This window comes from Azonexus fungiphilus (assembly GCF_003634965.1).
Classification (GTDB): Bacteria; Pseudomonadota; Gammaproteobacteria; order Burkholderiales; family Rhodocyclaceae; genus Azonexus; species Azonexus fungiphilus.
The window spans coordinates 1-91,331 of the sequence record NZ_RBXP01000003.1 but is presented as its reverse complement, the minus strand read 5'-3'; the positions used below and the strand labels follow the sequence as shown (position 1 = coordinate 91,331).

General features: G+C 65.5%; 90 protein-coding genes and 1 pseudogene. 44 read left to right on the top strand and 47 right to left on the bottom strand.

Annotated elements, in window-relative coordinates; all coding sequences use genetic code 11:
• The 3 genes and pseudogenes from DFR40_RS17305 to DFR40_RS01870 form a co-directional block, all read left to right on the top strand.
• Positions 1–171 (top strand): annotated as a pseudogene (locus tag DFR40_RS17305) (OmpA family protein); the annotation flags it as partial.
• 67 nt (positions 172–238) lie between these two features.
• Entirely contained in the window at positions 239–2,404 is a 2,166-nt protein-coding gene (locus DFR40_RS01875; protein ID WP_121456792.1) for a patatin-like phospholipase family protein, read from the top strand.
• Positions 2,401–5,049 (top strand): PD-(D/E)XK nuclease family protein, encoded by a 2,649-nt coding sequence (locus DFR40_RS01870; protein ID WP_121456791.1) that lies wholly within the window; start codon positions 2,401–2,403, stop codon positions 5,047–5,049. The genes DFR40_RS01875 and DFR40_RS01870 overlap by 4 nt, the downstream gene beginning before the upstream one ends.
• On the opposite strand, the gene DFR40_RS01865 is transcribed toward DFR40_RS01870, so the two are convergent.
• Positions 5,046–5,972: a LysR family transcriptional regulator gene (locus tag DFR40_RS01865; RefSeq protein ID WP_121456790.1), complete on the bottom strand. Its 927-nt coding sequence runs from the start codon at positions 5,970–5,972 to the stop codon at positions 5,046–5,048. The genes DFR40_RS01870 and DFR40_RS01865 overlap by 4 nt on opposite strands.
• A 123-nt stretch (positions 5,973–6,095) precedes the next feature.
• Here DFR40_RS01865 and DFR40_RS01860 point away from each other — a divergent pair, with 123 nt between their 5' ends.
• The gene (locus DFR40_RS01860; protein WP_121456789.1) at positions 6,096–6,653 is read left to right on the top strand and encodes a flavodoxin family protein; all 558 of its coding nucleotides are present in this window, start codon (positions 6,096–6,098) and stop codon (positions 6,651–6,653) included.
• 37 nt (positions 6,654–6,690) lie between these two features.
• Positions 6,691–7,491, top strand: a complete 801-nt coding sequence (locus DFR40_RS01855; protein ID WP_173580984.1) for a response regulator — start codon at positions 6,691–6,693, stop codon at positions 7,489–7,491.
• Here DFR40_RS01855 and DFR40_RS01850 read toward each other — a convergent pair.
• Complete coding sequence (locus DFR40_RS01850; protein ID WP_121456788.1) at positions 7,469–8,017, bottom strand: hypothetical protein; 549 nt, start codon at positions 8,015–8,017, stop codon at positions 7,469–7,471. The genes DFR40_RS01855 and DFR40_RS01850 overlap by 23 nt on opposite strands.
• The gene (locus DFR40_RS01845; RefSeq protein WP_170160133.1) at positions 8,014–9,135 is read right to left on the bottom strand and encodes an exo-alpha-sialidase; all 1,122 of its coding nucleotides are present in this window, start codon (positions 9,133–9,135) and stop codon (positions 8,014–8,016) included. Before DFR40_RS01845 ends, DFR40_RS01850 begins: the two co-directional genes overlap by 4 nt.
• A gap of 116 nt (positions 9,136–9,251) precedes the next feature.
• On the opposite strand from DFR40_RS01845, the gene DFR40_RS01840 reads away from it, so the two are divergent.
• Complete coding sequence (locus tag DFR40_RS01840) at positions 9,252–11,813, top strand: putative bifunctional diguanylate cyclase/phosphodiesterase (RefSeq protein WP_121456786.1); 2,562 nt, start codon at positions 9,252–9,254, stop codon at positions 11,811–11,813.
• Here the strand turns inward: DFR40_RS01840 and DFR40_RS01835 are convergent, their stop codons facing one another.
• A complete protein-coding gene (locus tag DFR40_RS01835) occupies positions 11,814–12,605 on the bottom strand; it encodes an enoyl-CoA hydratase (protein WP_121456785.1) in 792 nt (263 codons plus the stop codon). It abuts the gene before it with no gap.
• A gap of 108 nt (positions 12,606–12,713) precedes the next feature.
• Between DFR40_RS01835 and DFR40_RS01830 the strand changes: the two genes are divergently transcribed.
• Together DFR40_RS01830 and dnaE are read left to right on the top strand one after the other, a co-directional pair.
• On the top strand, positions 12,714–13,868 hold the full coding sequence (locus tag DFR40_RS01830; RefSeq protein WP_121456784.1) for a benzoate/H(+) symporter BenE family transporter: 1,155 nt from the start codon (positions 12,714–12,716) through the stop codon (positions 13,866–13,868).
• A gap of 25 nt (positions 13,869–13,893) precedes the next feature.
• Positions 13,894–17,337 (top strand): DNA polymerase III subunit alpha, encoded by a 3,444-nt coding sequence (dnaE, locus tag DFR40_RS01825; RefSeq protein ID WP_173580990.1) that lies wholly within the window; start codon positions 13,894–13,896, stop codon positions 17,335–17,337.
• A gap of 1 nt (position 17,338) precedes the next feature.
• Here the strand turns inward: dnaE and DFR40_RS01820 are convergent, their stop codons facing one another.
• Together DFR40_RS01820 and DFR40_RS01815 are read right to left on the bottom strand one after the other, a co-directional pair.
• Positions 17,339–18,856 (bottom strand): methyl-accepting chemotaxis protein, encoded by a 1,518-nt coding sequence (locus DFR40_RS01820; protein WP_121456782.1) that lies wholly within the window; start codon positions 18,854–18,856, stop codon positions 17,339–17,341.
• A 95-nt stretch (positions 18,857–18,951) separates the two neighbouring features.
• Positions 18,952–19,536, bottom strand: coding sequence for a response regulator (locus DFR40_RS01815; RefSeq protein WP_121456781.1), 585 nt, complete (start codon positions 19,534–19,536; stop codon positions 18,952–18,954).
• A gap of 163 nt (positions 19,537–19,699) precedes the next feature.
• Here DFR40_RS01815 and DFR40_RS01810 point away from each other — a divergent pair, with 163 nt between their 5' ends.
• From DFR40_RS01810 to DFR40_RS01785, 6 genes are read left to right on the top strand one after another with little or no spacing between them, the layout of a single operon-like run.
• Positions 19,700–21,148 (top strand): complex I subunit 4 family protein, encoded by a 1,449-nt coding sequence (locus DFR40_RS01810; protein WP_121456780.1) that lies wholly within the window; start codon positions 19,700–19,702, stop codon positions 21,146–21,148.
• Between the two features lies 1 nt (position 21,149).
• The gene (locus DFR40_RS01805) at positions 21,150–24,104 is read left to right on the top strand and encodes a DUF2309 domain-containing protein (protein WP_121456779.1); all 2,955 of its coding nucleotides are present in this window, start codon (positions 21,150–21,152) and stop codon (positions 24,102–24,104) included.
• Positions 24,101–25,624, top strand: coding sequence for a proton-conducting transporter transmembrane domain-containing protein (locus tag DFR40_RS01800; RefSeq protein ID WP_121456778.1), 1,524 nt, complete (start codon positions 24,101–24,103; stop codon positions 25,622–25,624). The genes DFR40_RS01805 and DFR40_RS01800 overlap by 4 nt, the downstream gene beginning before the upstream one ends.
• Positions 25,624–27,117, top strand: a complete 1,494-nt coding sequence (locus DFR40_RS01795) for a complex I subunit 4 family protein (protein WP_121456777.1) — start codon at positions 25,624–25,626, stop codon at positions 27,115–27,117. The genes DFR40_RS01800 and DFR40_RS01795 overlap by 1 nt, the downstream gene beginning before the upstream one ends.
• The gene (locus DFR40_RS01790; protein WP_121456776.1) at positions 27,114–28,556 is read left to right on the top strand and encodes a complex I subunit 4 family protein; all 1,443 of its coding nucleotides are present in this window, start codon (positions 27,114–27,116) and stop codon (positions 28,554–28,556) included. Before DFR40_RS01795 ends, DFR40_RS01790 begins: the two co-directional genes overlap by 4 nt.
• A gap of 8 nt (positions 28,557–28,564) precedes the next feature.
• Positions 28,565–28,753 carry a hypothetical protein gene (locus tag DFR40_RS01785; protein WP_121456775.1) on the top strand — a complete coding sequence of 63 codons (189 nt, stop codon included), beginning with the start codon at positions 28,565–28,567 and terminating at the stop codon, positions 28,751–28,753.
• On the opposite strand, the gene DFR40_RS01780 is transcribed toward DFR40_RS01785, so the two are convergent.
• On the bottom strand, positions 28,754–29,095 hold the full coding sequence (locus DFR40_RS01780; RefSeq protein ID WP_121456774.1) for a zinc ribbon domain-containing protein YjdM: 342 nt from the start codon (positions 29,093–29,095) through the stop codon (positions 28,754–28,756).
• 3 nt (positions 29,096–29,098) lie between these two features.
• Entirely contained in the window at positions 29,099–30,790 is a 1,692-nt protein-coding gene (locus DFR40_RS01775) for a SulP family inorganic anion transporter (protein WP_121456773.1), read from the bottom strand.
• A 107-nt stretch (positions 30,791–30,897) separates the two neighbouring features.
• Here DFR40_RS01775 and DFR40_RS01770 point away from each other — a divergent pair, with 107 nt between their 5' ends.
• Positions 30,898–31,089: a CopG family transcriptional regulator gene (locus DFR40_RS01770; RefSeq protein ID WP_121456772.1), complete on the top strand. Its 192-nt coding sequence runs from the start codon at positions 30,898–30,900 to the stop codon at positions 31,087–31,089.
• Here the strand turns inward: DFR40_RS01770 and DFR40_RS01765 are convergent.
• The gene (locus DFR40_RS01765) at positions 31,086–31,340 is read right to left on the bottom strand and encodes a hypothetical protein (protein ID WP_121456771.1); all 255 of its coding nucleotides are present in this window, start codon (positions 31,338–31,340) and stop codon (positions 31,086–31,088) included. The two genes, DFR40_RS01770 and DFR40_RS01765, sit on opposite strands and share 4 nt — an antisense overlap.
• 413 nt (positions 31,341–31,753) lie before the next feature.
• Positions 31,754–33,835: a methionine--tRNA ligase gene (gene metG / locus DFR40_RS01760; protein WP_121456770.1), complete on the bottom strand. Its 2,082-nt coding sequence runs from the start codon at positions 33,833–33,835 to the stop codon at positions 31,754–31,756.
• Between the two features lie 169 nt (positions 33,836–34,004).
• On the opposite strand from metG, the gene DFR40_RS01755 reads away from it, so the two are divergent.
• The 4 genes from DFR40_RS01755 (at position 34,005) to DFR40_RS01740 (ending at position 38,795) form a co-directional block, all read left to right on the top strand.
• On the top strand, positions 34,005–34,688 hold the full coding sequence (locus DFR40_RS01755; RefSeq protein WP_121456769.1) for a response regulator transcription factor: 684 nt from the start codon (positions 34,005–34,007) through the stop codon (positions 34,686–34,688).
• Positions 34,689–34,766: 78 nt separating this feature from the next.
• Positions 34,767–35,858 carry an iron-sulfur cluster carrier protein ApbC gene (gene apbC / locus DFR40_RS01750; protein ID WP_121456768.1) on the top strand — a complete coding sequence of 364 codons (1,092 nt, stop codon included), beginning with the start codon at positions 34,767–34,769 and terminating at the stop codon, positions 35,856–35,858.
• 74 nt (positions 35,859–35,932) lie between these two features.
• Positions 35,933–36,499 (top strand): dCTP deaminase, encoded by a 567-nt coding sequence (gene dcd, locus DFR40_RS01745; RefSeq protein ID WP_121456767.1) that lies wholly within the window; start codon positions 35,933–35,935, stop codon positions 36,497–36,499.
• Between the two features lie 70 nt (positions 36,500–36,569).
• Positions 36,570–38,795, top strand: coding sequence for an arginine/lysine/ornithine decarboxylase (locus tag DFR40_RS01740; RefSeq protein WP_121456766.1), 2,226 nt, complete (start codon positions 36,570–36,572; stop codon positions 38,793–38,795).
• A 96-nt stretch (positions 38,796–38,891) separates the two neighbouring features.
• On the opposite strand, the gene DFR40_RS01735 is transcribed toward DFR40_RS01740, so the two are convergent.
• From DFR40_RS01735 to DFR40_RS01720, 4 genes are read right to left on the bottom strand one after another with little or no spacing between them, the layout of a single operon-like run.
• A complete protein-coding gene (locus tag DFR40_RS01735) occupies positions 38,892–40,073 on the bottom strand; it encodes a branched-chain amino acid ABC transporter substrate-binding protein (protein ID WP_245985574.1) in 1,182 nt (393 codons plus the stop codon).
• Between the two features lie 31 nt (positions 40,074–40,104).
• The gene (locus tag DFR40_RS01730) at positions 40,105–40,644 is read right to left on the bottom strand and encodes a dihydrofolate reductase (RefSeq protein WP_121456765.1); all 540 of its coding nucleotides are present in this window, start codon (positions 40,642–40,644) and stop codon (positions 40,105–40,107) included.
• 13 nt (positions 40,645–40,657) lie between these two features.
• The gene (gene pgi, locus DFR40_RS01725; protein WP_121456764.1) at positions 40,658–42,250 is read right to left on the bottom strand and encodes a glucose-6-phosphate isomerase; all 1,593 of its coding nucleotides are present in this window, start codon (positions 42,248–42,250) and stop codon (positions 40,658–40,660) included.
• Between the two features lie 11 nt (positions 42,251–42,261).
• Complete coding sequence (locus DFR40_RS01720) at positions 42,262–43,056, bottom strand: thymidylate synthase (protein ID WP_121456763.1); 795 nt, start codon at positions 43,054–43,056, stop codon at positions 42,262–42,264.
• Between the two features lie 144 nt (positions 43,057–43,200).
• On the opposite strand from DFR40_RS01720, the gene DFR40_RS01715 reads away from it, so the two are divergent.
• Positions 43,201–44,742, top strand: coding sequence for a hypothetical protein (locus DFR40_RS01715; protein WP_121456762.1), 1,542 nt, complete (start codon positions 43,201–43,203; stop codon positions 44,740–44,742).
• A gap of 3 nt (positions 44,743–44,745) precedes the next feature.
• Here DFR40_RS01715 and mog read toward each other — a convergent pair whose 3' ends face one another.
• Together mog and yjgA are read right to left on the bottom strand one after the other, a co-directional pair.
• Positions 44,746–45,336: a molybdopterin adenylyltransferase gene (gene mog, locus DFR40_RS01710; RefSeq protein ID WP_121456761.1), complete on the bottom strand. Its 591-nt coding sequence runs from the start codon at positions 45,334–45,336 to the stop codon at positions 44,746–44,748.
• Entirely contained in the window at positions 45,323–45,859 is a 537-nt protein-coding gene (yjgA, locus tag DFR40_RS01705; protein ID WP_121456802.1) for a ribosome biogenesis factor YjgA, read from the bottom strand. Before yjgA ends, mog begins: the two co-directional genes overlap by 14 nt.
• A gap of 69 nt (positions 45,860–45,928) precedes the next feature.
• On the opposite strand from yjgA, the gene pmbA reads away from it, so the two are divergent.
• Together pmbA and DFR40_RS01695 are read left to right on the top strand one after the other, a co-directional pair.
• Positions 45,929–47,272: a metalloprotease PmbA gene (gene pmbA / locus DFR40_RS01700; protein WP_121456760.1), complete on the top strand. Its 1,344-nt coding sequence runs from the start codon at positions 45,929–45,931 to the stop codon at positions 47,270–47,272.
• A 97-nt stretch (positions 47,273–47,369) separates the two neighbouring features.
• Complete coding sequence (locus tag DFR40_RS01695) at positions 47,370–48,458, top strand: TRAP transporter substrate-binding protein (RefSeq protein WP_121456759.1); 1,089 nt, start codon at positions 47,370–47,372, stop codon at positions 48,456–48,458.
• A 273-nt stretch (positions 48,459–48,731) separates the two neighbouring features.
• Here DFR40_RS01695 and DFR40_RS01690 read toward each other — a convergent pair whose 3' ends face one another.
• Complete coding sequence (locus tag DFR40_RS01690) at positions 48,732–50,207, bottom strand: TRAP transporter large permease (protein WP_121456758.1); 1,476 nt, start codon at positions 50,205–50,207, stop codon at positions 48,732–48,734.
• Positions 50,204–50,797: a TRAP transporter small permease subunit gene (locus DFR40_RS01685; protein WP_121456757.1), complete on the bottom strand. Its 594-nt coding sequence runs from the start codon at positions 50,795–50,797 to the stop codon at positions 50,204–50,206. The genes DFR40_RS01690 and DFR40_RS01685 overlap by 4 nt, the downstream gene beginning before the upstream one ends.
• A 90-nt stretch (positions 50,798–50,887) precedes the next feature.
• Between DFR40_RS01685 and DFR40_RS01680 the strand changes: the two genes are divergently transcribed.
• From DFR40_RS01680 to ribD, 4 genes are read left to right on the top strand one after another with little or no spacing between them, the layout of a single operon-like run.
• On the top strand, positions 50,888–51,532 hold the full coding sequence (locus DFR40_RS01680) for a histidine phosphatase family protein (RefSeq protein ID WP_121456756.1): 645 nt from the start codon (positions 50,888–50,890) through the stop codon (positions 51,530–51,532).
• A gap of 39 nt (positions 51,533–51,571) precedes the next feature.
• A complete protein-coding gene (glyA, locus tag DFR40_RS01675) occupies positions 51,572–52,822 on the top strand; it encodes a serine hydroxymethyltransferase (RefSeq protein WP_121456755.1) in 1,251 nt (416 codons plus the stop codon).
• A gap of 6 nt (positions 52,823–52,828) precedes the next feature.
• Positions 52,829–53,293, top strand: coding sequence for a transcriptional regulator NrdR (nrdR, locus tag DFR40_RS01670; RefSeq protein ID WP_121456754.1), 465 nt, complete (start codon positions 52,829–52,831; stop codon positions 53,291–53,293).
• Complete coding sequence (gene ribD, locus DFR40_RS01665) at positions 53,290–54,378, top strand: bifunctional diaminohydroxyphosphoribosylaminopyrimidine deaminase/5-amino-6-(5-phosphoribosylamino)uracil reductase RibD (RefSeq protein WP_121456753.1); 1,089 nt, start codon at positions 53,290–53,292, stop codon at positions 54,376–54,378. The genes nrdR and ribD overlap by 4 nt, the downstream gene beginning before the upstream one ends.
• Here the strand turns inward: ribD and DFR40_RS01660 are convergent.
• Genes DFR40_RS01660 through DFR40_RS01645 form a run of 4 tightly spaced genes read right to left on the bottom strand, consistent with a single transcriptional unit; the run spans position 54,275 to position 58,254 of the window.
• Entirely contained in the window at positions 54,275–55,120 is an 846-nt protein-coding gene (locus DFR40_RS01660; RefSeq protein ID WP_121456752.1) for a HesA/MoeB/ThiF family protein, read from the bottom strand. The two genes, ribD and DFR40_RS01660, sit on opposite strands and share 104 nt — an antisense overlap.
• Positions 55,117–55,518 carry a hypothetical protein gene (locus DFR40_RS01655; RefSeq protein WP_121456801.1) on the bottom strand — a complete coding sequence of 134 codons (402 nt, stop codon included), beginning with the start codon at positions 55,516–55,518 and terminating at the stop codon, positions 55,117–55,119. Before DFR40_RS01655 ends, DFR40_RS01660 begins: the two co-directional genes overlap by 4 nt.
• 28 nt (positions 55,519–55,546) lie before the next feature.
• A complete protein-coding gene (locus tag DFR40_RS01650; protein ID WP_121456751.1) occupies positions 55,547–56,938 on the bottom strand; it encodes a S41 family peptidase in 1,392 nt (463 codons plus the stop codon).
• On the bottom strand, positions 56,935–58,254 hold the full coding sequence (locus DFR40_RS01645) for a murein hydrolase activator EnvC family protein (protein WP_121456750.1): 1,320 nt from the start codon (positions 58,252–58,254) through the stop codon (positions 56,935–56,937). Before DFR40_RS01645 ends, DFR40_RS01650 begins: the two co-directional genes overlap by 4 nt.
• Before the next feature lie 127 nt (positions 58,255–58,381).
• On the opposite strand from DFR40_RS01645, the gene DFR40_RS01640 reads away from it, so the two are divergent.
• Genes DFR40_RS01640 through DFR40_RS01615 form a run of 6 tightly spaced genes read left to right on the top strand, consistent with a single transcriptional unit; the run spans position 58,382 to position 61,256 of the window.
• Positions 58,382–58,651, top strand: coding sequence for an ArsR/SmtB family transcription factor (locus DFR40_RS01640; protein ID WP_121456800.1), 270 nt, complete (start codon positions 58,382–58,384; stop codon positions 58,649–58,651).
• Positions 58,652–58,654: 3 nt separating this feature from the next.
• The gene (locus DFR40_RS01635) at positions 58,655–59,080 is read left to right on the top strand and encodes a rhodanese-like domain-containing protein (RefSeq protein WP_342767594.1); all 426 of its coding nucleotides are present in this window, start codon (positions 58,655–58,657) and stop codon (positions 59,078–59,080) included.
• Positions 59,077–59,343 (top strand): glutaredoxin 3, encoded by a 267-nt coding sequence (gene grxC, locus DFR40_RS01630; protein ID WP_121456749.1) that lies wholly within the window; start codon positions 59,077–59,079, stop codon positions 59,341–59,343. The genes DFR40_RS01635 and grxC overlap by 4 nt, the downstream gene beginning before the upstream one ends.
• 26 nt (positions 59,344–59,369) lie before the next feature.
• The gene (gene secB, locus DFR40_RS01625) at positions 59,370–59,825 is read left to right on the top strand and encodes a protein-export chaperone SecB (protein ID WP_121456748.1); all 456 of its coding nucleotides are present in this window, start codon (positions 59,370–59,372) and stop codon (positions 59,823–59,825) included.
• Positions 59,826–59,832: 7 nt separating this feature from the next.
• Positions 59,833–60,270, top strand: coding sequence for an SH3 domain-containing protein (locus tag DFR40_RS01620; protein WP_121456798.1), 438 nt, complete (start codon positions 59,833–59,835; stop codon positions 60,268–60,270).
• The gene (locus tag DFR40_RS01615) at positions 60,267–61,256 is read left to right on the top strand and encodes an NAD(P)H-dependent glycerol-3-phosphate dehydrogenase (protein ID WP_121456747.1); all 990 of its coding nucleotides are present in this window, start codon (positions 60,267–60,269) and stop codon (positions 61,254–61,256) included. Before DFR40_RS01620 ends, DFR40_RS01615 begins: the two co-directional genes overlap by 4 nt.
• A 13-nt stretch (positions 61,257–61,269) precedes the next feature.
• Here DFR40_RS01615 and trmL read toward each other — a convergent pair whose 3' ends face one another.
• Together trmL and DFR40_RS01605 are read right to left on the bottom strand one after the other, a co-directional pair.
• Entirely contained in the window at positions 61,270–61,734 is a 465-nt protein-coding gene (gene trmL / locus DFR40_RS01610; protein WP_121456746.1) for a tRNA (uridine(34)/cytosine(34)/5-carboxymethylaminomethyluridine(34)-2'-O)-methyltransferase TrmL, read from the bottom strand.
• A 43-nt stretch (positions 61,735–61,777) separates the two neighbouring features.
• Entirely contained in the window at positions 61,778–62,569 is a 792-nt protein-coding gene (locus tag DFR40_RS01605; RefSeq protein ID WP_121456745.1) for a ComF family protein, read from the bottom strand.
• Here DFR40_RS01605 and bioB point away from each other — a divergent pair.
• A complete protein-coding gene (gene bioB, locus DFR40_RS01600) occupies positions 62,568–63,551 on the top strand; it encodes a biotin synthase BioB (RefSeq protein WP_121456744.1) in 984 nt (327 codons plus the stop codon). The two genes, DFR40_RS01605 and bioB, sit on opposite strands and share 2 nt — an antisense overlap.
• The gene (locus DFR40_RS01595) at positions 63,548–64,438 is read left to right on the top strand and encodes a methyltransferase domain-containing protein (protein WP_245985573.1); all 891 of its coding nucleotides are present in this window, start codon (positions 63,548–63,550) and stop codon (positions 64,436–64,438) included. The genes bioB and DFR40_RS01595 overlap by 4 nt, the downstream gene beginning before the upstream one ends.
• Positions 64,439–64,442: 4 nt before the next feature.
• On the opposite strand, the gene DFR40_RS01590 is transcribed toward DFR40_RS01595, so the two are convergent.
• The 4 genes from DFR40_RS01590 to DFR40_RS01575 all read right to left on the bottom strand — a co-directional run bounded on the left by DFR40_RS01590 (position 64,443) and on the right by DFR40_RS01575 (position 67,156).
• Positions 64,443–65,102 (bottom strand): protein-methionine-sulfoxide reductase heme-binding subunit MsrQ, encoded by a 660-nt coding sequence (locus DFR40_RS01590; RefSeq protein ID WP_121456743.1) that lies wholly within the window; start codon positions 65,100–65,102, stop codon positions 64,443–64,445.
• A complete protein-coding gene (locus DFR40_RS01585) occupies positions 65,099–65,950 on the bottom strand; it encodes an HDOD domain-containing protein (protein WP_121456742.1) in 852 nt (283 codons plus the stop codon). The genes DFR40_RS01590 and DFR40_RS01585 overlap by 4 nt, the downstream gene beginning before the upstream one ends.
• A gap of 3 nt (positions 65,951–65,953) precedes the next feature.
• Positions 65,954–66,385 (bottom strand): CBS domain-containing protein, encoded by a 432-nt coding sequence (locus DFR40_RS01580; protein WP_121456741.1) that lies wholly within the window; start codon positions 66,383–66,385, stop codon positions 65,954–65,956.
• Between the two features lie 135 nt (positions 66,386–66,520).
• Positions 66,521–67,156, bottom strand: a complete 636-nt coding sequence (locus tag DFR40_RS01575; protein ID WP_121456740.1) for a c-type cytochrome — start codon at positions 67,154–67,156, stop codon at positions 66,521–66,523.
• A gap of 109 nt (positions 67,157–67,265) precedes the next feature.
• Between DFR40_RS01575 and yihA the strand changes: the two genes are divergently transcribed.
• Both yihA and hemB read left to right on the top strand, forming a co-directional pair.
• Positions 67,266–67,964 carry a ribosome biogenesis GTP-binding protein YihA/YsxC gene (yihA, locus tag DFR40_RS01570; RefSeq protein WP_121456739.1) on the top strand — a complete coding sequence of 233 codons (699 nt, stop codon included), beginning with the start codon at positions 67,266–67,268 and terminating at the stop codon, positions 67,962–67,964.
• 98 nt (positions 67,965–68,062) lie between these two features.
• Positions 68,063–69,064, top strand: coding sequence for a porphobilinogen synthase (gene hemB / locus DFR40_RS01565; RefSeq protein WP_211329707.1), 1,002 nt, complete (start codon positions 68,063–68,065; stop codon positions 69,062–69,064).
• A 51-nt stretch (positions 69,065–69,115) separates the two neighbouring features.
• On the opposite strand, the gene slmA is transcribed toward hemB, so the two are convergent.
• From slmA to DFR40_RS01495, 14 genes are all read right to left on the bottom strand, one after another.
• Positions 69,116–69,718 carry a nucleoid occlusion factor SlmA gene (gene slmA, locus DFR40_RS01560; protein WP_121456738.1) on the bottom strand — a complete coding sequence of 201 codons (603 nt, stop codon included), beginning with the start codon at positions 69,716–69,718 and terminating at the stop codon, positions 69,116–69,118.
• A gap of 34 nt (positions 69,719–69,752) precedes the next feature.
• Positions 69,753–70,394, bottom strand: a complete 642-nt coding sequence (locus tag DFR40_RS01555) for a pyrimidine 5'-nucleotidase (protein ID WP_121456737.1) — start codon at positions 70,392–70,394, stop codon at positions 69,753–69,755.
• Between the two features lie 3 nt (positions 70,395–70,397).
• Entirely contained in the window at positions 70,398–71,285 is an 888-nt protein-coding gene (gene argB / locus DFR40_RS01550) for an acetylglutamate kinase (protein WP_121456736.1), read from the bottom strand.
• A gap of 48 nt (positions 71,286–71,333) precedes the next feature.
• The gene (nudB, locus tag DFR40_RS01545) at positions 71,334–71,771 is read right to left on the bottom strand and encodes a dihydroneopterin triphosphate diphosphatase (RefSeq protein WP_121456735.1); all 438 of its coding nucleotides are present in this window, start codon (positions 71,769–71,771) and stop codon (positions 71,334–71,336) included.
• The gene (locus tag DFR40_RS01540) at positions 71,771–72,136 is read right to left on the bottom strand and encodes a barstar family protein (protein ID WP_121456734.1); all 366 of its coding nucleotides are present in this window, start codon (positions 72,134–72,136) and stop codon (positions 71,771–71,773) included. Before DFR40_RS01540 ends, nudB begins: the two co-directional genes overlap by 1 nt.
• Positions 72,133–72,495 (bottom strand): guanyl-specific ribonuclease, encoded by a 363-nt coding sequence (locus tag DFR40_RS01535; RefSeq protein WP_028994938.1) that lies wholly within the window; start codon positions 72,493–72,495, stop codon positions 72,133–72,135. Before DFR40_RS01535 ends, DFR40_RS01540 begins: the two co-directional genes overlap by 4 nt.
• 3 nt (positions 72,496–72,498) lie before the next feature.
• Positions 72,499–74,298 (bottom strand): aspartate--tRNA ligase, encoded by a 1,800-nt coding sequence (gene aspS / locus DFR40_RS01530; RefSeq protein WP_121456733.1) that lies wholly within the window; start codon positions 74,296–74,298, stop codon positions 72,499–72,501.
• Positions 74,299–74,317: 19 nt separating this feature from the next.
• A complete protein-coding gene (locus DFR40_RS01525) occupies positions 74,318–74,932 on the bottom strand; it encodes a DUF502 domain-containing protein (RefSeq protein ID WP_121456795.1) in 615 nt (204 codons plus the stop codon).
• On the bottom strand, positions 74,932–75,183 hold the full coding sequence (locus tag DFR40_RS01520; RefSeq protein ID WP_121456732.1) for an FmdB family zinc ribbon protein: 252 nt from the start codon (positions 75,181–75,183) through the stop codon (positions 74,932–74,934). The genes DFR40_RS01525 and DFR40_RS01520 overlap by 1 nt, the downstream gene beginning before the upstream one ends.
• A 70-nt stretch (positions 75,184–75,253) precedes the next feature.
• Complete coding sequence (locus tag DFR40_RS01515) at positions 75,254–76,105, bottom strand: prepilin peptidase (protein WP_121456731.1); 852 nt, start codon at positions 76,103–76,105, stop codon at positions 75,254–75,256.
• Positions 76,105–77,328 (bottom strand): type II secretion system F family protein, encoded by a 1,224-nt coding sequence (locus tag DFR40_RS01510; RefSeq protein ID WP_121456730.1) that lies wholly within the window; start codon positions 77,326–77,328, stop codon positions 76,105–76,107. The genes DFR40_RS01515 and DFR40_RS01510 overlap by 1 nt, the downstream gene beginning before the upstream one ends.
• Positions 77,329–77,345: 17 nt before the next feature.
• The gene (gene pilB / locus DFR40_RS01505) at positions 77,346–79,061 is read right to left on the bottom strand and encodes a type IV-A pilus assembly ATPase PilB (RefSeq protein ID WP_121456729.1); all 1,716 of its coding nucleotides are present in this window, start codon (positions 79,059–79,061) and stop codon (positions 77,346–77,348) included.
• A gap of 44 nt (positions 79,062–79,105) precedes the next feature.
• Positions 79,106–80,413: an HlyC/CorC family transporter gene (locus DFR40_RS01500; protein WP_121456728.1), complete on the bottom strand. Its 1,308-nt coding sequence runs from the start codon at positions 80,411–80,413 to the stop codon at positions 79,106–79,108.
• A complete protein-coding gene (locus tag DFR40_RS01495; protein WP_121456727.1) occupies positions 80,414–81,253 on the bottom strand; it encodes a cytochrome C assembly family protein in 840 nt (279 codons plus the stop codon). It abuts the gene before it with no gap.
• Between the two features lie 29 nt (positions 81,254–81,282).
• Between DFR40_RS01495 and ffh the strand changes: the two genes are divergently transcribed.
• Positions 81,283–82,653, top strand: coding sequence for a signal recognition particle protein (ffh, locus tag DFR40_RS01490; protein ID WP_121456726.1), 1,371 nt, complete (start codon positions 81,283–81,285; stop codon positions 82,651–82,653).
• On the opposite strand, the gene DFR40_RS01485 is transcribed toward ffh, so the two are convergent.
• Both DFR40_RS01485 and DFR40_RS01480 read right to left on the bottom strand, forming a co-directional pair.
• Entirely contained in the window at positions 82,654–83,268 is a 615-nt protein-coding gene (locus DFR40_RS01485) for a lytic transglycosylase domain-containing protein (RefSeq protein WP_121456725.1), read from the bottom strand. It lies immediately after the preceding gene.
• Positions 83,256–84,986 carry a proline--tRNA ligase gene (locus DFR40_RS01480; protein WP_121456724.1) on the bottom strand — a complete coding sequence of 577 codons (1,731 nt, stop codon included), beginning with the start codon at positions 84,984–84,986 and terminating at the stop codon, positions 83,256–83,258. Before DFR40_RS01480 ends, DFR40_RS01485 begins: the two co-directional genes overlap by 13 nt.
• 124 nt (positions 84,987–85,110) lie before the next feature.
• On the opposite strand from DFR40_RS01480, the gene DFR40_RS01475 reads away from it, so the two are divergent.
• Both DFR40_RS01475 and DFR40_RS01470 read left to right on the top strand, forming a co-directional pair.
• Positions 85,111–85,638 (top strand): RNA pyrophosphohydrolase, encoded by a 528-nt coding sequence (locus DFR40_RS01475; protein ID WP_121456723.1) that lies wholly within the window; start codon positions 85,111–85,113, stop codon positions 85,636–85,638.
• Entirely contained in the window at positions 85,635–86,165 is a 531-nt protein-coding gene (locus DFR40_RS01470) for a CNP1-like family protein (RefSeq protein ID WP_245985571.1), read from the top strand. The genes DFR40_RS01475 and DFR40_RS01470 overlap by 4 nt, the downstream gene beginning before the upstream one ends.
• 50 nt (positions 86,166–86,215) lie before the next feature.
• Here the strand turns inward: DFR40_RS01470 and DFR40_RS01465 are convergent, their stop codons facing one another.
• Complete coding sequence (locus DFR40_RS01465) at positions 86,216–86,644, bottom strand: OsmC family protein (RefSeq protein ID WP_121456793.1); 429 nt, start codon at positions 86,642–86,644, stop codon at positions 86,216–86,218.
• A gap of 495 nt (positions 86,645–87,139) precedes the next feature.
• Here DFR40_RS01465 and rplM point away from each other — a divergent pair, with 495 nt between their 5' ends.
• The 5 genes from rplM (at position 87,140) to erpA (ending at position 89,682) form a co-directional block, all read left to right on the top strand.
• Positions 87,140–87,568 carry a 50S ribosomal protein L13 gene (gene rplM / locus DFR40_RS01460; protein WP_028994952.1) on the top strand — a complete coding sequence of 143 codons (429 nt, stop codon included), beginning with the start codon at positions 87,140–87,142 and terminating at the stop codon, positions 87,566–87,568.
• Positions 87,569–87,577: 9 nt separating this feature from the next.
• Entirely contained in the window at positions 87,578–87,970 is a 393-nt protein-coding gene (gene rpsI / locus DFR40_RS01455) for a 30S ribosomal protein S9 (RefSeq protein WP_121456722.1), read from the top strand.
• Positions 87,971–88,196: 226 nt separating this feature from the next.
• Positions 88,197–88,823 carry a DUF6776 family protein gene (locus DFR40_RS01450; protein WP_121456721.1) on the top strand — a complete coding sequence of 209 codons (627 nt, stop codon included), beginning with the start codon at positions 88,197–88,199 and terminating at the stop codon, positions 88,821–88,823.
• Between the two features lie 44 nt (positions 88,824–88,867).
• Positions 88,868–89,269 carry a bactofilin family protein gene (locus DFR40_RS01445; RefSeq protein ID WP_121456720.1) on the top strand — a complete coding sequence of 134 codons (402 nt, stop codon included), beginning with the start codon at positions 88,868–88,870 and terminating at the stop codon, positions 89,267–89,269.
• A gap of 62 nt (positions 89,270–89,331) precedes the next feature.
• Positions 89,332–89,682, top strand: a complete 351-nt coding sequence (gene erpA / locus DFR40_RS01440) for an iron-sulfur cluster insertion protein ErpA (protein WP_121456719.1) — start codon at positions 89,332–89,334, stop codon at positions 89,680–89,682.
• 84 nt (positions 89,683–89,766) lie between these two features.
• Here the strand turns inward: erpA and DFR40_RS01435 are convergent, their stop codons facing one another.
• Both DFR40_RS01435 and DFR40_RS17210 read right to left on the bottom strand, forming a co-directional pair.
• Positions 89,767–90,933 carry a M23 family metallopeptidase gene (locus tag DFR40_RS01435; protein WP_170160132.1) on the bottom strand — a complete coding sequence of 389 codons (1,167 nt, stop codon included), beginning with the start codon at positions 90,931–90,933 and terminating at the stop codon, positions 89,767–89,769.
• 199 nt (positions 90,934–91,132) lie between these two features.
• Positions 91,133–91,331: hypothetical protein (locus DFR40_RS17210; protein WP_211329706.1), on the bottom strand; the 199-nt coding region annotated here is incomplete at its 5' end.

Sequence of the window (91,331 nt, the reverse complement as noted above, 5' to 3'; positions counted from 1 at the left end):
GAATACCTGGTCGCCAAGGGCATCGAAGCCAACCGCGTCTACACCGAAGGCAAGGGCAAGACCCAGCCGGTCACCGGCGACACCTGCAAGGGCAATGCCAAGACCAAGGCCCTGATCGACTGCCTGCAGCCGGATCGCCGCGTCGACATCGAAGTCATCGGCACCAAGTAAGCGGTCCCGTCGCTTCGGCCACGAAGAGCCCTGCCTCGGCAGGGCTTTTTTGCATCCGGAATCACCAATGAAGAACCGTCTCCTCATTCTTGCCGCTGCCTGCTTTCTGGCCCTGCCGGCGGCGGCCGCCCCGCGTGTCGGCCTGGTCCTCGGCGGCGGCGGTGCGCGCGGTGCCGCCCACATCGGCGTGCTCGAGGTGCTGCAGGCGCAGCGCGTGCCGATCGCCTGCGTCGCCGGCACCAGCATGGGGGCGCTGGTCGCCGGCGCTTGGGCGGCCGGCGTCTCGCCGGCGGAGATGCGGCGCAACCTGGGCGAAGTCGATTGGGGCGACCTGTTCATCGACAACCCGGAATACGCCGAGATGAGCTACCGCAGCCGGCAGATCGCGCAGCGCTACCTGCCCGGCTCGGAGAGCGGCGTCGTTGCCGACGGAGTGCGCTACCAGGGCGGTGTCGTCGCCGGCCAGAAGATCAAGCTGTTCCTCAACCGCCTGGTCGGCGGCAGCGAGTTCGAGCGGCGCATCGAGCGCCTGCCGCTGCCGCTGTCGATCATCGCCACCGACATCGGCAACGGCGAGCGCGTGGTTTTTCGCGACGGCCCGCTGAGCGCGGCGATGCGCGCCAGCATGTCGGTGCCCGGGCTGCTTGCCCCGGTCGAGATGGGCGGCCGCAAGCTGGTCGACGGCGGCCTGGTCGACAACCTGCCGGTGGCCGAGATCCGCGAGCGCTGCCAGGCCGACGTGATCATCGCCGTCGATGTCGGTTCGCCGCTGCTGGCGCCGGAGGAGGTCGGTTCGCTGATCACCGTCTCGGCGCAAATGATCGGCATCCTGACCCAGCAGAACGTCGCCCGCTCACTGACCCTGCTCGGCGAGCGCGACATCTTCCTGCAGCCGGCGCTCGGCGACATCGGTGCGACCGATTTCCAGCGCCACGACGAGGCTGCCGATGCCGGCCGGCGTGCCGCCGAGGCGGTGCTTGCCCGGCTGGCGGCGCTCGGCGTCGGTGCCGAGGCCTATGCCGCCTGGCGCGACGATCTCGAACGGGCGGCGCCGGCGTCGATCCGCATCGACGAGGTCCAGGTGGCCGGTTTGCGCCGGGTCAATCCGCAGGCCCTGGCGCGCCTGATGGAGGTCGAACCCGGCGACGTGGTCAGTGCGCGAAAGATCGACCGCGACCTGCTGCGCATCTACGGCGACGGCCATTATCAGAGCGTCGACTACACGCTGCTCGGCGACAAGGGGCGCAACATCCTGCGCGTGATGCCGGTCGAGAAACCCTGGGGGCCCGACTACCTGCGCTTCGGCATCAGCCTGCAGGCCGATGACAGCGAAGGTTCGTCGTTCGGCCTGCGTGCCGCCTACCACCGGACCTGGCTCAACGCGCTCGGCGGCGAACTGCTCTATCACGGCGAACTGGGCAGCCACAACCGCCTCGGCGTCAATTACTACCAGCCGCTCGATGCCCGCCAGCGCTTCTTCTTCGAGGCCACTGCCGGGGTCGACCAGGAACGCATCAACATCTACGAGAACGACCGCCGGATCGCCCAGTACAAAGCCTCGGAAGGCCGTGCCGGCGTCTGGCTGGGGCACAACGCCCACGTTTTCGGCGTCGTCCGCCTCGGCTGGTTGCAGCGCAAGCAACGCTACCAGCGCGACATCGGCGATCCCTTGCTGCCCGAAGTCGATGCGGCTTTCGGCGGCTGGCAGGCCAGCCTCGATTTCGACCGCTTCGACCGGATGTACTTCCCGACCCGTGGCTGGTCGGCGAAAATTGCCTACTTCAATTCGCCCAAGCTCGACTATGCCCGCCTCGACGTCGATCTGCGCGGCGCCTTCGCGGTCGCCGACACCGTCTTCAACGCCCGCGTCGGCTATACCGGTTCGCCGCGCGGCGAACTGCCGGTGTTCGACGCCGGCCGCCTCGGCGGTTTCCTGAACATGACCGCCTTCGCCCCGAACCAGTTGCTCGGCGACCAGCTGCGCTACGTCGGGCTGCGGACCGAGCAGATCGTCGGTCGCCTGCCGCTCGGCCTGCGCGGCGACCTGCGCATCGGCCTGGCGCTCGAGGCGGCGCGCGTGCAGGGGCGTTACAGCGAATCCGGGCGCGACCGCTGGCTCGACTCGACCGCCATCTATGTCGGCGGCGAGACCCCGCTCGGCCCGGCCTACCTCGGCGTCGGCCGTTCCAGTTCCGGCGTCGGCAACATCTTCCTCTTCATCGGCACGCCATGAGCGAAGACTCACTCCTGCTCTGTGCCACCAGCCGCCTGGCCCAGACGCTGCGCGGCGAGGTGCCGGCCGGGGCGGGGCGCTGGCCGACGCGGCGGGCGCTGACGATTGGCCAGTGGCTGGCGACGCTGGCCGACGAGGCCCTGCTCTGCGGCATCGAGGCGCTGCCGACGGCGCTCGACAGCGACGCCGAGCGCCTGCTCTGGGAGCAGGTGATCGCCGAGCACCTGGCCAGCGGCGCCGGCGATGCCGCTGCCCTGTTCGACCTGCCCGGGCTGGCCGCCTCGGCGATGGATGCTCACGCGCTGTGCCGGCAATGGCCGCTCAGCGCCGGCGGCGGCGCCGACGAGACGCGCCTGTTCGCCGCCTGGCAGGAGCGCTTCCTGCAACGCTGCCGCGGGCTCGGGCGGATCGACGCCGGCGGCCTGCAGCGGCGCCTGATCGAGCTGATCGAGGCCGGCCATTTCGTGCTTCCGGGCCTGGTCCGGGTCGCCGGCTTCGACCGGCCGACGCCGCTCGAACGGCGCCTGCTGGCGGCCCTCGAAGGCCGCGGCACGGTGGTTGAAAAATGGAGGAATTCGACGGTCGACCGTCAAATTCCTGCCATTTTCGCCTGCCCCGATGCCACCGCCGAATGCCGTGCCGCCGTTGCCTGGGCGCAGCGCCGGCTGGCCGCCGATCCCGGCCTGCGTCTGGCGATCGTCGCGCCCGATCTGGCCGGTGTCCGCGACCGGCTGGCGGCGCTGCTCGACGACGTCCTGCTGCCGCCGGCCATCCGCCCGGATGCGGCGGAGCTGCCGCGGCCGTTCAACATCTCGCTCGGCCGGCCGCTCGCCGAGCAGCCGCTGGTTCGCCGCGCCCTCGACCTGCTGGCGCTGGCCGGCAGTCGCGGCCGGATCGAACAGGGGCGCTTGTCGGCACTGCTGCTCGCCGGCTTCTGGGGTGCCGATACCGACGAGGCCGATGGCCGCGCGCTGCTCGACGCAGCGATGCGCCGCGAACTGCCCTACCTGACGACGCCGGCGGCGCTACCGCGGCTGGCGGCACGTCTCGGCGATCCCTGCCCGGCGACGCTGGCGGCGCTGGCGGCCGGCAGCGAGCGCCTGGCCAGCGCGCCGCGCAGCCAGACGCCGGGCGACTGGGGGCGGCACTTGCGGGCGGCGCTGACGGCCTTCGGCTGGCCCGGCCAGCGACCGCTGTCGAGCGACGAATTCCAGGCGCACCGGGCCTTCGGCGAAGTCCTCGACGGCTTCGGCCGGCTCGACGAGCTGCTCGGCAAGATCGGCCAGGGCGCCGCCCTCGCTCGTTTGCGCGAGCTCTGCCGGAATCGCGTGTTCCAGCCGGAAACCCGCGGCCAGCCGGCGATCCAGGTCCTCGGCGTGCTCGAGAGCGCGGGCCTGGCCTTCGACGGCCTCTGGGTGATGGGCCTCAACGACGACCGCTGGCCGCCGCCGCCGCGGCCGAATCCGCTGCTCGCTGCCGAGGCCCAGCGCGCTGCCGACAGTGCCCATGCCAGCGCCGAGGTCGAACTCGACTTCGCCCGCCGCGTGCATGCCCGCCTGCTTGCTTCGGCGCCCGAGGTGGTGCTCTCGTGGGCGCGCGCCGACGGCAACCGGGTGTTGCGGCCGAGCCCCCTGCTGGCCGGCGATGCGCCGCCGGCTGATTGCGACGTCCGCTTGGCAACGCTGGCCGGCCGGCTGGCCGCCACTGCCGGCCTGGTCGCCGTCGTCGACGCACAGGCGCCGCCGGTGGCGGCCGGCGAAGCGGTCGCCGGCGGCAGCTGGCTGCTGCGCGCGCAGGCGATCTGCCCGGCCTGGGCCTTCTACCAGTTCCGGCTGGGGGCGGTGGCGCTCGAGTCGCCGGTCGAAGGGCTCGACCCGGCGGCGCGTGGCACGCTGGTGCACGCGGCGCTCGAGCATTTCTGGCGGCGTACCGGCGACAGCGACGGCCTGGCCGCCTTGCTCGGCGGCGGCCTGACGGCGGCGGTGGCCGAGGCGGTGGCGGCGGCGCTGGCCGGTTTCGAGCAGCGCATGGCCTTGCCGCCGCGTTTCCGCGAACTCGAGGGCGCTCGCCTGCAGCGCCTGCTCGAGCGCTGGCTGCGCCACGAGGGCGAGCGGCGCCAGCCGTTCACGGTGGCCGCCTGCGAGCAGCAGGCGAGCGTCGAGGTCGAGGGCATCCGGGTGAACATGGTCGTCGATCGCATCGACCGGCTGGCCGACGGCCGGCTCGTCGTCATCGACTACAAGACCGGCGCCGCGATCGACATCCGCAACTGGGCCGGCGAGCGGATCACCGAGCCGCAGTTGCCGATCTACGCGGCACTGGTCGCCGGCGAGGTGGCGGCGGTGAGCTTCGCCAAGGTGCTGATCGACAAGCCGGCGTTCACCGGCGTCGCCGACAGCGGCGATCTGCTGCCCGGCGTCCAGGGCTTGGGTGACGAGCGGCAGAAGCTGTTCCCGGCCGAGCGCTTCGCCGACTGGCCGGCGGTCGTCGGTCACTGGCGAGATCGCCTGCAGGCGGTGGCCCGCGAGGTCGGTGCCGGGGTCGCCGGCGTCAGTTTCGCCAGCGAATCCGACCTGCGCTACTGCGAGGTGCTGCCGCTGCTGCGCCTGCCCGAGCGGCGCCGGCTGCAACAGGCGGCGGGCTAACCGGCGGCCGGGTCGCGCAAGCCGACGGTCAACGCCTCGACGACGTGCTTTTTGGCCAGTTCGTCGAGGAACCACTGCAGCGCCTTGCCGATCTGCCGGTTGCGCCAGGCGATGTGGCTGCGCACCGTCGGCTCCGGTTCCAGCGTCTGCAGTTCGACCAGACGGCCGGCGGCAATCTCGGCATCGGCCAGCCAGCCGGGCAGGCGGCCGATGCCGAGGCCGGCCAGCTGCGCGGCTGCCTTGCTGCGCATGTCGGGCACACGCAAGGCGTCCTGGCCGTCGATCAGGCCGATCGTCCGGGCGCTCAGTTCCTGCGAGGTGTCGGCGATGACGATGGCGCGGTGGCGCACCAGTTCGCCAGCCGGCACCGGGCCCGGCCAGGTGGCCAGCGGATGGCCGGCGGCGGCGACCAGGCGCATGCGGATCGGGCAGAGCAGGCGGCTGCTGATGCCGCCGCGCGCCGGCGGATCGCCGGGGGCGCCGATGACCAGATCGGCGCGGTCGGCGGCGAGCGCGTCCCAGGTGCCGCCGAGGACTTCGTTGCTGAGCCGGATCTGCGTCTGGTGCCCGGCTTCGTAGAAACTGCGGATCAGCGGCAGCAGCCGTTCGGCCGGAATGATCGCGTCGAGGCCGATGCGCAGCTCGGCTTCCCAGCCGGTGGCGATGCGCTGGATCCGCCGTTCGAGCTCGCGGGCGGCGCGCAGCAGGTGGCGGCCGTCCTCGAGCAGGGTGCGTCCGGCCTCGTTGAGCAGCGCCCGGCGGCCTTCGCGGGTGAACAGCGGCGTCCCGAGATCGGCCTCGAGCTTGGCCACCGCGTGCGACAGGGCCGACGGCACCCGGTGCAGCGCGGCGGCGGCGGCGGTGAAGCTGCCGTGGCGTTCGATGGCGTCGAGAACCTGCAGTTGTTCGAGCGAGATCTTCATGTGAACGATTTTGAATGAAAAGAGCGAAATTGTTCGCTATCCAGCGCCGGACTCTAGGCCTAACATGATGATCAATCAAGATTCCCGTTCAAAACGATTCATCTACATTGCGAAAGGAAAGACATGAGCAAGATCGTCGTTGTTTACCATTCCGGCTATGGCCATACCCGCCGGGTCGCCGAAACCGTCGCTGCCGCTGCCGGCGCCGAACTGCTCGCCATCGACGCCGACGGCAACCTGTCGGAAGCCGGCTGGGAACTGCTGGCCGCCGCGCCGGCGATCGTTTTCGGCACGCCGACCTACATGGGCGGCCCGAGCTGGCAGTTCAAGAAGTTCGCCGACGCCTCGTCCAAGGCCTGGTTCGGCCGCCTCTGGCAGGACAAGCTGTTCGCCGCCTTCACCTGCAGCGCCAGCCCGATCGGCGACAAGGGCGCGACGATCGGCTACCTGCAGACGCTGGCTTCGCAGCACGGCGGCCTGTGGGTCAGCCTCGGCCTGCTGCCGAGCAACACCAAGGCGGCGACCCGGCTCGACGTCAACAGCCTTGGCGGTTCCGTCGGCCTGATGGTGCAGTGCCCGTCCGATGCATCCGCCGACGAAATCCCGCAGGGTGACCTCGATACCGCCCGCCGCTTCGGCGAGCGCGTTGCCGCGGTCGCAGCCCGTTTCCGCCAGGGCTGATATAGTGAGGTCATTCCCGCTACCGGAGTGACCTCGCATGGCCCTGACCTCCTCGCTGGCCGATCTCGCCGTTCTGCTGGTCGAACCCTCGCAGATGCAGGCCAACCTTGTCGCCCGCATGCTTGCCAATCAGGGCGTGCGCCGCAGCACCGTCGTGCACACTGCGGCGGAAGCCCTGGCGGCGCTGCAGGGCGGCGCCGACGGCATGGTCGTGATCAGCAGTCTGTACCTGCCCGACATGGCCGGCACCGACCTGGTCGCGGCAATGCGCGCCCAGCCCGAGCTGGAGAGCGTGCCCTTCATCCTGGTTTCGAGCGAGACGCGGCCGCAGGTGCTTGAGCCGGTGCGCCAGTCGGGGGCCTGCTCGATCGTCGCCAAGCCGTTCAGCGAACAGCAACTGGCGCGCGCCCTCTATGCTGCCGTCGATTACCTGAATCCGCCGAACGATCTCGATCTGGCCGAGATCGAGGGGCTGCGCGTGCTGGTCGTCGACGACAGCCTGGCTTCGCGGCGCCACCTGCGCCGCTTGCTCGAGGAGCTCGGCATCGAACGCATCGTCGAGTGCGCGGACGGCCAGGCGGCGGTCGCGGTGCTGCAGGAAAGCATGTTCGACCTCGTCATCACCGACTACAACATGCCCGAAATGGATGGCCGCGAGTTGACCGAGTACATCCGTACGCAAAGCTGGCAGGCCGAGGTGCCGGTACTGATGGTGACCAGCGAGCAGAACATGGGGCGCCTGGCGGCGGTCGAAAGGGCCGGCGTTTCGGCGATCTGCGACAAGCCCTTCGAGGCTTCGAGCATCCGCCGCCTGATCAGCGACGCCTTGCGGCGATGAAGCGTACCGCGTGCTGCTGGGCCACCACGCAGGCCGCGACGAAAACCAGCAGCGGGTCGAACAACGCATCCCAGAGATTGGCGAAGAGCCCGCTGGCGTAGGCCGCCAGGTCTACGGCCAGGATCGCCAGCCACAGCGTCGCGCCGCGCAGCCAGAGGGCGACCGCGACCGGCAGCAATGCCGCCAGCAGCGCCCACGGCTGGTAGCCGAGCGCGTAGGGGTCGAAGCTGCCCCAGCCGAGCGCCGCGGGATAGAAGAGGCTGGCGAAGGCGAGCAGGCCGAGCGCCGCCGGATAATTCAGCGGCGTTTGCGGCCTCGCCGGCAGGTGCAGCAGGGCGAGCAGCAGCAGCGTCGCCGAGGGTGTCCCGAAGATTGCGTGCATGACCGGCGCGATGCCGGCCAGCAGTGCCACCGTCGTGGCCGCCAGGGCGGCGTGCGGGCGCAGGATGCCGAGCGGCAGCAGGCTGGCGAGGGCACCGAAAATCAGCCCGTGGGCGAGTAGACCGTAAGCGGCGACGGCGTTCATGGCTGGCTGGCCTCCAGCCAGGCGGCGTTGAAGCGGAGATGGCGGATGCCCTGGCGACGCCACGCGTAGGCGAGATGGATGCCGCCGTCGGCAGCGAGCAGCAGTGCCGGTTCCGAGAAATCGGCAGCGGCGTCGGCGGCCTGGTCGACGATACGGACCAGCCGCCAGTCGCGGCCTTCACGGTCGGCCAGCCACAGGGCCAGCGAGCCGCGTCCGCTGCCGGCGTTGCCGGCCAGCAGCAGCCGGCCGTCAGGCAGGCGCAGCACGGCCCGCGGCGTTTCCGGGTTGGCCGGCGACGACTGCATCAGTGTTTGCCAGTTTTCGCCGCCGTTGTCGGTACCGGCGGTGCTGTCGCCGAGCCAGGCCAATGCCCGGCCGGCGTCGATGGCGACGGCAGCCGGTGCCGTTGCCGCGCCCGCGTGCGGAATGCGCGCCTTGGCCAGGATGCGGCCGTCGGCGTCGAGGTGCAGCCATTCGCCGTGCTGCGAGAAGAGGTCGCGGCCGATCGCCAGGCCGATGCCGCCGTCGGCCAGCGCCACCGGCGGGCCGCCGAGCAGCATCCCGGCATTGCCGAACGGCGCGGCGGCGACGCGGGCCGGCCGCGTCCAGCTGGCGCCGTCGTCGGCCGAGCGGGTGTGCAGGATGGTCTGGCCGGCATGGCCGCCAATCGCCGTGGCGGTGTACCAGAGGTGCAGCCATTCGCCGTTGCGCCACAGCAGCGGCGCGCCGATCTGGCGGATGTGGGCGAACACGCTGCCGGCGGTTTCGTCGCGGGTGGTCAGCGTGTAGGGGGGCTGCCAGCTGCCGGCTTCGAGCGTCGAGAACCAGATTGCTTCCTGCGCCAGCGAACCCTCGGTCGCCGACAGCCAGCTGGCCGCGACCCGGCCATCGGCGAGCAGGGTCAGGCTGGGGCTGGCCGCGAACTTGCCGACGCCGGGCAGCATGTCAACCTGCATCCAGGCCGCGCCAGCGGGGGTGGGGGCGTTCGTCGCCGGCGCAAAGCGCACCTCCGGTACCTGCGGCAGGCGCCAGACGGCGGCGCCGAATGCTGCCAGGAAGGCAAGGGCGGCCAGGTGGCGGGCAAGTTTCGGCGGGCAGGACAAGGACAAGGTCGACATGTCCCGGATTGTACCCGGCGGCATCGCCCGGATGACGCTCCCGGCGCAGCTGGCTTGCCTTTCCGGGCGTCCGGCGGGGGCGTTTGGTGATAATCTTGCGCCCCAGGGAGAACGTTATGCGCATTAACCGATTCATTCTGGCGACATCGGCGGTTGTTGCCGCCCTGTTTTTCGGCGGTGCCTACTGGTCGCTCGACCGGGTTTTCGACAACATCGTGCGGACCAATGCCGCACGCGCCTCGGATGCGGCGACCCGGATCACCTTTGCCGCGATGTACCAGCTGATGAGCCAGGGCTGGAGCCGCAGTCAGGCCGACGACTTCCTGCGTGGCATGGCCAGTTCCGGCGATGGCAGCAGCATGCAGGTGCAGGTCTATCGCGGTCCGCTGGTGGTCGATGTCTACGGCGTGATCGCCCAGCCCGATCTCGACGATGCGCTGCGCGAGGCGATGGCCAGCGGCCGCTCGCTGCGCATCGACAGCAGCGAGGAAGCCCGCCACATCTACCCGCTGATCGCCGACGAGCGCTGCCTGAAGTGCCACGCCAACGCCACGCCCGGTGTTGCCCTTGGCGCCATCGAGGTGCGTCAGCAATACGCCGGCCTGCTCGCCGATGCGCGCCGCGAACTGCTCCTCGCCTTCGCCGCGATGCTGCCGCTGGCTGGCCTGTTTGCCGGCGCAGCCGTCTGGTGGGTGGGACGCCGCATCGAAGGCGCAGTCGAGAGTCTCCAGGAAGAGTTTGAAAAGGTTGGCGCGGTCGCCGACCTGAAGGCACTGGCCGTCGCCGAGCGCGATTTCGGTTTCGTCGAGCTGAACCGCATCGACGCTGCCCTGCGTGCCCTGCTCGGCAAGTTGCGCGGGATCGCCGTGGACAAGGAAATCCTGACCTTCGAGATCGGCCTGCTCGAGAAATTCGTGATCACCGCCGACGTCGTCCGCGACTGGCGCGAGTACGTCTGCCGACTGCTCATCGACATCAACGGCATCCTGCCGGCGCATACGCTGTTCTCGATCTTCAAGATCGACGACGAGATGTTCGACCTCGAGGTCTTCTGGTTCGGTCCGGTCACCGCCGAGACCAAGCGGCGGATGGAGCACTACATCCGCGAGGAATTGCTGCGTACCTCGAGTTTCGCCGACAGCGGCGCCTTTGCCATCCATCATCACATCGCCAACAGCGACGGGCCGCTGGTCGAGTTGAGCGAGGACGAGGTCGCCGTTCGGGTCAAGTCCTTCTTCGTCGACAAGCCGAAGATCGGCGGTATCGTCGGCATCGGCGTCCATGCCGGCGTGCTCGACGACGAGACCCGCTACCTGGTGGTCGAAAGCGTGCTGTCGACGCTGCTCAACGTCGTCGGTTCGGTCAAGGCGATCTACAAGTACACCCGCGACCTCGAGTACTACGCCACCCGCGACCCGCTGACCGACCTGTTCAACCAGCGTGTCTTCTGGGAGCTGTCGTCCTACGAGGTCGGCCGCGCCCAGCGCCACGGGTACAGCTTCGGCCTGCTGCTGATCGACCTCGATAACTTCAAGCTGGTCAACGACAACCATGGCCACGCGGTCGGCGATACCTACCTGCAGCGCTTCGCACGCCAGGTCCAGGGCGCCCTGCGTGACGGCGACATCCTTGCCCGTTACGGTGGCGACGAGTTCGTCGCGCTGTTGCCGGAGGCGACCCAGGAAACCGTCGTCGTCGTCGCCCAGCGCATCCGCAATGCCGTCGAGCAACTCGAGATCGTCACCCCGGAAGGCGTGCGCCTGCACGGGACGGTATCGATCGGCCTGGCCGTCTATCCGGACCACGCCGACAGCACCAAGGACCTGCTGATGTTCGCCGACAACATGATGTATCGCGCCAAGGCGGCCGGCAAGGACCAGGTCGCGGTGCCGTCGCAGGACGACGTCGTCGAGATTTTCCGCGACATCTCGCAGAAGAGCCTGATGGTCATCGAGGCGATCGAGAACCAGCGCGTCGTGCCCTGGTTCCAGCCGATCCTCGACGTCGGCACGCGCCAGGTCGTCGCTTACGAGGTGTTGTCGCGGATCAGCCTCGAGGGGCAGATGATCCGTGCCGACGAGTTCGTCGAGATCGCCGAGAAGATCGGCGTCATCCATCGCCTCGACATGCTCGTCCTCGAGCGGGCGCTGGCCTCGCTGTCGAAGCAAGGGCATGACGGCGAGATCTTCGTCAACCTGTCGCCGCGCGCCCTGGTGTTCAGCGAGTTCGCCCGCGACCTGCGCCGCATCATCGCGGCCAGCGACGTGGCGCCCGAGCGCATCGTGTTCGAGATCACCGAGCGCGACACGGTCAAGAACCTGGCACTGCTCGAGCGTTTCCTGCTCGACCTGAAGGCCGACGGTTTCAAGCTGGCGATCGACGACTTCGGCTCCGGGTTCTCGTCCTTCCACTACCTGCGGCGTTTCCCGATCGACTACCTGAAGATCGAGGGCGATTTCATCGCCAACATGCTCAACAGCGACAAGGACCGTACCTTCGTCACCAGCATCCGCTCGCTGGCGCGCGAGATGGGCATCGCCGTCGTCGCCGAGTACGTCGAGTCGCCGGAAGTGCTGCACGAACTCGAGCGGATGGAAATCCATCGCGCCCAGGGTTACTACATCGGTCGCCCGGCCCCGGACGTGATCGCCCGGGACTGGTTGCCGCCGGCGGCCTGATCAGCAGCCGCGGTAGTTCGGCGGACGCTTCTCCATGAAAGCGTCGATGCCTTCGCCGGCATCTTCGCTCATCATGTTGCAGGCCATCACTTCGGCAGCGTAGTCGTAGGCCTCGCCCAGCCCCATCTCCAGCTGCCGGTAGAACATGCCCTTGCCCATGCGCACGGCGACCGCGCTCTTGGCGAGGATCGCCTGGGCCAGGCGCTCGACTTCCGCGTCGAGCGCGTCGGCCGGGACGACCCGGTTGACCAGGCCCTTGGCGCGGGCTTCCATGGCGTCGATGAATTCACCGGTCAACAGCATTTCCAGGGCATTTTTGCGGCCCAGGTTGCGCGCCAGCCCGACTGCCGGCGTCGAGCAGAAGAGGCCGACGTTGATGCCGGAGACGGCGAACTTGGCCACATCGGCGGCGACCGCCAGGTCGCACATCGAGACCAGCTGGCAGCCGGCGGCGGTGGCGATGCCGTGCACGCGGGCGATCACCGGCTGCGGCATGCGGGTGATCGTGAGCATCAGGTCGCCGCACTGGCGGAACAGCGCCTGCATGAACTCCTTGCGGTGGTTGGCACGCATCTCCTTGAGGTCGTGGCCGGCGCAGAAAGCCTTGCCGGCGCCACCGATGACGACGACGCGGACGGCCGGGTCGGCGGCAATGGCGTCGAGTTCCTGCTGCAGCGCGCTCAGCATCTCGCGCGACAGCGAGTTGAACTGACCGGGGCGGTTCAGCGTCAGCTGGCAGAGTCCGTCGGCGCGGTCGCTGCGCAGCAGGCAGGGTTCGTTCGGGCTGTTCATGAGGTCTCCTCGTTGTTGGTGTGCGGTCAATGTAGCCGATTCGGGCTGGCTGCTCCAGCCGGCGCCGGGCTGCTATGATGCCGGGCTGTTTTCAGGGAGCTTTTCTCGATGCGCCGCCTGTTTTCGCCCTCGCACCTGAGCGCCGGCTTCATCGCCGTCCTCGTCGGCTACACCAGTTCCGCCGCGATCGTCTTTCAGGCGGCCAGCGCCGCCGGCGGTTCGGCTGCCGATATCGGCTCCTGGCTGTGGGCCCTAGGTATCGGCATGTTCGCCACCTCGGTCGGCCTGTCGCTGCGTTTTCGCGCTCCGGTCCTCACCGCCTGGTCGACGCCGGGCGCCGCGTTGCTTGCCAGCGGCCTGGTCGGTGTGCCGATGGCCGAAGCGATCGGCGCATTCCTGTTTGCCTCGGCGCTGATCGTTGCCTGCGGCGTTTTCGGGCTGTTCGACGCGATCATGCGCCATGTCCCGAAGACGCTGGCGGCGGCACTGCTTGCCGGTGTCCTGACGCGTTTCGGGCTGGCCCTGTTCACTTCGCTGGCCGGGCAGTTGCTGCTGGTCGGCCTGATGTTCGTCGTTTACCTCGGCGGCAAGCGCTGGCTGCCGCGCTATGCGGTGCCGCTGGCCTTTCTCGCCGGCCTGCTCTGCGCTGCCGGCAGTGGCATGATCGAGACGGGTGGTCTGGCCCTGACGCTGGCCATGCCGGTGTGGACGACGCCGACGTTTTCCCTGACCACGCTGATCGGCGTCGGCCTGCCGCTGTTCGTCGTCACCATGGCCAGCCAGAACCTGCCCGGCTTGGCCGTGCTCCGTGCCAACGGTTATGCGACACCGGCCTCGCCGCTGATCACCTGGACCGGCCTCGCTGGCCTGGTGCTGGCTCCGTTCGGCGGCTTTGCCTTCAACCTGGCGGCGATCACCGCCGCCATCTGCATGAGTCCGGCCGCCGATCCCGATCCGGCGCAACGCTACCGTGCCGCCATCTGGGCTGGCCTGTTCTACCTGCTGACCGGCCTCTTCGGGGCGACCGTGGCCGGCCTGTTCACCGCCTTGCCGGCAGCGCTGGTTGCGGCGATCGCCGGCCTGGCCCTGCTCGGCACGATCGGCAACAGCCTCGGCGCGGCGCTGGCCGAAGAGCGCGAACGCGAGGCGGCGCTGGTGACCTTCCTGTGTACGGCATCAGGCATTTCGCTGTTCGGCATCGGCAGCGCCTTCTGGGGGCTGGTGCTCGGGATGCTGGTGCTGAAGGCCTGGCCGCCGCGATGAGCCCGCCCGGGTTAAAATCCCAGAGATGAACTCGCCGCGCTACGTCCATCTTCGTCTTCACTCGGAATATTCGGTCACCGACGGCATCGTCCGCATCGGCGATGCCGTCAAGCGGGCGGCCGCCGACGGCATGCCGGCCCTGGCGCTGACCGACCTCGGCAACCTGTTCGGCCTGGTCAAGTTCTATACCGGCGCCCGCGGCAAGGGCGTCAAGCCGGTTGCCGGCGCCGACGTCTGGATCACCAACCCGGAATCGCCCGAGGACCCCTATCGCCTGCTGCTGCTGGTGCGCGATCGCAAGGGTTACCAGCAGTTGTGCGAGTTGCTGACCCGCGCCTACACCGTCGACGGTCGCCGCGACCGTGCCGAGATCCGCCGCGAATGGTTGTCCGAGATCGGCTGCGACGGCCTGATCGCGCTCTCCGGCGCGCACCTCGGCGATGTCGGCGAGGCCCTGCTGAACGGCAATTTCGAACTGGCCGGCGAGCGTGCGCAGGCCTGGGAGCGGATCTTCCCCGGCGCTTTCTACCTCGAGGTGCAACGCTACGGCCAGGCACAGCAGGAAGCGATCGTCCAGCAGACCGCCGATCTGGCCGGCGAAACCGGCCTGCCGCTGGTCGCCACGCATCCGATCCAGTTCATGGGCCGCGACGATTTCCGTGCCCACGAGGCGCGGGTCTGCATCGCCGAGGGCTACGTGCTCGGCGACCACCGGCGGCCGAAGATCTATACCGAGGAACAGTATTTCAAGAGCCAGGCGGAGATGGTCGAGCTTTTCGCCGACCTGCCGGAAGCCCTCGAAAATACGCTGGAAATCGCCCGCCGCTGCAATATCGAGATGACGCTGGGCAAGAACTTCCTGCCCAATTTCCCGATCCCGGAGGGGATGACCATCGACCAGTTCCTGGTGCACGAAGCCGAGCAGGGACTGGAAAAGCGGCTGGTCGAACTCTATCCCGATCCCGAGGTCAGGGCGCAGCGGCGGCCGGAGTACGACGAGCGCCTGAAGTTCGAGTGCAACACCATCATCCAGATGGGCTTCCCGGGCTACTTCCTGATCGTTGCCGACTTCATCAACTGGGCCAAGCACAACGGGGTCCCGGTTGGCCCCGGCCGGGGTTCGGGCGCCGGTTCGCTGGTCGCCTACTCGCTGCGCATCACCGACCTCGATCCGCTCGCCTACGCGCTGCTGTTCGAGCGCTTCCTGAATCCGGAACGGGTCTCGATGCCCGACTTCGACGTCGACTTCTGCCAGGACAACCGCTGGCGCGTCATCGAATACGTGCGCGAGCACTACGGCGCCGAGGCGGTCAGCCAGATCGCCACCTTCGGTACGATGTCGTCGAAGGCGGTGATCCGCGACGTCGGCCGCGTGTTCGGTCTGCCTTATTCGATGTGCGACCGCATCTCGAAGCTGATTCCGATCGTCCAGAACAAGCCGGTGTCGCTGGCCGAGGCGCTCGAGCAGGAACCGCAGCTGCGCGAGATGATGGAAGGCGACGGCGACGGCGAAACCATCCGCGAGCTGTTCGACCTGGCCAGCCGCCTCGAGGATCTCACCCGCAACGTCGGCATGCACGCCGGCGGCGTGCTCATCGCGCCGGGCAAGATCACCGACTTCTGCCCGATCTACCAGGCCACCGGCGCCGACGCCTCGCCCGTCTCGCAGTTCGACAAGGACGACGTCGAGAAGGCCGGTCTGGTGAAGTTCGACTTCCTCGGCCTGCGCAACCTGACGATTATCGAACTGGCGCTCAAGTACATCGAGCGCATGACCGGCGAGAAGCTCGACCTGATGTCGCTCGGCTTCGAGGACCCCGGGGCCTACCAGATCCTCAAGGACGCCAACACCACGGCGATCTTCCAGGTCGAATCCGAGGGCATGAAGAAGCTCCTGAAGAAGCTCGCCCCCGACCGTTTCGAAGACATCATCGCCGTGCTCGCGCTCTATCGTCCCGGCCCGCTCGGCTCCGGGATGGTGGACGACTTCATCCTGCGGAAAAAGGGCCAGCAGGCCATCGATTATTTCCACCCCGACCTGACCGCCTGCCTGGCGCCGACCTACGGCGTCATCGTGTATCAGGAACAGGTCATGCAGATCTCGCAGATCATCGGCGGCTACACCCTCGGTGGTGCCGACATGCTGCGCCGGGCGATGGGCAAGAAGAAGCCCGAGGAAATGGCCAAGCACCGCGAGACGATCGCCGCCGGGGCCAGGGAAAAGGGCTACGATCCGGCGCTGGCCGAGCAGCTGTTCGACCTGATGACCAAGTTCGCGGAGTACGGCTTCAACAAGTCGCACACCGCCGCCTACGCCGTCGTCACCTATCACACCGCCTGGCTGAAGAAATACCACTGCGCGGCCTTCATGGCGGCGACCATGTCCTCCGACATGGACAACACCGACACGGTCAAGATTTTCTACGAGGACACCGTCGCCAACAAGGTCAAGGTCCTCGGTCCAGACGTCAATGCCTCGGCCTATCGCTTCGAACCGGTCGACCGCGAAACCATCCGCTACGGACTGGGGGCGGTCAAGGGGACCGGCGAGCAGGCGGTCAACGACATCCTGCGCGCGCGCGAGGCCGGTGGCCCGTTCAAGGACCTGTTCGATTTCTGCCAGCGCTGCGACAAGCGCATGGTCAACCGTCGCACCATCGAGGCGCTGATCAAGGCCGGTGCCTTCGACAGCATCGATGCCGACCGCCACAAGCTGATCGCCTCGGTCGGCATCGCCATGGAGTACGCCGAGCAGGTCGAACGCAACGCGATGCAGACCAGCCTGTTCGACATCGGCGATGTCGCCGAGGCGCATGCGCCGCAGTACCTGACGGTCAAACCCTGGGACGAGAAGACGCAACTGATGGAGGAAAAGACCGCGCTCGGTTTCTTCTTCTCCGGCCACCCCTACAACACCTGCAAGCGGGAATTGGCCCGTTTTGTCCGTCGACCGTTGAATCGCCTCGAGCCGGCCAAGGAAATGACCGTGCTCGCCGGTATCGTCGTCGGCGTGCGCACGCAGATGACCCGGCGCGGCAAGATGCTTTTCGTCCAGGTCGATGACGGCACGGCGATGGTCGAGGTCTCGGTGTTCAACGAATTGTTCGAGGCCGAGCGGGCCAAGATCGTCACCGACGAGGTTCTGGTCATCGAGGGCAAGGTCAGCTACGACGATTTTTCCGGCGGCAACCGTGTCGTGGCCGACAAGCTGCTGACCATCGGCGAGGCGCGGGCGCGCTTTGCCAAGCACCTGATGCTGAAGATGAACGGCAGTTCAGATGCGCATCGTCTGCGCGCCCTGCTGCAGCCGTTTGCCCCGGGGCCGGCGGCGGTGCGCATCCGCTACCGCAACGCCAGCGCCGAGTGCGAACTGCAGCTTGGCCAGGCCTTGCGGGTGCGTCTCGACGATGCCCTGATCGACGCGCTTTCCGGCTGGCTGCAGCCGGAAAACGTCGAGATCGTCTACTGACTCAGGCGACCAGCTCGCTCTTGAAGCCGATGCGTACGGCGCCCCAGTGGCGGCCGTTGATGACGATCGGCATCGACAGGTCGTTGAGGATTTCGCCGGTATCGCGGACGTAGGTCTGGAACAGCGACGACTTCTGGTTCTTGGCCAGCTTGAGACCGACCGGATCGCTGAAGATGCGCTTGTGCCGGCACTTGGTCAGATCGGCCGCGGGGTCCCCGCTGGGCGGGTTGGAGAAAATGCCGTTGTGCGCCGGCGCGTAGCCGTTGCTGTCCACCGCCAGTGAATAGACCAGGCCGGGTACGTCTACCAGCAGGCGGTCGTAGAGCGCGGTCAGCTCGCTGTCGCACTGGCCGTCGTAGGTGGTGGTGAAACGTTTCGGGTTGGAGCCGGGGATGTCCTTGTAGGCCTGGTCAAAGACATTGACGCCACGTTCGGCGAGACGCTGCAGGATGCCGGCGACCTGGTCGCGGAAGTCGGCGCAGCGGTCATGCAGGGTGTCGAACATGCTGTTGCCGGTGCGGAAATCGGCCAGCGTGCATTGCAGGTCCTCGGTCGATTCGCGCAGCGTCCTGGCCGACTCCTGGCACTGTTTCATCCGTCCCGAGATATCCACCGAGTGATTGCGGATTTCCTCGACCTCGTGGTGAATCGCCTCGTTGCTCTCGCGCAGGTTGTAGATCGCGCTGGCGATGGTCGCCAGCTGTTCGGTCGTGCGCTTGAAATCGCCGACCATCGTGCCGAGGTCGCTGGCCGAGGTTTCGACGTATTCGTTGGCGCGGGTAACCTCGCTGACGATGGTCTGGGTCTTTTCCGAGGTGTCGGCGACCAGGTTGATCATCGACTGGGTGTTCTGGCCGATCACCTGGGTCGCCGTCTTGACCTTTTCGGCCAGCTTGCGGACTTCGTCGGCAACCACCGCGAACCCGCGCCCGGCTTCGCCGGCGCGGGCGGCTTCGATCGCCGCGTTGAGGGCGAGCAGGTTGGTCTGGTCGGAAATGTCGTTGATCAGCGAGACGATCTCGTTGATCTTCATCGAGCTGGTGTGCAGTTCGCCGACCGTCGTCGAGAAATGCTCGATGTGCTGGTTGGTCGAGCGCATCGTGCTCGCCACCGTTTCCATCTGCGACAGCGAGCGCTGCGCCAGGTCGAGGTTGTTCTGCGTCGAGGCCTGGATCGCGTCGGCGTTCATCGCCACCTCGCCGACGGCGATGGTGACCCGGTTGCTCGATTCGAAGATGTCGGCGGCCAGTGCTTCCTGGCGGCGGACGGCATCGCCGGTCAGCTGCACCAGGTGGTTCATCCGCGCGGCGTCGGAGGCGATGCTGACGCTGCTTGCGCGGGCGTGGGTGATCAGGCCGCGGATGCGCGCGAAGAAGCGGTTGAGGTTGCCCGCGATCCGACCCGTGGCGTCATTGCCCGTGCTGGCCACGGGCTGGGCGAGATCCGCACGACCGTCGGCGATCGCCGCGATGTCGCGGTCGATCCGGTCGAGCGAGGCGTTGTTTCCGAACCATCCCATCTTTTGTCTCCTGTCTGGTTGTTGTCGTCGGAAAGGGATTCGTGCGTAGCCTGGCCGGTCTTCGTTAACTCCTCAAGCGGGTCGTTCGCTGTCGTTCAGCTGCGCTGGCGCGCCGCCAGGCGGCCGAGAACGAAGCCCTTGAGCTCGTGGAAGGGGATCGGCTTGGCGAATACGGTGACGTCGGCCGGCATGCCGCGCTCGCGGATCTCGTCGGCGTCGATGGCACTGACGACGATGATGTCCATGCTGCTCAGGTCGGGCATCGTGCGCAGCCGGCGGATCATCTCGAAACCGTCCATGCCGGGCATCATCAGGTCGGCGATCAGGATGTCGGGCATCTGCTGACCGACCTGAAGCAGGCCTTCGAAACCGTCGCCGACGATGCGCAGCGTGATCGGCAGCTTCCAGCTGTCGAACGTCATCTGGTAGAGCTTCTGCAAGGTCGGATCATCCTCGGCGACGAGGATGTCGAGCTGGCCCGAGGCTTCGCCGGGGCGGGCGATCTGCTTGCGGCGCTTGGCCAGCAGGGCTTCGACCGAGCTGGCGGGAATGCGCCGGTGGCCGCCGGCCGTCTTCCAGGCATCGAGAACACCACTCTCGACCATGTTCTGCACGGTGCCCAGGGAAACGCCAAGGCGCTGGGCGGCTTGCCGGGTGCTGAGGAATTCGTTGTCTGCCATAGTCGTCTTCAAATTGCAAAATCTGCCAAATTGTAACTGAATGATTGTTCATTTGGGCAAGGAATCACCCCTTACCTTTGTCAATTTGATGGTTTTGCCATTCCGTGCCCGCGGGCTGGCATAATCCGTCCATCAAAATGACAACGATAAGGGCGGAGGAAGGGTGCTGAAGCTGCTGGTGTTCCTGCCGGTGTTCGGCGCCGCGTTGCTGGCCGTGATTCCGGGCCAGCACCGGCAATTGCTGTGGCGCCTGGCATTGGCCTGGGCGCTCGCGGCGCTGCTCGTCACCGGCGCCTTGCTCGTTGTCTTCGATCCGGCCGGCGCGCCGGTGCAACTGTTCGAAAGCCGCGCCTGGAACGCCCGCCTCGGCTCCTACTTCGCGCTCGGTATCGACGGCATTTCCCTGTCCATGGTCGGGTTGACCGCGCTATTGACGCTGGTCGCGGTGCTCGTCTCGCGCCACATCGACAGTCCGCGTCTCTACTACGTGCTGCTGCTGCTCCTGCAGTCGGCGATGTTCGGCGTGTTTACCGCACGCGACTGGTCGCTCTTCTACGTCTTCTGGGAAGCGACGCTGATCCCGCTGTTTTTCATGATCGACCGGCTCGGCGGCGAGAATCGCCAGCGTGCGGCGCTGAACTTCTTCCTGTACACGCTGGGCGGTTCGGTGTTCATGCTGGTCGCGCTGCTCTTCCTTTATGACGCGGCGCCCGGCCACAGCTTCGCCATGCACGACATGGCCGAGGGGGGGCGCGGCCTGCCGCCGGCCATGCAGTTGCTGATCTTCGCCGGCCTGTTCATCGGCTTCGCCGTCAAGATGCCGGTGGTGCCGCTGCACGGCTGGTTGCCGCTGGCCCATGTCGAGGCGCCCAGCCCGGTGTCCATCCTGCTTTCCGGCGTCTTGCTGAAGATGGGTGCCTACGGGCTGATCCGGGCGGCCGAGACCTTGCCGGCGGCCTTCGTTGCGGTCCAGGACGGGCTGGCGGCCCTGGCCCTGGCCAGCCTGCTCTACGGCGCGCTGCTCGCCTGGCGGCAGCAGGACCTGAAGGCGATGGTCGCGTATTCGTCGATCTCGCACATGGGCATCGTCCTGCTCGGGATCGCCGCGCTCGATCCCGCCGGCTTCAACGGCGCCGTGCTGCAGATGGTCGCGCACGGCCTGTCGGCGGCGCTGCTTTTCCTCGTCGTCGGGCTGCTCTACCGGCGCACGCACAGTCGTGACCTGGCCGACTACGACGGCCTGCGTGGCCGCGCGCCGCGCTTCGCCTTCTTCGTCGCCTTCGGACTGTTCGCCGCGATCGGCCTGCCCGGCAGCGCCGGTTTCGTTGCCGAGCTGCACGTGCTGGTCGGCGCCTTCCGTCATTGGGGGCTGTGGGTGATCGGGCTCGGCCTGGCGATGCTGGTCGGCGCCGCCTACGGCCTGCGCGTCGTCGGTCACCTGCTGCGCCCGGCCGTCCGCAGCACCGGTCCGGACGACATGAGCGGCAGCGAGACCGTCGCCGCCGGGCTGCTTGCCGCCGGCATCGTCGTCGTCGGCATCTGGCCGGCGCCGTTGCTGACGCTGGTCGGCGGCAGCACCGCGCGCATCGCCGCGCTGTTTGCCGGGAGCTGAGATGCGCGAACGCCTGCAGCAGTGGATCGATGAGCTCGAGCACCGCCTGCCGGCGCAGGCGCCGATCCGCGATTTCGTTCATCACAACACGCTGCACGGCTTTCAGCATCTGCCCTTCGCCGAGGCCCTGGCGGTCGCCCAGGCGCTAACCGGGGCGCGCGCCTGGTGGCCGCGGGCGCAGTTCCTCGCCGCCTTCGCCGCCGGTCGCATCAGTCGCGACGACCTGCTGGCGGCGCTCGCCGATGCCGGCGTCGACGCCCTCGCGGCCGAGGTGCTGCCCGGGCTGACGCGGGCCGAGGTGCTGCTCGCCGCGCTGCTCGCCGAACCTGCGCCGGCGGCCGCGGCAACGCGTACCTGGCGGGCCGGCGAGTACGGAGCCGACGCGGTTTTTGCCGATTGTCGGGCGTTGACCGTGACCGCGTCGCCGCCGGTCGACTGGCGCCAGCTTGCCGCCTCGCGCTGGCAGGCGCGGTGCGCCGGCGTCGGCCGCCAGCACAGCCTGCGCGAGCTGCTCGAAGCGCTTGCCGGCGAGGACCTTTTTGCGCGCGTGCGCAGCGCCCTGCAGCGCCATCTCGCCGCCCACCTCGACCTTGGCCTGGCGGCCTGGCGCAACCCCGAGTGCGGCAGCGGCTTCTTCGCCGCCTGGAAAAGCAGTGCCGCCCTCGACCTGGCCTGGGAGCTCGACGAGCTGCCCGGCATCCGCGACGAGATCCGCCAGTTGCCCGAGGATCCGCTGGCGGTCATCGAAACGGCGCTGGGCGCGCTGCTGCCCGACGCCGCACGCTGGCCCGGCTACCTCGAGCGGCTGGCGCTCGAGCTGCCCGGCTGGTCGGGAATGTTCCTCTGGCGCGACCGGCATCCGGCAGTCGGCGACGGGGTGCCGGTGGCGATGGTCGACTACCTGGCGGTGCGCGTCTTCCTCGAGCAGCAGTTGTGCGCAGAGTTGTGCCGGCGACTGACCGGAGCGCCGCTTGCCTTCGACGAGCTGGTCGCCTACTACCAGGCCAGCCCGGGCGAGTTCCTGGTGCGCGATGCGCTGGCTGCCGGCGCCGTCCCCGAGGACCTGCTCGCCGCCGCCGCCGGGCTGTGCGCGGCCAGTCGCGACGGCCGCCCGGGGCATGGCTGGGACGAACTGGCGGCGAGCCTGGCGCCGGTGCTGGCTGACGATGCGGCGACGCAGCGCGCCTGCCGCCTGCGCCGCCTGGTCGATGGTCTCGGCCTGGCTGCCGGGGCACTGGATGGCGAGGCGGCGGCACGCCTGCTGGCGGTCGATGCGGCGCTGCCGGACGAACTGGTCAGCCAGGTCTGGCTGCTGGCCTATGAAGGCCACTACCGCGAACAGCTGTTCGCCGCACTGGCGGCGAATGCCCGCCGGCGGCGGCCGCTGCCGGCCGTGTCGGCGCAGGTGGTGATGTGCATGGACGATCGCGAGGAAGGCACCCGCCGCCACCTCGAGGAAGTCGCGCCGGACATCGAGACCTTCGGCGCCGCGGGTTTCTTCGGCGTGCCGATGTTCTGGCAGGGGATCGACGATCCGGCGCCGGTGGCGCTCTGCCCGGTCGTCGTGACCCCGGAAAACCACGTCCGCGAACAGCCGCAGCCGGGCCAGGAAGCGGTCCTGGCCCGCCACGCCCGGCGCCGCGAGACGCGCCTGCGCTGGCGCGAGCGGCTCTACCAGGGAAGCCGTCGCGCGCCCCTGGCCGGGCCGCTGCTCACCGCTGTCGCCGGCCTGCCGGCGCTGGCCGCGCTCACTGCCAGTTCGCTGGCGCCGGCCTGGCTGGCGCGCGCCGGCGAGCGCTGGCGCCAGCAGTTCGAGGGCACCGTCGCGACGGTCGCCGAGGTTGGCAGCGCGGGCGCCTTCAGTACTGCCGAGCAGGTCGAGCGGGTCGCCGCCTTCCTCGCCACGATCGGCCTGAGCACGGGGTTCGCGCCACTGGTGCTGATCCTCGGCCACGGTTCGGGCAGCCGCAACAATCCGCATCTCTCGGCCTACGATTGCGGCGCCTGCTCCGGTCGTCACGGCGGGCCGAACGCGCGCGTCCTGGCGACCATGGCCAATCGCCCGGAGGTCCGTGCCGGGCTGGCCGGACGCGGCATCGTCATCGGCGACGATTGCTGGTTCGTCGCCGCCGAACACCACACCGGCGACGACGGCGTCGCCTGGTACGACCTCGAGCAGGTGCCGGCGGCCTGGCAGCCGGCCCTCGACCGCTTGCTGGCGGCGCTCGCCGAGGCCTGTCGCCGGCACGCCGCCGAACGTTGCCGCCGGCTCGCCTCGGCGCCGCCGCAGGCGAGTCCCTGGCAGGCCCGGCGTCACGTCGCCGGGCGTGTCGCCGACCTCGCCCAGGTCCGGCCGGAACTCGGCCACGCCACCAACGCCGCGGCCTTCATCGGTCGCCGCGCGGCCACCCGCGGCCTCTTCCTCGACCGCCGCGTCTTCCTGGTGTCCTACGATCCGTCGGCCGACGACGACGGCGCCATCGTCGAGCGCATCCTCCTCGCCGCCGGCCCGGTCGGCGCCGGCATCGCCCTCGAATACTATTTCTCGACCGTGGACAATGAGCGCTTCGGCTGCGGCTCCAAGGTCACCCACAACCTGACCGGGCTGTTCGGGGTGATGGCCGGTGCCGATTCCGACCTGCGCACCGGGCTGCCCTGGCAGATGGTCGAAATCCACGAGCCGATGCGCCTGCTGGTCGTCGTCGAGCAGGCACCGGCGGTGCTTTCGGCGATCCTCGAACGCCAGCCGGCGCTGCAGGAACTGATCGGCAACGGCTGGATCAATTTTGCCGCCCAGCACCCGTCGACCGCCGAACTCTCGCGCTATTGCCCGCGGCGCGGCTGGCTGGCCTGGTCCGGCGCGGCCGTGCTGCCGCAGGTCGGGCGTTCGGCCGACTGGTTCGCCGGCGAGCGCGGGCCGTTGCCGCCGGCGCTGCTGCTCGGGAGTGGCCGATGATCGCCGGCTTGCGCGCAGTTGCCGACTGGGTCTGGCTGGTGCCCTTGCTGCCGCTGCTGGCGGCGGCGCTGACCGGTATCCGCGTGCTGCTCGGGCGTACCGCCGGCGATGCCGGCGAGCCGCCGACCGCACGCCTGGCCGAAGCCGCGGCGCTGGGCGCACTGCTGCTGTTGCTGGCGATCGACCTGTCGGTGATCTGGCACGGCTGGCCGGGCAGCCGTGTCGTCGCCACGTGGTTCGCTGCGGCTCACTGGCAGGGCCGGGTTTCCTTCCTGCTCGACGCGCTGTCGCTGCCGGTGGCGACGCTGGCGGCGCTCACCGGCTGGCTGGTGGTCCGCTTCTCGGCGCCCTACCTGCATCGCGAGCCGGGCTTCCACCGCTATTTCATCGTCCTCGGCCTGTTCCTGGCCGGCATCCAGGCGCTGTTGCTCGCCGGCAACGGGCTGCTGCTCTTCCTCGGCTGGGAAATGTGCGGCGTCGCCTCCTTCCTGCTCATCGGCTACGCCTGGCAGCGCCCGCAGGCGACCGGCAACGCGCTGTTCGCCTTCGTCACCAACCGCGCCGGTGACGCCGGCCTGCTCTTTGCGCTCGGGCTGGCCGCTTTCTGGGTCGGCAGCTTCGAGTGGCAGGACCTGTTCGCCGCCCGTCTGCCGCTGGTCGATCTGCGCGTGCTGGCGCTCGGTTTCGTCGTCGCGGCGCTGGTCAAGTCGGCGCAGTTGCCGTTCACGCCGTGGATCGCGCGGGCGCTCGAGGGGCCGACGCCGTCGTCGGCGATTTTCTACGGCGCGCTGCTGGTGCACGCCGGGGTCTTCCTGGTGCTGCGCCTCGATCCCTGGCTGCAGCAACTGCCCGACGTGCGTGGCGGGCTGCTCCTGATCGGTGCGCTGAGTGCGCTCTACGCCTGGCTGTGCGGGCTGGTCCAGAGCGACGTCAAGTCGGCGCTGATCTATGCGACGGTGTTCCAGGTCGGGCTGATGTTCGTCGCCATCGGCCTCGGCTGGACGACCCTGGCTACCGCGCACCTCTGCCTGCATGCCGCCTGGCGGACCTGGCAATTCCTGCTGGCGCCGTCGTGGCTGACGCTGACGCGCGAGCGGCCGCCGGCGCCGCCGCGCTGGCTGGCCGCCAACCGCTGGCTCTACGGCGCGGCGCTGCAGCGTTTCTGGTTCGACCAGCTGGGCCTGGCACTGCTCGCCGAGCCGACCAGGGCGATCGCCCGCGACGTGCGCGCGCTCGAAGCCAACTTCATCGACCGGGCGATCGGCGAGCCGGGGCGCGGCCGGCCGGTCGATCCGGGGCGTTCGCTGGTCTGCGCCGACGGCCTGCCCGGGCGCCTGCTGGCGGCGGCGGCCGGCCTCCTGCAGCGCTTCGAGAACCGGCTGCTGCTGCGCGGCCGCGGCGGCATCGGCGAGCGCCTGCTGCGCGAGGCCGGGCACTGGCTGCGGGTGCTCGAGGAACTGCTCGAACAGCCGCGTTACCTGATGATGGCCGTGATGGTCACGTTCGTGGTGATCCTGTGATGGCCGGCGAGATCTTCTGGCACCAGCAGGCGGCGCTGCCGCTGCTGTTCCTGCTGCAGTTGCTGCCGCTGTGCGGCGCGGCGCTGGTCTTCGCGCTCGGCGAACGGCCGGCGGCGGTCCTCGCCGGCAAGCTGGCGGCGCTTGCCGAACTCCTGCTGGCCGGTTTCGCGGCCAGCCGGATCGATTCCCTGCAGGCCGCCTTCCAGCTCGCCGAGCGGATCGACGCGCTCGGCTACCATGTCGCGGTCGACGGCATTTCGGTGGTGTTTTTGCTGCTGGCGACCTTGCTCACGCTGCTGATGACGCTGTACGGGATGAGCCGCGGCATGATCTCGCCGGGGCGGTTGTTTGCCGTGCTGCTGCTGGCCGAGGCCGGCCTGGTCGGGATGCTGTTGACGGTCAACATCGCCTGGTTCGCCTTTTTCTCGGCGCTGGAGCTGTGGGCGGTGGTCTACCTGCTCCGGCGCTGGGCCTCGTCGCGGGCCGAGACGCAGGCGCTGGCGCGCTTCGTCCAGTACCAGGGCTTCGGCCTGGCGCTTTTCGTCGCCGGCTGCTTTGTGCTCGGCTGGGGGCATGCCGAGGCCAGCGGCGGGCGCTGGAGCTTCGACCTGTTCGAGCTGACCGGGACACTGCCGCCGGGCAAGTTCCAGACCGCCGCCTTCTACCTGCTGTTCTACGGCCTGGCCGTGCGCACGCCCTTGTTCCCGCTGCACGGCTGGCTGCCGAACATGGCCCAGCACGGGCTGATCGCGGTGGCGCCGGCGCTGATGGTCGGGGTCAAGGTCGGCATCTACGGCATGGCCCGCTTCGTCCTGCCGCTGACGCCCGACGCCGTGCTCGCCTGGCAGCCCTACGTGGTCGGCTTCGCCATGACCGGGGTCTTCTTCACTGCCGCGCTCGCCTTCCTGCAGACCAACCTGCGCCGGCTGCTCGCCTTTGCCGTGGTCAGCCATACCAGCCTGCTGGTGATCGGCCTGTTCAGCCTGCACGCCGCCGGCATCCAGGGGGCGATGCTGCTGGCCGCCAACTTCGGGCTGGCGGTGACCGGGATGTGGTTCATCGTCGGCTTCGTCTTCCGCCGCACCGGCACCACCGAACTCGGCGAACTGTCCGGATTGTTCGAGCGTATTCCCTTCCTCGCCATCGCCTTCCTGACCTTCGGCCTGGCCATCGTCGGCATGCCGGGCACGCCCGGCTTCGATGCCGCCCACCTGGTGCTCGAGGCGGCGATCGACGGCTTCGGCGCCTTGTCCACGGTGGCCACCGCGCTCGGCAACGTCGCCGCTGCCGGCTTTCTCCTCTGGGGTTTCCAGAAAGCCTTCCTGTCGCAGGAAAAATCGGGCGTGCACGACGTCGACCGTACGCTGCCGATGGAATATCTGGTCTGCGGCATCGCGCTCGGCGCGCTGCTGGCGATCGGTTTTTTCACCGAACCCTGGCTGCAGCTGACCGATGCCGCCAGCCAGGCACTGGCCGCGAGGTTCGCGCGATGAACCTGCTCTCTGCCCTGGTCCTCCTGCCGCTGGCCGGCGCCCTGGCGCTGCGCCTGGTGCCGGCTGCGGCGGCACGCCGGGTGAGTGCGGCGACGATGCTGGCGGTGCTGCTGCTGGCGACGCTGGCGCTGCTGCTCTACGACCCGGCCGGGCCGCGGTTCCAGCTGGCCGAGCGCCAGCCCTGGCTGCCTGGGCTGGGCGTGCACTGGTCGCTGGCGGTCGACGGGCTGTCGGTGCTGTTTTTGCCGGCCAGCGCGCTGCTCTTCCTCGGCGCGCTGGTTGCCGGCTGGCAGCAGGGCGGCGACGCCCCGCGCCTCTACCACGGCCTGCTGCTGGCGTTGCAGTCGGCGACGCTGGGCATCTTCTGCGCCGTCGACCTGATCGTCTTCTTCGTCTTCTGGGAAGCCAGCCTGATCCCGGTCTACTTCCTGCTCGCCCGCTGGGGCGTCGTCGCCGACGCCGGCCGGGCGGCTGCCCGCTACGTGCTGATCATGCTCGCCGGCGGCCTGCCCTTGCTGCTCGCCTTCGTCGTCCTTGGCGCCGATGCCGGCTTCGAGCTGACGACGCTGCTCGCCCAGCCGGCCGCGCGGGAGACCCAGCGGCTGATCTGGCTGTTGATGCTGCTCGGTTTCGGCCTCAAGGTGCCGCTGGTCCCGCTGCACACCTGGTTGCCGCAGTTCGCGCTGGCGGCGCCGGGCGCGCTGACGGCGGTGCTGCTCGGGCTGAAGGTCGGCGTATACGGGCTGGTCCGCTTCGCTGTGCCGCTGGCGCCGGCGGCGGCGCAGGAATGGCACTGGCTGCTCGCCGGTCTGGGCACGCTGACGCTGGTCTATGGCGCGGTCGGCGTGCTCGCGCACAGCAACCTGCGCGTCGGCCTGGCCTACGCCAGCATCTGCCACGTCGGGCTGGCCGTGCTCGGGCTGGCGACGCTGTCGGCGCAGGGAGTCCAGGGGGCGGTGTCGCTGCTGCTCAGCTTCACCGTGGCCAGCGGCGGAGCCATGCTGCTGCTCGAGTTCCTCCGCCAGCGCACCGGCAGTACCGACATCCATGCCCTCGGCGGCGCTGCCGGCAGCATGCCGCTGCTCGCCACCGGCGTCCTCGTCTGCGGCCTGGCCGGCGTCGGCATGCCGGGGACGAGCAGCTTCCCGGCCGAGTTCCTGCTCATCCTGGCGATCCTCGACCGCTATACCGGCGCCGGCATGGCTGCGCTGTTCGGGCTGGCGATTGCCGCCGGGGCCTTCCTGGCGCTCTACCGGCGGGCCTTTTTCGGGCCGGCGACGCGGTCGACCGTCAGCGATGCCGAAGACCTGCGCCCGCGCGAATGGGCGGTGCTGGTCGTGCTCATCGCACTGATCGTCGGGATCGGCGTTTATCCGTCGCCGTGGCTGGAGATCGTCCGTCCGGCTGCCGCGGCCTGGGCGGCCGCCCTGCCTCGCTGAGCCGGCCGATGGACAAGGAACAGCCGGCGTCGCCGCGGTGTCGCAACTGCCGGCATTACCACATCACCTTCGACCCGAACTTTCCTTACGGCTGCCGGGAACTCGGCTTCCGCAGCGCGCGCGAGCCGGCGCGCGACGTGCTCGAGTCGTCCGGGCAGCCCTGCCTCTATTTCGTGGCGCGGCCGCGCAAGGCCTGATCAGGCCTTCTTGACGAATTCCGACTTCAGCTGCATCGCGCCGATGCCGTCGATCTTGCAGTCGATGTCGTGGTCGCCGTCGATCAGGCGGATGTTCTTGACCTTGGTGCCGACCTTGACCACCGACGACGAGCCCTTGATCTTGAGATCCTTGATCACGGTGACGCTGTCGCCGTCCTTGAGTTCGTTGCCGTTGGCGTCGCGCCACACCTTGCTTTCCTCCTCGGCGGCGGCCGGGGCGGCCTGCGGCCATTCGTGGGCGCATTCCGGGCAGACGTAGAGCAGGCCGTCCTCGTAGGTGAAGGCGGATTGGCATTGCGGGCAGTTGGGCAGGGCGCTCATGGTTCAGTAGTCTTCCGGTTGGCCGCCCATCAGGTCGGGCAGCAGTTGGTGGGCGCGCCGCAGCGCGTGTTCGAGATCGGGGCGGACGTTGTCGTGACCGACCGCGTCGATGAAGCCGGCACGCGTCATCAGCGAGCCGGGCTGGGCGTTGAGGCCGCACAGCAGCAGCTTGCAGCCGCGCTTGGCGAGCTTGTCGCGGAGATTTTCCAGGCCTTCGAGGCCGGTGGTGTCGAGCTGGACCAAGCGCTGCATGTCGAGAATGACGACTTCCGGGTGGCCGGCGCGCGGATCGAGCAGCTCCTCGAGCTTGTTCACCGCGCCGAAGAACAGCGAACCGTACAACTGCCAGGCGGCGACGCGCAGCGTGCCGTCGGGGTAGAGCAGTTGCGGCTCCTGGGCCGCTTCGTCGAGCGCCAGTCGCTCGATCCGGGTCAGCTCGGACATGCGGTAGATGAAGAACAGGCTGGCCAGGACCATGCCCAGTTCGACGGCGATGGTCAGATCGAAGAGCACGGTGACCAGGAAGACGCTGACCAGGATCAGGCGGTAATTCCACGAGTAGCGGCGCAGTTCCTTGAATTCGTGCCACTCGCCCATGTTGATGGCGACCACCATGACGATCGCCGACAGCGTCGCCAGCGGCACGTAGGCGGCCAGCGGTGCGGCGACCAGGACGACGGCGAGCAGGGTCATTGCATGGATGATGCCGGCGATCGGCGTGCGCCCGCCCGACTTGACGTTGGTCGAGGTGCGGGCGATCGCGCCGGTCGCCGCGAAGCCGCCGCACAGTGGGGCGGCGATGTTGGCCAGGCCCTGGGCGACGAGTTCCTGGTTGGGGTCGTGGCGATCGTCGATCTGGCTGTCGGCAACGCGCGCCGAGAGCAGCGACTCGATGGCGCCGAGCAGGGCGATGGTGATCGCCGGCGAGATCAGTTTGCCGAAGTCGTGGATCGACACCGCGGGGAAGCCGAAGGCCGGCAGTTCCTGCGGAATGCCGTTGAAACGGCTGCCGATGGTTTCCACCGGCAGGTCGAGTGCCCAGGCGGCGACGGTGCCGACCACCAGCACGGCGAGCGGGCCGGGTGCCCGGCGCAGCAGCGCCAGGCGTTGCGCCAGCCGGTTGTAGGAGAGCAGGAAGACGAAGCAGGCGAGCGACAGCGCCAGCGTCGGCAGGTCGACGGTGTGCGCGTGCGCCGCCAGCACCTTGATCCGGGCGAAGAACTCGGCCGGCAGGCTGGCAATGGTCAGGCCGAAGAAATCCTTGATCTGGGCGAGGAAGATGACGACGGCGATGCCATTGGTGAAGCCGATGACGACGGTCACCGGGATGAAGCGGATCAGCTGGCCCATGCGCGTCAGGCCCATGGCCAGCAGCATGACGCCGGCGAGCATGGTGGCACCGAGCAGGTTGGCGAAGCCGTGGGCGGCGACGATGCCGTAGACGATCGGGATGAAGGCGCCGGTCGGGCCGCCGATCTGCACCCGCGAGCCACCGAGCGCGGCGACGATCAGGCCGGCGACGATGGCGGTCCAGATGCCGGCGGTCGGCGAGACACCGGAGGCGATGGCGAAGGCCATCGCCAGCGGCAGCGCCAGCACGCCGACGGTGATCCCGGCGCCGAGATCCTTGCCGAACTGGGCGCGCGTGTAGCTCGGCAGGCAATCCAGCAGCTTGGGGCGGAAGGCGATCTTCATGGCGCGCGCTCGGGGGAGGAAGCGTTGCATTATATGAGCAGGCAATTAATCGTCAATGTTAATCACATGTTAATATCCGCGCGAATGACGACAACAAGAGAAAGCTCATGGAGAAACGCACAGCCCGCCTGACGCTGCTGATCGACCCGAGGAAGAAGCAGATCTTCGAGGAAATCTGCGCGGCGCAGGATCTGACGCCGTCGCAGGTGGTGCGCCGGCTGATCCGCCAGTACATCATCGACAACGCCGGCGAGCGCGAGCTGCCGGAGTGGCTGCGGACGACGGCGCGCAGCGACTAGTCGTCGGCCGGCCGGGGCGGGGCGAGGCGGCCGAGTTCGCGGAGGATGCCGCCGATTGCCCAGGCGATCACGGCGACGCCGCCGGCCGCGCTGGCCACGGCTTCGACGGTCGACCGCGGAAAATCGGCAAGAATCAGCCCGGGGGCGCCGGCCAGCCAGCTGACGCCGAGCGCGATGCAGAAAAAGCCGAAGAGGTCGGCGGCAAGGTAGCCGATCAGGCGCGGGCTGGGTTTGAATGCGGGGCGGTTCATGGCCGCATTATGCCGAAATATTTTTGTCCGGGGCTTGACAAGACGCTTTCATTGGAAACGAGTTATGCACAGTTTTCGTGCCGTCCGACGCGCGCCCGCTGGTAGGTCTTGGTGAATTTGACAGATTGCCTTGTTGATGGCTAAGTCTTTTTTAATCAATGGCTTGCGAGGTTGCGCAAGTTTTGCGCAGGGTAGGAAAATTCCTTGTGCGGCGGTGACTTAGCGTCTTGTTCATGGATTAACCAACAGACTTATCCACAGCTTTTGTGGATAGATCGAAAACCCGCTGGCAGGTTTTGCTTTTGACCTGTTTACTTAAAGTAACGCTTTAAGTCGGCAGGCGTTTTTGTTGCGCTGCAATAAAAAAACGGGCCGCCGCAGCGACCCGTTTTCGGGCATGTCATCCGCTTGTCTTACTTGACCCGCATGCCGGGTTGCGCACCGCTGTCGGGCGACAGCAGGTAGAGCCCCGGGGTCTTGCCGTCAAGGTCGGATGCGGCCAGCACCATGCCTTCGGAGAGGCCGAACTTCATCTTGCGCGGCGCCAGGTTGGCGACCATCACGGTCAGTCGGCCGACCAGCTGCGCCGGGTCGTAGGCCGCCTTGATGCCGGCGAAGACGTTGCGCGTCCTTTCTTCGCCGATGTCCAGCGTCAGGCGCACCAGCTTGTCGGCGCCGTCGACGTGCTCGGCATTGACGATCCTGGCGATGCGCAGGTCGACCTTCATGAAGTCGTCGATGCTGCACAGGCCGTCGGTGCTGGCCGGGGCGGCTTCGGCCGGCTTGGCGGTTTTTGCCGGCTGGCCGGCGTCGACCGTCAATGCCGGGGCCAGCGACTGCTTGTTGGCTTCGATCAGCGCCTCGATCTGCTTGGCGTCGACGCGCGTCATCAGGTGGCTGTAGGCGTTGATCGCGTGGCCGCCGGCGAGCAGCGTGCCGGCGTCGGCCCAGGTCAGCGGCGCCAGGTTCATGAAGGCCTCGACCTTGGCGGCGGTGGCCGGCAGCACCGGTTTGAGCAGCACGGTGAGCAGGCGGAACAGGTTGAGCGCGTTCGAGCAGGCGGCGTGCAGTTCGCTGTCCTTGCCCTCCTGCTTGGCCAGTTCCCAGGGCTTGACGCTGTCCACGTACTGGTTGGCGCCGTCGGTCAGGGCCATGATCTCGCGGATCGCCTTGCTGAACTCGCGTGCTTCGAACAGTTCGGCAATGCGCGGTGCTGCGTCGCGAATGGCGCGGATCGCCGGCAGGCTGTCGTCGGCCGGCGCCAGCTGGCCGTTGAAGCGCTTGGCGATGAAGCCGGCCGAGCGGCTGGCGATATTCACGTACTTGCCGACCAGGTCGGAATTGACGCGGGCGACGAAGTCGTCGAAGCTGAGGTCGATGTCTTCCATCGTGTTCGACAGCTTGGCGGCGAAGTAGTAGCGCAGCCATTCCGGGTTCATGCCGCTGTTCAGGAAGCTCTCGGCGGTGATGAAGGTGCCGCGTGATTTTGACATCTTGGCGCCGTCGACCGTCAGGAAGCCATGCGCGAAGATCTTGGTCGGCGTGCGGAAGCCGGCGTGCTGCAGCTCGGCCGGCCAGAACAGCGCGTGGAAATAGAGGATGTCCTTGCCGATGAAGTGGTAGAGCTCGGTCGTCGAGTCCTTCCTGAAGAACTCGTCGAAATCGAGGCCCTTCTGCGCGCACAGGTTACGGAACGAGCCCATGTAGCCAATCGGCGCGTCGAGCCAGACGTAGAAGTACTTGCCCGGCGCGTCCGGGATCTCGAAGCCGAAGTAGGGCGCGTCGCGCGAGATGTCCCAGTCGGACAGCTTGTTGTCGCCGGGGGCGCCCAGCCATTCCTGCATCTTGTTGGCGGCTTCGGCCTGGAGCACGCCGCTGCTGGTGTATTCGCGCAGGAAGGCCTCGCAGCGCGGGTCGGAGAGCTTGAAGAAATAGTGGTCGGAGTGGCGCAGTTCCGGCTTGGCGCCGGAGACGGCCGAGAACGGCTCGATCAGGTCGGTCGGCGCGTAGGCGGCGCCGCAGACTTCGCAGTTGTCGCCGTACTGGTCCTTGGCGTGGCACTTCGGGCATTCGCCCTTGATGAAGCGGTCGGGCAGGAACATCTGCTTGACCGGGTCGTAGTACTGCTCGATCGAACGCACCTCGATCAGGCCGGCGGCCTTGAGCTTGCCGTAGATGTCGTTGGCGCATTCGCGGGTTTCCGGCGAGTGCGTGCTGTAGTAATTGTCGAAACCGACCAGGAAGCCGGCGAAGTCGCGCGAGTGCTCGCCATGGACGCGGGCGATCAGCTGTTCCGGCGTGATCCCCTCCTTTTCGGCGCGCAACATGATCGGCGTGCCGTGCGTGTCATCGGCGCAGACGTACCAGCACTCGTTGCCGGCCATCTTCTGGAAACGCACCCAGATGTCGGTCTGGATGTATTCGACGAGGTGGCCGAGGTGGATGGCGCCGTTGGCGTAGGGCAGGGCGGAGGTGACGAGGATCTTGCGCGACATGGGAGCGGTTCGTAAGGCAAAGATGCGATTCTACCGCGGCCGCGGCAAAAGCATTCCGGCGCGACAATGTTGCGAAACGTGAACGTTTGTCAGGGATACGTAAAATCAGGCATTTGCCGGTTGATCTGCTGGCCTGGGCTGGGCAGAATTCACACTTCCAGGAGGATCTATGATTTTTGCCGTTATCGAAGACAGCCGCAGTCAGGCCGAAGTGCTCAAGGCCCTGCTCAAGAGCGAAGGCTACCAGGTCGAGGTGTTCGCCGATGGAAAGAGCTTTCTCGAGGCCCTGGCCACGCGCAGCTTCGATTTTTATGTCGTCGACTGGGTCCTGCCCGATGTCGGTGGCGACGTGCTCGTCGGCAAGATCCGGGAGACCCGCGGCTGGGATGTGCCGATCGTCGTGTGCACGGCGCGTACCGAGGAGGAGTTCGCCTCCGACATCCTGCGCATGGGCGCCGACGACTACGTGCCCAAGCCGGTCCGCTACATGGAATTCCTCGCCCGCGTCGATGCGCTGCTGCGCCGGCGCAAGGCCAAGACGCAGGAACTGGCCCGCTTCGGCAACATCGAGCTCGACATCGAGGGGCGTCGCATCCGCCTCGGTGGCCAGGACGTCGACCTGACCCAGCGCGAGTTCGACCTCGCCGTCGTCTTTCTCAAGAACGTCGGCCGCGTGCTGGCTCGCGAGGAGTTGCTGGCCTCGGTCTGGGCCCGCGAAGCCGATGTCGATACGCGCACCGTCGATACCCATGCCAGCCGCCTGCGCAAGAAGCTCGGCCTGGCCGGTGAAAGCGGGCTGATGCTGACCTCGGTCTACGGCCAGGGTTACCGCCTCGATACCGTCAGTGGCTGAACGGCTTTCGCCTTTGGGGTATACTGTACAAAACTAGTCGGGTATTCGGCCCGGCGTCCTCGTACAACGGAGCCCCCCATGAGTCTTAGCGAACAAGAGATCAAGAATGTCCTGTCGGCGGCGGTCGACCCCAATACCGGCAAGAGCTACGTCGCCGGCAAGGCCCTGCGCAACCTCCGCATCGACGGCAACGATGTCGCCTTCGACATCGAGCTCGGCTATCCGGCGAAAAGCCAGATCGACGCCGTCCGCAAGCAGGTGATCGCCGCCGTGCGCACGCTGCCCGGCGTCGGCAACGTGTCCGCCAACGTCTACAGCAAGATCATCGCGCATTCGGTGCAGATGGGCGTCAAGCTGCTGCCCGGGGTCAAGAACATCATCGCTGTCGCGTCCGGCAAGGGCGGCGTCGGCAAGAGCACGACCGCGGTCAACCTGGCGCTGGCCCTGGCCCAGGAAGGCGCCACGGTCGGCCTGCTCGACGCCGACATCTACGGCCCGTCGCAGCCGCAGATGCTGGGCCTGGCCGGCAAGCAGCCGGAGTCGGCCGACGGCCAGAGCATGGAGCCGCTGGAAGCCTATGGCGTCCAGGCGATGTCGATCGGCTTCATGATCGACGTCGAGACGCCGATGGTCTGGCGCGGCCCGATGGTCACCCAGGCGCTCGACCAGATGCTGACGCAGACGCGCTGGCGCGATGTCGACTACCTGGTGGTCGACATGCCGCCGGGGACCGGCGATACCCAGCTGTCGCTGGCGCAGAAGGTGCCCGTGACCGGTGCCGTGGTCGTGACGACGCCGCAGGACATCGCCCTGATCGACGCGCGCAAGGGCCTGAAGATGTTCGAGAAGGTGAACATCCCGATCCTCGGTATCGTCGAGAACATGAGCATCCACGTCTGTTCGAACTGCGGCCACGCCGAACACATCTTCGGTGAAGGCGGCGGCGAGCAGATGTGCAAGGACTACGACGTCGAGTTCCTGGGCAGCCTGCCGCTGGAAATGGCGATCCGCCAGATGGCCGATGGCGGCCAGCCGACAGTGGTCGGCGCACCGGACTCGAAGGCGGCGGAAATCTATCGCGGCATCGCGCGCCGGGTGGCAGTGAAGATCGCCGAGAAGGCCAAGGACATGTCGTCGAAGTTCCCGAACATCGTCGTCCAGAACACCTGATTTTTTTACACATTGCAGCGAATAAAGGCGGGTAAAATCCCGCCTTTATTTTTGGTTGACCGCAGGATTCCCGTATGGCCATCAAATCGGACAAGTGGATACGCCGCATGGCGCAGGAGCACGGCATGATCGAGCCGTTCGCGCCGGAACTGGTGCGCGAGGCGAACGGCCAGAAGATCGTCTCCTACGGTACCTCGAGCTACGGCTACGACATTCGCTGCGCGCGCGAATTCAAGGTGTTCACCAACATCAATTCGACCGTCGTCGATCCCAAGAACTTCGATCCGAAGTCCTTCGTCGAGATCGAATCCGACGTCTGCATCATCCCGCCGAACTCCTTCGCGCTGGCGCGCACCATGGAGTATTTCCGCATTCCGCGCTCGGTGCTCACCGTCTGCCTCGGCAAATCGACCTACGCACGCTGCGGCATCATCGTCAACGTGACCCCCTTCGAGCCGGAATGGGAAGGCCATGTCACGCTCGAATTCTCGAACACCACGCCGCTGCCGGCCAAGATCTACGCCGGCGAGGGCTGCGCCCAGGTGCTGTTCTTCGAGTCTGACGAAATCTGCGAGACCTCGTACAAGGATCGCGGCGGCAAGTACCAGGGGCAGGAAGGCGTCACCCTGCCCAAGATCTGACTGCATTCCGTAACGTAAACCGCTTACTCTACGACCCGCTGCGGCGGGTCGCCGCTTTTGGGGATACACCATGCGCTTCCATTTCCCGGTCATCATCATCGATGAAGACTTCCGTTCCGAAAACGCCTCCGGGCTCGGTATCCGCGCGCTGGCCGACGCCTTGCAGAGCGAGGGGCTGGAAGTGCTCGGCGTCACCAGCTACGGCGACCTGACCTCATTCGCCCAGCAGCAGAGCCGGGCATCGGCCTTCATCCTGTCGATCGACGACGAGGAACTGGCGCTCGAGCCGGAAGAGACGCTGGCCGAACTGCGCGCCTTCGTTGGCGAAATCCGCCACAAGAACGCCGAGATTCCGATCTTCCTGCACGGCGAGACGCGCACCAGCCGCCACATCCCGAATGACATCCTGCGCGAGCTGCATGGCTTCATCCACATGCACGAGGACACGCCGGAGTTCATCGCCCGCAACATCAAGCGCGAGGCGCACGCCTATCTCGACAGCCTGCCGCCGCCCTTCTTCCGTGCGCTGACCCACTACGCCGCCGACGGCTCCTATTCCTGGCACTGCCCCGGCCACTCGGGCGGCGTCGCCTTCCTGAAGTCGCCGGTCGGCCAGATGTTCCATCAGTTCTTCGGCGAGAACATGCTGCGCGCCGACGTGTGCAATGCGGTCGAGGAACTCGGCCAGCTGCTCGACCACACCGGCCCGGTTGCCGCCTCCGAGCGCAACGCCGCGCGCATCTTCAACTGCGACCATCTTTACTTCGTCACCAACGGCACCTCGACCTCGAACAAGATCGTCTGGAACTCGACCGTGGCGCCGGGCGACATCGTCGTCGTCGACCGCAACTGCCACAAGTCGATCCTGCATTCGATCATCATGACCGGCGCCATCCCGGTCTTCCTGATGCCGACGCGCAACAACTTCGGCATCATCGGGCCGATTCCGAAGAGCGAGTTCGCCTGGGAAAACATCCAGAAGAAGATCGACGCCAATCCCTTCATCGAGGACAAGACGGCGAAGCCGCGCGTGCTCACCATCACCCAGTCGACCTACGACGGCGTGCTCTACAACGTCGAGGACATCAAGGAGATGCTCGACGGCCGCATCGACACCCTGCACTTCGATGAAGCCTGGCTGCCGCACGCCGCCTTCCACGATTTCTACGGCGACTACCACGCCATCGGCGCCGACCGCCAGCGTTGCAAGGAATCGATGATCTTCGCCACGCAGTCGACGCACAAGTTGCTTGCCGGCCTCTCGCAGGCCTCGCAGATTCTCGTCCAAGATTGCCAGGAGCGCCAGCTCGACCGCGATGCCTTCAACGAGGCCTACCTGATGCATACCTCGACCTCGCCGCAGTACTCGATCATCGCCTCCTGCGATGTCGCCGCGGCGATGATGGAAGAGCCGGGCGGCACCGCGCTGGTCGAGGAATCGATCGCCGAGGCGCTCGACTTCCGCCGCGCCATGCGCAAGGTCGACGAGGAATGGGGCACCGGCTGGTGGTTCAAGGTCTGGGGCCCGGACGACCTGTCCGAGGAAGGCATCGAGGAACGCGATGCCTGGATGCTCAAGCCCGGCCATCGCTGGCACGGCTTCGGCCAGCTCGCCGAAGGCTTCAACATGCTCGACCCGATCAAGGCGACGATCATCACCCCGGGCCTGGACGTCGACGGCGACTTCGGCGAGCGCGGCATCCCGGCGGCGATCGTCACCAAGTATCTGGCCGAGCACGGGGTCATCGTCGAGAAGTGCGGCCTCTACAGCTTCTTCATCATGTTCACCATCGGCATCACCAAGGGCCGCTGGAACACGCTGGTCACCGCGCTGCAGCAGTTCAAGGACGATTACGACAAGAACCAGCCGCTGTGGAAGGTGCTGCCCGAGTTCGTGCAGAAGAACCCGCGCTACGAGCGCATGGGGCTGAAGGACCTGTGCAAGCAGATCCACGCGGTGTACAAGGAAAACGACGTGGCCCGCCTGACCACCGAGATGTACCTCTCGGACATGGTGCCGGCGATGCGTCCGGCCGACGCCTGGGCGCGCATGGCGCACCGCGAGATCGAGCGCGTCCGCCTCGACGAGCTCGAAGGGCGCATCACCTCGGTGCTGCTGACCCCCTATCCGCCGGGCATTCCGCTGCTCATCCCGGGCGAACGCTTCAACGCCACCATCGTCCGCTACCTCAAGTTCGCGCGCGACTTCAACGCCCGCTTCCCCGGCTTCGAGACCGACATCCACGGGCTGGTCAAGCGCGAGGACGGCGAGTACTACGTCGACTGCGTGCGCTGAGCGAAGGCACCCGGCCAGAAAAAATGCCCGCGAAAGCGGGCATTTTCATTTTTCGCGGATTCTGACGGTCGACCGTCAGATTCCGGCAAAAACCGTTTACTGGCCGACCGACTGCAGTTCCTTCCATTCGCCGCCATCGACGCGGTAGATGGTGATCGCGCTGTCCTTGAGGTCGCCCTTCTCGTCGTACTCGATGTTCGCCGAGGTGACGCCGGCCTGCTTGGTCTTCGCCAGTTCCGCCAGGTACTTCGCCGGATCGGCGCTGCCGGCGCGCAGCATGGCGCCGGTGAGGACCTTGGCGGCATCGTAGGAGTACGGCGAGTAGACCTCGACATCGACGCCGAAGCGGGCCTTGTAGCGCGTCGCGTAGGCTTCGCCGCCGGGCATCTTGGCCAGCGGCAGGCCGGCCAGCGAGGCAATCGCGCCTTCGGCGGCCGGGCCGGCCAGCTTCAGGAAGTTCGGCGACTTGATCATTTCGCCGCCGGCGAAGACCGCGCTCAGGCCGAGTTCGCGCATCTGCTTCATCATCGGGCCGCCCTGGGCGTCGGCACCGCCGAAATAGACGAGGTCCGGCTTGCTCGACTTGATGCTGGTCAGGATGGCCTTGAAATCGACCGACTTGTCGTTGGTGAATTCGCGCTTGACGATCTCGGCGCCGGCCGCCTTGGCCGCCTTCTCGAACTCGTCGGCGAGGCCCTGGCCGTAGGCGGTGCGGTCATCGACGATGGCGATCTTCTTGTAGTTCAGCGACTCGACCACGAAGCGACCGGCGACTGCGCCCTGCTGGGTGTCCGAGGTCATGCTGCGGAAAGTCGTCTTGAAGCCCTGGGCGGTGTAGGCCGGCGAAGTCGCCATGGCGATCTGCGGGATGCCGGCTTCCATGTAAACCCGCGAGGCCGGAATCGAGGTGCCGGAGTTGAAGTGGCCGAGCATGCCCTGGATCTTCGCGTCGACCAGCTTCTGGGCGACCGAGGTGCCTTGCTTGGGATCGGCCTGGTCGTCCTCGGAAACCAGTTCGAACTGGACCGGCTGGCCGCCCAGCATCGGCTTCTCGGCGTTCACTTCCTCGAGCGCGAGCACGATGCCGTTCTGCATTTCCTTGCCGTAGTGGGCCTGGGCGCCAGTCAGCGGGGCGGCAAAGCCGAGCTTGACGGTCTGCGTGGTTACCGGGGCGGCGGCAGGCGCCGCGGCTTGCGGCGTTTCCTGCTGGCCGCAGGCGGCAAGGAGGGCGCTGGCGACGAGGGCGGCGGAAAGCTTCAGGGTATGGCGACGGTCCACGGGGTTCTCCTGTCAGGAAGGATGTTGGAAATCAGGCAGAGGGGCAGTCTACTTGGGATGTGCCGGCCTGGGAACCGGCGCGGCGGCGATAGGTGACGAAGGCGCAGGCCGGTCGCTCGCCGTCGGCGGGCAGGGTCGAGCGGGCGCTCTCCTGCCATTGCGCGACGTCGATTTCCGGGAACCAGGCGTCGGCATCCGGCTGCAGTGCGACCTCGGTGATCTCGAGGCGCTGCGCCAGCGCCAGCGCCTGGCGATAGATCTGCTCGCCGCCGATGACGAAGGCGGTGGCATCGCTCGCTGCCAGCGCCAGTGCGGCTTCCAGCGAGGTGGCCAGTTCGGCGCCCGGGGCCGGGTAGGCGGCCTGCCGGCTGACGACGATGTTGCGCCGTCCGGGCAGCGGCCGGAAGCGCGGTGGCAGCGATTCCCAGGTCTTGCGGCCCATGATCACCGTCTGCCCGGCGGTGAGCCGGCGGAAATGCGCCATGTCTTCGGGAATCTGCCAGAGCAGCTGGTTGTCGCGGCCGATCGCACGATTTTCGGCGACCGCGGCGATGAGGACGAGTTCGGTCATGGGGGCGGGGCTTTCAGGACATCCGGAATTGGCGCAGATGGGTGATCAGCCCGGCAGTCGAGCTGTCCAGGCTGTGCTCGTCGGCTTCGCCGCGAACCACCGGGGTCAGCCGGCTGGCCAGCACCTTGCCCAGTTCGACGCCCCACTGGTCGAAGGCATTGAGACCCCAGAGCACGCTCAGGCAGAACACCTTGTGCTCGTAGAGGGCGATCATCTGGCCGAGGGTGTAGGGGGTCAGTTCGCCGAGGACCAGCGTCGTCGACGGCTGGTTGCCGGGGAAGGTGCGGTACGGCAGCAGGTGTTCCGGGATGCCGCTGGCGCGGGCTTCGGCGGCGGTCTGGCCGAAGGCGAGGGCGGCCGACTGCGCCAGGCAGTTGGCGAGCAGCGCGGTGTGGTGGCCGTGCAGCGGATAGTCGGACTTGCCGAGGGCGATGAAGTCGCTGGGAATCGGCTGGCCGCCCTGGTGCAGCAGCTGGAAGAAGGAGTGCTGGCCGTTGGTTCCGGCTTCGCCCCAGATGATCGGGCAGGTCGGCACGTCGAGCGGTGCGCCGTCGCGGTCGTAGAGCTTGCCGTTGCTCTCCATCTCGAGTTGCTGGAGGTAGCGCGGCAGCAGCGACAGCGACTGGCTGTAGGGGAAGATGCCGTGGCTGGCGGCGCGCAGGAAATCGGTGTTCCACAGGCTGAGCAAGGCCAGCGTCAGCGGCAGGTTGCGCTCGGCCGGCGCCTCGATGAAGTGGCGGTCGAGGTTGTTGGCCCCGGCCAGCAGTTCGGTGAAATTGCGGTAGCCGATGGCCAGCGCGACCGGCAGGCCGATTGCCGACCATAGCGAGAAGCGGCCGCCAACCCAGTCCCAGAATTCGAAGACGTTCTCGTCGGCGATGCCGAATTCGCGCGTCGCCGCGATGTTGGTCGAGGCGGCGACGAAGTGCTTGGCGACTGCGCCGCTGGTCTGGCCGGCGGCGGCGAGCAGCCAGTCGCGGGCGGTGCGGGCGTTGGTCAGGGTTTCCAGCGTCGAGAAGGTCTTGCTGGCGACGACGAAGAGCGTGGTCCGCGGGTTGAGGTCGGCCAGCTTGCTGGCCAGGTCGGCGCCGTCGAGGTTGGAGACGAAATGGACCTTGATGTCGATCTGGTGGTGCGCCGACAGCGCCTTGGCGACCATGCGCGGGCCGAGGTCGGAGCCGCCGATGCCGAGATTGACGACATGGGTGATGCATTCGCCGGAGTAGCCGCGCCAGACCCCGCTGTGGATCGCGTCGCAGAAGGCGGCAATGCGCGAGAGCACGTTCCTGACCTCGGCCGGGGCCTGGTCGCCGGCGCGCAGGTCCATGTGACGGACGGCGCGGTGCTCGGTGTGGTTGATCGCCTCGCCGCGCTGCAGCCTTTCCTTCCAGGCGTCGAGTTCGCGCGCCTCGGCGAGCGCGCGCAGCAGGCGCAGGGTTTCGCCGGTGATCCGCTGTTTCGAGAAGTCGAGCAGCAGCTTGCCGTGGCGCAGGCTGAAGTTGTCGAAGCGCGCCGGATCGGCGGCAAACAGGTCTCGCAGGTGGGTCGGGCGCAGTGCTTCGGCGTGGTCCGACAGCGCCTGCCAGGCGGGAAGCGTGCTCAACATGATGGAAGTCCTCAGACGGCGACGGGCGCGGCGATGTGCGGATGCGGGTCGTAGTGGTCGAGGCGGAAGTCCTCGAATTTGAACGAAAAGATGTCGTCGACCGTCGGATTGATCCACATCGTCGGCAGCGGCCGGGGCTCGCGCGCCAGCTGCAGCCTGGCCTGTTCGAAGTGGTTGGCGTAGAGGTGGGCGTCGCCGAAGGTGTGCACGAAGTCGCCCGGGCGGTAGCCGCAAACCTGCGCCAGCATCATCGTCAGCAGCGCGTAGCTGGCGATGTTGAAGGGCACGCCGAGGAAGATGTCGGCGCTGCGCTGGTAGAGCTGGCAGCTCAGCCGGCCGTCGGCGACGTAGAACTGGAACAGGCAGTGGCAGGGCGGCAGGGCCATTGCGTCGACATCGCCGGGGTTCCAGGCGGAGACGATGTGGCGGCGCGAGTCGGGGTTGTGCTTGAGACCGTGTACCAGTTGCGCGATCTGGTCGACCAGACGGCCGTCCGGCGTCTGCCAGCGGCGCCACTGCTTGCCGTACACCGGGCCGAGGTCGCCGTTCGCGTCGGCCCATTCGTCCCAGATGCGGACGCCGTGTTCCTTGAGATAGGCGATGTTGGTGTCCCCCTGGAGGAACCACAGCAGTTCGTGGATGATCGACTTGAGGTGCAGCTTCTTCGTGGTCAGCGCCGGAAAGCCCTGGCCCAGGTCGAAACGCATTTGCCAGCCGAACACCGAGCGGGTGCCGGTACCGGTGCGGTCGGACTTGTCCTGGCCGTGTTCGAGGACGTGGCGCATCAGGTCGAGGTATTGCTGCATCGCGAGGCTTTGTCGAAGGATGAGGATGGCGGCATTCTAACCCAAGGCCGGCAGGCGGTTGCCGCTGCCCATGTCGATTGGATTAGAATGCTTGTCTGCCGTCGCGCGGGCGGCGGGCGACGAAATGATCCGGGGGAGAAGGACTTGCTCAACAAGATGGCTAACCTGGGCGGGCTGTTCGACAAGCGCAACGGGCATCCGCTGGCCGACTCGCGCGAGTTGCACCAGATCGTCAGCGAGCTGCCGAAGGACAATGCCTTCAAGGCGCTCGACGAAATCGGAGGCTGGCTCGAGTCGCTGCAGGCGGCGGCCGATTTTCCGGCCGAACGTCGCTTCGAGGCCGCGCGTCAGCTCGAGGACGCGGCGGCGCCGCACCTGCGCCGGCTGGCCCGCGAGTACCTGCACACCATCCGGCTGTCGAAGGCCGAGGAAAAGCGCCTGTGGTCGATCAATGGCGGTTTCTGGGCACTGCTCGCCAGCGTCTATGAGCAGACGCTCGACGCCTTGCTGGCCCGTGGCCTGACGCCCGAATTCACCAAGCACTCGCTGCCGGCGCTGTGCACCCGGCTGGCGGCGGCGTTGCGTGCCCAGCTGAAGTGGGAGCAGTTCCATTACGGGCCGACACCGGGCGAGCTCTGGCAGCGTCTCGGACGGGTCCTGCGGGTTGCCGAGGAGGCCGGTGTGGCGACGCGTGCGCTGCAGCTCGGCGCGGCCGGCAGCAGTTCGACGCTCAGCGAATACCGGCGGGCGATGGTTTTCCAGGCGGCGTCGATGGACAGCCTGCTGCCCCTCGAGATCGAACTGGCCGAGCGTTTCATCGCCCATTTCCTCGGTCAGTTCGAGTTTCCGGCGACCGCCGAGCACGACTGCGTGTACTGGGTTGACCTGAGCCTGGCGCAGCCGCCGCTGCGGCTGGCGCGAATGCCCGCGCAGGCGACGCCGAACCTGCGTTTCTTCAAGCCGGGCGCGGCGCACGGCGGCATGCAGGCGGTGCTGCAGACGCTTGAGCAGGGCGGCGACCTGCCGGCCGAAATCATGCTCGGTGGCCAGTATCTGGCGAAGGCGCTGATCCCGGTGTTGCGCCACCTCTGCGCCTATCTGGCGCCGATCCCGCCACAGCGCCGGCACGATCGGCATCGGGTCAAGCACCGGATGTCGGTGCTCAGCGGCCTGGTCAATGCCTTCGTCGTCTTTTCCGGTGAATTCGGCGGCCGCCCGGCCGGCCTCCAGATCGAAAGCTGGGTCGTCGAGAATGTCAGCCGCGGCGGTTTCGGGGCGCTGCTCAACAGCATTCCGGGCGAGTGGCTGAAGGTCGGCGCGCTGCTGGCGCTGCAGCCCGAGGGCGGCGAGAACTGGCTGCTCGGCTGCGTCCGCCGCTACCACCGGCAGGCCGCGGACGAGGCCCGGGTCGGCATCGAAACGCTGGCCCGCGTCGTCGAGGCGGCGGAGCTCAAGCCGAAGATGGCGTCGAGTTACGCCGCCGTCGCCGGCGTGCCGTCGTTGCTGTTGCGCGAAGGCAATGCGCCGGGCGAGCTGCGCGTGGTCCTGCCGCCCTATACCTTCGATCCGCGCGAATCCTTCGAGACCATGCTCGACGGCCGCCGCGTCGTCCTCGAGCCCCTGCTCGTCGTCGAGCAGACCAGCGACTACGAGTTCGCCCGCTACCGCATCGTCGGCGCCGCCTGAAGCCTAGTTCGGGCGCTGCGCCGATTTCGGCCGGAAGGCCTTGACCACCGCCGGATCGGTTTCGGCGTAGGGGCCGCCGATCAGGTCGATGCAGTAGGGTACGGCGGCGAAGATGCCGACGTGCACGACGTCGCCGTCGGCGTTGCGGACGCCCTCGAGGGTCTCGCGAATCGATTTCGGCTGGCCGGGCAGGTTGATGATCAGCGCCTGCTTGCGGATCACTGCGACCTGGCGCGAGAGGATCGCGGTCGGCACGAAGTTCAGGCTGATCCGCCGCATTTCCTCGCCGAAGCCGGGCATTTCCTTGTCGGCCACGGCCAGCGTCGCTTCCGGCGTGACGTCGCGCGGCGCCGGGCCGGTGCCGCCGGTGGTCAGGACCAGGTGACAACGTTCACGGTCGACCAGTTCGATCAGCGTTTTTTCAATGCTCTCGCGGTCGTCGGCAATCAACCGCGTCGCGGCCTGCCAGGGGCTGGTCAGCGCCGAGCCGAGCCAGGTCTGCAAGGCAGGAATGCCCTGGTCGGCGTAGACGCCGGTCGACGCGCGATCGCTGATCGAGACCAGGCCGATGCGCAGGGGTTCATTCGTCGTCATGCGTCGCCTCCGTCGCCGTCGGCGTACCGTCGAGTTCCTTGAGGAACTGGAAGATGGCCCGGTAGCTCTTCGGCGGCTTGTTCTGCTCCTGCTCCTTGAGCGCATTGCGGCGCAGCTGGCGGAGATACTGCAGGTCGACGCCGGGCCACTGGTTGCCGATCTCGGTGAGCGTGTTCTCGTCCTCGAGCAGGCGCGTGCGGAAACGCTCGAGGCGGTGGATGCGTGCCACTTCCGCCGCCGATTCGCCGCGCAGCAGCGCCAGGCCGGCGCGGATCGGTTCCTCGTCGACGCTGCGCATCAGCTTGCCGATGTACTGCAGCTGGCGGCGGCGGGCGCCGTGGGCGGTGATCTTCTGGCAGTCGCGCACGGCCGCCAGCAGTTCTTCCGGCAGGTCGATGCGCTTGAGCTGGCTGACCGGCAGTTCGACGAGTTCGGCCCCGAGGTCGCGCAGCGCGTGCATCGCCTCCTTCTGCTTGGTCTTGGAAGGTCGGGTATGGTCTTCGGCGAAATCTTCGTCTTGCATGGCGGGCATCCGGTACGGCATTGGCGGGCTGCTATGATAGCGACTTTTCCCTGAAACGACGCCGTTCCCATGCCCGAGACCGCTGCTTTTTCCCATGCTTTCCCCGCCCTCCAGCAGCTGGCCGAGGATGTCCTGAAACATGCCCGCAAGCTCGGCGCCAGTGCCTGTGAGGTCGATGTCTCGGAAGGCTTCGGACAATCGGTGACGGTGCGTTGCGACGAGGTCGAGACGATCGAGTTCAATCGCGACAAGGGCATCGGCATCACCGTCTATGCCGGTCAGCGCAAGGGTTACGCGAGCACCTCGGATTTCTCGGCGCAGGCCCTGCGTGAGACGGTCGAGGCGGCACTCAACATTGCCCGCTTCACCGCCGAGGACGATTGCGCCGGGCTGGCCGAGGCGGCGTTGATGGCGCGCGATTGTCCGGACCTGGATTTGTACCATCCGTGGCCGTTGACCGTCGAAGCCTCGATCGAGATCGCCCGTCGCTGCGAGCAGGCGGCTTTCGACGCCAGCCCGTTGATCGACAATTCCGAGGGGGCGACGGTGTCCACCCAGCAGGCGCATTTCGTGTCGGCCAACAGCCTCGGTTTCATGGGCGGCTATCCGACCTCGCGCCACTACATTTCGGCGTCGGTGATCGCCGGCGAGCGCGACCAGATGCAGCGCGACGACTGGTACACCACGCACCGCGACGGCAGCCGCCTGGCATCGCCGGAAAGCGTCGGCCGCATTGCCGCCGAACGCGCCGCGGCCCGTCTCGGCGGCCGGCGGATCAAGACCGGCGAATACCCGGTGTTGTTCGAGGCGCCGCTTGCTGCCGGCCTGCTCGGCAGCCTGGTGCACGCGGCCAGCGGCGGTGCCCTGTACCGCAAGGCCAGCTTCCTGATCGACCATCTCGGCAAGCGGATCATGCCCGACTTCGTGCGCATCGGCGAACGCCCGCACATCCGCTGCGGGCTCGGCAGCGCCTCGTTCGACAGCGACGGTGTCGCCACCCGCGACAGCGAGGTGGTCACCGACGGCATCCTGCAGCGCTACTTCCTGTCCACCTACACGGCGCGCAAGCTCGGCATGCAGACCACTGCCAACGCCGGCGGCAGCCACAACCTGATCATCGAGCCCGGTACGCTCGACCGCGACGGCCTGCTCGCGCGCATGGACCGCGGCCTGCTGCTGACCGAGGTGCTCGGTCACGGCATCAACTACGTCACCGGCGACTATTCGCGCGGAGCCGCCGGCTACTGGGTCGAGAACGGCCGGATCGTGCATCCGGTCGAGGAAATCACCATCGCCGGCAATCTCCGCCAGATGTTCGCCGGCATCGTCGCCGTCGGCAACGATGTGCTCGTCCGCGGCAGCAAGCAAAGCGGCTCGATCCTGATCGACCGGATGACGATCGCCGGCGAGTAGCGCGGGTTAGGGTTTCCACTACTCGCCAAGGTGGTGTCTTTGATTACAATGAAATGGCTACATTTCTGACGTGCCCTACAACCCCAAAGGAGACAATATGCAACGTCGTGATTTCCTGAAGAAAGCCTCGGTCGGCGCTGTCGCCGGTGCCGCCACCGCCGTCGCCGCCCCGGCGATCGCCCAGTCGCTGCCGAACATCAAGTGGCGCCTGACCTCGAGCTTCCCGAAGAGCCTTGACACCATCTACGGCGGCGCCGACGTGCTGGCCAACCGCCTGCGCGAAATGACCGGCGGCAAGTTCGACATCCGCGTCTTCCCGGGCGGCGAAATCGTTCCCGGCCTGCAGGCGCTCGACGCCGTCCAGCAGGGCACCGTCGAAGTCTGCCACACCTGCTCCTACTACTATGTCGGCAAGGACAAGACCTTCGGCTTCGGTACCTCGGTGCCGTTCGGCATGAACGCCCGCCAGCAGAACGCCTGGATCTACTACGGCGGCGGCCAGAAGCTGCTCGACGACTTCTACGCCAACTACAACGTCGTCTCCTTCGCCGGCGGCAATACCGGTACCCAGATGGGCGGTTGGTGGCGCAAGGAAGTCAAGACCGTGGCCGACCTCAAGGGCGTCAAGATGCGGATCGCCGGCCTCGGCGGTACCGTCTTCGCCGAACTCGGCGTGGTCCCGCAGCAGATCGCCGGTGGCGACATCTACCCGGCGCTGGAAAAGGGCACCATCGATGCCGCCGAATGGGTTGGTCCTTACGACGACGAGAAGCTCGGCTTCTACAAGGTTGCCAAGAACTACTACTACCCGGGTTTCTGGGAATCGGGCCCGGCCATTCACTTTTTCGTCAACAAGAAGGAATGGGACAAGCTGCCGAAGGAATACCAGGCGGCTTTCCAGGCGGCTGCCTACGAAGCCAACGTGACGATGATGGCCGAGTACGATCACAAGAACCCGATCGCGCTGTCCAGCCTGCTGCGCAATGGTGTCAAGCTGCAGGCCTTCTCCGACGAGATCCTCAATGCCGCCTACCAGGCGACGCAGCAGGTCTACGCCGACGAATCCGGCAAGAACCCGGCGTTCAAGAAGATCTACACCGAGTGGGAAAAGTATCGCAAGACCCAGAATGCCTGGTTCAGTGTCGCCGAAATGCGCATGGACCGCTTCCTGCAGTCGCGCAAGTAAGACCCGCTACTGGTGCCGCTTCGGCGGCGCTGGCGAAGTCTCCGCAAGCCTGCCATCGAGAGATGGCAGGCTTTTTCTTTGCCGGCCGCTCAGGGGGCTGCTTGGCAGTCGCCGCTCGTCAGCACACTGGGCTTGTCTTGCCTCGGCCAGGAGGGCTTGCGGCAGGCCGCTGAATTCCCGTTCGGATGCCGTGCTCGTGAAGCAGCTGAAAAGGTGCGGGCATGAAAAAGGGGCCGCTGATGCGGCCCCTGAAAGGTCGAGCTTGCCCTCTTCTTACTTGGCGTCGCCCTGCAGTCCCTTGAGCAGGTCGGCGTTGTCGGAGGATTGTTCGTCGTCTGTCCCTTGCGGGATCAGCGTGTCGAGGCCGGCCGGCGGCGGCGCGGTGCCGTCGCGTTCCATGCGCTGCAGTTCCTTCTGGTGCTCGTCGCCGTAGCTGACGAGGTTGGGGAAGGTGATGATCAGCGCGACCATGATCAGCTGGATGCAGACGAAAGGAATCGCACCCCAGTAGATGTCGGTCGTCTTGATCGCCGGCGGTGCCACCGAGCGCAGGTAGAACAGCGCGAAGCCGAACGGCGGATGCATGAACGAGGTCTGCATGTTGACCGCGAGCAGCACGCCGAACCAGACCAGGTCGATGCCGAGCTTGTCGGCGACCGGGGCGAGCAGCGGTACGATGATGAAGGCCAGTTCGAAGAAATCAAGGAAGAAGGCCAGCAGGAAGACCATGATGTTGACCACGACCAGGAAGCCGATTTCGCCGCCGGGCAGCGACAGCAGCAGGTGCTCGACCCAGAGGTCGCCATCGACGGCACGGAAGGTCAGGCCGAAGACGGTCGAGCCAACCAGGATGAAGATCACGAAAGCCGAGAGCTTGCCGGTGGTTTCCATCGCCTGGCGGGTCAGCTGCCAGGTCAGGCGTTTGCGGCTGACGGCCAGGATCAGGGCGCCGGCGGCACCCATGGCGCCGCCTTCGGTCGGCGTCGCGATGCCGAGGAAGATCGTGCCGAGGACGAGGAAGATCAGAACCAGCGGCGGTACCAGGGCGGTCAGCACGCGCAGCAGCAGCTTGCTGCCGCGCAGCGTCCGGGCTTCCGGCGGCAGGGCCGGGGCGGCGGACGGCTTGATGATGGTGATCAGGACAACATAGCCGACGTAGAGGCCCGTCAGGACCAGGCCGGGGACCATCGCGCCTTCGTACATGTCGCCAACCGAACGGCCGAGCTGGTCGGCCATGATGATCAGTACCAGCGACGGCGGGATGATCTGGGCGAGCGTGCCGGAGGCGGCGATGACGCCGGTTGCCAGGCGCTTGTCGTAGCCGTAGCGGAGCATGATCGGCAGCGAGATCAGGCCCATCGAGATCACCGAGGCGGCGACGACACCGGTCGTCGCGGCGAGCAGTGCGCCGACGAAGATGACCGCGAAGGCTAGACCGCCGCGGATCGGGCCGAACAGCTGGCCGATCGTGTCGAGGAGGTCCTCGGCCATCCCTGATCGCTCCAGGATCAGCCCCATGAAGGTGAAGAAGGGAATGGCCAGCAGCGTGTCGTTGGCCATGATGCCGAAGATGCGCTCAGGCAGCGCCTGGAACAGCGCCGGCTGGAGCAGGCCGAGTTCGATGCCGATCAGGCCGAAGAGGATGCCGTTGGCCGCCAGCGCGAAGGCGACCGGGTAGCCGAACAGCAGGAAGAGGACGAGGGCGCCGAACATCAACGGCGCCATGTTGGCGATGACCCATTCCATTATTTGGCCTCCTGGGCTTTGGCAGCGGCGATCGCGGCAGCCAGTTGTTCTTCGGGGGTCGGGCCTTTCGGCTTGCTGTTCGGGTCTTCAATCCTGCCGGCCAGGAAGGCGATGCGCTTGATCAGTTCCGACAGGCCCTGCAGGGCGAGCAGCGTGAAGCCGATCGGCAGCAGGATCTTCACCGGCCAGCGGATCAGGCCGCCGGCGTTGGCCGACATTTCCTGGATCCGGTACGACTCGGCGACCAGCGGCAGCGACAGCCAGAGAACGGCGACGACCATCGGCAGCAGGAAGAACAGCGTGCCGATGATGTCGATGACCGCCAGGCCGCGCGGCGACAGCTTGCCGGAGAGCACGTCGATGCGCACGTGCTCGTTCTTCTGCAGCGTGTACGGGGCGCACAGCAGGAATATTGCAGCGAACAGGTACCACTGGATTTCCAGCAGGCCGTTCGAACTGGTGTCGAAGACGAAACGGATGCTGGCGTTGCCGGCGCTGATGACGGTCATGATCAGGACCAGCCAGAAGGCGCCCTTGCCGACGCGTTCATTCAGCCAGTCGATCAGCTGTGAAAGCTTGAGTAATAAGGTCACGAAACTCCTCCTCGATTGATAGAATCGCCGGACTGTCGGGCAGCCGGGATTGACCGGTGTCGAATGTACCGCGAACCCAGTGGAGACAACATGGTGGAAATCCCTACCCGGATCTGCCTGGTCCGCCACGGCGAAACCGAGTGGAACGCCGCGCGCCGGATCCAGGGGCAGATCGACATCGGTCTCAATGCCGCCGGTCAGGCGCAGGCCCGTGCCGCCGGTCGCTGTCTGCGCACGGCCGGAATCGTCGCGCTCTACAGCAGCGACCTGCAGCGTGCCTGGGCCACAGCGCAGGCGATCGGTGCCGCCCTCGGCCTGGTGCCGCAGTCCTCTCCCGCCCTGCGCGAGCGCTGCTACGGGGTTTTCGAGGGGCTCACCTACGACGAGGCGAAGCAGCGGCATCCGGCCGGCTATGCCGCGTTCGAAGGGCGCAATGCCGACTACGACTTCGAGAACGGTGAGAGCCTGCGCGCCTTGTTCGCCCGTGTTACCGGCAAGCTGGCCGAGATTGCCGCCGCCCATCCGGGAAGCAATGTCGTCGTCGTCGTTCATGGCGGCGTGCTCGACATCGTCAATCGCTTCGTCCGCGGCAACCCGCTCGAGATGCCGCGCGACTTCCTGATTCCGAACGCCGGCATCAACTGGATTTCCACGGTCAACGGCCGGTGGACCGTGGAAACCTGGGGTGAAACCGCGCATCTCGCCGATGCTGCGCTGGACGAGCTGCCGTCGTGATAAAATTCTCGCCCTTTTCAATGGCTTGAGGCTATCTCCATGTTTTCCGCGCAAGACACCCTGGCAAAAGTTGATCCCGAACTCTGGCAGGCCGTTCAGGCCGAGAATCAGCGCCAGGAAGACCACATCGAACTGATCGCGTCCGAAAACTACGTCAGCACCGCGGTCATGGAAGCCCAGGGCTCCCAGCTGACCAACAAGTACGCCGAAGGCTACCCGGGCAAGCGCTACTACGGCGGTTGCGAGCACGTCGACGTCGCCGAGCAGATCGCCATCGAGCGGATCAAGGCGCTGTTCGGTGCCGATGCCGCCAACGTTCAGCCGAACTCCGGTTCGCAGGCCAACCAGGCCGTGCTGATGGCCTTCTGCAAGCCGGGCGACACGATCATGGGCATGAGCCTGGCCGAAGGCGGTCACCTCACCCACGGCATGCCGCTCAACATGTCCGGCAAGTGGTTCAACGTCGTCTCCTACGGCCTCAACGAAAAGGAAGAGATCGACTACGACAAGATGGAAGCGCTGGCCCGCGAGCACAAGCCGCGCCTGATCGTCGCCGGTGCCTCGGCCTACGCCTTGCGCATCGATTTCGAGCGCTTCGCCAAGATCGCCAAGGAAGTCGGCGCCATTTTCTGGGTCGACATGGCCCACTACGCCGGTCTGATCGCCGCCGGTTTCTATCCGAACCCGGTGCCCTTCGCCGATGTCGTCACCACGACAACGCACAAGACCCTGCGCGGTCCGCGCGGCGGCGTCGTGCTGATGAAGGCCGAGCATGAAAAGGCGATCAATTCCGCCATCTTCCCGGGCCTGCAAGGCGGCCCGCTGATGCACGTCATCGCCGCCAAGGCCGTCGCCTTCAAGGAAGCCGCTTCGCCGGCGTTCCGCGACTATCAGGAACAGGTGATCAACAACGCCCGTGTCATGGCCAAGGTGCTCGGCGAGGAGCGCGGCCTGCGCATCGTTTCCGGCCGCACCGAAAGCCACGTCTTCCTGGTCGACCTGCGTTCGAAGAACATCACCGGCAAGGAAGCCGAGGCGGCGCTGGGCAATGCCCACATCACCGTCAACAAGAACGGCATCCCCAACGATCCGCAGAAGCCCTTCGTCACTTCCGGCATCCGCATCGGTTCGCCGGCAATGACGACGCGTGGCTTCACCGAGATCGAGGCCGAGCAGATCGCCCACCTGATCGCCGACGTGCTCGACGCGCCGAACGACGAAGCCGTTGCTGCCCGCGTCCGCGAGCAGGTGTCGGCGCTGTGCAAGCGTTTCCCGGTCTACGGCAAGTAAGCCGCGATGAAATGCCCTTTCTGCGGTCATGACGAAACCGGGGTCGTCGATACCCGGGTTTCCGATGAAGGCGACATCGTTCGCCGCCGCAGAAAGTGCACCGCCTGCGACAAGCGTTTCACCACCTACGAGCGGGCCGAAATCCAGCTGCCGCAGGTGGTCAAGAAAAACGGCCTGCGCGCCGACTACAGTCGCGAAAAGCTGCGCGCCAGTCTTGATCTGGCGCTGCGCAAGCGGCCGGTATCGATCGAATCGGTCGATGCCGCCGTCGCCGACATCGAGGAAAAGCTGCTCACCTCGGGCGAGCGCGAGGTCAGCACGCAGCAGCTTGGCGAACTGGTGATGCGCGAGCTGAAGAAGCTCGACAAGGTCGCCTACATCCGTTTCGCCTCGGTCTACCGCAATTTCGAGGACGTCGACGCGTTCTCCAAGGCGATCAAGGAAGTCTCGCCGGTTCCCCGCAAAAAATGAGTTTTTCCGCCGTCGACCGTCAGATGATGGCGCGCGCGCTGCAACTGGCCGAGCGCGGCCTGTGGACGACGGCGCCGAATCCGCGGGTCGGCTGCGTTCTGTGGCGCGCCGGCGAAATTGTCGGCGAAGGCTGGCACGAGAAGGCCGGCGAGCCGCATGCCGAGGTGCATGCCCTGCGCGCCGCCGGTGAGCGGGCGCGCGGCGCCACGGCCTACGTCACGCTCGAACCCTGCAGTCACCACGGGCGCACGCCGCCGTGCGCCGAGGCCTTGATCGCTGCCGGCGTCAGCCGCGTCGTGGCGGCGATGGTCGATCCGAATCCGCTGGTTGCCGGCCGTGGCCTGGCGCTACTGGCGGCGGCCGGGATCGCCACGGCGAGCGGCCTGCTCGAGAGCGAGGCGCGCGAGTTGAACATCGGCTTCGTCGCGCGCATGACCCGCGGTCGGCCCTGGCTGCGCCTGAAGGCGGCGGCCAGCCTGGACGGCAAGACGGCGTTGAACAACGGCACCAGCCAGTGGATCACCGGTCCCGATGCGCGTCGCGACGGCCATCGCTGGCGGGCCCGCGCCTGTGCCGTGCTGACCGGCGTCGGCACCGTCCGCGATGACGATCCGAGCCTGACCGTGCGCGACGTCGAGACGCCGCGCCAGCCGCTGCGCGTGATTGTCGACAGCCGCCTGGAAACGCCGCCGACGGCGAAGGTCCTGGCCGGCGGCGGGGCTCTCGTCTGTGCCGCGGTCGACGACCCGGAACGGGCAAAAATGCTGCGTGCGGCCGGTGCCGAGGTGATTTTCCTGGCCAATGCCAGCGGCAAGGTCGACCTCGGCGCGCTGCTGGAGGAACTCGGCCGGCGCGGCATCAACGAGGTTCATGCCGAGGCCGGCAGCAAGCTCAACGGCTCGCTGCTGCGCGCCGGGCTGGTCGATGAATTCGTCTTCTACCTGGCGCCCTGCCTGATCGGCGACGACGCCAGCGGCCTGTTCAGCCTGCCGGCGCTGACGACGCTGACCGACAAGCGGGCGCTGCGGATTCTCGATCTGCGCCAGCTTGGTCCAGATATCCGCCTGATCGCACGGCCGAGTTAGGCGCACAGACCGGGCAGTCCGGGTCGCGGCGGAACTTCACCGTCCGCCATTCCATGTTCAGCGCATCAAGCAGCAGCAGTCGGCCGTTCAGTGTCTGGCCGATGCCGGCTGCGAGCTTGAGCGCCTCGGCCGCCTGCATCGTGCCGACGATGCCGGTCAGCGGCGCGAATACGCCCATCACTGCGCAGCGTACCTCCTCGACATCCTCGCCCTCGGGGAACAGGCAGTGGTAGCAGGGCGCGTCGTCGCGGGCCAGATCGTAGACGCTGACCTGGCCGTCGAAGCGGATCGCCGCACCGGAGACCAGCGGGGTCCGGTGATGGACGCAGGCGCGATTGATCGCATGCCGGGTGGCGAAGTTGTCGGTGCAGTCGAGGACGATGTCGGCGCTGCCGACCAGCGCATCGAGTTCTGCGCCGGCCAGCCTTTTTTGCAGCGGAACGACGTCGACCGTCGGATTCAGCGCGGCCAGCGCCAGCCGGCCGGATTCGGCCTTGGCCATGCCGACGCGGGCGTCGCTGTGGAGGATCTGGCGCTGCAGGTTGGTCAGGTCGACGCAGTCGTCGTCAACCAGCGTGATCCGCCCGACGCCGGCCGAGGCGAGATAGAGCGCCGCCGGCGAACCGAGTCCGCCGGCCCCGACGATCACCGCGTGGCTGTCGAGAATGCGCTGCTGGCCTTCGATTCCGAGCGCATCGAGGAGGATGTGCCGGCTGTAGCGGAGAAGCTGCTCGTCGGTCACTTGTACTCGCGCCACTCCGGCGGGGTGTCGTCGTGATCGCCGTGCGGGCGTGTTTCCCAGGCCTTGACGTAAGCTTCCTCGGGTGACGGCTTCAGGCGTTTTTCCGGGACCACCATGTTGTGCAACTGGGTTTCCTCGACGTAGTGGATCAGCGCTCGGGTGAGTTTGCTCATCAGCGTGTTGTCGAGGTGGTAGCCCTTGTCCTCGAGGTGGTCCTCGAGTTCGGCCAGGGTGTGCTGGGTCAGTTCGTACTCGACGCCGAGCGCCCGCTTCTCGAACTTCGGCTCGACGTCGATTTCGTCCAGGTGCTTGAGGTCGTCGGCGGCCTCCGGCACCTGGCCGGGCGGAAACTTGGAAAACAGGATTTCCCGCTTTTTCCTGAGGTCTGCGTGCGTCATCATCCCTCCCGAGTTGGCTGGCTTGCTGTCACTTGCCCTGCATGATCTGGGCGCCCTTGAGGATGTTCAGTGCCTGCTGGAACTGGTAGTCGTTCTTGCCGGCATACTCGAGGCGGGCCGGGGCTTCGTCCTCGTCCTTGGGGGCTTCCTTGTCCTGTTTGGCAGCGGGTTTTGCCGGCGTGGCCGGCTTCGCTTCGCCCTTGGCTGCATCCGCCTTGTCCTCGAGGTGGCGCTCCAGGTCGGCTTCGCGCAGACGCATGCTGCTGCTGCCGTTGGCGCTTTCCTCGACGACGATGTCGGGGGTGATGCCCTTGGCCTGGATCGAGCGGCCGCTGGGCGTGAAATAGCGGGCCGTGGTCAGCTTGATCGCGGTATTGCCGGGCAGCGGCAGCACCGACTGGACCGAGCCCTTGCCGAAAGTCTGGGTGCCGACGATGGCGGCGCGCTTGTGATCCTGCAGCGCGCCGGCGACGATTTCCGAGGCCGAGGCCGAGCCGCCGTTGACCAGCACCACCATCGGTACCTTCTTGACCGCAACCGGCAGGTTGCGCAAGGGGTCTTCGCGGGTGCCGCGCAGGTAGTCACGGGGGCGGGCGAGGAAGTCCTGCTTGGCATCCTCGGTGCGGCCGTCGGTCGATACCACCTTGGTATCCGGCGGCAGGAAAGCCGCGGAGACGCCGATTGCGCCATGCAGCAGGCCGCCCGGGTCGTTGCGCAGGTCGAGGACGAGACCCTTGAGTTCGCCCTGCTTGTAGGCATTGTTCAGGTGCTTGGCCAGATCGGCGATCGTGCCTTCCTGGAACTGGGTGATGCGTACCCAGGCGTAGCCGGGTTCGACGACCTTGGACTTGACGCTCTGGACCTTGATCACTTCGCGCACCAGCGTGATCTCGAGCGGCTTGGCCTCGCCCTTGCGCAGGATGGTCAGGCGGATCGAGGTCTTCGGCTTGCCGCGCATCTTCTTGACCGCGTCGGACAGGCTCAGCCCCTTGACCGGGGTTTCGTCGAGCTTGAAGATCAGGTCGCCGGCCTTGACGCCGGCGCGGTAGGCCGGGGTGTCCTCGATCGGCGAGACGACCTTGACCAGGCCGTCTTCCATGCCGACTTCGATGCCGAGGCCGCCGAATTCGCCCTGGGTGCCGACCTGCAGGTCCTTGAACGAGTCGGCGTCGAGATAGGCCGAGTGCGGGTCGAGGTTGGAGAGCAGCCCGGAGATCGCGTTGGCGATCATCTTCTTGTCGTCGACCGGCTCGACATAGCCCTGCTTGATCGCGCTGTAGACCTCGGCGAAGGTGCGCAGGTCCTCGATCGGCAGGCCGGTCCGGGTTTCCTTCTCGGCGAAGGCGGGCAGCTGCAGGGTGATCAGGGCGCCGGCAACGAAGCCGCCAACGGCGAGGCTGAGGGTTTTCAATTTGCTCATTTCAGACTTGCCCAGGACATCGGGTCGATCGGTTGGCCTTTATGGCGGATTTCAAAGTATAAACCGGAATCCGGGTTGCCCCCGGTATTGCCCACCGAGGCAATCGTCTCGCCGCCGCTGACGGCCTGGCCGACCTGCTTGAGCAGCGACTCGTTGTTGCCGTAGATCGACAGGTAGGCGTCGCCATGGTCGATGATCAGCAGGTTGCCGAAGCCGCGCATCCAGTCGGAGAAAACCACGCGGCCGCCGGCGATCGCCTTGACCTGGTTGCCCGGCTCGCTGCGGATGAACAGGCCCCGCCACTGGCCGCCGCCGTCGCGGGCGCCCCCGAAGCGGCCGGCGATGGTGCCGCGTACCGGCAGGCGTAGCTTGCCCTTGAGACGGGCGAAGCTGCCGTCGTTCGGCGCCGGCTCGTAGCGGTTTTCCTGTTCGGCCTGGCGGCTTGGCGCCGGTCTTGGCTCGCTTTTGCCCTCGTTGCGCCGCGTTGCTTCGGCGGCTGCCTGCTGGCGCCGGCGGGCATCCTCGGCCGCTCGGGCGGCGGCTTGCTGGGCGAGGATGCGCGACAGGCGTTCGACCAGCTGGCTCATGCGTTTTTCGTCGCGTTGCAGCGAGCCGATCTCGCGGCGCTGGGCGCGCACCTTGTCGGAAATCTCGGCGTGCAGCGCCTTGCGTTCCTTGCGCTGCTTCTCGAGTTCGGCGTGGTTCTTCTTCTGTTCGGCCTCGACTTCGGCCAGCTCCTCGGTGCGTTCGCGGGCATCGGCGGCGAGCGCCTTCTTCTGCTTGATCGTGCTGCTGATTTCGCCCATCAGGTCGGCGCGGGCTGCGGCAATCGCCGACAGGTAATGCAGGTCGCGGGCCAGTTGGTTGGGGTCGTCGCCGTTGAGCAGCAACTGCAGCGAGTCGGGGTTGCCGCGCAAGTACTGGCGGTAGAGGAGTTTTTCCAGTTGCGCCTGCTGTTGTGCCAGCGTTCGCCCGAGCTCCTGGGACTGGGCTTCCAGCGACTCCAGTCGCTTCTGCAACTGACCCCGCTGCTGGCCAAGTTCGTGCAACTTCTGCTGCAGGCGGGAAATCTGGCGTTCGGATTCGCGCAAGCGGTCGGCGGCATCGGCACGATTGCCCTCGCTGGCCGAGAGCTCCTTGCGCAGGCCGTCGATGCGGCTGCGCAATTCATCGAGGTCGGCCCGTTTTTCGGCGACTTCCGGGGCGCTGGCAGTTTTCTGGGCGAATGCAGCCTGGCTTGCGAGGGCCGCCAGCAGCGCGGCACCCAGCATGGCGGCGGCCAGGCCGGAAGTCGTGCGGTGTCCGGAAATGGGCATCGGGGAAATTCTTGTTTGGGTTCTTGGAATGGCAAGGCTTATTCTATAATCAACCGTTCAACCAAACTGAGGTTTTATCTTGGATGCCCCTTCCTTCAGCCTGATCGACAAGCAGGAGCACATCGAAATGGCGGCGCGCGCATTGAAGGCGATTGCCCATCCGCTGCGTCTGAAGATTCTCTGCGTCGTCGGCGATCAGGAGGCCTGCGTGCAGGACATCGTCGAGGCGGTCGGCACGTCGCAGAGCAACATTTCCCAGCATCTGGCCATCCTGCGCGAAAAAGGCGTGCTGCTGACGCGCAAGGATGCCAATCGTGTTTTTTACCGGGTGGGCGACCAGCGCACCCTGCAGCTCGTCGGCATGATGCGCGAAGTTTTTTGTGGCACGGAGAATTAAAGAATGCCGATGGAGTTCATCAACCAGAATATCCTGCTCATCGCGATCGTTGCCGTCAGCGGCCTCGGTCTGCTCTGGCCGCTGCTCTTCCGGCCGGTCGGCAATGCCGTCAATCCGGGCGAGGCGACCCTGCTGATCAATCGCGAGGATGCCCGCGTCCTCGACGTGCGCGAGGCGGCGGAATTCGCCGCCGGCCACATTCCGGACGCGATCGGCATTCCTGTCAGCAAGCTGGGCGAGCGCCTGAGCGAGCTCGAGAAATTCAAGGACAAGCCGCTGATCGTCTGCTGCGCCGCCGGCATGCGTTCGAACAAGGCCTGTGCCGAACTGAAGAAGGCCGGCTTCGAGAAGCTCTATAACCTGAGCGGCGGCATCGACGCCTGGGTGGCTGCCAGCTACCCGCTGCACAAGGCCGGCAAGAAGAAATGACGCAGCCGGTACTGATGTACACCACTGCAGTCTGCCCGTACTGCGTGCGGGCCAAGCAGCTGCTCTCGGCCCGTGGCGTCACCGCCATCGAAGAGGTCCGTGTCGACCTCGATCCGGAGCGGCGTGACGAGATGATGCAGCGCACCGGCCGGCGCACAGTGCCGCAGATCTACATCGGCGACACCCACGTCGGCGGTTGCGATGACCTCTACGCGCTCGATTCGGCCGGGCGGCTGCTGCCGCTGCTGGCCGGTGAAGCCTGAAACGATCAATCACCAGAAAGAGAACCATGGAACAAAACGAACAGCCCGTCTTCGGCATCGAGAAGCTCTACATCAAGGACCTGTCGGTCGAAGTCCCGCACGCCCCGGAAATCTTCCTCGAGCAGGAAGCGCCGCAGGTGGAAGTGCAGCTCAATACCAGCGGCCGCGGTGTCGGCGAGGGCGCTTACGAAGTCCTGCTGACCGTGACCGTGACCGCCAAGGTTGGCGAAAAGACCGTGTTCCTGGTCGAGGTCGGCCAGGCCGGCATCTTCCGCATCCTCAACGTCCCAGAGGAGCAGCTCGAGCCGCTGGTCGCCATTGCCTGCCCGAACGTGCTCTTCCCGTATGCCCGCGAGGCGGTGTCCGATGCCGTCACCCGCGCCGGATTCCAGCCGATCGTGCTGCAGCCGGTCAACTTCGAAGGCATGTACATGCAGCGCATGCAGCAGGCCCAGGAGCAGGCTGGCGCTTCGGTCCAGTAAATCGATGATGCGCCGCCTCAACGTCGCCCTGCTGGCCATCGCCGTCGCCCTGCCGGCGGCGGCTGCCGACTACCGCTCGGTCGACGTGCCGGCGGCCATCCTCTACGACGCGCCGTCGCAAAAGGCGAAGAAACTCTATCTGATCCGCGCCCAGACGCCGGTCGAAGTCGTCGTCCGCCTCGAGGGCTGGGCCAAGGTTCGCGATGCCGAAGGCACGCTGGCCTGGATCGAGGCGGCGCAGCTGGCCGAGCGGCGGACGCTGATCGTCACCGAGGCCGGTGCCGAACTGCGCGCCTCCGACAAGGCCGATGCGCCGGTGCTCGCCCGCTTCGACAAGTGGGTGGTGCTCGAGCATGTCGCCGCCGCCGCACCCGGCTGGGTGCAGGTCAGGCACCGTGACGGCGTCAGCGGCATGGTCCGCGCCACCCAGGTCTGGGGCTTATGAAACTGACGTTGCTGGGCGCCGGTGCCTGGGGTACCGCGCTGTCGATCGCCTTTGCCGGCAATCACGAGGTCACGCTGTGGTCGCGTGAGACCGATGTTGCGGTCGACCTGAAAAATACGCGGGAAAACCGGCGCTTCTTCCCGGGTTACCGCCTGCCGGACAATGTCGCCGTCGAAACCGACTTCGCGGCAGCAGTCAGCGCCGCCGAACTGCTGATCATCGCCACCCCGATCGCCGGCCTGCGGCCGACCGTCGAGCAGTTGCGCGCCCTGGATTGTCAGGCGCCGCTGCTGTGGGTGTGCAAGGGCTTCGAGGCCGGCACCGGCAAGCTGGCGCATCAGGTGGTTGGCGAGGTGCTTGGCCGCGAGCGCATCTGTGGTGCCTTGTCCGGGCCGAGCTTCGCCGAGGAAGTCGCTGCCGCGCAGCCGACCGCGGTGGCGCTCGCCGCCAACGATCCGGCATTTGCCCGCGCAACGGCGCGCCAGTTGCACAGCACGCGCCTGCGTATCTATGCCAACGATGATCTGGTTGGCGTCGAAGTCGGCGGTGCGGTCAAGAACGTGCTGGCGATCGCCACCGGTGTTTGCGACGGACTCGGTCTCGGGCTGAACTCGCGCGCCGCGCTGATCACCCGCGGCCTGGCCGAGATCGCCCGTCTCGGCGTGGCCCTTGGCGGGCAGCGCGAAACCTTCATGGGTCTGGCCGGCATGGGCGACCTGATCCTGACCTGCACCGGCGATCTTTCGCGCAACCGGCGCGTCGGTCTGGCGCTGGCCGAGGGCAAGAGCCTCGAGCAGGTGCTGGCCGAACTCGGCCATGTCGCCGAAGGGGTCTACACGGCCCGCGAAACCGACCGCCTGGCGCGCTCGCTGGCGGTCGACATGCCGATCAGCAGCGCTGTCGCGGCGGTCCTCGACGGCCGCATCAGTGCCGCGCAGGCGGTCGAGCAACTGATGGCGCGCGATCCCCGGGAAGAGCTCGCCTGAATCCTGGCGGCGCCTAGACGGCGCCGGCGAAACCTGCCTGGCGCCAGGCTTCGAAAATGGTCACGGCGGCAGCATTGGACAGGTTGAGGCTGCGTTGGCCCGGCTGCATCGGCAGGCGCAGGCGCAGTTCCGGCGCGAACGAATCGCGCAGTTCGGCGGGCAGGCCGGCGGTTTCCTGGCCAAATACGAAAACATCGTCAGGACGCAGGTCGACCGTGAACAGGTTGCGGCTGCCGCGCGTCGTCATCGCGAACATCCGTCGCGGCGCCAGCGCGGTGACGCAGGCTGCCCAGTCGGGGTGGCGGACGAGGCGGGCGTACTCGTGATAGTCGAGTCCGGCCCGGCGCAGGTGCTTGTCGTCGAGGTCGAAGCCGAGCGGTTCGACCAGGTGGAGTTCGGCGCCGGTATTGGCGCACATGCGGATGATGTTGCCGGTGTTGGGCGGGATTTCCGGCTGGTAGAGGACGACGGCGAACACGACGGCAGGACTCGGGTGAAAAGGAGCCGATTAAAGCACGGATTCAGTCCCTGAGCGCGCGCGCGACGACCGCGACATGGACTTCGCCGGCGCCGTGGAGGCGCAGCACGCGGGCGCATTCGTCGGCAGTGGCGCCGCTGGTCAGCACGTCGTCGACCAGCAGGATGCGCGCACCGCCGAGATCGCCGCTGCATTCGAAGGCCCCGCGCACGTTGCTGCGCCTTTCCTTGAGCGGCAATCCGGCCTGCGGCGACGTCGCCCGGGGCCGCTGGAGAATGTGACGGTCGACCGGAATTTTCAGGCAATTTCCGAGGGTGCGCGCGATTTCCATGGCCTGGTTGAAGCCGCGTTCGCGCAGGCGCACCGGATGCAGCGGCAGCGGCACGATGCGTTGTGCGTCGACCTTGGCGCAGGCCTGGGCCAGGGACTGGCCGAACCAGCCGGCAAGCGCCAGGCGGTGCTGGTACTTGAGCGCCTGGATCAGGCGGTCAGCAGGAAAGGCGTAGCGGTAGAGGGCGCTGACCCCGGTGAAGTGCGGCGGCTGCACGAGGCAGGCGCCGCAACGCTCGCCGTGCGTGGTCCGTTCGCCGCAGCACGGACAGGCATGGGCGGGCAGGGGCGGCAGGTCGGCACGGCAGGGCGCGCAGAGCAGTTCGCTGCCGGCGGCGCCGCCGCAGAGCAGGCAACTGTTCGGCAGCAGGGCGGCGAGCAGGCGTGCCGGGCTGAATGCGACAGACTCGGGTAAAATTGACTTCCTTGCGGACGTTTCGGATAATTCATAATTAACGTCAGCGTTCGTCGTTGATTTAACAGGATTTTCTGTAGGGTTTTTCATGCAAGCCAGCTCCCTTTCCGCCGTCGCCCCGTGCGCCCCGAATGCTGCCGTCCGTCGCTGGACCGTCGACGAGGTGCTGGCGCTCTATGACATGCCGCTGATGGATCTGGTCTTCCGTGCGCAGCAGGTGCATCGCGAGCATTTCGATGCCAATGCCATTCAACGCTCGACGCTGCTTTCGGTCAAGACCGGCGGTTGTTCGGAGGATTGCAGCTACTGTTCGCAGTCGGCGCGCTACGACACCGATCTCGAGCGCGAGCGCCTGATGCCGCTCGACGAAGTCGTCGCTGCCGCCCGCGCGGCCAAGGACAAGGGCGCGTCGCGCTTCTGCATGGGCGCCGCCTGGCGCGGTCCGAAGGACAACGACCTCGACAAGGTGCTGGCGATGGTGCGCGAGGTCAAGGCGCTGGGCATGCAGACCTGCGTCACCCTGGGCATGCTCAAGGAGGGCCAGGCCGAAAAGCTGAAGGAAGCCGGTCTCGATTACTACAACCACAATCTCGATACCGACAAGGATTTCTACGGCCAGGTGATCAAGTCGCATACCCACGACGACCGCCTCGACACGCTCGACCAGGTTCGCGACGCCGGCATCAACGTCTGCTCCGGCGGCATCATCGGCATGGGCGAGTCGCGCCGGAACCGTGCCGCGCTGATCGTCCAGCTGGCCAACCTGCCGACGCCGCCGGAATCGGTACCGATCAACAACCTCGTGCCGATTCCCGGGACGCCGCTGGCCGACCGGCCGCGCCTCGATCCCTTCGAGTTCGTGCGGACCATTGCCGCCGCCCGGATCGCCATGCCAGCCTCCTGGGTGCGCCTGTCGGCCGGCCGCCAGGAAATGAGCGACGAACTGCAGGCGCTGTGCTTCCTGGCCGGCGCCAACTCGATGTTCTACGGCGACCACCTGCTGACCACCGGCAATCCCGAAGTCGACCGCGACGACGCACTGTTTGCCCGCCTCGGTCTGAAGGCGGTTTGAGCGCCGAAAATCGCCTCTCCGGCTTCGTCGACCGTGCTCAGGTCGGTCGCGCCTTCGCCCGGGCTGCGCCGACCTACGACAGCGGCGATTTCTTCGCCCGCGAGATCGACCGGCGCATGCTCGAGCGGCTCGATTACGTCCGTCTGACGCCAGCGCGCATCCTCGATCTCGGGTGCAGCCGCGGCGCCAGTTTTGCGGCTCTGAGCGCACGCTATCCGGCGGCACAACTCTGCGGCGTGGACCTCTCGGCGGCGATGCTGCGCGCCGGCCAGCCCGGTCGTGCCGCCTGGCAGCGCTGGCTCGGGCTCGGCAAGCCGGTTGTCGGCCGCCTCCAGGCCGATGCCGAACAGCTGCCGCTGGCCGCCCGTTCGCACAGCCTGGTCTGGTCCAATCTGCTCCTGCACTGGCTCGACAATCCCTTGCCGGCGCTGGCCGAGGCGCATCGCGTACTCGAGGTCGGCGGCCTGCTGATGTTCTCGACACTTGGACCGGACACGCTCAAGGAATTGCGCAGCGCCTTTGCCGATGGCTATGCCCATACCCAGCGCTTCACCGACATGCACGACCTCGGCGACATGCTGGTCGAGTGTGGTTTCGCCGATCCGGTGATGGACATGGAAACGATCACGCTGACCTACGATGACCTCGATCGCCTGTTTGCCGATCTGCGCGCGGCTGGTTCGTCCTCCGCGATGAAGGCCCGGCGCCACGGGCTGACCGGGCGCGGCCGGCTGGCCGGGGTGCGTGCGGCCTACGAGGCTTTGCGCGAAGATGGGCGATTGCCGGCGACCTTCGAGGTCATCTACGGCCATGCCTGGAAGCCGGCGGCGCGCCAGCTTGCCGACGGCCGGGCGATCGTCCGTTTCGAGCGGCCTGGCCGCCCCTGAGCTTTCAGTCGGGGCGCTTGTCGTGGAACCTGATCGGTTGCACGGCGGCGCTCCGCTGCATTGGCACGGCTTTGCGCCGGCGTTCGCGGATGCGCCACCAGAGCAGGATCGCAAGCAGTAGCGAAAACCCCAGCGCCGACGGCAGTTCGGCTGCGTCGCTTTGCCACAGAAGGTGCAGGCAGCCAAGAATGGCGATCGGGTAGATGCTGCGATGCAGATCTTGCCAGCGGCGTCCGCCGAGGCGGCGGATCGCCCACTGGTTCGAGGTGGCGGCGAGCGGTACCAGGAGAACGAAGGCGGCCAGCCCGAGACCGACGTAGGGGTGTTTGAAAATGTCGAGAATGATCGCGTCGACCGCAAAATCGTGGGCCAGGCCGAGATAGCAGAGGCCGTGCAGCGTGGCGTAGAAGAAGGTGAACAGGCCGAGCGTCCGGCGCAGGCGGAGCAGCCAGTGCTGCTGGGTCAAGGCCCGCAGCGGCGAGATGCATAGCGTCAGCAACAGCAGACTCAGCGTCCACGTGCCGGTCAGGCGCTGTGCTGCCTGCACCGGGTCGCTGCCGAGCTGGCCGTGCCAGCTTTGCCAGGCCAGCCACAGTGCCGGCAGCAGGCAGGCGGCGAACAGACTGACCCTGGTCGGGCCGATGGGCAGCTGTGCCTGGTTCAATCGCGGATACCGAGTGCGAAGCGCAGATCGCCGATATCGTCTTCGGCTTCGGCAACCAGGTCGAGATAGCGGGCACGGTCGGCTTCGCGCAGTTCGCGTGTCGCCGGATCTTCCTCGCCGCGTAACATCCAGTCACGGTCGCCGCCGGCGAGCAGGTTGGCGAAATAGAGCACATCGCGCACCGTGCACGGGGTTTCGACGTTGAGCAGGCGATCGTGGTCGCGCACGGCCTCGGTGATCCGCTCGGGAATCCCCAGCGCGTGCAGCAGGCTTTCGCCGATGCCTTCGTGCCAGCCGATCAGCAGTTCAAGCATGGCTTCCCGGTTGGCGCGGTACTCGGGATATTCGGTTGCCCGGTAGAGCAGGTAGAAGACGCCGATGTCATGTACCAGGCCGGCCATCATCGCATCGTCGGGGTTGATCCGGCCGAGGCGCCGGGCGAGGACGCGGGCGATTGCCGCGACGTGGATCGAGTGCGACCACGCGTTGTGGGCGATGCTCTCGTAGCTGGCCAGATTGCGCGACTTGAGCATCTGGTCCATGGCAACGGCGAGGGAGATGGTGCGTACCGAGTCGAAACCGATCCGGCTGATCGCCGTGGCCAGGTCGCTGATCACCTTGCCAGAGGGGTTGTAGCTGACCGAGTTGGCCAGGCGCAGCAGCTTGCTCGAAATCAGCGGTTCGACACCAACCACCTGGACGACCTTGTCGAGGTTGGCGAACGGGTCCTTCAGCGTGTTGCGCACGAGCAGCGCGGCGTCCATGCAGGTCGGAAAATTGACGTCGCCGGAGAGTTCGCGGGCGATGTCTTCAAGGATGCGGAAATGGATGCTGTCGTGCGCGGACATGGGTCAACTGGTGATGTAGCGTTCGAGTTCGCCGATCAGGAATTGCTGGGCGCTGATCGTTTCCTTGACCAGGTCGCCGATCGACAGGATGCCGAGAACCTGTCCCTGGTCGTCGAGGACCGGCAGGTGGCGGAAGCGCTTCTCGGTCATCAGCGACATGCATTCCTCAAGCGTTGCGTCGATGCCGACATAGGCGACGCGGGCGCTCATCAGGTCGCGCACCGGTGTCTCTTTCGACGAGCGCTGGTTGCGGATCTGCTTGCGGGCGTAGTCGCGCTCCGAGAAGATGCCGACCAGCTTGCCGTCCTGAAGCACCAGCAAGGCGCCGACATTGTATTCGGCCATGACGCACAGGGCCTGGAAGACGCTGTCGTCGGGAGCGGCGACAGCCAGTGTCTTCGGCTTGTCGGCGAGCAGCTGCTTGAGAGTCTTCATGGTTCGTCTCCGCGTTGTTGTAGGTCGTGATGCCAGTCTAAACGCAGCGGAAGGTCGCGACAAGGATGCCCATTCGGTCGCGATGCGCAAACAAAAGGCAGCCCGCGGGCTGCCTTTTGTTCAAGTGCGGCGCGTTCAGCGCAGGCCGGCGGCGTAGTCGGCAACTGCCTTGATTTCGGCGTCCGACAGCTTGGCGGCGATCATCCGCATCATCTTTTCCGGGTCGTTGCCACGCTCCTCGGCGCGGAAGGCCTTCAGCTGGGCCTCGGTGTACTCGGCGAACTGGCCGGCCAGGCGCGGGTACTGGGCCGGCATGCCGGCGCCCGCCGGGCCGTGGCAGCCGGCACAGGCCGGGATGCCCTTCTTGAAGTCGCCCTGGCGCCACAGCTTCTTGCCGAGCGCAATGCTGGCTTCGTTCTTGGCGGCTTCCGGCTTCAGCTTCTGGCTGGCAAACCAGGCGGCGACGTTCTTCATGTCTTCGTCGCTGAGAGCGGCAACCATGCCGGCCATGATCGCGTTGTCGCGGGCGGCAGGCTTGCCGTCGACCGACTTGAAGTTGGTCAGCTGCTTGTAGATGTACTGCTCGATCTGGCCAGCCAGGTGCGGATTGGCAGAAGTCATGCTGTTGCCGTCAGCGCCGTGGCAGGCGACACAGATCGTTTCTGCGACGATTTTGCCCTTGGCCGGATCGGCCTTGGCCGAGGCCTGCTCGGAGGCGTGGGTGACGAAACTGGTGGCAAACAGGATTGCCATTGCCGCGGTACGGATCATTTTTCGAACTCCTAATGCGCGTCGGTGGGCGCTTTGGCCGGAACGGAAGTTACAAACCTGTTATTCTATATTAGTTTCCCTTCACCTAGGCGGGTCTTCCGCGTTTTTTATGCCTCTCTTCCAGAACGCGGTCTTCCATACGACCGTTGCCAACCTGCGTGATCTGCCGCAGGACGCAATCAGCGAAGTCGCTTTTGCCGGTCGCTCGAATGCCGGCAAGTCGTCCGCGATCAACACGCTGGCCGGCCGGGTCCGGCTCGCTTTCGTCAGCAAGACGCCGGGGCGGACGCAGCACCTGAATTATTTCACGCTGGCTGCCGGCAAATATTTCGTCGACCTGCCAGGTTACGGTTACGCCAAGGCGCCCGAGGAAATCCGCACGCAGTGGGAGGGGTTGATCGGCCCTTATCTCAGCCGTCGGGGGCCGCTGGTGGGCCTGGTGGTGATCATGGATTGCCGCCGTCCGTTTACCGAGCTCGATTGCAACCTGATCAACTGGTTCCGCCCGACCGGGCGGCCGATCCACATCCTGCTGTCGAAAGCCGACAAGCTGTCGCGCCAGGAGCAGACCAAGGTGCTGCGCGAGGTCAAGGCGGAGCTGGTGAACTGGGGCGAGGGGCGTTACAGCGTGCAGCTGTTTTCCAGCCTGAAGAAGACCGGTGTCGAAGAGGCCGAGGCGGTGCTTGCCGGCTGGCTGGGTATCGAGTTGCCGCAGAAAGCGGCAAAGGAAAACAAAGGGCCCCCGGATAAGGGGAGTCCGGGGGCCAAAATGCCTCAACAAGGTCAAGGCACCCGCTCAGGGAGGTGAAGCGGGAGATAGCGCGTGCCATCTTGTGCATGTGACGCAGGTCAACGCGGAAAGTTCCGCAGCGGTTTAAATTTTTTGTTTTATTTGTGAAGGTACGGATGACGATGGCTGGCAATTTTCCCAGAACCCGGATGCGCCGGATGCGGCGCGACGATTTCTCGCGGCGCCTGATGCGCGAGTCGGTGCTGACGGTCGACGACTTCATTTACCCCGTTTTCGTCCTCGAAGGCGAAGGCCGGACCGAGAAGGTGGCCTCGATGCCGGGGGTCGAGCGGCAGTCCCTCGATGTGCTGCTACGTACCGCCGAGCGCGCGGTCAAGCTCGGCATTCCCGCGCTGGCACTGTTTCCGGTGATCGATGCCCCGTTGAAGTCGCTCACCGCCGAAGAGGCCTACAACCCGCAGGGTTTGGTGCCGCGCACGGTGCGCGCGCTCAAGCGCGAGTTTCCGGAACTTGGTGTGATCACCGACGTCGCCCTCGATCCTTATACCAGCCACGGCCAGGACGGCTTGATCGACGAGACCGGCTACGTGCTCAACGACGAGACCTTGGCCGTGCTGGTGCGCCAGTCGCTGTGCCATGCCGAGGCTGGCGCCGATGTGGTGGCGCCGTCGGACATGATGGACGGGCGGATCGGCCGCATCCGCGAGGCGCTCGAGCGCGACGGACGGATTTACACGCGCATCCTTGCCTATTCCGCCAAGTACGCGTCCAGCTTCTACGGGCCGTTCCGCGACGCGGTGGGTTCGGCCGGCAACCTCGGCAAGGGCAACAAGTACACCTACCAGATGGACCCGGCCAACGGTGACGAGGCGCTGCGCGAAGTGGCGCTCGATCTCGAGGAGGGCGCCGACATGGTCATGGTCAAGCCGGGCATGCCATATCTGGACATCGTCCGCCGGGTCAAGGACGAGTTTGGCGTGCCGACCTACGCCTACCAGGTCAGCGGCGAGTACGCGATGCTCAAGGCGGCAGCACAGAACGGCTGGCTCGACGAGCGGGCGGTCGTGCTGGAGAGCCTGCTGGCGTTCAAGCGCGCCGGTGCCGACGGCATCCTGACCTATTTCGCGCTCGACGCGGCGGAATACCTGAAGGGCTGAGCCGGCGCCAAAGGGAAGCAAAAAGGGCGGCCAACGGGCCGCCCTTGGCGTTTACGCGTCGCCGGCCTGCGACAGGCAGGCGAAGTAGAGCATCGGCCATTGCTGCGACCATTGCGCCAGCGGCTCGCGGCTGAAACCGGAGCGGGCGTATTGCTCCCAGCGGCCGACGACGTAGCAGCGCAGCAGGTTGGCGAGCGCGCCGAAATCGGCGTCGGCCTTGAACTTCTCCTGCGTCGCGGCGATGCGCAGGGCCTGCTTGAGTGCCGCTTCGACCTTGTCGAGCAGTGCGTTGATGCGCAACTGCAGGCGTTCGTTCTCGTTGACCAGCGCATCGCCGATCAGCACCCGGGTCATGCCGCGGTTCTTCTGGGCGAAGTTGAGCAGCAGGCCGAGGATCAGTTCGATCTGGCGGAAACCGCGTTGCTCTTCGCCGGTGATCTGGTTGATGACGCCGAACAGGCTCTGCTCGATGAATTCGATCAGGCCCTCGAACATCTGCGCCTTGCTGGCGAAGTGGCGGTAGAGCGCGGCTTCGGAACATTCCAGCTTGCCGGCCAGGGCGGCGGTGGTGATCTTTTCCCCTTTCGGGGTTTCCAGCATTTCAGCCAGGGTTTGCAGGATCTGCAGGCGGCGTTCGCCCGGTTTGGTCGCCATCGATGTCGTCCCTCGAATGATTTTTGTGGCGGAATTATAGTCGACCGCAACGTTGCGGCAATTGCGTTACCGACGAAACCTGAACGTCAACATAAGGCGATCTGCGAGAGCCAGCGCTCACCCACACGGTTTTCATGCCGAGCTTGCGGGCGGTGATCAGGTTGGCCAGGCTGTCCTCGACCATGATGCAGCGTCGCGGATCGAGACGCTCGGCGTGCAGTAGCGCACGGAAGCCCTGCGGCATCGGCTTGGGCCTGAATTTCAGGCTTTCCACGGTGTAGACCGTGGCAAAGTGGCGATCCAGGCCGGTCAGTTCGAGCACCGCCTCGGCGTAGGCGCGCGGTGCGTTGGAGAACAGGATCTTGCGTCCGGGCAGGCGTTTGAGCGTGTGCAGCAGCGGTTTCTCGAACACCAGCATGCGGGCGAGGTCGGGAAACTGATGGGTTTCGTGCAGGAAATGGCGCGGATCGATCGCGTGGTGGCGGATCAGGCCGAGCAGGGTTGCGCCGTAGCGTTGCCAGTAATCCTGGCGCAAGCGGTTGGCGGCGTTTTCGTCGAGGCCGAGGTGGCGCTCGATGTACTCGCGCATCGCCCGGTTGATGTGCGGGAAGATGTGCGGGGAGGCGTTGTGCAGCGTGTTGTCGAGATCGAACAACCAGACGCGTTCCCCGCGCATGGTTCAGTGCGACTTGATCATCGTGCCGACGCCGTGGTCGGTCAGGATTTCAAGCAGCAGCGCGTGTTCGACGCGACCGTCGATGATGTGCACGCCCTTGACGCCGTTGCGGGCGGCATCGAGGGCCGAGCCGATCTTCGGCAGCATGCCGCCGGACAGCGTGCCGTCGGCGACCATCTCGTCGATCTCCTTGGGCGTGATGCCGGTGATCAGGTTGCCGGCCTTGTCGAGCACGCCCGGTGTATTGGTCAGCAGCACCAGCTTTTCGGCCTTGAGCACTTCGGCGATCTTGCCGGCGACGACATCGGCGTTGATGTTGTAGGTCTCGCCGTTGTCGCCGACACCGATCGGGGCGATCACCGGGATGAAGGAAGCCTTGTCGAGGTGGTCGATCAGCGACGGGTCGATCTTGGTGATCTGGCCGACCTGGCCGACGTCGATCAGGTCGCCTGGATTGTCCTTGTTTTCCAGCATCAGCTTCTTGGCGCGGATGCAGTTGCCGTCCTTGCCGGTCAGGCCGACAGCCTTGCCGCCGTGCTGGTTGATCAGGTTGACGATGTCCTTGTTCACCTGGCCGCCAAGCACCATTTCGACGACTTCCATGGTCTCGGCGTCGGTGACGCGCATGCCCTGGATGAATTCGCCCTTCTTGCCGACGCGGCTGAGCAGGTTCTCGATTTGCGGGCCACCGCCGTGCACGACGACGATGTTGAAGCCGATCAGCTCAAGCAGGACGACGTCGCGGGCGAAGCAGCTTTTCAGGTGCTCGTCGGTCATCGCGTTGCCGCCGTACTTGACGACGATGGTCTTGCCGTGGAAACGCTTGATGTAGGGCAGGGCTTCGGCGAGAACGGCAGCCTTGGTGCCGGGGGCGAGGTTTTCGAGGGACATGGCAGGCTCCAGAAGGGATCGCGGCGGATTGTACAAAGAAATCGGTGGCTAGGGGGCGCGGCCCAGTAGCCGGATGGCGTCGCGGTTGCTCCACGAGAAGCAACGCTCGGCGGCCTCGTGCCAGGGTAGCCAGCAGTGGGCGCGATGCTCGTCGGGGGCGGTGGTGATGGCGACGCGCTCCGGCAGTTCGAGGGCAAATACGCGCTCGGTGTTGTGAGTGATGCCGGGGGCGTAGCGATGCCGCCAGGTGGCGAAAATCTCGTAGGTGTTTTCGATGCGCCAGTCGCTGAGCCTGTAGTTCCTGGTGTCGATGCCTGTTTCCTCGAGGACTTCGCGGCGGGCAGTGGCGAGCGGCGTTTCGTCGCCTTCGCGGCTGCCGGTGACCGACTGCCACAGGCCGGGCTGGCGGGCGCGTTCGAGCAGCAGGACTTCCAGCGCGCGGGTGTGGATGACGACGAGGACCGATTCCGGCTGCTTGTAGGCCATCACGCGCCGGGCCAGAGCGGCAGGTCGGCGGCGACGTCGAGCCAGACGGTCAGCGGCGCCTCGGCTTCGGCTCGGGCCTCGCAGGCGGCACGCAGGACTTCGACGAGCACGGCGAAATCCGCAGGCTGGTGTTGTAGGTAGGCGCCCAGGCCGTGCAGATGGATCCGCGCCGGCACGTCAGGATCGCTCAGGCAGTCGAAGAGGGCGTCGAAATTGGCGCCGTACCAGTCGGGAAAACTCAACGCCTTGCCCAGTTGCCGGAGCAGTTCAGCGGTTTTTGTGCATTTTCCCAGGTCGACCGTGACATCCGCCGTTGGCGTCTGGCCGCCGGCGAGCTGGAAAACGCCGGGCATGGCTGGTGTCATGGCGACTCCCGGATGCGCCGGAAGGACTTGTAGTGGTCTTCCGTGTAGTAGTACTCGGCTTCCTTGCCGGCGACGATGCGTTTCGGGCCGCGATCCTTGCGGCCGGGCGTCTTCACCGTGTACTCGCGGTAGTAGCCGCGCGGCTGCAGCGGCAGCAGCTTTTCGAAATTGTTGAAGACGATGCCGTCGCGCTGGTAGGGGAAGGGGCCGCCCTGCTTGATCAGCGCCAGCGTTTCGCGAGCCTCGGGCGGCAGGCGGGCGACATCGATCGTCTGCCGGTCGCTGCTGGTGTTCCAGAAGGCAAAAGCGCTTCCGATCGCCAGCAGCAGGACGATCAGGAAGCGCTGCAGGTCACGCATGCCTTAGCCCTGGCTGATTTCGACCTGGGTTTCGACCTTCTGGCGCAGGCGAACGTGCAGTTCGCGCAACTGCTTCTCGTCGACCGCCGACGGGGCATCGGTGAGCAGACACTGGGCGCGCTGGGTCTTCGGGAAGGCGATCACGTCACGGATCGACTCGGCGCCGGTCATCATGGTGACGATGCGGTCCAGACCGAAAGCCAGGCCGCCGTGCGGCGGCGCGCCGTACTTGAGCGCATCGAGCAGGAAGCCGAACTTGGCTTGCTGTTCTTCCGGGCCGATGTTGAGGGCCGAGAAAACCTTTTCCTGAACGTCGGCGCGGTGGATACGCACCGAGCCGCCGCCGAGTTCCCAGCCGTTCAGCGCCAGGTCGTAGGCCTTGGCCAGGCACTTGCCCGGATCGGTCGCCAGCAGGTCGAGATGCTCGTCCTTCGGGCTGGTGAACGGGTGGTGGCAGGCGGTCCAGCGCTTGGACTCGTCGTCGTACTCGAACATCGGGAAGTCGATGACCCACAGCGGCGCCCACTTGGCGCCGGTGACGAAGCCCTTTTCGTGGCCGATCTTGATGCGCAGGGCGCCGAGGGCGTCGCTGACGATCTTGGCCTTGTCGGCGCCGAAGAAGATCAGGTCGCCGGACTGGGCGCCGGTGCGTTCGAGCACGGTACGCAGCGAGGCTTCGGAGAGGTTCTTGACGATCGGCGACTGCAGGCCGGTTTCATTGACCTGGGTGACGTCGTTGACCTTGATGTAGGCCAGGCCCTTGGCGCCGTAGATGCCGACGAACTTGGTGTACTCGTCGATCTCGCCGCGGGTCAGCGAGGCGCCGCCCGGAATGCGCATGGCGGCGATGCGGCCGCCTTCGCTGTTGGCGATGTTGGCGAAGACCTTGAAGGCGACATCCTTGAAGGCGTCGGCGACATCGACCAGTTCGAGGGTGACGCGCAGGTCCGGCTTGTCCGAACCGAAACGGCGCATGGCTTCGGCGTAGGTCATGCGCGGGAATTCCGGCAGGTCGACATCGATGGCTTCCTTGAACACGGTGCGGATCAGTTTTTCCATCAGCGCGGTGATCTCGGCCTCGCTCATGAACGAGGTCTCGATATCGACCTGGGTGAATTCCGGCTGGCGGTCGGCGCGCAGGTCCTCGTCGCGGAAGCACTTGGTGATCTGGTAGTAGCGGTCGAAGCCGGCGACCATCAGCAACTGCTTGAACAGCTGCGGCGATTGCGGCAGCGCGAAGAACTGGCCGGCATGGACGCGCGACGGGACCAGGTAGTCGCGGGCACCTTCCGGGGTGGACTTGGTCAGCATCGGCGTTTCGACGTCGATGAAGCCGTTGTCGTCGAGGAAGCGGCGGAAAGCGCGGGCCGTCTTGTAGCGCAGCATCAGGTTGTTCTGCATCTGCGGACGGCGCAGGTCGATGACGCGGTGGGTCAGGCGGACGTTCTCGGAGAGGTTTTCCTCATCGAGCTGGAACGGCGGCGTGACCGAAGGATTCAGGACTTCGATTTCATGGCAGAGGATCTCGATCTCGCCGGAAGCCAGGTTGGCGTTGGTCGTGCCGGCCGGACGCGGACGCACCTTGCCGGTGATCTTCAGGCAGAACTCGTTGCGTACTGATTCGGCGATCTTGAAGCTGTCGGCGCGATCGGGGTCGCAGACGACCTGGGCCAGGCCCTCGCGGTCGCGCAAGTCGATGAAGATGACGCCGCCGTGGTCGCGACGACGGTGGGCCCAGCCGCACAGGGTGACGATCTGGCCGTCGAGGCCGGCGTTGAGTTGTCCGCAGTAATGGGTACGCATGAAGATTCCGTGGGGTTGCTTAATTGTGGGTGACGACGCGGGCGCGTGGCGGAGGAGCCACGACGCCCATCGAAATGATGTACTTGAGGGCTTCGTCGACGGTCATGTCGAGTTCGACGACATCGGCACGGGGAAGCATCAGGAAGAAACCGGATGTCGGATTGGGCGTCGTCGGGACATAGACGCTGACGTAGTCACCGTGCAGGTGATTGCGGATGTCGCCGCCGGGCGCCCCGGTCAGGAAGGCGATGGTCCACGCGCCTTCGCGCGGATACTGGACCAGAAGCGCCTTGCGGAAGGCGTTGCCGTTTGGAGCGAAGAGCGTGTCGGAGACCTGCTTGACCGCCTTGTACACCGAGTTGACGACAGGAATCCGCGAAAGCAGTGCGTTCCACCAGCCAACCAGTTTTTCGCCGATGAAGTTGGTGGCGAGCAAGCCGGTGAGCAGGATCATCGCCAGGGTCAGCAGGGCGCCGACCCCGGGGATCGAGAAACCGATCAGGTTTTTCGGGTGAATCGCCTCCGGCAACAGCCGCAAGGACTGGTCGAGAGTGTCCACGATCATGGACAACACCCAGGCGGTAATGACCAGGGGCACCCAGATCAGGAGCCCGGTCAGGAAGTAACGCTTGATCAACTGGCTACGCACGAGGAGCAGCTTCCTTCGCCTGTCTGGCAGGGCGGGGGAGAGGCAGGCTTGCTGCCACCCTTGAAGTCGGTGGCGTACCAGCCGCTACCCTTGAGCTGGAAGCCGGCAGCGGACAGCAGTTTGGCGTAACTTTCCTTGCCGCAATCCGGGCAGGTGGTGAGCGGTGCGTCGCTCAGCTTCTGCAGGTGTTCCTTCTGAAAACCGCAGGAGTCGCAGCGATATTCGTAGATCGGCATGGGAATCCTCCAAAACCTTGAATTGTAACTGAAAGGACGGATTCCTAATATCGGGGTGCGCGACAGGTTTTCAATAGATCAGGCCGAGGTAACTTTCGGTCAGCGTTCTTCCCCAGTAAAGGGCGATCAGTCCCGCCGCTGCGAGGTAGGGGCCGAAGGGGATCGGAATGTTGCGGCCGCGCCGGGTCAGCATGATCAGCAGAACGCCGACAATGGCGCCGACTACCGACGACAGCAGGATGATCGCCGGCAGCATCTGCCAGCCGAGCCAGGCGCCCAGTGCTGCCAGCAGCTTGAAATCGCCGTAGCCCATGCCTTCCTTGCCGGTCGCCAGCTTGAACAGCCAGAAGATGGACCACAGTATCAGGTAGCCAGCCATCGCACCGAGGACGGACGAGTCGAGGTCGGTGAAGCTGGCGTCGAGGTTGAAGGCCAGTCCGAGCCAGAGCAATGGTAGCGTGATACTGTCAGGCAGCAGTTGCGTATCGAAGTCGATGAAGGTCAACGCAATCAGGGCCCAGGTCAGCAGCAGGGCGCCGAGTGCCGGCCAGCCGCTGCCGAAGTGCCAGACGGCGGCAGCCGAGAGTACGCCGGTCAGGGCTTCGACCAGCGGATAGCGGAGCGAGATCGCTTTGCCGCAGCCGGCGCATTTGCCGCGCAGAATCAGGAGGTAGCTGAGTAGCGGGATGTTCTCCAGGGGGCGAATCTTCCGACCGCAATCCGGGCAGCGCGAGCCTGGGCGGGCCAACGATAAAGGCTCGGTGGCAGGCGTGGTCTCTCCGCGCAGGTCTGCGCATTGCATTTGCCATTCGCGCTCCATCATTTTGGGGAGGCGATGGATGACGACATTGAGAAAGCTGCCGATGCACAAGCCTAGCAGACTGGCCAGAATGACCAGGGGTTCAGTTGGTGCCTCGAGCATCAGCCGACCACTGCCCCAAGTTTGAATAGGGGCAGGTACATCGCCACGACCATGCCGCCAATCAGCGTGCCGAGTACCACCATGATGATTGGTTCCATCAGGCTGGACATGGCTTCGACGGAGTCGTCGACTTCCTGTTCGAAGAAGTCGGCGACTTTCGCGAGCATGGAATCGAGCGCACCTGATTCTTCGCCAATTGCGGTCATCTGCGTAACCATGTTGGGGAAGATGTTGGCGTTCTGCATTGCTACGGTCAGGCTGGTGCCAGTCGAGACCTCGCTCTGGATCTGGCGTGTGGCAATTTTGTAAACATGGTTGCCGGCTGCGCCGCCAACTGATTCCAGCGATTCGACCAGCGGTACGCCTGCTGCGAACATGGTGGACAGCGTCCGGGTCCAGCGGGCAATGACCGATTTACGCACGATATCTCCGAAAATGGGCGTCCGTAATAGGGTGCGGTCCATCAACATTTGAATTTTCTCGGAGCGTTTCCAGCTTTCCAAAAAAGCGTAGATACCGCCGCCAATGACGCCAAATATCGCCCACCACCAAGTGACGAAGAAATCCGAAATGGCAATCACGAACAGCGTCGGCGCTGGCAGATCGGCGCCGAAGCTGGCGAAGACTTCCTTGAAGGCAGGAATTACAAAAATCATGATCACCGCAGTGATGATGAAGGCGACGACGAGCACGGCGATCGGGTAGAAAAGCGCCTTCTTGATCTTGCTCTTGATGGCGAGAATTTTCTCCTTGTAGGTTGCCAGGCGGTCGAGCAGGGTATCGAGAATACCGGCCTGTTCACCGGCCGAGACCAGGTTGCAGAACAGCGCATCGAAATACAGCGGGTATTTGCGAAAGGCTTGCGACAGGGAGCTGCCGGTTTCGACGTCGGACTTGATGTCGAGGAGCAACTTGCCTACTGCAGGATTGGAGTGGCCGCGGCCAACGATGTCAAATGACTGCAGCAGCGGGACGCCGGATTTCATCATCGTCGCCAGCTGTCGGGTGAACAGTGTGATGTCCTTGTCGGTGATGCGCCCGCCCGACTTGAATCGCAGCTTCTTGAGCTTGACGTTAGTGATTCCCTGGCGACGCAGCGTGGTCTGGACGACGGTTTCGCTGGCGGCGCGCAGTTCGCCGCGGACCTGCTTGCCGTCCTTGTTGCGTCCTTCCCATTGAAAGGTGCTTTCCTTGACGCTGGTGCTTCTTGCTGCAGTTGCCATTGCCGCTTCCCCTCAGCTTATGCGTTGGTGGTACTCAGTACTTCGTCGAGCGAGGTGAGTCCCTGTTTTACCTTGAGCAGCCCGGATTCGCGCAAGTCCTTGACGCCTTCTTCCTTGGCCTGGCGGGCGAGGTCGAGCGAAGTTGCGCCACTCATGATCAGGCGCTGCATCGCTTCGCTGACCGGCATCACCTGATAGATGCCGACGCGTCCCTTGTAGCCGCTGCCCTTGCAGCGTTCGCAGCCGCCCGGGCCGTACAGCGTCCAGCTACCATCCAGTTCTTCCGGCCGGAAGCCGGCATCGAGCAAGGCCTGTTGCGGGACGCTGATCGGCTGCTTGCAGTTGCAGAGCCGTCGGGCCAGGCGCTGGGCGGTAATCAACAGGATGCTGGAGGCGATGTTGAAAGTCGGGACGCCCATGTTCATCAGGCGTGTCAGTGTCTGCGGCGCGTCGTTGGTGTGCAGCGTCGATAGCACCATGTGACCGGTTTGTGCGGCCTTGATGGCGATTTCCGCGGTTTCCAGGTCGCGGATTTCGCCGACCATGATGATGTCCGGATCCTGGCGGAGGAAGGCCTTGAGTGCGACCGGGAAGGTCAGTCCGGCGCGGTCGTCCACGTTGACCTGGTTGATCCCGGAGAGGTTGATTTCGGCAGGGTCCTCGGCAGTCGCGATATTGACGCCATCCTTGTTGAGGATGTTCAGGCAGGTGTAAAGCGACACCGTCTTGCCGGAGCCGGTCGGCCCGGTGACCAGTACCATGCCGTAAGGGCGATTGATTGCATCAAGCAGGACCGCGCGTTGTTCGGGCTCGTAGCCGAGGGCATCGATACCGAGCGTAGCCGAGGTCGGATCGAGAATGCGCAGCACGATCTTTTCCCCTTGCAGGGTCGGCAGGGTGCTGACACGGAAGTCGATGGCGCGCGACTTCGAAAGCACCAGTTTCATCCGCCCATCCTGAGGGACGCGTTTTTCGGCGATGTTCAGGCGCGAAATGACCTTGATCCGCGAAGCGATCTTTTCCTTGATTGCCAGCGGTGGCGTTGCCACCTCGCGCAGGATGCCGTCGACCCGGAAGCGAATCCGGTAGTACTTCTCGTACGGTTCGAAATGGATGTCGGAGGCACCATCGTTGATCGCGTCGAGCAGCATCTTCTGGATGAACTTGACGACCGGGGCGTCGTCGATGTCCTGGGCGCTCGGGTCGTCGGCCTTGGCCGCGGCTTCTTCGTCGAGAAAGTCGAGGTTGAGCTCTTCGTCGGTCAGGTTCTTCAGGGCATCGGATGCCGATTCCGAGAACTTGGCGACGAGCGGCAGGAGCTTGGGGTGCTCGACAACGATGGGGTCCACGGTCAACCCGGTCTGGAAGCGGATTTCGTCCAGCGCCCTCAGGTTGGTCGGGTCGGCGATGGCCACCGAGAGTCGATTGCCGCGCTTGTTCAGCGGGACGACCTTGTGCGTCGCGATCAGCTTGCGGTCGATGGCGTCCTGCGGGATGTGCCGTTCATCGATGGCGTCGAGGTCGAACAGCGGATAGCCGAAGGTTTCTGCCGAGAAGCGTGCGATGTCGATCGCCGTTGCTTTCTTCGAGACGATCAGTTGTTCGATCAGGGGAAGTTTCGAAGCCTGGGCTTGTTGCGCCAATTCCTCGGCTTCCCCTTCTTTCAGTCGGCCAGCTTGAACCAGGGCGCGGGCCAGGCCGCTGAGCGGGGAGTTCTGAGGAGTTGCTGCCATTGCTTGGGTCGGTTTGTCGATGCCGTTTGGATCGCCCGATGATGCTACGCGGGCGGGGCTTTGTAAAGACTGGCTGCGTCGGAAACAGCCTGCGGGCGGTAGATGCGTGCGGTGACTACGCTGCGATCCTTGGTCTGCAGGATTTCCACCGGGATACCGTTCAACTTCAGGCTGACGTCGGCTTCGGGAATGTCCTGGAAGTGCTCGAGGATCAGACCGTTCAGGGTTTTCGGGCCGTCCAGCGGAAATGCCAGGCCGAGCATGCGGTTGAGGTCGCGCAACGGGCGCGTGCCCTCGACGACGACGCTGGCCTCGGCCGTCCATTCGAGGTCGCTGTCGATGCCGGGGAGTGAGGTCGTGAAGTCGCCAACGATTTCCTCGATGATGTCCTCAAGCGTCAGCAAGCCGAGGATTTCCCCGTACTCGTCGACGACAAAACCGATCCGTTGGCGGTTGTCCTGGAAAAACGCCAGTTGCGCGAATACGGCGGTGCCGGCCGGAATGTAATAAGGCTGCAGCAACTGCCCAAGCAGTGCACTTTCGTCGAAATCGCCGCTGGCTACGGCAGCCAGCAGGCGCCGGGTCGGGAGTACGCCCAGCAGTTGGTCGAGTGACCCGCGGCAAACCGGCAGGCGGCTGTGGTGGCTGGTCAGCAATTGCTGGTGAACCGCATCCCAGTCCTGGTCGATGTCGAGAATTTCGATGCTGCCGCGCGGCGTCATCATGTGCTCGACGGTGATCTCGTTGAGATCGAACAGGCTGCCAAGAATTGCCTGGTGCTTTTTCGGGATCACATGTGACGACTCGAGTACCAGGCTACGCAGCTCTTCCGGCGTCAGGCGAGCCGATTCGTTGCTGGGGCGAAGCGACAGGCCGAGGATGCGCAACAGCGACGCCGCAAACAGGTTGACGAACCAGACCACCGGATAGCAAAGCCGGAGCAGCGGCGCCAGGACGAAGGCGATGATGGGCGCCAGCCGGTCGCTGTAGGTGGCACCGATGATCTTCGGTGTGATTTCCGAGAAAACAAGGATCGCGAAGGTGATGATCAGGGTGCTGGCGCCGAGTGCCCAGCGCTCGTCGCCGAACAACTGGATGGCGATGACGCTGACCAGGGTTGCCGCTGCCGTGTTGACCAGGTTGTTGCCAAGCAGGATGACGCCAAGCATCTTGTCGGTCTGGTCGAGCAGTGCCACCGCCTTCTCGGCGCCGCGATGCCCCGTTTGTGCGAGATGTCTGAGGCGGAAGCGGTTGGCCGCCATCATCGCCGTTTCGCTCATCGAGAACAGCGCCGACATCGCCAGCAGGGCGATCAGCGCGCCCAGTTGTAGCGAGAGCGGGATGTCGTCCAACTAGAAACGACCGAGGATGACTTCGACGACGAAGCGGCTGCCGAAGTAGGCCAGGATGAGCAGGCCGAAGCCTGCCAGTGTCAGGCGCAGCGCGCGCTTGCCGCGCCAGCCCCAGATGTGGCGCCCGACCAGCAGGGTGGCGAAGATGCACCACGAGGCGATGGCGAAGAATATCTTGTGGTCGAGCCCGAGTGGTTTGCCGAAGATCAGCTCGGAAAAGAGCAGGCCGCTGCCGACAGCCAGCGTCAGCAGGATGAAGCCGAGCATCAGCATGCGGAAGAGCAGCGATTCCATGGCCATCAGCGACGGCAGGCTGGCCAGGCTGCGTTTGACGATGCGCCGGTGCAGCGCATTCTCGGTGAAACCCATGAAGACCGCGTGCAGTGCTGCCAGGGTCAGCAGGCTGTAGGCCAGCATGGCGGTCAGGAAGTGGAACTGGAAGGCGGTGGCGTCGGCGTGGGCGACCACGTGGTCGGCGGAGAAAATCGCCGGCAGCAGGGCGCAGGCGGCGGCCAGCGGCAGGACCATCGGCTGCATGCCTTCCATCCGGGCCATGAAGCTCTCCAGCCAGTAGATCAGCACGGCCAGCCACATCATCAGCGACAGCGCCAGGGCGAAAGAGAAATGCATGCCGTCGCTGTTGAGCAGTGTGCCGAACAGGCCGAAACCGTGGATCAGCAGCGACATGCCGATTGCGCCGCGCTCCCAGGGGCGCATCGGGCAGGCAACGCATTGATCCTGATGGTCGCGCCAGCGGCTGTTCCAGAAATGGAAGCCGAGTGCCCCGTAGAGCAGCGCGGCGAGGATATGGGGGAGAAGCTGAATTACAATGTCGACCATTCGCGAATTCTACTAGAAGCCTATCTGACATGCTCGACAACCTGACCACGCGCCTTGCCCGCGTCATGAAGACGCTCAAGGGCGAAGCCCGCCTGACCGAATCGAATATTGCCGACGCCCTGCGCGAGGTGCGCATGGCGATGCTGGAAGCCGACGTCGCCTTGCCGGTGGTCAAGGATTTCATCGCCGCAGTCAAGGAAAAGGCGGTTGGTCAGGAGGTCATCGGCTCGCTCAATCCGGGGCAGGCGCTGATCGGTGTCGTGCACGGCGAACTGACCAAGATCATGGGCGACGCCCATGAAGGCATCAACTTCAATACGCAACCCCCGGCGATCGTCCTGATGGCTGGTCTGCAGGGCGCCGGCAAGACAACCACGGTCGGCAAGCTGGGCAAGTTCCTGCGCGAGAACCACAAGAAGAAGGTGCTGGTCGTTTCCTGCGACGTCTATCGTCCGGCGGCGATCGAGCAGTTGAAGTCAGTGGCCGGCCAGGCCGGTGTCGATTTCTTCCCGTCCAGCGTCGGCGAAAAGCCGGAGGCCATCGCTGCGGCGGCGATCGACTGGGCCAAGCGTCACTATCATGACGTGCTGCTGGTCGATACCGCCGGTCGTCTGGCGGTCGACGAGGAAATGATGGCAGAAATCAAGCGGCTGCATGCGGCGATCAAACCGATCGAAACGCTCTTCGTCGTCGACGCGATGCTCGGCCAGGACGCGGTCAATACCGCCAAGGCCTTCAACGAGGCGCTGCCGCTGACTGGTGTCGTACTGACCAAGCTCGACGGCGATGCGCGGGGCGGTGCGGCATTGTCGGTGCGCCACGTCACCGGCAAGCCGATCAAGTTCGCCGGTGTCGGCGAGAAGCTGACCGGGCTCGAGGCCTTCCATCCGGAGCGGATGGCATCGCGCATCCTCGGCATGGGCGACGTGCTGTCGCTGATCGAGGAAGCGAAGAAGGGCATCGACGAGGAGAAGGCCCTGGCCTTCGCCAAGAAACTGAAATCCGGCAAGGGCTTCGACCTCAATGATTTCAAGGCGCAGATCGGCCAGATGCGGGCGATGGGCGGCCTCAGCTCGCTGATGGACAAGCTGCCGGCGCAGTTTGCCCAGGCTGCGGGTCAGTTGCCGGCTGGCGCCGAGAACAAGATGATCGGCCGGGTCGAGGGCATCATCAATTCGATGACCCCGGCCGAGCGGGCCAAGCCGGAGTTGATCAAGGCCAGTCGCAAGCGCCGCATCGCCATGGGGGCGGGCGTCCAGGTCCAGGAAGTCAATCGCCTGCTCAACCAGTTCGAGCAGACGCAGAAGATGATGAAGCAGTTCTCGAAGGGTGGCATCGGCAAGCTGATGCGCGGCATGAAGGGCATGCTGCCCGGCGGGATGGGCGGCCTCGGCCGCTGATCAGTCGGCGCTGCGCGCCAGTGCGCGCGTGGCGTCGTAGTGCCAGTGCTTCTGCCAGGCGCCGCGGACCAGGTTGGGGTATTCGGCCTTGCCCAGGCTGCCGTTGTAGCGGCCGAGGGCGCGGAACAGGTCGCCCTTCTCGATGTCGAGGTAGTGGCGCAGGATCGTGCAGCCGTAGCGCAGGTTGGTGCGCAGGTCGAACAGGTTGTCTTCCGGGCGGCCGATGACCTTGATCCAGAACGGCATCACCTGCATGTAGCCGCGGGCGCCGGCCGACGACACGGCGTACTTGCGAAAGCCGGATTCGACCTGGATCAGTCCGAGCACCAGTTGCGGGTCAAGGCCGGCGCGGGTCGCCTCGTAGTGGATGCTGCGCAACAGATCGATCCGGTAGTCGCGATTGGGAATGCGTTTTTCCAGCCGCGGCGACATCTCGCCAAGCCAGTCGGCGGCGGCCAGTGGCGATTTGAACGAACTGACCTGCGGCCGGCTGTCCGAAACCGCCTCATGCAGCGCCGCCCGCACGCTGGCGGCCAGCGGTTCGTACTTCTGCGCGCCGGCCTGTGTCACGGTCGACGCGCAGAAAAGACAGAAAATGCCGATCAGGCGGCGCACAGCTTCCCTTGCAGCAGGCCGACGATGTCGCCCTGGGCGACCATCGTCGCTTCGGCGTCGGTCCGCCCCTTGTACTCGAACTGGCCGTCCTTCAGGCCGCGTTCGCCGATGACCACGCGGTGCGGGATGCCGATCAGTTCCATGTCGGCGAACATGACGCCGGGGCGTTCGTTGCGGTCGTCCAGGACGACGTCGATGCCCTGCTGCTTCAGGTCGGCGTAGAGCTGGTCGGCGGCGGCCTTGACCGCTTCGCTCTTGTGGTAGCCCATGGGTACGATGCAGACCGCGAACGGGGCGATCGCCGGCGGCAGGACGATGCCCTTGTCGTCGTTGCCCTGCTCGATGGCGGCGCCGACGATGCGCGAAACGCCGATGCCGTAGCAGCCCATCTCCATCACCTGGCTCTTGCCGTTCTCGTCGAGGAAGGTGCAGTTCAGCGCCTTGGCATACTTGCTGCGCAGCTGGAAGATGTGGCCGACCTCGATGCCGCGGCAGATGCCGAGCACACCCTTGCCGTCCGGCGACGGATCGCCGGCAACGACGTTGCGGATGTCGAAGACTTCCGGTTCCGGCAGGTCGCGGCCGAAGTTGACGCCGCTCAGGTGGTAGCCGGCTTCATTGGCGCCGCAGACGAAGTCGCTCATCGCGGCGACCGTGCGATCGGCGAAAACTGCCACTTTGTCACGGTCGACCGCCACCGGGCCGATAAAACCGGGGACGCAGCCGAGGTATTCCTGGACTTCGCTGTCGCTGGCAAAGCGGAAGGCGCCGAGAGCGGCGATCTTGCCGGCCTTGATTTCGTTCAGTTCGTGGTCGGCGCGCAGCAGCAGCAGCGCGAACTTCTTGCCGCCGTCTTCCTGTTCGGCAACGACGGCGATGGTTTTGACGATTTTCGCCAGGTCGACCGTGAGAAAGGCGGCAACGTCGGCGCAGGACGTCTTGCCCGGCGTCGCCACCTTGGCCATCGGCTGAGCGGCGGCGGCGCGCGGCGTCGCCGGGGCGACCGCTTCGGCGAGCTCGACGTTGGCCGCGTAGTCGGAATCCGGGCAGAAGGCGATGTCGTCCTCGCCGGAATCCGCCAGGACGTGGAATTCGTGCGAACCATCGCCGCCGATCGAGCCGGTGTCGGCCGCGACGGCGCGGAACTTCAGGCCGAGCCGGTTGAAGATGCGACCGTAGGTGGCGTACATGTTGCCGTATTCGCGGACCAGGTCGTCGAACGAGGTGTGGAAGGAATAGCCGTCCTTCATCAGGAATTCGCGGCCGCGCATGACGCCGAAGCGCGGGCGGATCTCGTCGCGGAACTTGGTCTGGATCTGGTAGAGATGGATCGGCAGCTGACGATAGCTCTTGACGTCGCGGCGGACAACGTCGGTGATGACTTCCTCGTGCGTCGGGCCGATCACGAAGTCGCGCTGGTGGCGATCCTTGAAGCGCAGCAGTTCGGGGCCGTAGGCCGGACCGCGGCCGGACTCCTCCCACAATTCGAACGGCTGCACGGCGGGCATCAGCAGTTCCAGCGCGCCGGCGGCGTTCATTTCCTCGCGCACGATGTTCTCGACCTTGCGCAGCACGCGCAGGCCGAGCGGCATCCACGTATAGATGCCGGCGGCGGCACGCTTGATGTAGCCGGCGCGCAGCATCATTTTCTGGCTGATGACTTCGGCGTCGGCCGGGGCTTCCTTGAGGGTGGTGAAGAAGAACTGCGTAGTGCGCATGGGATGCTCTTGAATTCGTGGCAAAAAGCGGATTTTACACGGAGCCCGTGGCTTGCCGCTTTTTTGCGTATCGACGCCCTTTGTGAAAGAATTCGGGCAACCCAATATTTTTAGCAGGTTTTCTATGCTCGACCGCGAAGGCTTTCGCCCGAACGTCGGCATCATTCTTTGCAACGCCAAAAACGAGGTCTTCTGGGGCAAGCGCATACGTGAACATTCCTGGCAGTTTCCGCAAGGTGGCATCAAGCGGGGGGAAACCCCCGAAGAAGCGATGTACCGGGAACTGCACGAAGAGGTCGGGCTGCGTCCCGAGCACGTGCGCATTCTCGGGCGGACCAAGGGCTGGCTGCGCTATGAAGTGCCGAATCAATGGATCAAGCGCGAATGGCGCGGGTCGTACAAGGGCCAGAAGCAGATCTGGTTCCTGCTGCGTCTTGTCGGGCGCGACAGCGATGTCAGCCTGCGCGCAACCCCCAAGCCGGAGTTCGATGCCTGGCGCTGGAACGATTACTGGGTGCCGCTCGACGCCGTGATCGAGTTCAAGCGCGGTGTCTATCAGCAGGCACTCAATGAACTGGTGCGTTTTCTCGAGCAGGATCGCCGGCCGCGTGGCCCGCGTCCCGCCGAATCTCAGCGTGAGGAAGGGCAATGAACCATCGTCTGGTGAGGGGCATGCTGCTGGCCGCTTTGGCGTTTGCTGCAGTTGGGGCGAGCGCGCAGTCTCGCGAGTCGCTGAGTGATGAGCCTGTGCAGTGGCAGGAGCAGGCGGTGAGTATGCCGCCGGCGCCTCGGCGCGAAGCGCTGCTGCCCTTTTATGTCAGTGCGACGACCAGCAACCGGTTTTTTGTCGATTCCGCATCGTTGACCGTCGATGGCGATGGTGTCGTGCGTTACGTCTTGGTGGTGGAGACCGCAGGTGGTGCGGTCAATACGACCTTCGAGGGAATGCGCTGCGAGACCCGCGAGCGGAAAATCTACGCCACGGGGCGTCGTGACGGCAGCTGGACCAAGTCGCGCAACGAAGCCTGGGAGAAGATTCGCGATATCGCCCCAAACCGTCAGCATGCCGCATTGTTCATCGAGCATTTCTGCCCGGGCGGTGTCATCGTCAGGCATGCAGGCGAAGCGCTGGAGGCTCTTCGCCGGGGTGGGCATCCCTCGCTGCAGATGGTCAACTGAGCGACCGGCCGGCATCAAGCCGGCCTCTGCATTTCGCGGTCCCGCCAGCGTCAGGCTTCTTCGACGATTTCGTAGTCGGCAGTGATTGCGGCCGACTGCGCCAGCATGATCGAGGCCGAGCAGTACTTTTCCTTCGATAATTCAATTGCCCGCGCGACGGCCTCGGCTTTCAGTTGCCGTCCCTTGACGCGGTAATGGAAGTGGATCTTGGTGAAAACCTTCGGGTCGTTGTCGGCGCGTTCGGCAGACAGCGATACCTCGCAGCCGCTGACCGCATGCCGTCCCTTTTTCAGGATCATGACTACGTCAAAGGCAGTGCAGCCGCCGGTTCCCGCCAGCAGCATTTCCATTGGCCGCGGTCCGAGGTTACGGCCGCCGGCTTCAGGTGCGCCATCCATGACGACCGCGTGCCCGCTGCCGGTCTCGGCGATGAAGGACATGCCGGCATCTGCGCCGGTCCATCGTACTGTGCATTCCATGTGCGTCTCCATTGGGTGAGGCCGCGATTCTAGCGGATTCGCTTGCTGCCGGGCGCCCGGTGCCGGATGCTGCAGCGCAACATCCGTGTTGTTTTCTTGTGCGAGCAGAGGTGCGGGGGCGTTGATTTATTTAATCAATATTGGTTAAAAAAAAACACAATGTTCTTATAAAAATCAAATAAATATTTGCTATTTGTTGTATCTATCTATTAATTTGTTTGTTGTTTGTGCGCTGCACAAAAAAATCTTGCGTCGCACTATGGCTTTCGGCACAATGGGAACCGTACGAACTGCACTGCTTCTTGTGGTGGTCTTCAGTTCAGATTTGTCTCCTCCACCCTCCTCCTTTGGTGTGGATTTAACGCGGCTCAGCGAGCCGCGTTTTTTTTGGCCAGTAGTTGCGAGATGCAATTTTCTGATTGACATTCCTTTGGGGCGCGGTTAATATCCACGGCTTTCTCAAATCTGCGCCCAATTTTTCAGGACGGCACACACATGAAAACGTTTTCCGCCAAGCCACATGAGGTGAAGCGCGAGTGGTTTGTGGTAGACGCCACAGACAAGGTGCTCGGCCGCCTCGCTACCGAAATTGCTCGCCGCCTGCGTGGCAAGCACAAGGCTATTTACACTCCGCACGTTGATACCGGCGACTTCATTGTCGTCACCAACGTCGACAAGATCACCGTGACCGGTAACAAGGCCGACGACAAGAAGTACTTCCGTCACTCCGGCTATCCGGGCGGTATCTACGAAACCAACTTCAAGAAGATGCAGCAGCGCTTCCCGGGCCGTGCCCTGGAAACCGCCGTCAAGGGCATGCTGCCGAAGGGTCCGCTGGGTTACGCCATGCTGAAGAAGCTGAAGTGCTACGCCGGCGACCAGCATCCTCACACCGCCCAGCAGCCGAAGGCTCTGGAAATCTAAGGGATCATCATGGCTGAGAGTTATTTCTACGGTACCGGTCGTCGCAAGAGCGCCGTTGCTCGCGTTTTCATGAAGCGCGGTTCGGGCAACATCGTTGTCAATGGCAAGCCGGTTGATCAGTTCTTCTCGCGTGAAACCGGTCGCATGATCGTTCGCCAGCCGCTGGAATTGGTTGAGCAACTGAACGGTTTCGACATCAAGGTTAACGTCACTGGCGGCGGCGAGTCCGGTCAGGCTGGTGCTGTTCGTCACGGCATCACCCGTGCCCTGATCGAGTACGATGCTGCCTTGAAGGCGGCGCTGTCGAAGGCTGGTTTTGTTACCCGCGATGCTCGCGAAGTCGAACGGAAAAAAGTTGGCTTCCACAAGGCGCGTCGCCGGAAGCAATTCTCCAAGCGCTAATCGCTTGTCGCTTGCAAAAGCCGCCCTCGGGCGGCTTTTTGTTTTTCAGTGCTCCGGTTATCATCATCGGTCATCCAATTGATCGGTTCATGAATCGCTGTTCAGGCGGTGCTGCCGACACAAGATTTATTGCATGCCAACTCCAGGTGTTTCCCACCGCCTAAAGCGTCTTCGTCGCCGGTTCGGTATCTCGGCGCCGCGTGTTGTCGTGAGAAGTGTTCTTCCTGTGCAGTGGTTGCTGGCGATCCTTCTGGCAGTGGCCTGTTTGGTCTTTGCTCTGATCTGGCTGGTGCGCGATGGGGGGCTTGGTGACAGTGTGCAACTGCAGGAGGTCCGGGAGCGTTTGCGCCAGCAACAGGCTGAGCTTGTTGCCTTGCGCTCGGTTGTGGGGACTGGGCAAAGCGTCGCGAGCATGGAGCGCGCGACGCAGCAGCAATTGCTTTCCCGCATGCAGGAACTGGAGGCTGAGAACGCGGCACTGAAAGAGGATATCCTCATCTTCGAACGCCTGATTCCGGTCACAGGCCAGGATTCCGTTGCCCGGATCGAGAATTTCCGGGTGTCACGCGAGGCCTTGTCGCGTTACCGCTACCGCTTGTTGCTGGCGTTTCAGTCGGCTCAGCGTGGGGCTGTCTTTCGGGGGGGGTACCGCGTCGTCGCCGAGTACCGGGTGGCTGGTGGCGCTGTCCAGCGTGAGCTGTTTCCGGAGCGAAGCGCCGAAGATGTCGAGATACGGCACTTTTTTCGCCGGGAAGGGGTGATCGATCTGCCGGAAAATGCCGAATTGATCTCTGTCGAGGCGAGATTGCTGCAGGGTGGTAAACTTTTGGCCAGCCGAACGGTGAACTTGTAAGTTCTGCCGCCGGGTTGCAGGCAATCGCAAACCAAGGAGTCCCGATGTTTGGAAAGAAAAGTTCTTCCGGTGCTCAAGCCAGGATTGATAGCCTGATCGGTGCGGGAACCTCTGTCGAGGGAAAGATCAGATTCAGTGGTGGGTTGCGGATCGACGGCGAGGTTCGCGGAAGTGTGGAGGCGGTTGCGGGCGTCTCTTCGTCGACGCTGGTGCTGAGTGATCAGGCCCGTGTGGAAGGTCCGGTTACCGTGGCTCACCTGGTTCTTAATGGCACGATTGCCGGTCCGGTGTGTGTGACCGATACGCTTGAAATGCAACCGAAGGCCCGGATCATCGGTGATGTTTCGTATGCATCGATCGAGATGCACCAGGGGGCTGTCATTGAGGGGCGCCTGGTTCATGTTGCGCCCGGTGTGGTGGAACCAATCGGCGAATCGGACAACTAATCGTCTGGATTCTGGTTATTTTATTGCGACTACAATCTCGCAAGGTTATTTAGGAGTATTTCATGAATGCAGTGACAGAAAATCTCGCGCCCATCGTCTTTACCGAAAGCGCCGCCAACAAGGTCAAGGAGTTGATCGAAGAAGAAGGTAACGCCGAGCTCAAGCTTCGCGTGTTCGTTACCGGCGGCGGCTGCTCGGGATTCCAGTACGGCTTCACGTTTGACGAGGAAGTCGCTGATGACGATACGACCATGGAAAAAAATGGCGTGCAACTTCTCATTGATCCGATGAGCTACCAGTATCTGGTTGGTGCGGAAATCGATTACACGGAAGGGCTTGAGGGGTCTCAGTTTGTCATTCGTAATCCGAATGCGACCTCGACCTGCGGCTGTGGATCGTCTTTTTCCGCCTGATCGCTTCTGGTCAATACGGGGTGGCTTTCGACACCCTGCAACAAAAAGCCCAGCTTCTTCGAAGTTGGGCTTTTGTTTTTGTGCTCACTCAAGATAGGTGATATCGCTCTGCTTGAGCCGTTCAAGCAGAGCGAGGGCGGGCTTGCTCCTCTCCGCGAATGCCTTCAACTGCGCCGGATTGAGATTGGCCTGGTAACTTGCGGCCTTCACGGTTAATGGGTTAACCGGGGTATTGTTGATCCTGAATTCGTAGTGCAAGTGAGAGCCAGTGGCCCAACCTGTCTGTCCGACATGGCCGATGACCTCCCCTTGTGCGATGCGTCCCCCTTTTTTTGCGTTCTTCGCAAACCGCGACAGGTGGGCGTAGACCGTCGAGTGTTTGTCGTCGTGCCGCAGTATGACGACATTGCCGTAGCCATTCTGGTTTCCGGCGAACTGGACGATCGCGTTGCCGGTTGCCCGGACCGGGGTTCCGGTTGGGGCTGCGTAGTCGACACCCTGGTGGGCGCGCCATGTTTTCAGGATCGGGTGGAAACGGCGGCTGAAGCCCGAGCTGACTCTGGAGAATTCGAGCGGTGAGCGAAGAAAGCTCTTCCTTATTGGCTTGCCCTCGGGGGACAGGTACTGCCCCTTGTCTTTGTCCTGTTCAAACCAGATGGCTCGGTGAGACCGTCCTTCATTAATGAATTCTGCTGCAGTGATTTTGCCGGTGCGCAGCGGTCGACCGTCAACGTACTCAACCTCATAGCTCACGGTAAAGCGATCGCCTTTGCGAAGGTCCCGGTGAAAGTCGATCTCGCTGCCAAAGATCTCGGCCATCTGGATGGCGATCGTGTCCGGAATGGCGGCCAGGTCGGATGCTGCAAACAATGAGCTTTCGATTTGTGCCGATCTGGTTACTGTGTGCGTTTCAGTCTGGCTGCTGACAATCGTTCCTGTCAGGGTGTCGTTGTTGCCGCGGCTGATGAATAGCATTCGCTCCTTGTCGCCAAGGGGGAACTGGAGCGAAAGCAGCTTTCCCTGGCTGGAAGTCTGAGCAAAGACGCTGCGGCCGGCCACGAACTCCTGGCGGAGTTGCGTGGCCTCTGGTGAGTTACGGAGAAATGCGACGGCATCAAGGTCGGTAGCGTTCAAGCGGTTGAGTAGTTGCTGCAGTGTGTCGCCTGACTCGATTCGTGTTTCGGAGAGGAAAATCTGGTCCGAGTTGTCGAGAACTGCGCTGTTTTGAAAGGTGAGTTGCTCGGTGACCATCTGCGCTCTGATTGGCTGCTCTGGTGTGACGGCGACGGCTGTTGCGACTGCCGCAAGTAATACACCAGAGGTGGCAAGCAATGGCAGTGGGCGGACGCGATCGTAAACAGAGCGTCGCATTTGTGAAGAGGGGGGCATAACAAGGGTAGATAACAGTTGGACGCGAGGATTCTATCAGGGGCTACTTTGAGAGTCTGAGTCAAAAATTTTCAAAATGTAGTTGACGAGTTTTGTGGTGCGTGTAGAATGCGCACCTTCCTTGCAGCGACGGGGTTTCCGGCGGTGTGAGGCAGGCGGTGAGGTGAAAGAAATTTTGCTGAAGTGCTTGACGGAAGTGAGTGAGTGGTACATAATCTCGCTTCTCTGCTGCAGACGAATCGAACGAGACGGCGCGGCGA

Excerpts from the sequence above, each read along its gene's own strand:
- DFR40_RS01875 (WP_121456792.1), top strand. The coding sequence starts at position 239 with ATGAAGAACCGTCTCCTCATTCTTGCCGCTGCCTGCTTTCTGGCCCTG.
- DFR40_RS01870 (WP_121456791.1), top strand. The coding sequence starts at position 2,401 with ATGAGCGAAGACTCACTCCTGCTCTGTGCCACCAGCCGCCTGGCCCAG.
- DFR40_RS01865 (WP_121456790.1), bottom strand. The coding sequence starts at position 5,972 with ATGAAGATCTCGCTCGAACAACTGCAGGTTCTCGACGCCATCGAACGC.
- DFR40_RS01860 (WP_121456789.1), top strand. The coding sequence starts at position 6,096 with ATGAGCAAGATCGTCGTTGTTTACCATTCCGGCTATGGCCATACCCGC.
- DFR40_RS01855 (WP_173580984.1), top strand. The coding sequence starts at position 6,691 with ATGGCCCTGACCTCCTCGCTGGCCGATCTCGCCGTTCTGCTGGTCGAA.
- DFR40_RS01850 (WP_121456788.1), bottom strand. The coding sequence starts at position 8,017 with ATGAACGCCGTCGCCGCTTACGGTCTACTCGCCCACGGGCTGATTTTC.
- DFR40_RS01845 (WP_170160133.1), bottom strand. The coding sequence starts at position 9,135 with ATGTCGACCTTGTCCTTGTCCTGCCCGCCGAAACTTGCCCGCCACCTG.
- DFR40_RS01840 (WP_121456786.1), top strand. The coding sequence starts at position 9,252 with ATGCGCATTAACCGATTCATTCTGGCGACATCGGCGGTTGTTGCCGCC.
- DFR40_RS01835 (WP_121456785.1), bottom strand. The coding sequence starts at position 12,605 with ATGAACAGCCCGAACGAACCCTGCCTGCTGCGCAGCGACCGCGCCGAC.
- DFR40_RS01830 (WP_121456784.1), top strand. The coding sequence starts at position 12,714 with ATGCGCCGCCTGTTTTCGCCCTCGCACCTGAGCGCCGGCTTCATCGCC.
- dnaE (WP_173580990.1), top strand. The coding sequence starts at position 13,894 with ATGAACTCGCCGCGCTACGTCCATCTTCGTCTTCACTCGGAATATTCG.
- DFR40_RS01820 (WP_121456782.1), bottom strand. The coding sequence starts at position 18,856 with ATGGGATGGTTCGGAAACAACGCCTCGCTCGACCGGATCGACCGCGAC.
- DFR40_RS01815 (WP_121456781.1), bottom strand. The coding sequence starts at position 19,536 with ATGGCAGACAACGAATTCCTCAGCACCCGGCAAGCCGCCCAGCGCCTT.
- DFR40_RS01805 (WP_121456779.1), top strand. The coding sequence starts at position 21,150 with ATGCGCGAACGCCTGCAGCAGTGGATCGATGAGCTCGAGCACCGCCTG.
- DFR40_RS01800 (WP_121456778.1), top strand. The coding sequence starts at position 24,101 with ATGATCGCCGGCTTGCGCGCAGTTGCCGACTGGGTCTGGCTGGTGCCC.
- DFR40_RS01795 (WP_121456777.1), top strand. The coding sequence starts at position 25,624 with ATGGCCGGCGAGATCTTCTGGCACCAGCAGGCGGCGCTGCCGCTGCTG.
- DFR40_RS01790 (WP_121456776.1), top strand. The coding sequence starts at position 27,114 with ATGAACCTGCTCTCTGCCCTGGTCCTCCTGCCGCTGGCCGGCGCCCTG.
- DFR40_RS01785 (WP_121456775.1), top strand. The coding sequence starts at position 28,565 with ATGGACAAGGAACAGCCGGCGTCGCCGCGGTGTCGCAACTGCCGGCAT.
- DFR40_RS01780 (WP_121456774.1), bottom strand. The coding sequence starts at position 29,095 with ATGAGCGCCCTGCCCAACTGCCCGCAATGCCAATCCGCCTTCACCTAC.
- DFR40_RS01775 (WP_121456773.1), bottom strand. The coding sequence starts at position 30,790 with ATGAAGATCGCCTTCCGCCCCAAGCTGCTGGATTGCCTGCCGAGCTAC.
- DFR40_RS01770 (WP_121456772.1), top strand. The coding sequence starts at position 30,898 with ATGGAGAAACGCACAGCCCGCCTGACGCTGCTGATCGACCCGAGGAAG.
- DFR40_RS01765 (WP_121456771.1), bottom strand. The coding sequence starts at position 31,340 with ATGAACCGCCCCGCATTCAAACCCAGCCCGCGCCTGATCGGCTACCTT.
- metG (WP_121456770.1), bottom strand. The coding sequence starts at position 33,835 with ATGTCGCGCAAGATCCTCGTCACCTCCGCCCTGCCCTACGCCAACGGC.
- DFR40_RS01755 (WP_121456769.1), top strand. The coding sequence starts at position 34,005 with ATGATTTTTGCCGTTATCGAAGACAGCCGCAGTCAGGCCGAAGTGCTC.
- apbC (WP_121456768.1), top strand. The coding sequence starts at position 34,767 with ATGAGTCTTAGCGAACAAGAGATCAAGAATGTCCTGTCGGCGGCGGTC.
- dcd (WP_121456767.1), top strand. The coding sequence starts at position 35,933 with ATGGCCATCAAATCGGACAAGTGGATACGCCGCATGGCGCAGGAGCAC.
- DFR40_RS01740 (WP_121456766.1), top strand. The coding sequence starts at position 36,570 with ATGCGCTTCCATTTCCCGGTCATCATCATCGATGAAGACTTCCGTTCC.
- DFR40_RS01730 (WP_121456765.1), bottom strand. The coding sequence starts at position 40,644 with ATGACCGAACTCGTCCTCATCGCCGCGGTCGCCGAAAATCGTGCGATC.
- pgi (WP_121456764.1), bottom strand. The coding sequence starts at position 42,250 with ATGTTGAGCACGCTTCCCGCCTGGCAGGCGCTGTCGGACCACGCCGAA.
- DFR40_RS01720 (WP_121456763.1), bottom strand. The coding sequence starts at position 43,056 with ATGCAGCAATACCTCGACCTGATGCGCCACGTCCTCGAACACGGCCAG.
- mog (WP_121456761.1), bottom strand. The coding sequence starts at position 45,336 with ATGACGACGAATGAACCCCTGCGCATCGGCCTGGTCTCGATCAGCGAT.
- yjgA (WP_121456802.1), bottom strand. The coding sequence starts at position 45,859 with ATGCAAGACGAAGATTTCGCCGAAGACCATACCCGACCTTCCAAGACC.
- pmbA (WP_121456760.1), top strand. The coding sequence starts at position 45,929 with ATGCCCGAGACCGCTGCTTTTTCCCATGCTTTCCCCGCCCTCCAGCAG.
- DFR40_RS01695 (WP_121456759.1), top strand. The coding sequence starts at position 47,370 with ATGCAACGTCGTGATTTCCTGAAGAAAGCCTCGGTCGGCGCTGTCGCC.
- DFR40_RS01680 (WP_121456756.1), top strand. The coding sequence starts at position 50,888 with ATGGTGGAAATCCCTACCCGGATCTGCCTGGTCCGCCACGGCGAAACC.
- glyA (WP_121456755.1), top strand. The coding sequence starts at position 51,572 with ATGTTTTCCGCGCAAGACACCCTGGCAAAAGTTGATCCCGAACTCTGG.
- nrdR (WP_121456754.1), top strand. The coding sequence starts at position 52,829 with ATGAAATGCCCTTTCTGCGGTCATGACGAAACCGGGGTCGTCGATACC.
- ribD (WP_121456753.1), top strand. The coding sequence starts at position 53,290 with ATGAGTTTTTCCGCCGTCGACCGTCAGATGATGGCGCGCGCGCTGCAA.
- DFR40_RS01655 (WP_121456801.1), bottom strand. The coding sequence starts at position 55,518 with ATGACGCACGCAGACCTCAGGAAAAAGCGGGAAATCCTGTTTTCCAAG.
- DFR40_RS01650 (WP_121456751.1), bottom strand. The coding sequence starts at position 56,938 with ATGAGCAAATTGAAAACCCTCAGCCTCGCCGTTGGCGGCTTCGTTGCC.
- DFR40_RS01645 (WP_121456750.1), bottom strand. The coding sequence starts at position 58,254 with ATGCCCATTTCCGGACACCGCACGACTTCCGGCCTGGCCGCCGCCATG.
- DFR40_RS01640 (WP_121456800.1), top strand. The coding sequence starts at position 58,382 with ATGGCGGCGCGCGCATTGAAGGCGATTGCCCATCCGCTGCGTCTGAAG.
- DFR40_RS01635 (WP_342767594.1), top strand. The coding sequence starts at position 58,655 with ATGCCGATGGAGTTCATCAACCAGAATATCCTGCTCATCGCGATCGTT.
- grxC (WP_121456749.1), top strand. The coding sequence starts at position 59,077 with ATGACGCAGCCGGTACTGATGTACACCACTGCAGTCTGCCCGTACTGC.
- secB (WP_121456748.1), top strand. The coding sequence starts at position 59,370 with ATGGAACAAAACGAACAGCCCGTCTTCGGCATCGAGAAGCTCTACATC.
- DFR40_RS01620 (WP_121456798.1), top strand. The coding sequence starts at position 59,833 with ATGCGCCGCCTCAACGTCGCCCTGCTGGCCATCGCCGTCGCCCTGCCG.
- DFR40_RS01615 (WP_121456747.1), top strand. The coding sequence starts at position 60,267 with ATGAAACTGACGTTGCTGGGCGCCGGTGCCTGGGGTACCGCGCTGTCG.
- bioB (WP_121456744.1), top strand. The coding sequence starts at position 62,568 with ATGCAAGCCAGCTCCCTTTCCGCCGTCGCCCCGTGCGCCCCGAATGCT.
- DFR40_RS01605 (WP_121456745.1), bottom strand. The coding sequence starts at position 62,569 with ATGAAAAACCCTACAGAAAATCCTGTTAAATCAACGACGAACGCTGAC.
- DFR40_RS01585 (WP_121456742.1), bottom strand. The coding sequence starts at position 65,950 with ATGTCCGCGCACGACAGCATCCATTTCCGCATCCTTGAAGACATCGCC.
- DFR40_RS01580 (WP_121456741.1), bottom strand. The coding sequence starts at position 66,385 with ATGAAGACTCTCAAGCAGCTGCTCGCCGACAAGCCGAAGACACTGGCT.
- DFR40_RS01575 (WP_121456740.1), bottom strand. The coding sequence starts at position 67,156 with ATGATCCGTACCGCGGCAATGGCAATCCTGTTTGCCACCAGTTTCGTC.
- yihA (WP_121456739.1), top strand. The coding sequence starts at position 67,266 with ATGCCTCTCTTCCAGAACGCGGTCTTCCATACGACCGTTGCCAACCTG.
- hemB (WP_211329707.1), top strand. The coding sequence starts at position 68,063 with ATGACGATGGCTGGCAATTTTCCCAGAACCCGGATGCGCCGGATGCGG.
- slmA (WP_121456738.1), bottom strand. The coding sequence starts at position 69,718 with ATGGCGACCAAACCGGGCGAACGCCGCCTGCAGATCCTGCAAACCCTG.
- DFR40_RS01555 (WP_121456737.1), bottom strand. The coding sequence starts at position 70,394 with ATGCGCGGGGAACGCGTCTGGTTGTTCGATCTCGACAACACGCTGCAC.
- argB (WP_121456736.1), bottom strand. The coding sequence starts at position 71,285 with ATGTCCCTCGAAAACCTCGCCCCCGGCACCAAGGCTGCCGTTCTCGCC.
- nudB (WP_121456735.1), bottom strand. The coding sequence starts at position 71,771 with ATGGCCTACAAGCAGCCGGAATCGGTCCTCGTCGTCATCCACACCCGC.
- DFR40_RS01540 (WP_121456734.1), bottom strand. The coding sequence starts at position 72,136 with ATGACACCAGCCATGCCCGGCGTTTTCCAGCTCGCCGGCGGCCAGACG.
- DFR40_RS01535 (WP_028994938.1), bottom strand. The coding sequence starts at position 72,495 with ATGCGTGACCTGCAGCGCTTCCTGATCGTCCTGCTGCTGGCGATCGGA.
- aspS (WP_121456733.1), bottom strand. The coding sequence starts at position 74,298 with ATGCGTACCCATTACTGCGGACAACTCAACGCCGGCCTCGACGGCCAG.
- DFR40_RS01520 (WP_121456732.1), bottom strand. The coding sequence starts at position 75,183 with ATGCCGATCTACGAATATCGCTGCGACTCCTGCGGTTTTCAGAAGGAA.
- DFR40_RS01515 (WP_121456731.1), bottom strand. The coding sequence starts at position 76,105 with ATGCTCGAGGCACCAACTGAACCCCTGGTCATTCTGGCCAGTCTGCTA.
- DFR40_RS01510 (WP_121456730.1), bottom strand. The coding sequence starts at position 77,328 with ATGGCAACTGCAGCAAGAAGCACCAGCGTCAAGGAAAGCACCTTTCAA.
- pilB (WP_121456729.1), bottom strand. The coding sequence starts at position 79,061 with ATGGCAGCAACTCCTCAGAACTCCCCGCTCAGCGGCCTGGCCCGCGCC.
- DFR40_RS01495 (WP_121456727.1), bottom strand. The coding sequence starts at position 81,253 with ATGGTCGACATTGTAATTCAGCTTCTCCCCCATATCCTCGCCGCGCTG.
- ffh (WP_121456726.1), top strand. The coding sequence starts at position 81,283 with ATGCTCGACAACCTGACCACGCGCCTTGCCCGCGTCATGAAGACGCTC.
- DFR40_RS01480 (WP_121456724.1), bottom strand. The coding sequence starts at position 84,986 with ATGCGCACTACGCAGTTCTTCTTCACCACCCTCAAGGAAGCCCCGGCC.
- DFR40_RS01475 (WP_121456723.1), top strand. The coding sequence starts at position 85,111 with ATGCTCGACCGCGAAGGCTTTCGCCCGAACGTCGGCATCATTCTTTGC.
- DFR40_RS01470 (WP_245985571.1), top strand. The coding sequence starts at position 85,635 with ATGAACCATCGTCTGGTGAGGGGCATGCTGCTGGCCGCTTTGGCGTTT.
- DFR40_RS01465 (WP_121456793.1), bottom strand. The coding sequence starts at position 86,644 with ATGGAATGCACAGTACGATGGACCGGCGCAGATGCCGGCATGTCCTTC.
- rplM (WP_028994952.1), top strand. The coding sequence starts at position 87,140 with ATGAAAACGTTTTCCGCCAAGCCACATGAGGTGAAGCGCGAGTGGTTT.
- rpsI (WP_121456722.1), top strand. The coding sequence starts at position 87,578 with ATGGCTGAGAGTTATTTCTACGGTACCGGTCGTCGCAAGAGCGCCGTT.
- DFR40_RS01445 (WP_121456720.1), top strand. The coding sequence starts at position 88,868 with ATGTTTGGAAAGAAAAGTTCTTCCGGTGCTCAAGCCAGGATTGATAGC.
- erpA (WP_121456719.1), top strand. The coding sequence starts at position 89,332 with ATGAATGCAGTGACAGAAAATCTCGCGCCCATCGTCTTTACCGAAAGC.
- DFR40_RS01435 (WP_170160132.1), bottom strand. The coding sequence starts at position 90,933 with ATGGTCACCGAGCAACTCACCTTTCAAAACAGCGCAGTTCTCGACAAC.